The sequence below is a fragment of the Streptomyces olivoverticillatus genome, assembly GCF_014203555.1.
Lineage (GTDB): Bacteria > Actinomycetota > Actinomycetes > Streptomycetales > Streptomycetaceae > Streptomyces > Streptomyces olivoverticillatus.
Genome location: NZ_JACHJH010000002.1, coordinates 502,819 through 613,711, shown reverse-complemented (window position 1 = coordinate 613,711; position 110,893 = coordinate 502,819). Strand labels below are relative to the sequence as shown.

Here is a 110,893-nt window from a genome sequence, read left to right as displayed (position 1 = left end):
GCATCCCGGTCGAGGACGTCAAGCTGGACAAGTCCTTCACCGACGACCTGGACGTCGACTCCCTGTCCATGGTCGAGGTCGTCGTCGCCGCCGAAGAGCGCTTCGACGTCAAGATCCCGGACGAGGACGTCAAGAACCTCAAGACCGTCGGTGACGCTGCCGACTACATCCTGAAGCACCAGGCCTGACCGTAGCGTTCGTCGCCACCCGAGCGGTGGCGGTGCCAGCACCTCTACACGTGGAGACAGAATCCCTGTGAACTCGACCAATCGCACCGTGGTCGTCACCGGTATCGGCGCAACCACACCGCTGGGTGGCGACAGCGCTTCGACCTGGGAAGGCATGCTCGCCGGTCGGTCCGGCGTCAAGCCCCTGGAAGGGGAGCGGTTCGCCGAACTCCCCGTACGGATCGCCGCGCCCGCCGCGGTCGACCCCGAAGACGTCCTGCCGCGCCCGCTGGCCCGCAAGCTGGACCGGTCGGCGCAGCTCGCGCTGATCGCCGCGCGCGAGGCGTGGGCCGACGCGGGCTTCACCGCCAAGGCCGGTGAGGACCCCGCCGTCGCCCCCGAGCGGCTCGGCACGGTCATCGCCTCCGGCATCGGCGGCGTGACCACCCTGCTCGACCAGTACGACGTGCTCCGGGAGAAGGGCGTACGCCGCGTCTCCCCGCACACCGTGCCGATGCTGATGCCCAACGGCCCCTCCGCCAACGTCGGCCTGGAGGTGAACGCCCAGGCGGGCGTGCACACCCCGGTCAGTGCCTGTGCGTCGGGCGCCGAGGCGATCGGCTACGCCGTGGAGATGATCCGCACCGGCCGCGCCGACGTCGTGGTCGCGGGCGGCACCGAGGCGGCCATCCACCCGCTGCCCATCGCGGCGTTCGCCAACATGATGGCGATGTCGAAGAACAACGACGAGCCCGAGAAGGCCTCGCGCCCCTACGACAAGGCCCGGGACGGCTTCGTCCTCGGCGAGGGCGCCGGCGTCGTCATCCTGGAGTCGGCCGAGCACGCCGCCCGGCGCGGCGCGCGGGTCTACTGCGAGGTGCTGGGCCAGGGCCTGTCCGCGGACAGCCACCACATCGCCCAGCCCGAGCCCACGGGCCGCGGCATCGCCACCGCCCTGCAGAACCTGCTCGACTCCAGCGACCTCAAGGCCTCGGAGGTCGTGCACCTCAACGCGCACGCCACCTCCACCCCGCAGGGCGACGCGGCCGAGATCAAGGCGCTGCGCAAGGTCCTGGGCGACGACCTGGACCACGTGGCGGTCTCCGCGACGAAGTCGATGACCGGCCACCTGCTCGGCGGCGCGGGCGGCATTGAGACGGTCGCGACCGTCCTGGCGCTGCACCACCGCCTGGCCCCGCCGACCATCAACATCGACGACATCGACGAGGACATCGACGCGGACATCGTGCGCGGCGAGCCCCGCCCGCTGCCCGAGGGCACCATCGCGGCGATCAACAACTCCTTCGGTTTCGGCGGCCACAACGTGGTCCTGGCGCTGCGGACGCTCTGACCCCGCCGAGAGCCGTTGGCCCATATGGGCGAAGGGCCCGTCCGGTCGCTTGACGACCGGACGGGCCCTTCGGTTTTTCCCCGAGGGCTCCTCAGCTGTCGAAGCTGGCGAAGTACGAGGCCACCATGTCCTCGTCGCCGTGCCCCTGTTCGACGGCCCGGTGGAAGCGTTCGGCGCCCGCCGCCGCGACGTCCAGCCGGACCCCGGCCCGCTCCCCCGCCGCGACGATGAGGCGGGCGTCCTTCTCGGCGGTGGTGGTCGCGAAGGACGGCGGGGTGAGCTCGCCGCCGAGCAGGAGCGCGGCCTTCGCCCGGAGGTAGCCCATGTCCAGCGGGCCGCCGGCCACGGCGTCCAGGAAGCGCTCGGGGTCGACGCCCAGGCCCTTGGCCAGGGCGAGGGCCTCGGCGGTGCCGTGGGTGACGGTGAGCACCCAGCTGTTGAGGACGAGCTTGAGCCGGCTGGCCGCGCCGTCCGTGCCGTCCTCGCCGACCCACACCGTGCGGGTGCCGATGGCGTCGAGGACGGGGCCGAGCGGGGCGCGGGCCGCGTCGGGTCCGGCGGCCAGGACGGTGAGCTTGCCCTCTTCGGCCGGCTGCTTGGTGCCGAGGACGGGTGCGTCGACGAACAGCAGGCCGTGTTCGGCGGCGAAGGAGGCGAGGGCGTCGAGCCCCTCCAGCCCGGCGGTGGTGGTCTGGGCCCAGACCGTGCCGGGCCGCAGCCCCGGTGCCGCGTCGCGCATCACGGCGAGGGCGGCGGGCCCGTCGTAGAGCATCGTCAGCACGACGTCGGCGTCCCGCACGGCTTCGGCGGGGGTCCGGGCGATACTCACGCCGTGCGCGGCGAGCGGCTCGGCCTTCTCGGGGCTGCGGTTCCACGCACGGACGGCGAGGCCTGCGCGGGCGAGGTTGCGGGCCATGGGGGCGCCCATGATTCCGGTGCCCAGGACGGCTACTGATGTGGTGTCGGACATGGCTTCAAGCTAGGGGTTAGACCTCACTCCAGCGCAAGGCGGAAGGGTCAGACCACCTGGTGCAGCCATCTGACGGGCGCACCCTCGCCCGCGTGGCGGAAGGGCTCCAGCTCGTCGTCCCAGGGCTTGCCCAGCAGTTTGGCGATCTCGGCCTGGAGGTCGGTCTCGCCCTTGAGGGAGCGGGCGACGGCGGCGCGCAGCCGGTCCTCGGGGACGAGGATGTCGCCGTGGATGCCGGTGACGGCGTGGAAGATGCCCAGGTCGGGGGTGGAACTGTAGCGCTCGCCCTCGGCGGTGGCGCAGGGTTCGGCGGTCACCTCGAAGCGCAGCAGGTGCCAGCCGCGCAGCGCGGAGGCGAGCTTGGAGGCGGTGCCGGGCCGGCCCTGCCAGGAGAATTCGGTGCGCCAGGTGTCGGGGGCGGCGGGCTGACGGATCCAGTCGAGGGTCACCCGCACACCGAGCACGCCCGCCACGGCCCATTCCACGTGTGGGCACAGGGCGCGCGGGGCGGAGTGCACATACAGAACTCCACGTGTTGTCACCGGGACCTCCCGTGCGGTTCGAGGTTCACCTTCCCCAGCGGCCTCGCATCCGTACCGGTCCCGCCCGGGACAGCAGTACGCATTCTGCCCCAATGGCCACTCCCGCACCAAGCTCTACGAGGTTACCAACAGTAAACACCACTGGTGGCAATTCTCCTGAAATGCGACAGGATGTGACGTGTTGTAAGCCGTGGGCCAGTTATCGGGGCCGGAGAAAAGCTACCGTGCGATGACGTTCCCGGCGTGACGTACCGTCGGTCCAGGACAGATATCACCCGGCCGGAGGGGGAGAAGACCATGGAGGGCGCCACGAGGCGAAGGCGGTCCACGGTGGTGCGGGCCGCCGTCACAGTGCTCGCCGCGGCCCTGCTGGCCACGGGGTGCGACGACGGGGGCGGCGCGAGCGACGCCGGCCCGACCGCCGCCCGGCCCAAGCCCAGCCCACGCCCGGCCTGGAACCCGCGCCCGGCGTCGATCGCCTCGCTCGGCGACTCCATCACCCGTGGCTTCGACGCCTGTTCCCTGCTCTCCGACTGCCCCGAGGCCTCCTGGGCCACCGGCACCGAGGTCGACAGCCTCGCCCGGCGGCTGCTGGCCCAACCGGCGGACAACAGCTGGAACTACGCCAGGACCGGCGCCCGGATGGCCGAGTTGCCCGGCCAGATGCGCTCGGCCATCGCCCACAAGCCGCAGTTGGTGACCGTACTGCTCGGGGCCAACGACGCCTGTCGCCCGAGCGTGGCCGATATGACGCCGGTGGACATCTTCCGCAAGGACTTCGAGAGCTCGATCGCCGACCTCCGCCGCTCGCTGCCCACCTCCCAGGTGTACGTGGCCGGGGTGCCGGACCTCAAACGGCTGTGGTCCGAGGGGCGCAAGAACGCGCTGGGGAAGCAGGTGTGGAAGCTGGCCGCCATCTGCCCGTCCATGCTGGGCGACGCCGACGCCCAGGACCCCGAGGCGGTCGAGCGGCGCGCCCAGGTCGACAAGCGCGTCGGCGAGTACAACGCCGCATTGAAGGACGTCTGCGCCCGGGACGCCCTGTGTCGCTACGACGGCGCGGTGCACGGCTACGGCTTCACCGGGCAGGAGTTGAGCCAGTGGGACTGGTTCCACCCGAGCAAGCAGGGGCAGGGGGAACTGGCCGAAATGGCGTACCGGACAATCACCGCCCGGGAACCGGCCGCGTGACGCCGGGGGGCGGGGCCCGTCAGGTGACCCCGCCCCCCGCACCGTATCCGATGAACCCGGCTTACTGCCAAGCGAGTTCACCCGTCCGGAAGAGGCGGTGTCATTCCGTGCTGTCGCGGTGGGCGCTCAGGCCGACGCCGAAGATGCCCTCCCAGTCCATGAGCTCCTCGACGATCGGGTGCGCGGAGCCCTTGCCCTCCAGGCTCAGCACGACCCCGGCTTCCCTGGTCTTGCCGTGGCCCTTCTCGTGGCCGTCCGTCGCCTCGGTATCGATCTGCACATCGGTGACCCGGAAGCCGCGCTTGGTGCACAGCTCCAGCACCCGGCCCAGCAACCCGCGCCGCGTCCGGTAGGACAGCCGCAGCTCGACCCGCTCGGCCGTCGGCGTGACGGACAGCCGCCGGGTGACCATCGGGAAGCCGCGCACCACCAGGAAGTGCACCAGGGTCGCGGCCGCGCCGAGCAGCGGCAGCCCGCCGCCGCACGCCATGCCGACCGCGCAGGTCAGCCAGATGGTGGCGGCCGTGGTCAGGCCCCGGACCGCGTCGCGGCGCACGAAGATCAGGCCGCCGCCGATGAAGCCGATGCCGGAGACGATCTGCGCGGCGACCCGGGAGGGGTCGAGACCGACGCCCGGCAGCCCCGTCACGGCGGTGAAGCCGTGCATCGAGACCTCCATGAACAGCGCACTGCCCACACCCACCAGGGTGTGCGTGCGCAGCCCCGCGCTCTTCTGCTGCCGCTCGCGCTCCAGGCCGATGAGCGACGACAGCAGCAGCGCGAGGGCCAGTTCGACGAACTGCCGGGTCCCTTGGCCGGCGCCCGGGTGGAACAGCGGGGCGGCGTGACGTACGACGGCGTGGGCGCCGGCGGAGTGGAGGTCGGCGGATATGACATGCGCGGCGGTGAGCTGCGAAATGACCATCTCGCCATTGTGGCGCGAAGTCGACTGTGTGCCGAGTGACTTGACGGACCCCTTCCTCCCGGGCGGGCGCGGTGGTTTCCTTCCGCACCATGAGACCCAGTCAAAGCTCGATCCCCCGGGTGCTGGCCGCGGCCCTGCTGTTGTGCGCGCCGCTCGCCCTGGCCGCACCCGCCGGCGCCGACACCCCCGCCCCCGCGCCGCTCACCGTGGAGGAGCAGCGCCTGACCGGCGCCGTACCGCAGGAGATCCTGCGGCGCAGCGGCTTCGACGACGTGGCGCCCGGCTTCGCCCGCGCGCTGGAGCACACCGGCACGCCCGCGCAGGCCCGGCGGCTCGCGACCGCGGACGGGCGGCGGCTGTGGCGGCGGGCGGTGGACCGGGTGCAGGGCCGGGGGCCGGCAGGCGGCGACCTGAGCCGGGACGACGACCGTCCGCTGTACTGGGCGCGGCTGGGCATGACACGGGCACTGCGGGAGTGGCGGCCCGCGTTCGCCCTGGACGAGCGGCGGCGGGCGGCGCTGATCGAGGCGGTGGAGCGCTCCTCTCGCGGCCAGGACTCGATCGAGCTGCCCGCCGGACAGCAGGTGAAGCGGGTGCTGATCACCGGCTTCGACCCGTTCGAGCTGGACGACGACGCCCGCCGCTCCAACCCCTCGGGGGCGGCCGCGCTCGCCCTGGACGGCACGACGGTCGACACTCCGGCGGGCCCGGCCCGGATCGAGGCGGCCGTCTTCCCGGTGCGCTGGGCGGACTTCGCGGACGGCACGGTCGAGCGGACGCTGCTGCCGTACTTCCGGCCCGGTCCGGTGCCGTCGGGGCACGGCGGGAAGGCCGATCTCTTCATGACGATCAGCCAGGGCAGGCCGGGCCGTTTCGACGTCGAGCGGACCAACGGCGCCTGGCGCGGCGGCTATCCGGACAACGCCGGCGAATCCCGTACGGAGACGGTGCCGGTCCCGCCGGACCTGCCGACGGTGCACCCGCAGCCGCAGTGGACGACGACCTCGCTGCCGTACGCCGCGATCACGAGCGCGAACACCGGGCCGTTCCCCGTGCACGACAACACCTCCGTCACGGAGATACCGGCGGGCGGCACGGATCCGGTCGTCCGGCCGGACGGGCCGACGCCCGGTTCGACGGCGCGCGGGGGCGGCGGGGGCGACTACCTCTCCAACGAGATCGCCTACCGGGCGACGCTGCTGCGCGACGCGGTGGGGCTGCGGGTGCCGGGCGGGCATCTGCACACGCCGGTGCTGCAGTTCGGCGAGGGCAACACGGATCCGGCGGGCGGCGCGGTCACGGACCCCGAGTTCGTGCGCAACCGACTGGCGATCACGGCGCAGGTACGGTCGGTGATCAGGGTGGCCGTGGGGGCCGCCACCGGGCGATGATGACCGGATGATCATTGCAGCAGCACAGTTCACGTCGGTGCCGTGCGACGTCGCGGCCAATGTGGCGCGGATGGCCGCCTTCGTGACCGAGGCCGGCGGGCACGGCGCCGCGCTCGTCGTCTTCCCCGAACTGGCCGTCACCGGCTACGAGCTGGAGGCGGTGACGAGCGATCCGGAGCGGTTCCTGATGGAGCCGGACGACGCCCGGCTGGCCCCCCTCGTCCGGGCGTGCCGGGAGGCGGGCGTCGCCGCCGTGGTCAACTGCGCGGGGCGGCGGGAGGCGGGCCCGACGATCAGCTCGTTCGTCTACGGGCCGGACGGCGCGCTCCTGACCCGCTACGACAAGCGGCACCCGACGGACCCGGAGCACGCCGCGGGCTTCGTCCCGGGGACGGCGGACGGCCGGTTCACCGTGGACGGCACCGGGTTCGGGCTGGTCATCTGTTACGACGCCCACTTCTGCGAACTCGCCGAGCGGGCGGCGGCCGACGGCTGCCGGGTGCTGCTGGCGAGCTCGCTGTACGGGCGGGGCGGCGGCGCCGCGGAGCGGATGACCATCTTCCCGAAGCTGGCGCGGGACAACGGCCTGCACGTGCTGCTGGCCAACCACGTGGGCCCCTCGGGGCCGTACGACGCGTGCGGGCTCAGCGCGGTGTGGGGCCCGGACGGCGCGGTGCTGGCCGAGGGGCCGGACGCGGAGGCGGGGCTGGTGGTGGCCCGGGTCAGCGCGCCGGGAAGCTGAGGGCCGCGGGCCGGGGCGCGGCTTCGGCTTCGGGGCGGGCCGGTTCGGGAGACTCCTCCCCCAACAGGTCCCGCACCAGCAGCGTCGCCCCGGCCACCGCACCCGGCATCACGAAGACGGCCACCACCGGCACCAGGAACAGCAAGGTGAGCGGCACCCCGAAGCCGAGGGCCAGCAGCTTGCGGGAGCGCAGCAGGCGCAGACGCTCCCGCAGGGGCACTCCGCGCCGCTGCAGGGCCACGGCGGTGAGCTCTTCGGTGAGGAAGAAGCCGGAGACGCAGAAGCCGGCCGCGGGCACCAGCGTCTGCCCGATGACGGGCACGAAGCCCAGGACGAAGAAGAGCAGGCCCCACAGCACCACGCGCACCAGCACCGCCGCGCTCTCCCGTGCGGAGATCCACAGCTCCTGCCAGAGCGGCAGTCCGGAGCGGGGTGCCGTGCCGCCTTCGGCGAGGTCGACGCGCTCGGAGAGCGACTCGTAGAAGGGCTGTCCGACCAGCAGCGTCACGGCGGTGAAGGACAGGACCGCGAGCAGCAGTCCGCCCGCGAAGACCAGCGCGGTCAGCGTGGCCCGGAACAGCCCGGCCCAGGGCGACCCCCAGCCGTCGGCGAAGGGGGTGGCCCAGGTGACGGCGTCGTCCCCCCAGACCGCGAGCGCGACGACCGCCGCCGCGTAACCGACCAGTGTGATCAGCCCGGGCAGCAGCCCGAAGCCCCACTGGCTACGGTTGCGCCCCACCCAGCGCTGGCCCTTGGCCAGGTACGTCATGCCCGCTACAAGATCTCGCATGGCGGGTCATCGTATCGGCTGGGCGGGGAAGCGGCCGCCACGCTCGTACGGAACGTTTCTCCTGACGTTTCTCCCGAGGGAGCGGGGGTCAGAAGGCGACGATCATCTTGCCGGTGTTCTCGCCGCGCAGCAGGCCGAGGAAGGCGTCGGGGGCGTTCTCGATGCCGCTCACGACCGTCTCGCGGTACTTGAGCTCGCCGGAGCGCAGCCAGCCGCCGACCTCCTTGAAGAACTGCGGGCGCAGCGCGTCGTGGTCCGAGACGATCATGCCCTGCATGCGCAGCCGCTTGGCGAGGATCTGGGCGATGTTGCGCGGGCCGGGCGGCGGCTCGGTCGCGTTGTACTGGGCGATCAGGCCGCAGAGGGTGATCCGGCCGTGCGGGTTGAGCACGGTGAGGGCGGCCTCCAGGTGTTCGCCGCCGACGTTCTCGAAGTAGACGTCGATGCCGTCGGGGGCGGCCGCCTTGAGCTGCTCCAGGACGGGGCCGTCCTTGTAGTTGAAGGCGGCGTCGAAGCCGTACTCCTCGGTCAGGATCCGGACCTTCTCGTCCGAGCCCGCGCTGCCGATGACGCGCGAGGCGCCCTTGAGCTTGGCGATCTGGCCGACCTGGCTGCCGACCGCACCCGCGGCGCCGGAGACGAAGACGGCGTCGCCCTCCTTGAAGGAGCCGACCTCCAGCAGGCCCGCGTAGGCGGTCATGCCGGGCATGCCGAGCACGCCGAGGTAGGCGGAGAGCTGGGCGGCCTCGGGGTCGACCTTCACGGTGCGCTTGGCGTCGACCACGGCGTACTCGCGCCAGCCGAGGCCGTGCAGCACGTGGTCGCCCGGCGCGAAGCCCTCGGCACGGGAGGCGACGACCTCGCCGACGGCGCCGCCGTCCATGGGCTGGTCGAGCTGGAAGGGCGGCACGTAGGACTTGACGTCGTTCATGCGGCCGCGCATGTAGGGGTCGACCGACATGTGCGTGTTGCGCACCAGGATCTCGCCCTCGCGCGGCTCGGCTACCGGAGCTTCCCGCAGCGCGAAGTCCTCGGGCTTGGGCCAGCCCTGCGGGCGGGCGACCAGGTGCCATTCACGGGAGGTGGCGGGCAGGGCGGACATGGGGGCGCCTCCTAGTGCTCTGTGCTTCTCATGCACTGTGCTTCTCACGCTCTGGGCTTCACGGCTTCGAGCCCAAATGCTTCATGAACTGAAACAACCATGCTCCTCGATATTTCATGTTGTCAAGCAACGCGCTAACCTGGTGTCCATGACGCCCCGCACCACGCCGCCCCGCACCGATGCCCTCACGCTCGAAGTGGTCGAGCTCATCGGGACCGTCGTGGCGCGCTATCACGAGGAGTACGAGGAGGCCGCCGGGCGGCACTCCCTCACCGGCGCCCAGGCACGCGTGCTGGCGCTGCTCGCCCGGGAGCCCCTGCCCATGCGGCGGATCGCCCAGAAGCTCAAGTGCGAGCCGTCCAACGTCACCGGCATCGTCGATCGCCTCGAATCCCGCGGCCTGGTCGAGCGCCGCCCGGACCCCGACGACCGCCGCGTCAAGCTCGCCGCACCCACCGCCACCGGCCGGGAGACGGCCGCACGCGTCCGGGAGTCCCTGGACTTCGCCCGCGAACCGCTGGCCGGGCTGTCGGACGCGGAACGCACGGCACTGCGCGACCTGCTCAAGCGGATGCTCGGCGAGGACCCGGCAGAAGACTGAGCCCGCCGCCGCCCCCTAAAGGCTCAGCCCGGAAGCCGCAGCGCCGCGGTGGTGGCGACCGTGCCCAGCCGGGGCATGTCCAGCGCCACCGACGCCCGGTGCTCCTCCGCCGTCAGGGCCGACATCGCGTCCTCCACGAACACCAGCTCGTAACCGTGGTCCGCGGCGGCGCGAGCGGTCGACTCCACCCCGAGGTTGGTGGCGATGCCGGCGAGCACGAGCGTCCGCACGCCCCGCTCCCGCAGCCGGGCATCCAGTCCGGTGCCGTGGAAGGCGCCGATGGTCCGTTTGACGATCTCGATGTCGTCCGGCTCGGCGAGCCCGGCGAGCAGCCCGCTGCCGGGCGGCTGCTCCGCGACCCCCGGCCGCTCCACCCGTACGAGCACCACCGGCGCCCCCGCCTTGCGGAACGCACGCGCCAACTCCCCCGACTTCTCGGCCACTTCGTCGCCCGAATGCGGGGCGAGCGGCAACGCGACGACGCGTTCCATGAGATCGACGAGGACGAGTGCGGTATGCAGGGGGTCGATTTCCGTCATGGCCCAGACCGTACCGGCCAAGCCCCCGGCACGGGCGCCCTCCGGGACAGCTCCCGGCCGACAGGAGGTAAAGGTTGCGCGAAAGTACGGCCCTACGGCGGAACTTGAACCCCATCCCGGAGGACGACACACCCGCCCCGGGCGAGGTGCGCAACGATGGCCCCATGACACAAGATCCCGGCCCCGAACCGGACGGCCCGCATCAACGCACCGACGGACCCGGCCTCCAGGCCGCCTTCGGCCCGCTCGACTTCCAGCTCGTCCTGCTGCGCCGGATGGCCGACCACCAGCCCGGCCTGGTAGAGGACGCGCTGCGCGAACTCGACATCGAGCGCGCCGAGATGCGCGAGGCCAACCGCCGCTGGCAGGCCATGCTGCACTCCCCGCGGCGCCGCTCGGCCGCCGCCCGCTACCGCTCCGTGCTCGGTCCGCCCGAGTACGTGGCCGAGCGCCGGATCGGCGACCTGGACGTGGAGGCGGCCGCCTGGCCCGTACCGCTCTGGCCCGACCTGCGGTTCGAGGTGCTGAGCGTGCCCGGCGGCGCGGTGTGGAACGAATGGCTGGTCCGCGCGCCGGGGGCGCGGGGTCCCGCGCTGCGCACGGCCCGGGACCTGCTGCCGTGGTCGTGCACGGTCGACGAGGTGGCACGGGCCTTCGCGCCCGCCCGGCCGATGGAGGGCACGGCACCCACCCGCTGGCGGCTCGCCTTCTCGGCGCCCGACGCACAGGGCGAGCGCGGCGAGTACGTGGCGGAGTTCACCTGGGGGCTCCTCCAGCGGCTGGTGGACTAGCAGCCTACGAGCGCGGGGGCGACCGAAAGATCGTCTTGGGGTTGCCCCCAGAGGCACTTGAATGGGACCTGAGGCGGAGGGGTACTGGCCGATAGGCCGAGGCGCCGGCGGCGGGCCGGTCCCTACGGTGGGTGGCATGTCCCGTACGCGCCCGGCGCCCCGCAGGCGCCCATCGCCCCCCGCCCTGGCGGCCGCGCTGCTGGCCGTAGTGCTGGCCGCGCTGGTCAGCGGCTGTGCCCTCGGCAGCGAGACGGACAAGGTCATAGGTGGGCCCGCCTCGGCCGACGAGCCGTCCCGGGTCGCCATCCCCTCCCTCGGCGTCGACAGCCCGCTGATCCGGCTGGGGCTGAACGACGACCAGACCGTGCAGTCCCCGCCGCCGGACAAGGGCATGACGGCCGGCTGGTTCACGCGCGGCGCCCGGCCCGGCGAGCCCGGGGCCGCCGTGATCATCGGGCACAGCACCACCCCGGAGGGGAAGGCCGTCTTCCGCGACCTGCACAAGGTGAGCCGGGGCACCGCGATCGACATCAAGCGCGGCGACGGCAAGGTGCTGCACTTCTCCGTGACCGGCACCGAGACGGTGGCGAAGAAGACCTTCCCCGCCCGCAAGGTGTACGGCGCCACGAAGGAGAAGGCGCTGCGGCTGGTCACCTGCGCGGGCGACCCCGACGCCACCGGGCGGCCGGCGCAGAACCTGATCGTCTACGCGGCCCTGACGCCGTGACGCCAGGGCCGCGCAGGGTGCCGGTACGCCTCAGGCGAGCTCGGCCGCCAGCGTGATCGTCGTCCCGGCCAGGGCCTGACTGACCGGGCAGTTCTTCTTGGCCTCCTCGGCGGCCGCCGCGAAGCCCGCCTCGTCCAGGCCGGGGACCTCGCCGCTGACGGTCAGGTGGATGCCGGTGATGCCCTCACCGGGCTGGAAGGTGACCTCGGCCTTGGTCTCCAGCCGGGTGGGCGGCGTGCCCGCACCGGCCAGACCGTGCGAGAGCGCCATGGAGAAGCAGCTGGAGTGCGCGGCCGCGATCAGCTCCTCGGGGCTGGTCTTGCCGTTCGCCTGCTCGGCGCGCGACGGCCAGGAGACGGGGTACTTGCCCACGCCCGACGAGTCGAGGGAGACGACGCCGCTCCCCTTGAGCAGATCGCCTTCCCAGACGGTGTGCGCGATGCGGTTCGTGGCCACGATGCGTTCCTCTCCGTTGCGTGCGGGTCGTTGAGCGAGTCGTAAGGAGTGACCGTAGGGGTCGTAGAGGCCGTACGGGCCGGGGAGGGCCGGGCGCCCTGCGACCGCCCGGCATCCGGCCTTCGATCATCAGGCGCCCGCGCCCCGGCCCCCGGCTGCGACACGCCCGTTCCAGGCGAGCAGCGCCGGGCGCCCGTGCTCGGTGCCGAGCCTGCTGACGGTGCCGGTGTCCAGCCGGAACAGTGCCCCGGCCGAAGGCGGCAGCCCGAGCCTACGGGCCGTCAGCACCCGCAAGAAGTGGCCGTGCGCCACCAGCACCACGTCCCCGGCGCCCGGCTGCCCCAGCCGGGGCCCGATCCGTGCCAGCACCCGGTCCGCGCGGGCCCCGACCTCCGCGGGCGTCTCCCCGGGATGCCCGGACGGCCCCGGCGGCACCCCGTCGTCGAAGAGGAACCAGCCGGGCCGGGTGCGGGAGATCTCGTCCGAGGTCTCGCCCTCGTACCCGCCGTAATCCCATTCGTGCAGGTCGGGGTCGGTGCGTACGTCCTTCAAGCCGGCCAGCTCGGCGGTGCGCACGGCCCGGGACATGGGGCTGGACAGGGCCAGCGCGATGTCCCGCCCGGCCAGCAGCTCCCGCACCCCCTCCGCCTCGCGCTCGCCGTGGGCGGTCAGCGGCTTGTCGGTCCAGCTGGTGTGCCGCCCATTGCGGCTCCACTCGGTCTCGCCGTGCCGCACGAGCAGCAGTTCGCTCGTCTCACTCACCGGCGGGCTCGCCGTCGGCCCGGCTCTGCGCCTGGGCGACGGAGGCCCGTACCTCGTCCATGTCCAGCTCCCTGGCCTGCTTGATGACGTCCTCCAGGGCGGCCTCCGGGAGCGCGCCGGGCTGGGCGAAGACGGCGATGCTGTCCCGCACGATCATCAGCGTCGGGATCGAACGGATCTCGAAGGCGGCGGCCAGTTCGGGCTGGGCCTCGGTGTCGACCTTGGCGAAGACCAGGTCGTCGTGGCGCCCGGCGGCCCGCTCGAAGACCGGCGCGAACTGGCGGCAGGGGCCGCACCACTCGGCCCAGAAGTCGATGAGCACGAATCCGCTGCCGGAGACGATCTCATCGAAGTTGTCCTTGGTGAGCTCCACGGTGCTGCTCATGAGCGCGTACCCGCTTCCGGTGTCTGGACTCGTGCGTTCAGTGTGACTCTGGCGTCCCGGCACGGTAACCGGGGCGTGGGGACGCGTATTCCAAGCGGCGTACTCCACGGGGCAGGGAATATGACGATCCGGACATGATGACGGGGTGGAATTCGGCCAATAACCCGATAACGCGCCACGCCCTTCCTTGGAGGTGCTTCGCATGCCCGGAGACCCGCAACACGGGTTGGAACCGCCTCCGTCCGATCCGGCATCCGGCCCGACGTCCGGCCCGACCCGGCGGCGGCTGGTGATCAGCACCGCACTGATCCCCGCGCTGGCCGGCGCGGCCCAGCTCATCGCCCGCCCCACGGCGGCGGCGGTCGGCCGGAACGACCGGCCGCTCGTCCTGCCGCTGCCCACCACCCAGAACGACTGGCGGGGCGTCACCCGCACGCTCGGCCGCCAGGGCGAGGTGCTGGCCGGCACCGTCTACCGGGTGGCCTTCCTCCGCCGGGACCTGCGGGTCGTCTCCAAAGGGGTGACGATCACGCCGGACCTGGCCGTCGGCTCGTACATCTCCTTCGTCCGCTACGCCGACGGCAGCACGCTGATGATGGGCGACATGGCCGTCCTGGAGACGGAGTTGCAGCACGTCACCGACACGCTGCACGCCCACGGGATCGGGCAGACCGCCCTCCACAAGCACCTGCTGACCCAGAAGCCCGCCATCTGGTGGACACACGTACACGGGCACGGGCACGACGCCGTGGCCCTGGCCCGCGGCCTGCGCGCGGCCCTCGACCGCACCGGCACCCCGCACACCGAGCCTCCCGCCACGAAGGCGCACCGGCTCGACCTCGACACCGCGGGCATCGACGCCGCCCTCCACGCCAAGGGCATCCAGGACGGCCGCATCTACAAGGTCATCTTCGCCCGCCGGGAGCGGATCATCGACGGCTCACGGGTGCTGCCGAAGGGCACGGGCTCCATGACGGCCCTGATCTTCCAGCCGGTCGGTCACGGGCGGGCGGCGATCAACGGCGACTTCGTGCTGGTCGCAAGCGAGGTACAGCGCGTCATCGCGGCCCTGCGCCACGGCGGCATCGACATCGTCTCGCTGCACAGCCACGGCCTGACGGACTCGCCCCGCCTCTTCTACATCCACTTCTGGGCGGTGGACGACGCGGTAAAACTGGCCAGGGTCCTGCACAGAGCCGTATCCACCACCAACGTAAGCCCGCCCCCCGCCTGACGGGTCGCCCAGGGGGCTGAGCGCGGCGGGCCGCCGAATCGACAAAGGGTCGCCACCGGCGAGGTGGCGACCCTTTGGTACGCGAGAGCACAGGACAGAACGTTTCTGCACCTACAGCGCGTGAGTGGGGCGGGTGGGACTCGAACCCACGGCCGACGGATTATGAGTCCGCTGCTCTAACCGGCTGAGCTACCGCCCCGTTCACGGCGCGTCGCGCACATCTGTGCGCGCCGTCTGCCGCAGCATAGCCGCTCATACGATCTGTTGCCCCGGGTGGGCCGTATCGTGTGACCTGTCTGACCTTGAGGACTTCGATCACGGCCGTACGGTTCCGCCCCGGTGCGAAGAACGGACATGAAAAAGGGCCCCCGAGGGGGCCCTGATCCATCTGCTCCCCCGACTGGACTCGAACCAGTAACCTGCCGGTTAACAGCCGGCTGCTCTGCCAATTGAGCTACAGGGGACCGCGCTCCCCCGACTGGACTCGAACCAGTAACCTGCCGGTTAACAGCCGGCTGCTCTGCCAATTGAGCTACAGGGGATTGCTGCGATTGCCTCGAATGCACCTTCGCTCGGTCTCCCGGGCGGCGTGCGCTCGCTGCGACACATACATTAGCGCAAGCAGGGGGGTGCTCCGCCAATCGGTGCCCCGGGAGTGACCTTCGGCCCGGCCGGGTAGGCGCGGAGCACGGGCCCCGAGGGAAGGATGGAGCGCGATGCGCTACCGGCTGACGTTCATCACCGGAGCCGCTGTCGGGTACGTGCTCGGCGCGCGGGCCGGGCGCGAGCGGTACGAGGAGCTGCGCAAGGCGGCCCGCCGGATCGCGCAGAATCCGGCCGTGCGCAACACCGCCGAGTCGGCTGCGCAGAACGGCCGGGCGCTGGCCTCCCGGGCCGCCGACAAGGTCGGCGGGCGGCTGCCGGGGTCGGTGAGCGACCGCATCCGCTCCCTGCGCGAGCAGCGCGTGGCCGACGAGGACGACTGGGGCACCAGCAACACCTGATGCAACTCCCGCCCGGATGCGGTGTATGCCCTTGAGGTTTGGCATCATCTCGGCATGGGCATAGTCGCCGGATTGGACAGTTCCTCCGACAGCACACGGATCGTCGTGTGCGACACGGACACGGGTGCCGTGCTCCGGCATGGATACGCCTCGCATCCCCCCTCCGCCGCCGACGGCGATCCGCAGGCCTGGCTGATGTCGCTGGGCGAGGCGGCCGGGGGCGGACTGCTGGAGGGCGTGCAGGCCATCGGCGTCTCCGCCCAGCAGCAGGGGCTGATCACCCTGGACGCCGGCGGCGTGCTCGTACGCCCCGCGCTGCTCGGCAACGACAAGCGCGTGCAGGCCTCGGCGGCCGATCTGACCGACGCGCTCGGCGGCCGGGCCGCGTGGGCGGAGGCGGTCGGGACAGTGCCGCAGGCCGGGCAGGCCGTGGCGAAGCTGCGCTGGCTCGCCCGCAACGAACCGGAGTCGGCGGCCCGGGTGGCGGCCCTGCTCCAGCCGCACGACTGGCTGGTCTGGCAGCTGCTGGGGCGGCCTCTGCGGCGGACCACCGACCGCGGCGACGCCTCCGGCACGGGCTTCTGGTCCGCGGCGACCGGCGCCTGGCGCCCCGATCTGGTGGAGCTGGCGCTCGGCCGGCAGGCCACGCTGCCCGATGTGCTCGGCCCCGCCGAGGCCGCCGGACACACCCCCGAGGGGCTGCTGATCTCCGCCGGTACGGGCGAGACGATGGCGGCGGCCTTCGGCCTGGGCGTGGGCCTGGGCGACGCGGTGATCTCCCTGGGCGCCTCCGGCTCCGTCTTCTCCGTCCACCACTCCGCGCTCGCGGACACCACCGGCACCATCACCTCCTTCGCGGACGCGACCGGCATGCACCTGCCCGTGGTGCACACCCTCAATGCCGTCCGCGTGCTGCGCGGCACTGCCGAGCTGCTCGGCACGGACCTGGCCGGCCTCTCCGAGCTGGCGATGCACTCCTCCCCCGGCTCCTACGGGCTGGTGCTGCTGCCGTACCTGGAGGGCGAGCGCACCCCGCAGCTGCCGCACACGGCCGGCACCCTGACCGGGCTCCGGCGCGAGAGCATGAAGCCGGAGCACCTGGCGCGGGCCGCGTTCGAGGGCATGCTGTGCGGGCTGACGGACGCGCTGGACGTGCTGCGCGGGCGCGGCGTCGAGGTGCGGCGGGTCTTCCTGCTGGGCGCGGCGGCCGAGCTGCCGGCCGTGCAGGCGATCGCGCCGTCGCTGTTCGGCACGCAGGTGGTCGTGCCGCAGCCCGCGGACTACGCGGCGCTGGGCGCGGCCCGGCAGGCCGCGTGGGCGCTGGGCGTGCAGCAGGGCGTGCTCTCGCCGCAGCAGCCCCCGCTGTGGCCGTCCGTGGCCGGGCACGCCTTCGAGCCGGGCGAGGACCTGGCGGTGGGGCAGGCGGTGCGGCAGCAGTACACGACCGTGCGCGAGCAGACCCATCCGGGAGCGTTCCAGGCCGGCTGACGCTTCGGCGGCGGCCGGACGCGAGTCGGTCCGGCGCGAGTCAGTCCAGGTAGCCGCGCAGCTGGTCCGCGAAGGCGTGGTCGCGCAGCTTGTTGAGGGTCTTGGACTCGATCTGGCGGATGCGCTCGCGCGTGACGCCGAAGATCCGGCCGATCTCCTCCAGGGTGCGCGGCCGCCCGTCGACGAGCCCGTAGCGCAGCTGCACGACCTTGCGCTCGCGCTCGCCGAGGGTGGAGAGCACCGCCTCCAGGTGTTCGCGCAGCAGCAGGAAGGCGGCCGACTCCACGGGGGAGGTCGCGTCGCCGTCCTCGATGAGGTCGCCGAGCGCGACGTCGTCCTCCTCGCCCACGGGCGCGTGCAGCGAGACCGGTTCCTGAGCCAGGCGCAGCACTTCGCTGACGCGCTCCTCGGAGAGGTCGAGGTGGAGGGCGACCTCTTCGGCGGTGGGTTCGTAGCCGCGCTCCTGGAGCATCCGGCGCTGGACGCGCACCACGCGGTTGATCAACTCCACGACGTGGACGGGGACCCGGATCGTACGGGCCTGGTCGGCGAGGGCGCGGGACATGGCCTGGCGGATCCACCAGGTCGCGTACGTCGAGAACTTGTAGCCCCGGGCGTAGTCGAATTTCTCAACTGCCCTGATGAGCCCAAGGTTTCCCTCCTGTACGAGGTCGAGCATGGTCAGCCCGCGGCCGATGTAGCGTTTGGCGACGGAGACGACGAGCCTCAGATTGGCCTCGATCAGGCGGCGTTTGGCCATCCGGCCGAGGACCACCAGCCGGTCGAGGTCGAGGGCGAGCTGGGTGTCGAGGTCGGGGGTGCTGCTCAGCTTCTCCTCGGCGAACAGCCCTGCTTCGACGCGGCGGGCGAGCTCCACCTCCTCCACTGCCGACAGCAGCGGGATGCGGCCGATCTCGCGGAGGTACTGGCGGAAGAGGTCGGAGGAGGGGCCGCTGGTGTCGGCCCGTGCGGTCCGTTCCGGGGTCGCGTCCTCGGTGAAGGCCGGGGGCTCGGACGCGGGCGGCTCGGCCTGCTGTGGCACGGTCGGTGCCGGTTCGGCCAGGGCCTGAGGCAGGGTCGGGGTCCGGGTCTGCACGGGGGCGACCTCCAGGGTGATCGCTGCTGAGGCGGCAGAACATTCGGGCGCGGCGGCTGCCGGGGCGCCGCCCGTGCCGGGGATCCGGAGCGGCTTCGCGGGAGATTCCGGGTCCAGCCGACCGGACCGCCGCGCTCCGAGGACTTGAGGCACCGCCCACCAGTGTGGGGCACGACGCGGGCCCGCCACGAGGGGCGTGCGCTCACTTTCTGAGCCCATACCGTGACCGCTTGCTTACAATCCGGCGGTCCGGCGGACGGCGTAGACGGCTAGGCGGACGGCCGAGGGGACGACCGCGAGGAACGGCTAGAGCGCAGCCGCGCCGCGGTCCTTCAGGGACTTGCCGTACTGCTGGAGGACCCACAGCTCGTTCTGCACGGCGGCCAGGTGCTCGGGGTCCGCCTGGGCGCCCAGGCGGACCAGCATCGCCTGTACGTCCCCGATCCGGCGCTCCACGGCCCGCAGCCTGACCTGGACGAGCTGCACGCCGGCGTAGACCTCGTCCACGTTCTTGTTGTGGATGGCCTCGACGGCGAGCTCCGTGACGAGGGAGCGCACCGTGTCGTCCGGGGCGGCCTCGCGGACCTTGGCCAGGTAGTCCGGGCCGGCGTCGGTGACGCCGCCGGCTTCCTCGACGGCGTGGCGGACGACCGCGTAGGGCGGTGCGGTGAACTCGTCCTCCCCGTAGGCGTCGAAGGCGGGGGCGACGAGCTCGGGGCGCTGCAGGGCGAGCTTGAGGAGCTCCCGCTCGGTGCGGTGGGCAGGGCTGCGCAGGTTGAGTGCGGGGCCGCGTGGGGCGGGCTGCTGGGGTGCGGGCGCGGCGGGCGGCGCACCGCGGTGCTGCGCGCGCCCCTGTTCGGGGCGCTGGCCGCGCTCGCGGGCCCAGCGGGCCAGCTGGCCGACGCGGCGGACGACGAACTGGGTGTCGAGGATGCCGAGCATGCCGGCGAGCTGGACGGCGTACTCGTGCTGGATGGCGCTGTTCTTGATGTTCGCCACGATGGGGGCCGCGGCCTCCAGGGCGGCGGCGCGGCCCTCGGCGGTGTCGAGGTTGTGCCGGGCGACGACCTGGCGGATGGCGAAGGCGAACAGCGGGGTGCGGGCGTCGACGAGCGACTGGACGGCGGCGTCGCCCTGGGCCAGGCGCAGCTCGCAGGGGTCCATGCCGCCGGGGGTGATGGCGATGGAGGTCTCGGCGGCGAACTTCTGGTCGTCCTCGAAGGCGCGGAGCGCGGCCTTCTGCCCGGCGGCGTCGCCGTCGAAGGTGAAGACGACCTCGGAGCCGGAGTTGTCCATCAGCAGCCGGCGGAGGATCTTGATGTGGTCGCCGGCGAAGGCGGTGCCGCAGGTGGCGATGGCGGTGGTGACCCCGGCGAGGTGGCAGGCCATGACGTCGGTGTAGCCCTCGACGACGACGGCGCGGTTGGTCTTGGCGATGTCCTTCTTGGCGAGGTCGATGCCGTAGAGGACCTGGGACTTGCGGTAGAGCGGGGTCTCGGGGGTGTTGAGGTACTTGGGTCCGGTGTCGTCGTCACGCAGCTTGCGGGCGCCGAAGCCGATGACCTCTCCGGTGATGTCGCGGATGGGCCACATCAGGCGGCCGCGGAAGCGGTCGATGGGGCGGCCGCCCCGGCTCTCCTGGGCGAGGCCGGAGAGGATCAGCTCCTTGTCGCTGAACCCCTTGCCGCGCAGGAAGCGGGTGAGGTGGTCCCAGCCGGCGGGGCTGTAGCCGACGCCGAAGTGCTGGGCGGCGGCCTGGTCGAAGCCGCGCTCGGCGAGGAACCTGCGGCCGATCTCGGCCTCCGCGCCGTCGAGCTGCTCGACGTAGAACTTCGCGGCGTGCTTGTGCGCCTCGACGAGGCGGATGCGCTCGCCCTGCTGGCGGCCCGGGGTGTAGCCGCCCTCCTCGTAGCGCAGGGTGATCCCGGCCTGGGAGGCGAGGCGCTCGATGGTCTCGGCGAAGGAGAGGTGGTCGATCTTCATGACGAAGTCGACGGTGTCCCCGCCCTCCTGGCAGCCGAAGCAGTAGAAGAGCCCCTTGGCGGGGCTGACCTGGAAGGAGGGGGACTTCTCGTCGTGGAAGGGGCAGAGCCCCTTGAGATTGCCGCCGCCCGCGTTGCGCAGCTGGAGGTACTCGGACACGACGGCGTCGATCGGGACCGCGTCCCGGACCGCCCTCACATCGTCATCGTTGATCCTGCCTGCCACGCGTGAAGTCTACGGCCCGGCACCGACATCCCCGCCCGCCGCCTTGATCACGAACACCTGGTGCGGGCCGATGCCCGGCACGGTGAACTCCTCGCCGCGCACGGTGAAGCCGTGGTGCTCGTAGAAGCCGCGGGCGGAGGTCCGCCCGGTGCACCACACCAGGCCGGCCCCGCGGGCCGCGGCCTCGGCGAGGCCCGCCCGCAGGACGGCGACGCCGTAGCCGCGGCCGCGCACGGCCGGGTCGCTGGCCATGCCGCGGAAGCGGTACGCCTCCTCCCCGGTGCCCGGCAGGGGCTCGGGGAGGAAGGTGACGCAGGCGCGGACCGCCCCCGCCGCGTCGTAGGCCGCGATGTGGAAGGTCTTCGCCCCGGCGTCCTCGGGGAAGGCGGCCGCCTCGGCGGGCAGGCCGGGCCGCAGCACGGCGTGCCGCAGGGCGAAGATCTCCGAGACGGGCACCAGCGCGGTGTGCGGTGAGGGGGCTGCGGGCATCGGGCTACGGCGCCAGCGAGTCCAGCGCCACCGCCGGATCCGCCAGGGCGTCCGGGTCGGGGCGGGCGCCGGAACGGATCAGCTGCTGGATGCTCTCCGTGACGTCCCACACATTCACGTTCATCCCCGCCAGCAGCCGGCCCTCGCTCAGCCAGAAGGCGATGAACTCGCGCTTGCCCACGTCTCCCCGGCAGACCACCTGGTCGTACGAGCCGGGGGGCGCGTAGCCCGAGTACTCCAGGCCGATGTCGTACTGGTCGGAGAAGAAGTACGGCACGCGGTCGTAGGAGACCTCCCGGCCCAGCATGGCGCGGGCGGCGGCGGGGCCGCCGTTGAGTGCGTTGGCCCAGTGCTCGACGCGCAGCCGGGTGCCCAGCCAGGGGTGCTCGGCCGCGGCGACGTCACCGGCGGCGTAAATGTGGGGGTCGGAGGTGCGCAGCGAGGCGTCGACGGCGACGCCTCCGCCGTCGGCGTGGTCGACGAGGGCGAGGCCCGCGGCCTCGGCGAGGGCGGTGCGCGGGGCGGCGCCGATCGCGGCGAGGACGGCGTGCGCGGGGTGCTCCTCGCCGTCGTCGGTACGGGCGGCCAGGACCATGCCGTCCTGCCCGGCGATCTCGGTGAGGCGGGCGCCGAAGTGGAAGCGGACGCCGTGCTCGCTGTGCAGGTCGGTGAAGAGCGCGCCGAGTTCGGGGCCGAGGACGGTGTGCAGCGGGGTGGGCTCGGGCTCGACGACGGTCACCTCGGCGCCGTAGCCGCGGGCGGCGGCGGCCACTTCCAGGCCGATCCAGCCCGCGCCCGCGATGACGAGGTGGCCGTTGTCCCGGCCGAGGGAGGACAGCACGCCGCGCAGCCGCTCGGCGTGGGCGAGGCGGCGCAGGTGGTGCACGCCGGCCAGGCCGGTGCCGGGGACGTCCAGACGGCGGGGCTCGGCGCCGGTGGCCAGCAGCAGCTTGTCGTAGTGGATGAGGGTGCCGTCGCCCAGGGTCACGGTCCGCGCGGCGCGGTCGAGGTGGACGGCGGGCTGGCCGAGGTGCAGCTCGATGTCGGCCTGGGCGTACCAGGCGGGTTCGTGGACGAACACGCTCTCGCGGGCGGCCTGCCCCGTGAGGTAGCCCTTGGAGAGCGGCGGGCGCTCGTAGGGGTGCTCGCGCTCGTCACAGACGAGGATCACCCTGCCGGTGAAGCCCTCCTGCCGGAGGGTCTCGGCGGCCTTCGCGCCCGCCAGGCCTCCTCCGACGATGACGAACGTCTGGTGTGCGTCCACCACTTGCTGCCTCCTCGCTGCCGCGCAGAACCTCTGCGCCGTGCGTCCGCGTTGACGGCCCCCGGTAGAGACCCGGGTGGAAAAGCGCCACTGCCGAGCCTCCCGCACGGAGCGTGCCGCCGGTAGAGGGAGTACCCCGTGCGGGCCGGTGGCCGCAAGGGGTCACCCGCCCCCGGCGTGCCGTATCCCGGTGAGGCGGGCGTGCAGGGAGCGGGCGGAGCTGTCGGTGAGGGCCGCGATCTGGTCGACGACGGCCCGCAGTCTGCCCGCGTCCCCGTCGGCCTCGGTGAACAGCGAGCGGAACTGCGGGTCGAGGCCCTCGGGGGCGCGGGCGACGAGCGCCTCGGCGAGCTCGGCGATGACGATGCGCTGGTCGGCGCGGAGCTTCTCCTGGTCCGGGCGCTGTATGACGTACCGGTCGGCGACGGCCTTGAGCACCGCGCACTCCAGGCGGGTCTCGCGGGGCACGACGAGCCCGGCCCGGTACCGGGTCAGTCTGCCAGTGCCCCACGTCTGCCGGGTGGCGCTCTCCGCCGCGAGGCAGAAGCGGCCGATCAGCTGGCTGGTGGCGTCCTTGAGGCGGGCCTGGGCGACGACCGAGCCGTCGTAGCCGTGGGGCCACCACTCCTGGCCGAGCAGGCGGTCGAGGGCCTCGGCCAGCTCGTCGGGCGCGGCATCGGGGGCGTAGCGGGCGGTGGCGACGGCGAACACCTCGCGGCGCTCGGCGTCGGCGAGGAGCACATTGGGGTCGAGGTGGCCCGCGTGCAGGCCGTCCTCGACGTCGTGCACCGAGTAGGCCACGTCGTCGGCCCAGTCCATGACCTGGGCCTCGAAGCTCTGGCGGTGCTGCGGGGCGCCCTGGCGCAGCCAGGTGAAGACGGGGACGTCGTCGGCGTAGACGCCGAACTTGCGGGAGGCGGGGCGGTCGGGGTGGCCGCCGCGCGGCCAGGGGTATTTGGTGGCGGCGTCGAGGGCGGCCCGGGTGAGGTTGAGGCCGACGCTGACGAGCTCGCCGGTGCGGGGGTCGGGGACGAAGCGCTTGGGCTCCAGGCGGGTGAGCAGGCGCAGCGACTGGGCGTTGCCCTCGAAGCCGCCGCAGGCCGCCGCGACCGTATCGAGCGCCCGCTCGCCGTTGTGCCCGAAGGGCGGGTGGCCGAGGTCGTGGGCCAGGCAGGCGACCTCGACCAGGTCGGGGTCGCAGCCGAGCGCGGCGCCCAGCTCCCGGCCGACCTGGGCGCACTCCAGGGAGTGGGTCAGCCGGGTGCGGGGGCTGGCGTCCCAGGCCTGGGGGCTCACGCCGGGGGTGACGACCTGCGTCTTGCCCGCGAGGCGGCGCAGCGCGGCGGAGTGCAGCACCCGGGCCCGGTCGCGCTGGAAGGCGGTGCGGCCTGGCCGCTTGTCGGGCTCGGGCGCCCAGCGCTCCAGGTCCGATGCCTCGTATCCGGCGATGCCGGACTGCTCCGCCGCGGGTGGTGCCGTGCCTGTGCCGTTCATACCCCCGACGGTAGCCCCAGGGTCTGACAGCGGCGATGCCCGTGGGTCCGGGCGGCCGTGGCGGGAACCGCGGGGCGCCGTGCGGCGTTTTTGATCCCGTCGTCGATCTTCGGCGAACGGTCACGGCACGTGGTCACGGCAAGCGGTTGGACCAGGGCGAACGGGGGAGGTCGGCATGGCACGGATGCCCAAGGTGCGGTTGCGGCTGCCGGTGACCAGGCGTGGGAAGCGGCGGCTGCTGCAGGGTGCGGTGGCGGGCTGCGTGCTGGCCCTGCTGCCCGCCACCTGGGTGTACGCGGCGGCGGCGCCGCGCGTGCGGGACGTCGGCGACGTGCCGTCCGCGCCGGTGGCGATGGTCTTCGGCGCGGGTCTGTGGGAGGGCAAGCCGTCCCCGTACCTGGCGCACCGGCTGGACGCGGCGGTGCGGCTGTACCGGGAGGGCAAGGTCCGGGTGGTGCTGGTGACGGGCGACAACAGCCGGGACGACTACGACGAACCGGACGCGATGCGCACGTACCTGACGAAGCACGGGGTGCCCGCCTCCCGCATCGTCAACGACTTCGCGGGCTTCGACACCTGGGACTCCTGCGCCCGTGCCCGGCGCGTCTTCGGGGTGAAGCAGGCGGTGCTGATCAGCCAGGGCTTCCACATACGCCGCGCGCTGGCGCTGTGCGAGGCGGCGGGCATCGATGCGTACGGGGTCGGGGTCGACGCCGTGCACGACGTCACCTGGTACGCGGGTGGGGCCCGCGAGGTCTTCGCCTCGGGCAAGGCCGCGCTGAACGCGCTGGTCCGGCCGAGCCCGCAGTTCCTGGGCCCGCACGAGCCGGGGGTGGAGCGGGCGCTGGCGGCGGACGGGCGCTGAGCGACGGGGGCCGGGGACGGGGTCAGTCCCGCTTGGGCTCGCGGCCGTTTATGGCGTCCAGGTAGAGCTTGAAGATCTCGTCGTCGTTTATGGGGCTGTAGGAGACCTTGGCGCTGTCGTCGCCGTCGGGCCCGCCGCCGTTGAGGCCGCCGAGGACGCCCACCAGGTCGCCCGTCTTCGTCTTCTCGTTGAAGTGGGTGAGCCAGGGGCTGCCGGAGGTGCCGGAGAAGAAGCCGTCGCAGTTCATGCGCAGCTGCTTGCGGTCTTCCAGCCGGCTGGTCATGGCGGTGCAGCGGATGGCCTGGTCGGCCGGGTCGTCGTCGGCGCTGGGGTAGCCGATGACGGTGACGCGGTTGGTGTAGCCGGGGGTGCGCACGAGGCGGTTGGCACCGGTGACGCGCTCGATCTGTCTGCCGCGGATGTCAGGCTTGACGGTGGCGAAGGCGAAGTCGAGGTCGGAGGCCGCGCCGGAGTCGTCGCGCCGGGGGTCGACGAAGGTGCGCTCCACGGGCCAGACGCCGTAGGGCTGTTTGCTCGATCCCTGCTGGTAGTCGGGGACGAAGGCGGCGTCGTCGCCGAAGGAGCAGTGCCCGGCGGTGACGATCAGATTGCCCTTGGGGCTGTGCACCACGCTGGCCGTGCAGTGGTGGTTCTTCATGTCGTCGCCGGTGTAGAAGAGGATCCCGACGGACGGGACGCCGTCGAAGTGGCGGGCGCTGCCCGTGATGCGCTGCGCGTCGGTCCTGGCGTCGGCATCGGCGCCGTCCCCGTCGTCGCTCGCGTCCGCCGGGCGGGAGGGACCCCAGAACCGGCGGGCCTCGTCGCTCGACCAGCTGCCGTCCCGGCCGTGCCCGCCGGCGCCCTTGGGCACGGCGGCCGCGAGGGCGACGACATAGAGACCCGCGAGCACGGCCCGGCCCCACCGGGCCCGGCTCCACCGGGTCCACCGGGAGAAACGCACTGGCACCCCCACCACGTCAGGAAGGTAGTCGACAGGCTAACCGCAATGGCCGGGATCCGGCGCACCCCGGACTGTTTTCCGCACAGTCGGTAGTACGAATGATCGACAAATAGACCCCACGAGCCTCTCGGTGTCCGAGTTCACCCATCCGCCCCACAGTTCGTATCATCCGCCCCATTGGTCGTAGCCCAGCTTGCACACCAGCGACACCACGACCACGAGCAACACCACGCGGACGAATCCGCTCCCCCGCTTGAGCGCCATCCGCGCCCCCACCGCCCCGCCGACGAGGTTGCACACGGCCATGGGTGCGGCGATCTGCCACAGCACCGAGCCCTGGATCCCGAACGTGACCAAAGCCCCCACGTTGGTGCAGACGTTGACGATCTTCGCCGTGCCGGAGGCCGTCACCAGGTCCATGTGCAGGATCGCGACGAGCGCCAGCACGAGGAAGGTGCCGGTGCCGGGGCCTATCAGCCCGTCGTAGAAGCCGATGCCCAGGCCCGCCCCGAGCACCGCCCCGGCCATGCGCCGCCGGCTGACGGGCCCGCCGGGCGCGGCGGCGGTGCCGAAGGACGGCCGCAACAGGACGAAGGCCAGGACGGCCAGCAGCACCGCCATGATCAGGGGCCGCAGGACGGCGCTGTTGATGCCGGAGGCGAAGAAGGCCCCGGCGAGCGAGCCGCCGAGCGCGGCGAGCCCGATGCGCAGGGCCGTCCGGATGTCCAGGGTCGCCTTGCGCATGTAGGCGAAGGCGGCGGCGGTCGTGCCGCAGATGGCGACGGCCTTGTTCGTCCCGAGGACCTGCGCGGGCGCCATCTGGGGCAGCCCCACGAGCAGCGCGGGCAGTTGCAGCAGGCCGCCGCCGCCCACCACGGCGTCGATCCACCCTGCGGCGAGCGCGGCGAGGCACAGCATCAGCAACGTCGTCAGCGATATGTCGGGGCTCACCGGCGAGATCGTACGGGCACCGGGAGAACGGGCGGAGCCGTGCCCGTACGGACCGGCCAGTCACGGCAGTTGAGCCTTCCCGGTGCCCCTCGGGTCAGTCGAGGGGGGCGCTGTGCCACCGCCAGGGGGCGCCGTCCGATTCCAGGCGGCCGGTGGCCCGGAGCAGGGCGCGGTAGGGGTCGCCGTCGGCGGGCACGTCGGGGAAGAGCCGGGCCAGCGTCCGCCCGCACAGATCGGCAGGCGGCTCCCAGGCGACGCCGAGACCTTGGGCGATGTCATGGGCGTGCACCAGCGCCTCCACGATCCCCATGGCGGCGAAACCCTCGGGGTCGGCGAGCCCGAAGGTGTGATAGCCCCGGGTCCGGGGCGGCTTGGTCCGCACCACGGCCGCCAGCAGACCCGTGCACCCCTCCAGCACCTGTATCAGCCCGTCCGGGCCGTCGCCACGCTCGACGTGAATGGTCTCCTTGGGACCACCGGGACGCAGCTCGCTCAGCACGGTGGGCAGATATCCCGTCTGCGGCGGTGCGGGCGGGGCGAGTTGGAGGGCGTAACAGAACATGTCGTCGGCGAGATGCTCGACGGTCTCCCAGCAGTCCCACTCGAGCGAACCGGCGGGCTTGCCCCAACGGTCCTCGGGCGCACCGCGGAAGGCGGCGACGGCCAGGCGGACGACCTCTTCGAGGTCATCGGCGGTGACGGGGGTGCGTGGCGTACGGGCTGAACTCTGCGTCTCCGACATGGGCGTGACCGTATCAATGAGCGAGTCGGGCACCTGGCGTGCGGGTCGCCCACCTCGCCCGGTTACGCTGCCCCAAGGGCTACCCCCGTGCCGATCGCAGAGGAGTGCGGCAGAGATGACGGGCTGGACCGCGGGCGACATCGCCGATCAGAGTGGGCGCATCGTCGTGGTGACCGGGGCCAACAGCGGGATCGGATACGTCACCGCCCGGGAGCTGGCGCGGCGTGGGGCGCGGGTCGTGCTGGGGTGCCGGGATGCCACGCGGGGCAAGGCCGCCGAGGAGTTGATGCGGGCTCAGGCGCCGGGCGCCGACGTGCGGTTCGCGCAGCTGGATCTGGCCGATCTCGCCTCCGTGCGCGCCTTCGCCGAGGCGCTCCCCGAGGACCGGGTGGACGTGCTCGTCAACAACGCCGGGGTGATGGCGCTGCCGCACCGGCGGACGGTCGACGGGTTCGAGATGCAGTTCGGCACCAACCACCTCGGGCACTTCGCGCTCACCGGCCTGCTGCTGCCGCGGCTGCGGGACGCCGGGGAAGGGGCGCGCGTGGTGACGGTCTCCAGCGGGCTGCACTGCCTGGGCACGGTCGACCCGCGCGACCTGCAGATGGACGACCGGTACCGGCGCTGGATCGCCTACGGGCGGTCCAAGAGCGCCAATCTGCTCTTCGTGCACGAGCTTTCGCGGCGGCTGGCCGCCGAGGGCTCGCCCATCGTGGCGGCCGCCGCGCATCCGGGGTACGCGGCGACCAATCTGCAGACCGCCGGGGTGCGCATGGAGGAGCGGGCCCTGGCGGAGCGGGCGGTGGCGCTGCTCAACCGCGCCGTGGCGCAGAGCGCCGAGGACGGCGCCCTGCCCTCGCTGTACGCCGCCACGGCGCCCGGGGTGCGGCCGGACGACTTCTTCGGGCCGCGCGTGCTGCAGTGGCGCGGGGCGCCGGCCCGTTCGCCGCGGGCCGCGTGGACGCGGGACGACAAGGCGAGCCGCGGATTGTGGGCGGTCTCCGAGCGGCTGACGGGCGTCACGTACGACTGGAAGGGCTGACCCCATCGGCTGGGCTCAGCCCTCCAGCAGCGCCCGCGCCCCCTCGTCGTCTATCCGCCGGGCCAGTGCGGCCAGCGGCACCGCGCCTTCGCGCAGCAGGCCCCGCTCCCGGGAGCGCCGGGTCCCGGCGTCCAGCTGGTGCCACAGCAGCGGGTTGGCGACGAGCACGCGCGGGTCCAGCTCCACCCGCCCGCCGCCCGCGTCCCGCAGCACCAGCCGGGGCGCCACGCCGTCCGCGCGCCGGAGCTGGGTGAGCAGGTCCGTCCGTACGCGCCGCTCGCGCAGCAGGCCCCGTACCGCCAGCCAGCCGTCGCCGGCCGTGACGCGGTCCGGGCGCAGTACGGCGACGAGCGCGGCGCCGATGGCCACCCAGCAGCAGCCGCGCATCCAGTCCAGCCCGCCGCGGGCCTGGTCGGCGGTGAGGAGGACTGCGGCGAGGGCCGCGCCGTAGCCCCAGGCGGTCCTGGCTTCACGGTGCCAGCCGCGGTCCCAGGCGAGGACCTCGCCGGGCGGCGGGGGGCGCAGTTGTGCGCCGCGGTGATCGAGTCTGTGTGTGCGCAGTGGCAGCAATGGCAGTCGCCGTCCCATGGTCGTGACGCTAGGGCCGCCGCGTCGACAGTCCGTCAGGTCTTGATGGTCCGCTGACGCTGCATGAGGCAAATCTGACGCACCTCTGACGCCCGGCGGGGAAGCCGCGCCAAGAACGCGTCAAGATCACGCCGCAGGGCGCCAAGACGCCGCCAAGGCCGCTCGCGGGCCTCGCGGGCCGGGCGCACGCTGGTCTTCCGCACGTCACGGAGGTACCACGAAAGATGTCCATGCCGGTCAATACGGACGAGCCCGCCGCGGGAACCGGTGAGGAACCGCCGGATACCGGCGCCGCGACAGCCGGGCCGGAGGAGCGGCACCGGCTGACCGCGACCCAGGGACTGGCGGCGCTCTCCCTGGACGCGATGGCGTCGGTGGCGTACGGGCCCGAGGCGATCGTCCTGGTGCTGGCCGCGGCCGGGGCGCACGGCCTGGGGTTCACGCTCCCGGTCACCTTGGCGATCGCCGCCCTGCTGGCCGTGCTCGTGGCCTCCTACCGGCAGGTCATCGCTGCGTTCCCGGACGGCGGCGGCTCGTACGCGGTCGCCAAGCGGCATCTGGGCCGGCGCACCAGCCTGATCACCGCGGCCTCCCTGGTGCTGGACTATGTGCTGAACGTGGCGGTGTCGGTCACCGCCGGGGTCGCGGCCCTGACCTCCGCCTTCCCCTCGCTCTACGGCGACCGGACGTGGCTCTGCCTGGGCGTGCTCGCCCTGGTCACGGGGGTGAACCTGCGGGGCATCGCGGAATCGGCCAAGGCGTTCGTCGTGCCGACCGCCGTCTTCGTCGGCTCGATCCTCGTACTGATCGTCGTGGGCCTCTTCCGTACCGCTCCCGTCAGCACCGAGGCCGCCGCCGGGCATGCGTCCGCGCTCGGCGGGAACGCCACCGCCGTCGGCGCGCTCCTGCTGCTGAAGGCCTTCGCGGCCGGGTGTTCCGCACTGACCGGCGTCGAGGCCGTGGCCAACGCGGTGCCGTCCTTCCGTGCCCCGCGTGCCAGGCGCGCACAGCGCACGGAGGTGGCCCTCGGTGCACTGCTGGGCGTCATGCTGATCGGCCTGTCGGTCCTCATCGGCCGTTTCCATCTCCAGCCGGTCGAGGGCGTGACCGTCCTCGCCCAGCTCGCGGACGCCTCGCTCGGCCACAACTGGGCCTTCTACGTCGTCCAGTTCGCGACGGTGGTGCTGCTGGCGCTGGCGGCCAACACGTCGTTCGGCGGGCTGCCCGTGCTGATGAGCCTGCTCGCCCGGGACAACTACCTGCCGCACGTCTTCGCCCTCAAGGCCGACCGCCAGGTCCACCGGCACGGCGTGCTCGCGCTCGCCGCCGTCTCCGCGCTGCTGCTCGTCCTCTCGGGCGGTGACGTCAACACCCTGGTGCCGCTCTTCTCGATCGGCGTGTTCGTCGGCTTCACCATCTGCCAGGTGGGCATGGTCCGGCACTGGCGACAGGAACGTTCCGTCGGGTGGCGCGGCAAGGCGCTGCTCAACGGCTTCGGTGCGCTGCTCACGGGCGTTTCGGCCGTCGTCGTCACGGCGACGAAGTTCGCGGAAGGCGCCTGGCTGATCGTCCTCGCGCTGCCGCTGCTGGTGGCGGCCTTCGAGGCCGTCCACCGCGCCTACGCGACGATCGGCGAGCGCCTGGAGCTGGGCCGGGTGCCCGAGCCGCCGCGCCGCTGCCACTCCGTGGTCGTCGTGCCCGTTTCCTCTCTCTCCCGGCTGACCAGCAAGGCGCTGACCGCCGCGGTCTCGCTCGGCGACGAGGTCGTGGCGGTGACGGTCGCGCAGCCGGATGCGGAGGGGCGGCGGGCCGCGGAGTCGCTGGGCCGCGACTGGGAGCTGTGGAACCCCGGCGTCGAGCTGGTCGAACTGCCCGCTCCCAGCCGCGCCTTGGGCCGCCCGATCGTCACGTACGTACGCGAGCTGTCCGACCGGCACCCCGACACCCGGGTCACCGTGCTCATCCCCGAGGTCGAGCCCGCGCACCTCTGGCAGCGGCTGCTGCAGAACCAGCGCGGCGCGGTCGTCGCCCACGCGGTGCGCCGGGACACCGACGCGGTGATCTGCAGGCTGCGGTTCCGGATAGCGCCCCAGACGGGCTGATCCCCCAGCCCAAGAAGCAGCGGGGCCCGGCCCGGGGAAGCGGCGGTCAGCCGGACCGTCGCGCCAGGCGCGCCCGTACTGCCTTGACCAGCTCCACCCTGCCGACCCGCAGGGTCAGCGCGTCCTGCCCGGTCACCGGCTTGGCGTACCAGGGCAGGCCCAGGCGCCGCCAGCGCACGGCCTTGAGCGCCGGCTGCGGCGGTACGGGCAGGGTCCACTCCTTGCCCGCGACGGCCAGGCGCAGCGTGAGCCGCCACTCGCCGGCGGCGTCGAAGGGCAGCAGGGCCTTGAAGGTGCCGTCGGAGACGGGCACCGTCACCTCGGCGCCCCGCGGGCCCTCGGCCCGTACGGTCAGCGCGCCTTCCGGCCGGGCGGCGAGCGTGCAGCGCCCGGTGACGGCGAGGGTGGCGGGCGCGTCCGGCGACCAGGCGGCGCCGGTCACGCGCAGGCGGGGCAGGACGCGGTGGCGGGTCTCGCCGAGGTCCAGGGTGAGGTTGCCGTACGGCTTGGTGGTGTAGAGCGCGGCCGCGGTACCGGCGGCGGTGACGACGGTGGTCGTCGAGGTGGGGACGGACTCGGCGCGGCGGCTGCCCAGGCGGGCCTCCTTGACGACGTCCTGGGCGGACACGGCCAGGGATATGTCCCACAGGCCGTCGGGCAGCGGCGCGCCGTCGGCGGCGGTGGCGAGGTCCACGGAGGCGTCGAAGCCGCCCTCCTCGTCCGTGCGGCGCACGGGCAGGCGGTGTTCGCCGTCCGAGCCGCGCCTGCGCAGGATGAGCTCGGCGCCGGCCTCGCGGTCGGGTATGCGGTCCACGGTGGCATGCCCGGTGAGGCGGAGGGTCCCGGCGGCGTCCAGCTGTGCCGACTCGACGAGGTGCTGGGCGCGCAGCTCGGCGGTGATGTCGTAGCAGTCGTCGGGGACGTTCAGCGTGGTGTCGCGGAAGTAGGGGTACCGGGCGTAGGCGCGGCCGTTCTCGGCGAGGACCTCCGGCCCGGCGTCGGCGGTGGCGGACAGCGTGGTGATGCCGTAGCTGGCCGCGCCCCGGTCCAGCTCCCACCGGACCAGTGTCAGCAGCTCGTCCAGGAGGCCGTGGGCGATGAGGTGGCAGCGCAGCCGGACCACGGCGGGGAGCCGAGCGGCCAGGCCCTCGTGCCAGTAGGGCGCGATCATGTCGCCCAGCTCGGCGAGGAGCTTGGCCTGGACGTCGCGGTGGGGCTCGCGGGAGAGCTGCAGGACCGCGTCGCGCAGTTCGACGGCGAAGTGCCGGTGCAGGAGGGTGTCGCGGTCGGTGCCGGGGGCCACGCGGGCGGCGACGAGTTCCGTCATCATCCGGAACAGGTCCATGCGCATCCGCGTGCCGTGCGGCTGCGCGGTGATGTTGTTGCCGTCCTCGCGCGCCACCCAGTACAGGCAGTCGTAGTCCGCGACGACGGATATCGCGGCGGCTTCGAGGTAGGCGGTGGCGGTGAAGGGCTGGTCCTCGCCGATCGACAGGCCGGTGTCGAAGCGGAGGCCGAGCCGGTCGACCAGCGCGCGCCGGAACAGCTTCATCGGGTTGAGCGTCCAGTAGACCCTGGAGGCGAAGACGTCGGTCTTGGGCTGGTTCCGGCCGAACATCGACCGCGGGGCCCGGCGCCCGCCCTCGCCGACGATCCGGCCGAGGACGACGTCGGAGCCGTTCTCGTCTGCGGCGGTGACCATGCGCTCCAGCGCCTCGGGGCCCAGGTGGTCGTCCGAGTCGAGGAAGAAGACGTAGCGGCCGGCCGCCTGGTCCAGGCCCAGGTTGCGCGGGCCGGCCGGGCCGCCGGAATTCGGCTGGTGGATCACGCGCAGCTGCGGCGCCCCGGCCGCCAGGCGGTCCAGCTCGGCCGCCGTGCCGTCCGTCGAACCGTCGTCGACCGCTATCACCTCGATCCGGTCCGCGCCGAGGGTCTGGCCGAGGACGGAGGTGACGCTGCGCGTCACGTAGGGCATGGCGTTGTACGCGGCGATGATCACCGTGACGTCGGGGCCGGGCATGTGGCGCGCTCCGTTCCTGCGGTACAGGGCGTGGGCCGGTTCCGCCGGCACTGGATCAATCAGGATATACGAGGCTCGAAACCGCGTTCTAGATCCGTGATCTCCCCTCCCCCGCCGTCCATCGATCCGTACGATCACAGGCGACCGGACCGCCCAACCCATGCGAGGGGGACAGCGACATGCCGATCAACCGCAGACAGCTCCTGACCGGCGGCACGGGGCTCGCCCTGACCGCCGCGTGCGGCTCCAACACCGGCCGCGGAGGCGGCGGTTCACGACCCCGTCTTTCCCAGTGGTACCACCAGTACGGCGAGGCCGGCACCCGGCAGGCGGTGGCCCGCTACGCCGCCGCCTACCCGGACGCCGACGTCCGCGTCGAATGGCGGCCCGGCAACTACGACCAGCAGACCGCGGCCGCCCTGCTCACCGACGCAGGTCCCGATGTCTTCGAGGTCAACGGCCCCACCCTGGACCAGATCCGGGGCGGCCAGGTCGCCGACCTCACCGATCTCCTCCAGGGCGTGAAGGACGACTTCGACCCCGTCGTCCTCGCCCAGAAGACCCACGACGGACGCGTCTGGGGCATCCCCCAGACCATCGACACCCAGCTCCTCTACTACCGCAAGAGCCTGCTGGACGCGGCGGGCGTACGGCCCCCGCACAGCCTCGACGAACTCGTCGACGCCGCGCGCAGGCTCACCGACCGCAGGACGAAGGGCCTCTTCCTCGGCAACGACGGCGGCCCCGGCGCCCTGGACGGCACCCCGCTCTACGCGGCCGGGCTCTCCTTCGTCACCCCCGAGGGCAAGCCGGGCTTCGACGACCCGGCCGCCGCCCGCACCCTCGGCAAGCTCCACCGGCTCTGGGCCGACAAGTCCCTGCTGCTCGGCGCGCCCGCCGACTGGTCCGACCCCTCCGCGCTCATCCAGGGGCTCACCGCGATGCAGTGGTCCGGCCTCTGGGCGCTGCCGCAGATCCGCAAGGCGCTGGGCGACGACGTCGGCGCGCTGCCCTTCCCGCCGGACGGCCCGGCCGGAAAGCCCGCCGTGCCGGTCGGGGCGTACGCCAGCGCCGTCAGCACCCGCGGCGCCCACCGGGACCAGGCCAAGGCGTTCGTACGGTGGCTGTGGGTGCAACGCACCGACTACCAGCAGGACTTCGCGCTCTCCTACGGCTTCCACATCCCCGCCCGCACCTCGCTGGCCCGCAAGGCCACGGCGCTCACCCAGGGGCCCGCAGCCGAGGCGGCGCACTTCACCCGGGCCTACGGCTACGCCCAGCCCCTGCTGTGGACCACCGCCGCCCAGACCGCCTACCGCGACGCGCTCACCCGCATCGTCAAGGACGGCGCCGACCCCGAGAGCCAGCTGAAGGCGGCCCTGCGCACGGCCGAGGCCGAGCTGCGCCGGGTACGGGCGTGACGGCCGTGACGACAGCGACCACGGCGGCAAGGAACCGCAGGAAAGGGAACCACAGGAAGCGGAACCATACCCTCTGGTTCTGGATTTTCGTCGGGCCGTTCGCGGCCGGCCTCGCCCTCTTCACCTACGTCCCGCTCGGCTGGAGCGTCTACCTCAGCTTCTTCGACGCCCACAACACCGTCACGCCCAGCGACTTCACCGGCCTGGACAACTACGCCGCGATGCTGGCCGACCCCGCCTTCCGCTCCTCGCTGGCCACCTTCGCACTCTTCACCGCCTTCATCGTCCCCGCCACCTACGCGCTCTCCCTGGCGCTGGCCCTGGCCGTGAACCGGCTGCGCTTCGCGCAGGCGTTCTTCCGGTCGGTCTTCTTCCTGCCGGCCGCCTGCTCCTACGTCGTCGCGGCGCTGGTGTGGAAGCTGTCGCTCTTCAACGGGGTCCGCTTCGGGCTGGCCAACACCGTCCTCGGCTGGTTCGGCGCCGAGCCCGTCGCCTGGCTCGCGGGCACCGACCCGCCCTGGTACTGGCTGGTCCTCGTCACCGTCCGGCTGTGGCTGCAGACCGGCTTCTACATGGTGCTCTTCCTCGCCGGGCTCCAACGCATCCCGCCCCGGCTCTACGAGGCGGCCGCGCTGGACGGTGCCCGGCCCGGCTGGCAGACCTTCCGCCACATCACCTTCCCCGCCCTGCGCGCCACCTCCGTGGCGGTGGTGCTGCTGCTGGTCATCGGCGCCTTCCAGGCCTTCGACGAGTTCTACAACCTGCTCTCGGACGCCCGCGGTTACCCGCCCTACGCCCGCCCGCCGCTGGTCTACCTCTACTACACCGCCCTCGGCCAGGGGCAGAACCTCGGCCTGGGCAGCGCGGGCGCCGTGATCCTCGCGCTGGTGATCGCCGTGGTCACCGTCGCCCAGGCACGTCTGACCGGCCTCGGCCGCAAGGAGGAGTGATCCGTGGACGACGCTCTCGTGCGCGCCGGGCGCGCGCTGCGGCTGGTGCTGCTGACCGTGCTGGCCGCGCTGTTCCTCATCCCCTTCTACCTGCTCGTCCGCAACGGCCTGGCCACCGAGCGGGAGATCACCGCCCCCGGCTGGACCTTCTTCCCGCACCGGGCCCACTGGGCGAACGTGCGCGAGCTGTTCGCCGACCCGGACGTACCGATGGCGCACGCGCTGCTGAACTCCACGCTGATCGCCGTCGCGACGACGCTCGGCACGCTGCTGCTCGCCTCGCTCGCGGGGTACGGCCTGGCCCGCATCCCCTGCCGGCACGCGAACGCCGTCTTCTACGCGGTGCTGGGCACCCTGATGGTCCCGGCAGCGGTGACGTTCGTCCCCTCGTTCGTCCTCGTCTCCTCGCTCGGCTGGATCTCGACGCTGCGCGGGCTGATCGTGCCCACGCTCTTCAGCGCCTTCGCGTGCTTCGTCTTCCGCCAGTACTTCCTGGGCTTCCCCCGGGAGCTGGAGGACGCGGCGCAGGTCGACGGCCTGGGTTACTGGCGTACGTACTGGCGCGTGGTGGTCCCCAACTCCCGGCCGGTCTTCGCGGCGGTCGGCACGATCGTCTTCATCGGCGCCTGGAACGCCTTCCTGTGGCCGCTGGTCATCGGCCAGAGCCGCGACGCGTGGACGGTCCAGGTGGCCCTGTCGACGTTCACCACGGCCCAGGTCGTCAACATCCACGAGCTGTTCACCGCCGCGGCCGTCTCGATCGTCCCGCTGCTGGTGGTCTTCTTACTTTTGCAGCGCTACATCGTGGCGGGGGTGGAACGCTCGGGCATCGACGACTGACCGCGCCGGCGCGCGACCCGGCTGGGGGTCCGGGGGTCAGCCCCCGGGAGACCGCTACATCGTGGCGGGCGTCGAACGCTCCGGCATCGACGACTGAGCCCGGGCGCCGCGCTGCTGGCCGCGGTGGCCGCCGCGCAGCAGGGCGGCACCCAGGGGCGTGAGGGTGTGCATCACCGCGCTGCCGTTGCGCAGGGTCAGCACCAGGCCCGCCTCGCGCAGCACGCCCGCGTGCTGGCTGGCCGAGGCCGCCGACACGCCCACCCTGCGCGCCAGTTCGCTGGTGGTGCAGCCGCCGCCGATCGAGCCGAGGACCGCCGAGCGCGTGTGGCCGACGAGCTTGCCCAGCGAGCGGGGCGCGGCGGGGACCACGGGCGCAGTCTCCGACATGTGCCGGGCCGGATAGACCAGGACGGGCGTGAGCTCCGGGTTCTGCAGGGTCACCGGCGTGCGGCGGCAGAAGAAGGACGGCAGGAGCAGCAGACCGCGGCCGTCGAGGTGCAGATCGCGGTCGACGGGGTAGTCCACCTCCAGCACCGGTGCGTGCCAGCGCATCGTGGGCGGCAGCGAGGACAGCAGCGCGTCCGCGCCGCCGTCCAGCAGCGCCCGGCCGCGCACGGCCCGGTCCGCCTCGATCTGCGCCTGGATGTGGTCCCAGTACGGGGCGATGGCGGCCTGGTGGTAGGTGTGCAGGGCGCCGATCAGCTTGCCGAACGCCCGGGAGTCCCCCTCGGCCAGCGATCGTATCCAGGCGGGCAGGGTGCGGACGGTGGAGAGCTTGCTCAGTTCCTGGTGCACCCTCTCGGCCGGGGTGGCCCGCAGGGCCTGTATGCCGGACTCGAGTCCGAGTAAGCCTTCGGGCGGTGTCAGGAAGTCCGGGAAATATCCCCGGGAGGGAACGAGCGGCGCGAGAAGCCGCGTTTCACCATTCAACCGAGCGCGGGTTTCCGAGCGCCAATCTCCAAAGATCGACTCGCCTTGTTTGTCCCGGAGCCGGTGCAGGCTCAATACGGTTTCCCAGAGCGCGTCCGGGTCTCCGGCCAGGCGCAACCGGGCCAGATCGAGTCCAGTGAAATGGACACGCAGCACCAAACCCCCACATGAGACATCCGCAACCACCCCCCGCCCACTGAGTATGCACACCGATACGCGGTGTTACCACGCCCTTTTGGCCACAGTTGAAAGGACTCGCGGCGAACATCGCAGAAGCGAAATGCTATTCACGCACTCGGGGCCGCCCCCGCTCGTTCCCGTGGGGGGTGGCGAGCGAAAAAGCGGCCGCTGAGTATGCGAGTTGCCGCCCGAGCCGATGCGGGCGGCAACAACTCCCGGTGGGGGAGTAAAGAGGGGCGGCGCTCCCGCACGGGCGCCGCCCCTTCGCCATGCCGCGGGCCCCCTGATGACCAGGGGGTGCCGCCCACGTTACGCGCAGGTTAACCGGGGCTCCGCCCCAGGCCCCGCGCATGCGGAGGGAGCGGCCCCCCGCGGGGGGCCGCTCCCTCCTCTACCGGAGCCGCCAGGGTCTGAGGGTCGAGGTCATCCCAACTGCGGCTCCGGTGGTCAACCGGACTGCGCTCAGCGGCTGTCGCTGCCGGACGCCACGGCCGCCGCGCGGCCCGCCTCCAGCCGGGCGACCGGGATCCGGAACGGCGAGCAGGAGACGTAGTCCAGGCCCACCTCGTGGAAGAAGTGCACCGACTCCGGGTCACCGCCGTGCTCGCCGCAGACGCCGAGCTTGAGGTCGGGGCGCGTACGGCGCCCGGCCTCGGCCGCCGCCCGCACCAGCGAGCCGACGCCGTCCTTGTCGATGGTCTCGAACGGGCTGACCCCGAAGATCCCCTTCTCCAGGTACGCGGTGAAGAAGGACGCCTCGACGTCGTCGCGCGAGAAGCCCCACACGGTCTGGGTCAGGTCGTTGGTGCCGAAGGAGAAGAACTCGGCGGCCTCGGCGATCTGACCGGCCGTCAGCGCGGCCCGGGGCAGCTCGATCATCGTGCCGAGGGGCAGCTTGAGGTCGGCGCCGGTGGCGGCCTCGACGTCGGCGATGACGCGCTCGGCCTCCTCCCGCACGATCTCCAGCTCCTGCACCGTGCCCACCAGCGGGATCATGATCTCGGCGCGCGGGTCGCCCTTGGCCTCCAGGCGCTCGGCCGCGGCCTCGGCGATGGCCCGGACCTGCATGGCGAACAGGCCGGGGATGACCAGGCCGAGACGGACGCCACGCAGACCCAGCATCGGGTTCTGCTCGTGCAGCTTGTGCACGGCCTGCAGCAGGCGCAGGTCGTTCTCGTGCGCCTCCTGGCGGGCCTCGGCGAGCGCGACCCGCACCGACAGCTCGGTGATGTCGGGGAGGAACTCGTGCAGCGGCGGGTCGAGCAGGCGGACCGTGACCGGCAGCCCGTCCATCGCCTCGAACAGCTCCACGAAGTCGGCCTTCTGCAGCGGCAGCAGGGCCCCGAGCGCCTCGTCGCGCTCGGTCTCGGTGTCGGCCAGGATCAGCCGCTCGACCAGCTCGCGCCGCTCGCCGAGGAACATGTGCTCGGTGCGGCACAGGCCGATGCCCTGGGCGCCGAAGCGGCGGGCGCGGGAGGCGTCCTCGGCGTTGTCGGCGTTGGCCCGCACCCGCAGCCGGCGCATCCGGTCGGCGTAGGCCATGATCCGGTGCACGGCCTGGACCAGCTCGTCGGCGTCGTCGGCGCCCGCGTGCATCCGGCCCTCGAAGTACTCGACGACCGGCGACGGCACGACGGGCACCTCGCCGAGGTAGACCTTGCCGGAGGAGCCGTCGATGGAGACGACGTCGCCCTCCTCGATGACGACCCCGCCCGGGGCGGTCATCCGGCGCCGCTTGGTGTCGACCTCCAGCTCCTCCGCGCCGCAGACACAGGTCTTGCCCATGCCGCGGGCCACGACGGCCGCGTGCGAGGTCTTGCCGCCGCGCGAGGTCAGGATGCCCTCGGCGGCGATCATGCCGTTGAGGTCGTCGGGGTTGGTCTCGCGGCGGATGAGGATGACCTTCTCACCGGAGCGCGACCACTTCACGGCGGTGTACGAGTCGAAGACCGCCTTGCCGACCGCGGCGCCCGGCGAGGCGGCGATGCCCCGGCCCAGCAGCTCCGTGGTCGCCTTCTCGTCGAAGCGCGGGAACATCAGCTGCGCCAGCTGGGCACCGGTGACGCGCTGCAGCGCCTCGGCCTCGTCGATCAGGCCCTGGTCCACCAGCTGGGTGGCGATGCGGAAGGCCGCACCCGCGGTGCGCTTGCCCACCCGGGTCTGCAGCATCCACAGCTTGCCGCGCTCGATGGTGAACTCGATGTCGCACAGGTCGCGGTAGTGCGTCTCCAGCGTCTCCATGATCTGCATCAGCTGGTCGTACGACGTCTTGTCGATGCGCTCCAGCTCGGCGAGCTGCATGGTGTTGCGGATGCCCGCGACGACGTCCTCGCCCTGGGCGTTCTGCAGGTAGTCGCCGTAGACGCCCTGGTGGCCGCTGGCCGGGTCGCGGGTGAAGGCGACGCCTGTGCCGGAGTCGGGGCCCAGGTTGCCGAAGACCATCGAGCAGATGTTGACGGCCGTGCCGAGGTCGCCGGGGATGCGCTCCTGGCGGCGGTAGAGCTTGGCGCGCTCGCCGTTCCACGAGTCGAAGACCGCCCTTATGGCGAGGTCCATCTGCTCGCGGGGCGCCTGCGGGAACTCCCGGCCGGTCTCCTTGGAGACGATGGCCTTGAACTGCTCGACCAGTCGCTTGAGGTCGGCGGCGTCGAGGTCCACGTCGGTGGTGACGCCCTTGGCCTGCTTGGCCTCCTCCAGCGCCTCCTCGAAGAGGTCGCCGTCGACGCCCAGCACGGTCTTGCCGAACATCTGGATGAGGCGGCGGTAGGAGTCCCAGGCGAACCGCTCGTCGCCGGCCTGGGCCACGAGCCCGACCACGGACTCGTCGGAGAGCCCGATGTTCAGGACGGTGTCCATCATGCCGGGCATGGAGAACTTGGCGCCGGAGCGGACGGAGACCAGCAGCGGATTGTCGGCCTGCCCGAGCTTCTTGCCCATGCGCTCCTCGAGCGCCTGGAGGTGGGCGGTGACCTCGTCGCGCATCTGCGGCGGCTCCGCGCCCCCGTCGAGGTAGACCTTGCACGCCTCGGTGGTGATGGTGAAGCCCGGAGGGACGGGCAGACCGAGGTTGGTCATCTCGGCGAGGTTGGCACCCTTCCCGCCGAGCAGGTCCTTGAGGTCCTTGTTGCCTTCGGTGAAGTCGTAGACGAACTTCTGGCGATCTTCGGTTACCGGCACGGGGACTCGACTCCTCACTGGGCCTCCCGGACGCAGATGAGGGAGGTGGGCTGCCCTGACGGCGGGGAGCGTACCCAGATCGAAGGCTGTTGAGGAGGTCCACTCCGCCGTCCTGGGGGCGTAACCACCCGTCCGCCAGCAGATCTAAAGTCGAGTGCTCATTTGAGGGACGACCCCGCAATCTTCATGTCTTGAAGACAGTGTGACGGAGTGCTTTGGAGACATCGCGGTGCGTCGATGAATGTCCGGAAAATGCCACCGTCTGACGTCAACCAGTGAACCCAATAGGGGTGGCACGCAGTGCCACCCCTTGGGAAGGTGCAGCCTCATTTTCGGCGCTCATGTGAGCAGAGCCCCGATCAGAGGTGGCGAGAATCACGCCCTGTCGAGAGCCGTTCAGCCGCCGGAAGTGTCAAGTTCAGCGTCCGCACTCACCGCGGCGCAGTCGTACGGATCGTCGAGCCAGCCGTCCGGAAGCACCACGCGATTGCGCCCGGAGGTGCGCCCGCGCGGCCCGTCCGCACCGATAGGCCAGGGCTGATCCAGGTCGAGCTCGCTCAGAAGAGCGTCCAGTTCGTCCAGAGATGAGGTGATTGCCAGCTTCTTTCGCAGCTCCGAGCCGATCGAAAAGCCCTTGGTGTACCAGGCGACGTGCTTGCGGAAGTCGATGACGCCGCGTTCCTCGTTCTCCAGCCACTGGCCCAGCAGCTCTGCGTGGCGCACCATCACCCTGGCCACCTCGCGCAGGGTGGGCTGCGCGTACGTGCCCTCGCCGCCCTCCTCGAAGGCGGCGACCAAGTCGCCGAAGAGCCAGGGCCGGCCGAGGCAGCCGCGGCCGACCACCACGCCGTCGCAGCCGGTCTCGCGCATCATCCGCACCGCGTCCTCGGCCGACCAGATGTCGCCGTTTCCGAGCACGGGGATCTCGGGGACGGTCTCCTTCAGGCGGGCGATGGCGTCCCAGTCGGCGGTGCCGCCGTAGTGCTGGGCGGCCGTGCGGCCGTGCAGGGCGATGGCGGTGACGCCCTCCTCGACGGCGATCCGCCCGGCGTCGAGGTAGGTGATGTGGTCGTCGTCGATGCCCTTGCGCATCTTCATGGTCACCGGGAGCGCCCCGGCGTTGCCCACGGCCTCGCGCAGGATGGAGCGCAGCAGGTTGCGCTTGTAGGGCAGGGCCGAGCCGCCGCCCTTGCGGGTGACCTTGGGGACGGGGCAGCCGAAGTTGAGGTCGATGTGGTCGGCCAGGTCCTCGTCCACGATCATGCGGACGGCCTTGCCGACGGTGACCGGGTCGACGCCGTAGAGCTGGATGGAGCGGGGCTTCTCGGTCCCGTCGAAGTGGATCAGCCGCATGGTCTTGGCGTCCCGCTCGACGAGCGCACGCGTGGTGATCATCTCGCTGACGAAGAGGCCCTTGCCGCCCGAGAACTCGCGGCACAGCGTGCGGAACGGGGCGTTGGTGATCCCGGCCATCGGGGCCAGGACCACCGGCGGCTGCACGGAGTGCGGACCGATCTGGAGCGTCATGGAGGGAGCTTCCTCGAAGTCATGCGGACGGTTGGGCTGACCGTCCATTGTCCCTCATCCGGCGCAGTCGTCCCCGGGGCCCGGCCGGTCGCCGGCGCTCACCTGGGCGTGCAGCCGGCGCAGCGCCCGGTCGGACTCCGCATCGGCGGGGGTGAAGGTGATCAGGCGGGTGCCGGGGGTGGGGCCGGTCCACAGGCTGGTGTGGTCCAGGCGCATCAGGCCCGCCCGGGGGACGTTCAGGATCGCCGCCTTATGGACGTCGACGGAGACGACCTCGTGCTCCGCCCACAGCCGCCGGAACTCCTCCGAGGCGTCGAGCAGCCGCCTGAGCAGGCACTTCCAGGCGGGTTCGGCGATGTGCTCGGCCATCGAGGAGCGGAACTTGGCGGCCATGGCACGCCGGGCCTCCTCGCCGTTGACGGCCGCGGCACGCCACTCGGGGCTGACGAAGTGCAGCCAGAGGCAGTTGCGCTCCTCCGGCGGCAGGGCGTCGAGGTCGCACATCAGACGGCCGTACATGCGGTTGTGGGCGAGGATGTCGTAGCGCGCGTTCTGCAGGCAGGCGGGCAGCGGCTCCAGCGCGTCGAGCATCCGGCGCAGCGCCGGTGTGACGGCGGTGCTGTCCGTGCCGGGCAGCGGGTCGACGACGCCCGCCAGGGCGAAGAGGTGGGAGCGCTCGCCGCGGTCGAGCATCAGGGCGCGGGCCACGGCGTCCAGGACCTGCGCGGAGACCTGGATCTCGCGCGCCTGCTCCAGCCACGTGTACCAGGTGACGCCCACGGCGGCGAGCTGGGCGACCTCCTCGCGGCGCAGGCCCGGCGTGCGCCGGCGGGGGCCGCGCGGCAGGCCCGCCTGCTCGGGGCTGATGCGCTCGCGGCGGGAGCGGAGGAAGGCGGCCAGTGCTCTGCGCCGTACGTCGTCCGCCGTACGGCCGGCTACGGCGGGAGGGGTGAGCGTCATCATCGTCATGACTCCAGGGTGCTGGTCACGGCAGCCTGTTGCCAGGTAGCGCCAGTACCAGGATAAGGAGACTCTGGTACCAGGCTGCGGGCACCGCCATCGTCGTATCCGTGAGTGAACCGCGTATAGCCAGTCCGGCCTCTGCCCCTACGACCCCCGTGCCCGCCCCCTCCCCCGAGTCCGCCTCACCCGGGCTGCGCCCCCTGGGGCTGGCGACGGTGCTGCTCGGTGCGGCGCTGCCGTTCCTGGACTTCTTCATCGTCAACGTCGCCCTGCCGACGATCGACCGGGACCTGCACGCCGGACCGGCGCTGCTGGAGATGGTGGTCGGCGGCTACGGCATCGCCTACGCGGTGCTGCTGGTGCTCGGCGGCCGGCTGGGCGACATGGTCGGCCGCAGGCGGCTGTTCCTGTGGGGCACCGCGGCCTTCGGCGTGACGTCCGTGGCCTGTGGTCTGGCGCCGGACGCGTGGACGCTGGTGGTGGCGCGGGTCGCGCAGGGCGCGGCGTCGGCGCTGATGCTGCCGCAGGTGCTGGCGACGATCCAGGCCACGACCAGCGGTGCGCAGCGGACGAAGGCGCTGAGCCTGTACAGCGGTACGGCCGGGGTGGTGAGCGCGGTCGGGCAGGTGCTCGGCGGGGTGCTGGTCTCGGCCGATCTCGCGGGGACCGGCTGGCGGTCCATCTTCCTGATCAACGCGCCGATCGCGGCAGCGGCTCTGCTGCTCGCGGTGCGCGCGGTGCCGGAGACGCGCTCGGAGCGCCCGGCGGGCGTGGACGGCTGGGGCACGGCCCTGCTGTCTCTCTCGCTGGTGTCGCTGCTGGTGCCGCTGACGGAGGGCCGGGCCGCGGGGTGGCCGCTGTGGTCGTGGGTGCTGCTGGCGCTCTTCCCGGTCGCGGCGGTGGCGTTCGTCGTGGTGGAGCGGCGGCTGGAGCGGGCGGGCCGGGTGCCGCTGGTGCCGCCGTCGCTGCTGCGGGTGCACGCGGTGCGCAGCGGGCTGACGCTGATCATGCCGTTCTCCATCGGCTGGGGCGGCTTCATGTTCGTCCTGGCGGTGGCGTTGCAGGAAGGCCTGCGGATGGGGCCGTCGGCGGCGGGGCTGACGCTGGTGCCGATGTGCGTGACGTTCCTGATCGGCTCGCTGGCCGGGCCCCGGCTGGCCTCGCGGTACGGGCGGCGGCTGGCGACGGCCGGGGCGCTGGTGCAGGCGGCCGGTCTGGCCATAGTGGCGGCGACCTTCTGGTTCGGCTGGCACGGGCTGGGGGTCCTGGGGCTGGCGCCGGGGCTGGCCGTGCAGGGGCTGGGGCAGGGGCTGCTGATGCCGCTGACGATCCGGCTGGTGCTGAGCGAGGTGCCGGTGGACCGGGCGGGGGTGGGCAGCGGGGTGCTGGTGACCACGCAGCAGGCGTTCATGGCGCTGGGCGTGGCCACGCTCGGGTCGCTGTTCCTGTCGCTGACGCCGGGCTCGGGGATGCGGGAGGCGCTGATGATCACGCTGGCGGTGCAGTTGGTTGCGGTGGCCGTGACGGTGCTGCTGACGCTGCGGCTGCCGCGGACGGTGCGCTGAGGGGGCTTGAGGCCGGGGGTCGACGCACAAGGAATGACGTACATGGAATGACAGATATTGAAATCTGTCATTCCATGTGTCACTCTACTTGAGCACCCCTCCCCCCTCTGATCTCTGATGTGGAGTTCCCCGTGCTGCACCGCACCCTCGGCACCACCGGCCCCCAGGTCTCCGCCCTCGGCCTCGGCTGCATGGGCATGTCCGCCCTCTACGGCGACACCGACCGCGCCGAGTCGATCGCCACCGTTCACGCCGCCCTCGACGCGGGCGTCACCCTGCTGGACACCGGCGACTTCTACGCCATGGGCCACAACGAGATGCTCATCGGCGAAGCCCTGCGCAGCGCCCCCGCCAAGGCCCGGGAGCAGGCGCTGACCAGCGTCAAGTTCGGCGCCCTGCGCGGCCCGGACGGCGCATGGCTGGGCTACGACGGCCGCCCGGCCGCGGTGAAGAGCTTCGCCGCATACTCGCTCCAGCGGCTGGGCACCGACCACATCGACGTCTACCGCATCGCCCGCGTCGACCCCGACGTGCCGATCGAGGAGACGGTGGGCGCCATCGCCGAGCTCGTCGAGGCCGGATACGTGCGCCACATCGGCCTGTCCGAGGCAGGCGCCGACACCATCCGCCGGGCCGCCTCGGTGGCCCCGATCGCCGACCTCCAGATCGAGTACAGCCTGATCTCCCGCGGCATCGAGGACCGGATCCTGCCCGTCTGCCGCGAACTGGGCATCGGCGTCACCGCGTACGGAGTGCTCTCGCGCGGCCTGATCAGCGGCCACTTCGCCCGCGACCGGAAGCTGGCGGCCAATGACTTCCGCGGCATGAGCCCGCGCTTCCAGGGCGAGAACCTGCAGCGCAACCTGGACCTGGTGGAGGCGCTGCGCAAGGTCGCCGAGGAGCGGGGCGTCAGCGTCGCCCAGGCCGCGATCGCCTGGGTCCTCTCGCGCGGCGAGGACATCGTCCCGCTGGTGGGCGCCCGTACCCGCGAGCGCCTGACGGAGGCGCTGGGCGCCCTGGACGTCACCCTCTCCGAGGCCGATCTGGCCGCCATCGAGGCGGCGGTCCCGGCGGACGCGGCGGCGGGCGACCGCTACCCGGCGGAGCAGATGGCCCACCTCGACAGCGAGCACTGACCGAGGGCGCGGGCCGGGTACGGTCATATAAGGCGCCCGAACCCGCGCCCCACCGAAAGGACGCCGCACCCCCATGGCCGACCCGCTGACCCCCGCCCGCATCCTCGAAGCCACCGAGGACGTCCTGCGCCGCTACGGCCCCGCCAAGGCCACGGTGGTCGACGTGGCGCGGGCGCTGGGCGTCAGTCACGGCAGCGTCTACCGGCACTTCGGCAGCAAGTCCGCCCTGCGGGAGGCGGTCACGGACCGCTGGCTGGACCAGTCGCACGCCGAACTCTCCGCCGTCGCCGACGCGGAGGGCCCGGCCGGGCCCCGGCTGCGCCAGTGGCTCACCACGCTGTTCGCCGCGAAGCGGCGCAAGGCGGGCGGCGACCCGGAGCTGTTCGCGACGTACATGGTCCTGGCCGGCGAGAACAGCGGGACGGTCGAGCGGCACATCGGGATCATGATCGGGCAGCTCGCCCGGATCGTGGAAGCCGGTGTCGCCCAGGGCGAGTTCACCGCCGTGGACGCCGCCGCGACGGCCCGCGCCGTCTGGGACGCCACGAGCCGCTTCCACGACCCGGCGTACGTGACGGAGTGGGACCGGCCGGGCATCGACGAGGCGTTCGGGACGGTCTGCGATCTGGTGCTGCGCGGGCTGCGGGCGTAATCCCGCCCTCACCCCACGCCGAGGAACCGCAGCACCGCCAGCACCCGCCGGTGGTCCGCGTCCGCCTTCGGCAGGTCCAGCTTCGCCAGGATGCTGTTGATGTGCTTGGCGACGGCGCTCTCGCTGACGACCAGTTGCTCCGCGATGCCCGCGTTGGAGCGGCCCTCCGCCATGGAGGCCAGGACCTCGCGCTCCCGGGCCGTCAGCCGGTCCAGCGGGTCGCTGTGGCGGCGGGTCAGGAGCTGGGCGACGACCTGGGGGTCCAGAGCCGTGCCGCCCGCCGCCACGCGGTGCAGGACCTCGATGAACTCCGCGACGTCCGCGACCCGTTGCTTGAGCAGGTAGCCGACCCCGCTCGTGTTGCCGGACAGCAGGTCGGCGGCGTACCGCTCCTCCACGTACTGGGAGAGCAGCAGCACCGCCAGGTCCGGCCACCGGCTGCGGATGGCGAGGGCCGCGCGGACGCCCTCGTCCGTGAAGCCCGGCGGCATCCGCACGTCGCACACCGTGAGGTCCGGCCGGTGCTCCTCGACCGCCGCCAACAGGGCTTCCGCGTCACCCACTTCCGCGACCACCTCGAAACCGGCCGTTTCCAGGACCCTCACCAGGCCCACTCTGAGCAGGACGGAATCCTCGGCGATCACAGCGCGCACGGCAGCTCCACGGTCACGACGGTCGGGCCCCCCACGGGGCTGCTGACGGAGAAGGTGCCGTCGACCGACGCGACGCGCTTGGCGAGTCCCGCCAGCCCGGTGCCGCCGGAAGGGTCGGCACCGCCCACGCCGTCGTCGGAGACGACCACCAGCAGTATCCCCCCGAACCTTTCGACGGCGACATCCGCCCTGGACGCCTGCGCGTGCTTGACCACGTTGGCGAGGGCCTCGGAGACCACGAAGTAGGCGACGGCCTCGATCGCGGCCGAGGGCCTGGACTGCAGATCCACCCTGACCCGCACCGGGATCGGCGTCCGTTCCGCGATGCCGGACAGGGCCGCGTCCAGGCCGCGGTCCTCCAGGACGGCCGGGTGCAGGCCGCGTACGAGGTTGCCGAGCTCGGTGATGGCTTCCTTCGCCTCGCGGTGGGCCTCGTCGATGACCTTGCGCGCGTCGTCGGGGAGGTCGGTCAGCGTGACCTTCGCCAGCCCCAGGTTCACGGCCATGGACACCAGCCGCTGCTGGGCGCCGTCGTGCAGGTCGCGCTCGATCCGCCGCCGCTCGGCGTCGGCGGCGTCCACCATGCCCGCCCGGCTCTCGGTGACCTCCTCGACGCGGCGCGCCAACTGCTCGGCACGGCTGGGGCCGAGGCGGGTCATCGCGGCGCGGGTGTCGAGCCGGGCGAGCGCGTTGGAGAGCCACGCGGACCCGTAGATCCCGGCCAGCCCGGCGGCGGTGACGTACGCGGCCTGGGTCGCGGTGCCGAGCACGTCCGGCCGGTACGGGAACGGCACCACCCACATCCAGAGGTAGATACCGAACGCCGCGATGGACACCGCCCACACGAGCAGGGTGATCACACCGGCCAGCGCGATCAGCGGCCCGGCCACCAGGTGGTACGCGACCTGCCGCCAGGCCGGCTCCGAGCGCAGCCACTGCAGGGCCCGCTCCCGGCGCGATGCGCCCTCCACGGCAAACGGCCTGGGTATGTCCACCCCGAGCCGGCCGCGGAAACGCGCCCGCTGCACGGCGGTCAGCAAGGGTGTGGCGCCGATCAGGACGCCCAGCGGCACGAACACCGCCAGGAGCACGCTGAGCACCTCCGTCGGCCCACCGGGCAGCCACGGCAGGGCGAGAACGAGCAGCGGAGCAAGCTGCACCAGGCCACCGGCGACGAGGAAGGCGACGGACCGACCGGTGTTCTCGAAGGGGCGCAGCAGCGGCCGCAAGGCAGTGGTGATGTGCATGCTCAAACGGTAAGCGCGCAGACGGGGCCGGAACCATGTCACTGCTGCCCGACCCGGGGGTGCAGCCAGTGCCACCCCGAGGCCCGGCCGGAAAGCCGGAGGCCCCGGCTCCCGCGCCAAGCGGGAACCGGGGCCTCCGGGTGAAGAGGACCGGGCGTCAGCAGCCGAGCAGGCGGCTGGCCAGGTAGCCCTCGATCTGGTCGAGGGAGACGCGCTCCTGCTTCATCGTGTCGCGCTCGCGGACGGTCACCGCGTTGTCGTCCAGCGTGTCGAAGTCGACCGTGACGCAGAACGGCGTGCCGATCTCGTCCTGGCGGCGGTAGCGGCGGCCGATGGCGCCCGCGTCGTCGAAGTCGATGTTCCAGTGCTTGCGCAGGTCCGCGGCCAGGCCCTTGGCCTTCGGGGACAGCTCCGGGTTGCGGGAGAGCGGCAGGACCGCGACCTTGACCGGCGACAGGCGCGGGTCGAGGCGCAGCACGGTGCGCTTCTCCAGCTTGCCCTTGGCGTTGGGCGCCTCGTCCTCGATGTAGGCGTCGAGCAGGAAGGCGAGCATGGCGCGGCCGACACCGGCGGCGGGCTCGATGACGTAGGGGGTCCAGCGCTCGCCGGCCTCCTGGTCGAAGAACGACAGGTCCTGGCCGGACGCCTTGGAGTGGGCGCCGAGGTCGTAGTCGGTGCGGTTGGCGACGCCCTCGAGCTCGCCCCACTCGTTGCCGCCGAACTGGAAGCGGTACTCGATGTCAGCGGTGCGCTTGGAGTAGTGGGAGAGCTTCTCCGCGGGGTGCTCGTACCACCGCATGTTCTCCTCGCGCAGGCCGAGGCCGGTGTACCAGCCCCAGCGCTGCTCCATCCAGTACTCCTGCCACTGCTCGTCCTCGCCCGGCTTGACGAAGAACTCCATCTCCATCTGCTCGAACTCGCGGGTGCGGAAGATGAAGTTGCCGGGGGTGATCTCGTTGCGGAAGGACTTGCCCATCTGGGCGATGCCGAACGGGGGCTTCTTCCGGGAGGTCTGCTGGACCTGGGCGAAGTTGGTGAAGATGCCCTGCGCGGTCTCGGGGCGCAGGTAGGCCACGGAGCCGGTGTCCTGGGTCGGGCCGAGGTGCGTGGAGAGCAGGCCGGAGAACTGCTTGGGCTCGGTGAACTGGCCCTTGTTGCCGCAGTTGGGGCAGTTGACGTCGGCGAGGCCGTTCTCGGGCAGCTTGCCGTGCTTGGCCTCGTACGCCTCCTCCAGGTGGTCCGCGCGGAAGCGCTTGTGGCAGGAGGTGCACTCGGTCAGCGGGTCCGTGAAGGTGGCCACGTGGCCGGAGGCCGCCCAGACCTCGGAGGCCAGGATCACCGACGAGTCGATGCCGACGACGTCCTCGCGCGAGGTGACCATGTAGCGCCACCACTGGCGCTTGATGTTCTCCTTGAGCTCCACACCGAGCGGTCCGTAATCCCAGGCGGCACGCTGGCCGCCGTAGATCTCACTGCACGGATAGACGAAGCCACGGCGCTTGCTCAGGCTGACGATGGTGTCGATCTTGTCGGCGGCCACGGTGCTCTCTTCATTGCGACGACGAACAGCGAATGATTCAGGTTACCGGCGCCTCCACCCCTCTAACCAAATCGGTTCTGGCCTTGGCTTGACTCGACCCCCCGGACGATCTCTTGTTGACAACCGTTTCCATTTTTGTTGAAAATGAGTGTCATGAACGTACGCCCGATAGGCACCCTCGGGACCCTCCCCGCGCGCCGAATACGCACCGCCGCCGTCGCACTCGCCACGGCCGCCGGCCTTCTGACGCTGGCCGCCTGCGGGGCCGGCGACGGCGCGGGCACCCGCACCAAGGACGGAAAGCTCAAGGTCGTCGCGTCGTTCTACCCCATGCAGTACCTGGCGCAGGAGATCGGCGGCGATCACGTCAGCGTCACCAACCTGACCAAGCCGGGCGTCGAGCCGCACGATCTGGAGCTCACCCCCCGGCAGACCGGCTCGCTCGCCGAAGCGGGCGCGATCGTCTACCTCAAGGGCATCCAGCCCGCCGTCGACGAGGCGATCAAGCAGTCCGAGAACAAGCACGTCGCCGACGCGGCCTCCCTCACCGCCATGGAGAAGCACGGCAACGAGGTCGACGGCCGCCACCACACCACCGGCGACAACCACTCCCACTCGGAGAACGAGGCCGGGAACGACCCGCACATCTGGCTCGACCCGGTGAAGTACGCCGAGGTCGCCCGCGGCGTCGAGAAGACCCTCGCCGAGGCCGACCCCGAGCACGAGGCCGACTTCCGCAAGAACACCGACTCGCTGGTCAAGAAGCTCGGCGACCTCGACGCGAAGTTCCGGGACGGGCTGAAGAACCGCACCTCGGACACCTTCGTCACCACCCACGCGGCCTTCGGCTACCTCGCCGAGCGCTACGGGCTGACCGAGGAGGCCATCAGCGGCCTCGACCCCGAGTCCGAGCCCAGCGCCGCCCGGATGAAGGACCTGCACCGGCTCGCCCGGGACCACCACGTGAACACGGTCTTCTTCGAGGCCATCGCCAACCCGGCCACGGCCCGGACCCTGGCCAAGGACCTGCACGTCGGCACCGACGTCCTCGACCCGCTCGAAGGCATCACCGACCAGTCCAAGGGCGACGACTACCTGCAGGTCATGCAGTCCAACCTCGTCGCCCTGCAGAAGGCGCTCGGCGCCAAGTGACCGGAAACCACCCACCGACGACGGAGGCAGTCATGGAGCAGCCCGTCATATCCCTGCGCGGAGCCACCGCCTCGCTCGGGTCCCGCCCGGTGCTGCGCGGCGTCGACCTGGCCGTGCACCGCGGCGAGGTCGTCGCCCTGCTCGGCGCCAACGGCTCCGGCAAGTCCACGGCCGTACGGGCCGTCGTCGGCCAGGTGCCGCTCACCGGCGGCGAGCTGGAGCTGTTCGGCACCCCGCGCCGCCGCTTCCGCGACTGGTCCCGCGTGGGCTACGTGCCCCAGCGCACCACGGCCGCCAGCGGGGTGCCCGCCACCGTCCGCGAGGTCGTCTCCGCCGGGCGGCTGGCCCGCACCGGGCTGGGGCCGACCCGCAAGGCCGACCGCGAGGCCGTGACCAAGGCGCTGGAGCTGGTCGGCATGGCCGACCGGATCAAGGACTCGGTGAACGCCCTCTCCGGCGGCCAGCACCAGCGCGTGCTGATCGCCCGCGCACTGGCCGGCGAACCCGAACTGCTGATCATGGACGAGCCGATGGCCGGCGTGGACCTCGCCAGCCAGGAGGTGCTCGCCAAGGCCCTGCGCGAGGAGGTCGCCCGCGGCGCCACGGTCCTGCTCGTGCTGCACGAGCTGGGCCCTCTGGAGCCGCTCATCGACCGCGCGGTCGTGCTGCGCGACGGCTGCGTCGTCCACGACGGCCCCCCGCCCCAGGCCGTGGGGCAGCACGCGCTGCCCGGCCACGACCACGTACACCCGCACGCCGACCCGGCCGCGGAACCGATCCGGACAGGGCTGCTGAGCTGATGGACATCCTCGAACTCGCCTTCATGCAGCGGGCGCTGCTCGCCGCCTTCCTCGTCGGCGTCACCGCGCCCGCCATCGGCATCTACCTCGTCCAGCGCCGCCAGGCGCTGATGGGCGACGGCATCGGCCACGTCGCCCTCACCGGCGTCGGCCTGGGCTTCCTGCTGAACACCAGCCCGGTGTGGGTGGCCACCGCCGTCTGCGTCGTCGGCGCGGTGGTGATGGAGCTCATCCGCTCGTACGGCAAGACGCGCGGCGACATCGCGCTCGCCATGCTCTTCTACGGCGGCATGGCCGGCGGCGTGATGCTGATGAGTCTGTCCTCCAGCGGCTCCAACGCCAACCTCACCACCTACCTCTTCGGCTCCATCACCACCGTCTCGCAGCAGGACATCGTGGCGATCTGCATCCTCGCCACCTTTGTGATCCTGACCACGGTGGGGCTGCGCAGGCAGCTGTTCGCCATCTGCCAGGACGAGGAGTTCGCCCGCGTCACCGGGCTGCCGGTACGGCTGCTGAACCTGCTGGTCGCCGTCACGGCCGCGGTCACGGTCACCGTCGCCATGCGCGTGGTCGGCCTGCTGCTCGTCAGCGCCCTGATGGTGATCCCGGTGGCCGCCTCGCAGCAGATCGCGCGCAGCTTCGCGACGACCTTCGCCATGGCCGTGGCCGTCGGCGTCCTCGTCACCGTCTCCGGCACCGTCACCTCGTACTACGTGGACGTGCCCTCCGGCGCGACGATCGTGCTGCTGGCGATCGGCGTCTTCGTCGTCCTCACCATGATCGCCACACCGCTCGCCAAGAGGCGCGCCGAGACGGCCGCGGCGGCCGAACGCTGCACGTTGGAGGAGACCCCCGCCGGTCCGGCCACCGACGACGTGCAGGTCTGAATGCCCGGGCCGACCTGGCACAATTGGCGTGACGACACGTGCAATGGGTGTTCAGGCGAGCTTGAGGAGGCAACTGTGGCGACCGCCGGTCCCCCGGTACGCGGCCGGGCCACCAAGCAGCGGGCCGCGGTCGCGGCCGCGCTCGACGAGGTGGACGAGTTCCGCAGCGCGCAGGATCTCCACGACATGCTCAAGCACCGCGGCGCCTCGGTCGGCCTGACCACCGTCTACCGCACCCTGCAGTCGCTGGCCGACGCGGGCGAGGTCGACGTCCTGCGCACCAGCGAGGGCGAGTCGGTCTACCGCCGCTGCTCCAGCGGCCACCACCACCATCTGGTCTGCCGCGTCTGCGGCAAGGCGGTCGAGGTCGAAGGCCCGGCCGTGGAGAAGTGGGCGGACGCCATCGCCGACGAGCACGGCTTCGTCGACGTCGCCCACACGGTGGAAATCTTCGGCACCTGCGGGGAGTGCGCCGCAAAGCAGTAACGGAACGAATGGGTGAGGCCCCGGCAGCCAGCGGCTGCCGGGGCCTCACCCGTTCCGTTCCGTCATCGGACGCGCGGCAGGCGCGTGTCCAGCAGCGCGCGGAGGCGGTCGACGTCGCCGGCGGCGGCGGCGAGGCCGCGCTTGGGCAGCACGGTCAGGCACCGCTTGTCCTGGCTCAGCAGGACGAAGAGCTTCTCCCGCTCCAGATAGCAGCCGAACTGCGGCCAGGCCTGTGCGGTGGCGGTCTGCTCCGCCACGCAGCTCACCCCCTGGGCGTCCAGCGTCACCCGCCGCCGACCGTGCTGCCGCAGCCGCCCGCGCGCCAGATACGCCTGGAGACCGAACACCTGCAGGGCGCAGAGCACGACCAGGAAGATTGCGACCCCCCAGTTCTTGGGGCTCACCCCGCCGACACCGTGCCGGGCGATATCCACGGTGAGGCCCCACGCCATCAGCACCACCGCGGCGACGAGCACCCCATTCATGACGCGCGCTTTACGCACCGCGCGGCCCCGGGCGACCATCGCGGTCCGCACGTCGCCGACGGTCAGCTCGAATTCGAGCATGACGTCCTCCGCCACGGGCGGAGCCGTGAAGGTGTCACTCACCGGCGGCCGCCTCCTGCGCGACCTGCTCCTCGTTCGGAATCGCACCGCCGAACCGGCGGTCGCGCTGGGCGTATTCGAGGCACGCTCGCCACAGGTCGCGACGGTCGAAGTCGGGCCACAGCACGTCCTGGAAGACCATCTCGGCGTAAGCGCTCTGCCAGATCAGGTAGTTGGACGTGCGCTGCTCGCCGGAGGGGCGCAGGAACAGGTCCACGTCCGGCATGTCCGGGTAGTAGAGGTACTTGGCGAGGGTCTTCTCCGTGACCTTCGACGGGTCGAGCCTGCCCGCCTTCACATCGGCCGCCAGCGCCTGCGCCGCATCCGCGATCTCCGCGCGCCCGCCGTAGTTCATGCAGAAGTACAGCGTGAGCTTGTCGTTGTCCTTGGTCTGCTCCTGCGCGATCTGGAGCTCCTTGGCCACCGACCGCCACAGCTTGGGCATGCGGCCCACCCAGCGCACCCGGATGCCGAGCTCGTCGAGCTGGTCGCGGGTCTTGCGGATGAAGTCGCGGTTGAAGTTCATCAGGAAGCGCACCTCGTCCGGGGAGCGCCGCCAGTTCTCGGTCGAGAAGGCGTAGAGGGAGATGCTCCCGACGCCCATCTCGATCGCGCCCTGCAGGACGTCCAGCACGCGCTCGGCGCCGACCTTGTGGCCCTCGGTGCGCGGCAGGCCGCGGTCCTTGGCCCAGCGGCCGTTGCCGTCCATGACGATGGCCACGTGCTCGGGGACCAGCTCGCCGGGGATCTTCGGCGGGCGAGCGCCCGACGGGTGCGGCTCGGGGGTGCGGTACTCGCGTCGGGAACGGCCCAGAATCCCGCGTCGTGCCATGGGTGCCACTTCTCCTCGGTGGTTGCTGTGGAACTACTTCTCGACATAGCGGAGGGAACGCAGCCCCCGCTCCAGGTGCCAGTGCAGATACGCCGCCACCAGGCCGCTGCCTTCCCGGACGTAGCGCGCCTCGCACGCGTCCGCCGTCGCCCAGTCCCCGGTCAGCAACGCGCCGAGGAGCTCGATCGACTCCGAGGAGGGTACGACGCTTCCGGGCACCCGGCACTCACCGCACACCACGCCTCCGGCGGCGGCCGAGAAGAACCGGTTGGGGCCGGGCATCCCGCACTTCGCGCAGGCGCCGAAGCTGGGCGCGTAGCCGTTGACGGCAAGCGAGCGCAACAGGAAGGCGTCGAGGACCAGGTGCGGGGCGTGCTCGCCCGCGGCCAGCGTGCGCAGCGCCCCCACGAGCAGCAGGTACTGCTGCACGGCGGGCTCGCCCTCGTGGTCGGTGAACCGCTCGGCGGTCTCCAGCATCGCGGTGCCCGCGGTGTAGCGGGCGTAGTCGGTGACGATCCCGCCCCCGTAGGCGGCGATCGTCTCGCTCTGGGTGCACAGCGGCAGCCCGCGCCCGACGAGCTCGCCGCCCCGGGCGAAGAACTGCACGTCGACGTGGGAGAACGGCTCCAGGCGCGCCCCGAACTTCGACTTGGTGCGGCGCACGCCCCGGGCCACGGCCCGCACCCGGCCGTGACCGCGGGTGAGCAGCGTGATGATCCGGTCCGCTTCGCCCAGCTTCTGGGTGCGCAGGACGACTCCGTCGTCACGGAACAGGCTCATACGATTCATTGTCCCGTACCGGTGTGACACCACCTGCCGCCCGTACCCGCGTTAGCGCCGAATCGGACAGCCGTAAAGCCCCATATCAAGTAATGCCCACGATCGGGGGACATTCAGCGACATACGCCTTGACCTCGCGGCATCATTCGAGTGACCGCCTCCGGGAGCGATCCGGGAGGAAGGGGGTGCACGGCCATGCGCGTCTTCATCGCGGGAGTCGACGGCTATCTCGGCTGGGCCCTGGCCCAGCGCCTGGCCGCCCGCGGGCACCGCGTCGGGGGTGCCGACGCCCTGCTGCGGCGGGCCTGGGTGGCACAGATGGGCTCGGTGAGCGCCGTCCCGATCGCCCCGCCGGCCGAGCGGCTCGCCGCCTTCACCGAGCACTTCGGGGCGGCCATGCCCTTCTACCCGCTGGACCTGCGGGATCACGACGCCCTGGGCCGGGCGCTGGCCGCCTTCGCCCCGGATGCCGTCGTGCACCTCGCGGAGTGCCCCTCGGCCCCCTACTCGATGATCGATTTCTGGCACGCCGAGTCGGTGCAGAGCAACAACGTCACGGGCACCCTGAGCCTGCTGTTCGCCATGCGCGACCACTGCCCGCAGGCCCATCTGCTCAAGCTCGGCACCATGGGCGAGTACGGCACCCCGGACGTGGACATCCCCGAGGGCTTCTTCGAGGTCGAGTACCGCGGCCGCCGCGACCGGCTGCCGTTCCCCCGCCAGGCGGGGTCCTGGTACCACTGGAGCAAGGTCTTCGACTCGCAGAACGTGGCCTTCGCCTGCGATCTGTGGGGGCTGCGGGCCACCGATGTGATGCAGGGCGTCGTCTACGGCACCTGGTGCCCCGCCGACCCCCGGCTCAGCAGCCGGCTGGACTACGACGAGGCCTTCGGCACCTCGGTCAACCGCTTCTGCTGCCAGACGGTGATCAACCGCCCCATCACCCCGTACGGCAACGGCACCCAGCGCCGCGGCCTGCTCTCCCTGGCCGACTCGATGCAGTGCCTGACCCTGGCCCTGGAGAATCCGCCCGAGCCCGGCGAGTACCGCGTCTTCAACCAGCTGCGGGACGTGCTCTCCGTACGGCACCTGGCCGAGCTGGTGCACCGGGCCGCGCTGGAGTGCGGTCTGACCGCGCGGATCGAGCCCGTCGACAATCCGCGCAGCGAGGCCGAGCAGCACCACTACAACCCCGAGACCGCGCGGCTGCGCGCTCTGGGCTTCACCCCCTCGGCCCCCATCGGCGAAGAGCTGCGGCAGATGATCCGCGACCTGCTGCCCCACGCCGACCGCATCGCCTCCCACGCCGACCGCCTGGACCCCACCGTGCGCTGGCGGCCCCGGCGGCCCGGCGGGCAGGCGACGGACCAGCACTTGACGGCCCGCCCCAACGGAAGGAACCCGGAATGAGCCAGAAACTGCGGCAGATCATGCTGGCGGCGGCCGAGGACCCCGCCACCCTGCGCGAGCTGCGCGACGACACCCAGGCCCTGGCCGACCGCTTCGGCCTGTCCCCCGACGAGCACGACCGGCTGGCGCAGGCGGAGCAGCTGGCTCCGCGGACGCCGGGCGGGCTCGCGCTCTCGACGATCACCCTGCACACCATCACCATCACCGGCGGCTTCGGCTGGTGAGGGCCGCTCCGCCCGGGATCAGCGTGGTCCTGCCCGCGCGGGACGAGGGCGACAGAGCCGGGGCGACCATCGCCTCGGCCCTGGACGCCGCCGCCGGGCCGGACGGTGTCGAGTTCGTCGTCGTGGACGACTGCTCGGCGCCCGAGCGACGGCCGAGCGTCACCGACGCTGCGGCCCGGCGCCGTACGACGGTCGTCCGGTCCGATCGACACCTCGGCGTGGGCGCCGCCCGCAACCTGGCCGCCCGGCACGCCCGGGGCCGGGTGCTGTTCGTGACGGACGCGCACACCCGCTTCTCCGACGGCTGGGACCGCGCGGCCGAGCGGCTGCTCGCCCCCGGGCGGATCCTGTCCGTCACCATCCTGGACAGCTCCTCGGCCTGGCGCGGCCACGGCTGCCGCCTGATCGTCCCGTACATGGGCACGCGCTGGAACACGACTGTCCCCGACCCCGCTCCCCATGACCGGCAGGTCCAGGTCGCGTCCTCGGCCGGCACGGTCGTCGAGCGCGCGCTCTTCACCCGCCTCGGCGGCTACGACGAGGGGATGGTGCACTACGGCGGGTTCGAGCCCGAGTTCAGCGTCCGGGCGTGGCGGGCCGGGGCCGAGATCGTGCACACCGCCGACATCGAGATCACGCACCGGTTCAAGCCCAAGGAGGAGGTGGCCTCGTTCGTCGGCGCGGCGCGCACCGCGATGGTCCACAACTGTCTGCGCTTCGGCACGGCCCATCTGCCGGAGTCGATGATCCTGGAGATGGTGCGGCTGCACGCCCTGGAGTTCCCGGACCACATCCGCGAGGCGCTGGTCATGCTGGAGGAGCGCGGCGCCTGGCGCCGCCGCGAGGAGCTGGCGGCGACGCTTCCGCACGGCTTCGCGTGGTTCGTACGCCGCTTCGACCTGCGCGATCAGATCGGCAGGCCGGTTCCGGAGGACTGACCGGAGCCGGCCCCGGCGGTGGCCGCCCTCAGGAGGGCGTGCGGGCCGCCGCCAGCAGCCGTTCGGTGTCTTCCGGGCGCAGCATCAGGGCGCGTCCCACCGTCGCCAGCACCTCGCGCTCCGCGGGCCGGTAGGGCCCGTCCGCGAGGGCGATCCGGGCGCCCTGGAGCAGGATGGACTCGCGCCCGGCCGGGGCCAGGTGCGGGGCCAGCGGCTCCAGCGCCTCGTGCAGCTCGATGGCCAGGGCGGTGCCGCAGGGGTCGAAGCCGCCCGGCCCGGTGCCCGGCGGCGAGGCGTAGCGCCCCGGGAGGCGGCCGGTGTCGGCGGCGAGCGCCTCGATCAGTGTGACGAGCTGCTCCTCGCTGCAGTCGGCGAAGCCCGCCGCCCGTACGGCGCCCACCGCGGCCCTGCGCACGGTGCGGGCTTCGGTGCCGCCCGCGGCGAGGACGGCGAGGGCCACCGTGTGCACGGCATCGCGCAGCATCGCGGAGAAGCGGGTGGTCGTCGGGTGGTCCAGGACGTCCATCGCGTAGCGGCAGCGGCAGGCGGTGCACTCGACGATCGGCCCCACCGGGCCGCGCGGCAGCAGGGGCACGCCGAACACGACAAGGCGGCGCCGGCCCGTACGGCGGTGGTAGTTGCGGTCACCTCCGCAGCCGGGGCAGAAGAACTCGCCGTCACCGACCGTGCGCCATACGGTGCGTACGCCCACCACACGCCGGTCCGGGCTGTGTCGGCCTTGCGCGTGCATCACGGCGCACCTCCCTAACGCCGCGGCCTCGTCGCCGCGTTGACGTGATGTTAGCCACATCGGTGATGCGGCGTCAGTACCTCGTGCGCGGAGTTCGGGCGGCTGCCGGGGAAGGGCGCCGCCGAGCCCACCGGATGCGGTGTTTTCGGCGGCGCGTTGTTGACGGTGCAATCGCCCCGCGGTTTACCGTGCGTGACGATGGGCCCGGTTCACCGCCGAGACCACCGCCTTGATCGAGGCGCGGGTCGTGTTGGCGTCGATGCCGATGCCCCACAGCACCGCGCCGTCGATCACGCACTCGATGTACGAGGCCGCCTGGGCGCTGGCCCCCTCGCTCATGGTGTGCTCGGTGTAGTCCAGCAGCCTGGCGTCGATGCCGGTCGCGCCGAGGGCGTCGAAGAAGGCGGAGATCGGGCCGTTGCCGGTGCCCGTGAGCACCGTCTCGACCCCGTCGACGACCGCTTCGACGGTGAGCGCGTCCGTGCCCTCGCTGGTGGTGGAGGTCTGGGTGGAGCGCAGGGCGATCCGGCCCCAGGGGTTGTCGGCGGTGGGCAGGTACTCGTCCTGGAAGACGGCCCAGATCTCCTGCGGGGTCACCTCGCCGCCCGCGGCCTCGGTCCGGGCCTGGATGGTCCTGGAGAACTCGATCTGCATCCGGCGCGGCAGGTCCAGCTTGTGGTCGTTCTTCAGGACGTAGGCGATGCCGCCCTTGCCGGACTGGGAGTTGACGCGGATGACGGCCTCGTAGGAGCGGCCGACGTCCTTGGGGTCGATCGGCAGGTAGGGGACCGCCCACTCGATGTCGTCCACGGTCTTGCCTTCGGCGGCGGCGCTCTCCGCCATCGCCTCGAAGCCCTTCTTGATGGCGTCCTGGTGGGAGCCGGAGAAGGCGGTGTAGACCAGGTCGCCCGCGTAGGGGTGGCGCGGGTGGACCTCCATCTGGTTGCAGTACTCGGCGGTGCGGCGGACCTCGTCGATCTGCGAGAAGTCGATCTGCGGGTCGACGCCCTGGGAGAAGAGGTTCATGCCCAGGGTGACCAGGTCGACGTTGCCCGTGCGCTCGCCCTGGCCGAACAGGCAGCCCTCGATCCGGTCCGCCCCGGCCATGATCGCCAGCTCGGCGGCGGCCACGGCAGTGCCGCGGTCGTTGTGCGGGTGGACCGACAGGCAGATGTGCTCGCGGCGGGAGAGGTGGCGCGACATCCACTCGAAGCGGTCGGCGTGGGTGGAGGGGGTGGACCGCTCGACGGTCGCCGGCAGGTTCAGGATGATCTCGCGGCCGGCCTCGGGCTGCCAGACGTCCATGACGCCCTCGCAGACCTCCAGGGCGAAGTCCAGCTCGGTGTCGGTGAAGATCTCCGGGCTGTACTGGTAGCCGAAGACCGTCTCGTCGCCGAGGATCTTCTCGGCGTACTCGACGACCAGCCGGGTGCCGTCGACCGCGATCTGCCTGACCTGCTCGCGCGAGCCGCGGAAGACCACCCGCCGGAAGACCGGCGCGGTGGCGTTGTAGAGGTGGACGGTGGCCCGGGGGGCGCCGCGCAGCGACTCCACCGTGCGCTCGATCAGCTCTTCGCGCGCCTGGGTGAGGACGGAGATCGTCACGTCCTCGGGGATGGCGTCCTCTTCGATGATCGACCGTACGAAGTCGAAGTCGGTGGCCCCGGAGGAGGGGAAGCCGACCTCGATCTCCTTGTAGCCCATGCGGACCAGCAGGTCGAACATCTCGCGCTTGCGGGCCGGCGACATCGGGTCGATCAGCGCCTGGTTGCCGTCGCGCAGGTCGGTGGAGAGCCAGCGGGGGGCGGCGGTGATGCGGTTGTCCGGCCAGGTGCGGCCGGGGATGTCCACCGCCTCGTACGGGCGGTACTTGTGCACCGGCATTCCGGAGGGCCGCTGGGTGACGGTGGCCGCGGTGAGGGGCGTGGGGCGGCCGACGGACTGGGAGATCTCGGGCATCTGCGCAGGCTCCTGGGGTATCCACGGGGGACGGCCGACGGGGGGCTGCTCGGAAGCGGGATCGCCGCAGCACCGGACTCCGCGGAGAGGGGGTCGGCCTACGACTACAGGCCCTCGCCGCGGCGGCTAAGGAGAAGCAGCACATCACGCATGGTGCATCGCACCTTAGCCGAGGCGGACGGGACGCGGCGGACCGTTCCAGCATGCGGAACGGGGGCACCCCCAGCGGTAGCTGGGGGAGGCCGGGAGAGGAACCCGACCACTCAAATTCATGAATCCCGCCGTCCGGGAGTGACAGCCCCCGGGGCTGATGCCACATTGCACGCCATGAACCCCACCGAGAATCAGATCTTCTGCACCATCGTGCCGCCGCACGTCCTCGACAAGCTCGCCCAGGCCGAAGACCCACGCTTCTTCGAGCCCGCCCGCCGCACCCTCGAACACGACGGTGCCCTGCGCACCCGCCGCCGGGTCACCGCGCTGCGCCCGCTGGACTCGGCCGCCGGCACCCCCTCCGAGAAGCCGCAGCGCACGATCTTCGACTCCGGGCACGTGGAGCAGCTGCCCGGCGCCAAGGTGCACACCGAAGGAGCCGCGCCCTCCAAGGACGCGACGGTCAACCGTGCCAACGCCGGGCTCGGCGCCACGTTCGACTTCTACTTCAAGGTGTACGGCCGGCACTCCATCGACGGCTCGGGAATGCCGCTGAACGCCTCCGTCCACTACGGCCAGAAGTACGACAACGCCTTCTGGGACGGCGAGCAGATGGTCTTCGGCGACGGGGACGGCGACCTCTTCCTCGACTTCACCCTCCCCGTGGACGTCATCGGCCACGAACTGACCCACGGCGTCACCCAGCACACGGCCAACCTGGAGTACTACGGCCAGTCCGGGGCGCTCAACGAGTCCGTTTCCGACGTCTTCGGCTCACTGATCAAGCAGTACGCCCTCGGCCAGACCGCCGACCGGGCCGACTGGCTCATCGGCTCCGGCCTGCTCGCCCCGCACGTCGCCGGCACCGCCCTGCGCTCCATGAAGTCCCCGGGTACCGCCTACAACGACCCCGTGCTGGGCAAGGACCCGCAGCCCGCCACCATGGACGACTTCGTGCGCACCAACCGCGACAACGGCGGCGTCCACATCAATTCCGGCATCCCGAACCACGCCTTCTACCTGCTGGCCACCGCCCTCGGCGGCAACGCCTGGGACCGCGCCGGAAAGATCTGGTACGACACCCTGACCGGCGGGCAGCTGCGCAGCACAGCCGACTTCGCGGAGTTCGCCCGGCTGACCGTGGCCACGGCCCGGACCCTCTACGGCGACGGCGACGCGGCCCAGTCCGTGCTCAAGGCCTGGAGCCAGGTGGGGGTGGCCGCGGCATAGGCACCCGTAGAGCGGTGCGGGCGGGGTAGGGATGACCCCATGCGTATCGTCATCACCCGTACCGGCGGTTTCGCCGGCATCGAGCGCCGGGCCGAGCTGGACACCTGCGGCCGGCCCGACGCGACGCACCTGGAGGCCCTCGCCCACCGGGCGCTCGCGCCCGGCCGGGAGAGCGGGTCCAGGGGCGTGCCGGACGGCTTCCGCTACGTCATCGACGTGGACGGCCGCTCGGTCCACCTCGCGGACCCCCACCTCACCCAGGAACAGCGCGAACTGATCCGCACAGTGCTCAAAGAAGGCGCGTAAGCCCCTCTTTCCGGCTTAGAATCCCAGCTTCCGCAGCTGCTTCGGGTCCCGCTGCCAGTCCTTCGCGACCTTCACATGCAGATCGAGGTAGACCGGGGTACCGAGCAGTGCCTCGATGTGCTTGCGGGACTTCATGCCGACCTCTTTGAGGCGGGCGCCCTTGGGGCCGATGATGATGCCCTTCTGGCTGGGGCGCTCGATGTAGAGGTTGGCGTGGATGTCGAGGAGCGGCTTGTCCTTGGGGCGGTCCTCGCGGGGCAGCATCTCCTCGACCACCACGGCGATGGAGTGCGGCAGCTCGTCGCGGACGCCCTCCAGGGCGGCCTCGCGGATCAACTCGGCCACCATGACCTGCTCCGGCTCGTCGGTCAGGTCGCCCTCGGGGTAGAGCGGCGGGCTCTCCGGCAGCATCGGCGCGATCAGGTCCGCCAGCAGGGAGACCTGCTTGTCGCCCACGGCCGAGACCGGGACGATCTCCGCCCACTGGATGCCCAGCTCCTCGCCCAGCTGCTGGATGGCGATCAGCTGCTCGGCGAGCGTCTTGGAGTCGACCAGGTCCGTCTTGGTGACGATGGCGATCTTCGGCGTCTTCTTGATGCCCGCGAGCTCGCTCGCGATGAAGCGGTCGCCCGGACCGAGCTTCTGGTCGGCGGGCAGGCAGAAGCCGATCACGTCGACCTCGGCCCAGGTGGTGCGCACGACGTCGTTGAGCCGCTCGCCCAGCAGGGTGCGCGGCTTGTGCAGACCGGGGGTGTCCACCAGCACGAGCTGGGCGTCCGGCCGGTGCACGATGCCGCGCACGGTGTGCCGGGTGGTCTGCGGCCGGTTGGAGGTGATCGCGACCTTCGTCCCCACCAGCGCGTTGGTCAGGGTCGACTTGCCCGCGTTGGGGCGGCCGACGAAGCACGCGAAGCCCGCGCGGTGAGGGGCCTGGGAGGGGGAGGAAGCTCTATCCATGCCCCATATTCTCCCCGATCCACCGGCACCCGCCGACCAGCAGGGGCCGCCCGGCCCTCAGCCCGCCGTGACCACCGGGCCCGGGGTGCCGTCCGTCCCGGCGAGCAGCACCGGGGTGTCCGGCCCGCCCAGGTCCCGTACGGCCGCGCGGTCCGCGTCCGCGACCGAGGACGCCTCGGAGACGACCGCGGCCGCCTCCAGCGACTTCGCACCGCCGGCCACCGCCATCGCCACCGCGGTCTGCAGCGCGCTGAGCCGCAGCGAGGCCAGGCCGACGGTCCCGGCGACGTAGGTGCGCCCCGTCTCGTCGCGCACGGCCGCGCCCTCCGGCACGGCGTTGCGGGCGCGAGTGGCGCGGGCGAGCGTGATGAGCTTGCGGTCCTCGGGGCCGAGCGCGGTGTTGTCGGTCATACCCGGAGCATAGGCGCGCGCCGCGGCCCGCCCTCAGCCGGCCACCGAGTACATGCCGCCCCGCCGGCCCTCGGGAGAGGTCAGCCACTCCACCTTCGCCGCGGTGTCGGTGTCACCGACGGGGTTGTGCATGACGATCGTCAGGTCCGGCCGGGCCGGGACGCGCAGGTGGGTGGACTCGAAGGCCAGGGTGCCCACCAGCGGATGCTGCATCTCCTTGACCAGCTGGCCGCCCGGCACCACATCGCCCCGGGCCCAGAGGTCGGTGAACTCCTCGCTCTCCCCGGAGAGTTCCTCGACGATCAGGCCGAAGCCCTCGTCGTCCGGCCGCTCGGACCATGCGGCGCGGAACTGGGCGACGACGCGGCCGGCGTTGGCCTCCCAGTTGCGGGCGCGGGAACGGTAGACGGGGTCGGTGAAGAAGGTGATCAGACAGTTCTGCCGGGTCTCGGGGCGGAAACCCATGACCAGGGCGGCCGATTCGTTGTAGCCGACGATGTTCCAGTAGGGGTCCATGATGTGCGAGGGGAGCGGCATCCAGGCGTCGATCAGCCGGTGCAGCCCCGCGCACAGGTACTCCGGGTCGTACTCGGCGGTCTGCGGCAGCGGCGGGTTCAGCCCGGCCAGGACGTACAGATGGCGGCGCTCCATTTCGTCCAGCCTGAGCACGCGCGCCACCGAGTCGAGCACCTGCGGCGAGACGGTGATGTCGCGGCCCTGCTCCAGCCACTGATACCAACTGGCGCCCACCCCGGCGAGGACGGCGACCTCCTCGCGGCGCAGGCCCGGGGTGCGGCGGCGGCCGCCGCCGTCCGGCAGGCCCGCGTCGGCCGGGCTGACCCGGGCCCGGCGGCTCATCAGGAAGTCGCGCAGCTCCTGGCGGCGGCGCGCCCCGGCGCTGCGGGCCGGTGATGCGGTCGTCAAGCTTCCCCCTCGTCCCTGCCTGGTGGTGCGACCACCACCATAAACAGCATCTCCCCACGGGTGTTCCGGACGGCCGAAGGTGTTGACCATGGCGATCGACACCTCATCCCCCGTCACTTCGGCCCCGCCACAAGCGGCAACCCACCTGTCCGGCCGCGCGAAGCTCATCCTGCTGGTGCTCTGCGCGGCACAGTTCATCATCGCGCTCGACTTCTCCATCCTGAACGTCGCGCTGCCCGACCTCGGCAAGGACCTGGGGATGGGCCAGGCCGACCTGCAGTGGGCGGTCACCGCCTTCGCGCTGCCGTCGGGCGGTTTCCTGCTGCTCTTCGGCCGGATCGCCGACCTGTACGGGCGGCGCAAGCTGTTCCTGACCGGGCTTGCCGCCTTCACGGCGGCGTCGGTGCTCGCCACGCTCGCCTGGGACCCCGCCTCCTTCCTGGCCGGGCGGGTCCTGCAGGGGCTGGGCGCGGCGGTGATCGTGCCCACCGGGATGTCGCTGCTCACCACCACCTTCACCGAGGGCCCGCAGCGCGAGCGGGCGCTGGGCATCAGCGGCACCGTGATGTCGCTGGGCTTCACCATCGGCATGCTGCTGGGCGGTGTGATGACCGACGCGCTGGGCTGGCGCTCGACGATGGGGCTGCTGGCCGTGGCGGGCTCCGTCGTCCTGGCGCTGGCCCCCGGCCTGCTGACCGAGTCCCGCCGTCCGGAGCGGCCGAGGATGGACGTGCCGGGCGCCGCCACCGTGACCGGCGGGCTGCTGGCGCTGATCTACGCCCTGTCGACCGCCGCGCAGCACGGCTTCGGCGGTACGGACGTCATCGTCGGCCTGATCGCCGGTGTGGGGCTGCTGGCGGCGTTCGTCGTCATCGAGTCGCGGGCCGCCGAGCCGCTGGTGTCGCTGCCGATGCTGCGGCGGCGCACGGTCGCCTGGGGGAACCTGGGCGGGCTGGTCACCTTCGCGATGATGAGCACGGTCATCTTCCTGCTCACCCTGTACCTGCAGGAGGTGCTGGAGCTCTCGGCGTTCCGCACCGGCCTGGTCTTCGGCGGGCAGGGCGTGGTGGCCGCGCTGGCGGGGGCCGTCGCGCCCCGGGTCATCGGGCGCATCGGGGCCCGCAACACGCTGGTCACCGGCATGCTGATCCAGGCGGTGTGCACCGCCGCGCTGCTGGGTCTCGGGCGGCATTCGGGCGCCTGGCTGGCCCTGGCCGGCGCCGCGCTGGGCTGCCTCGGGCACCTGTGGGCGATCGTCGCCTACGGCGTCACCGCCACCTCGGGGCTGCCCGACCACGAGCAGGGGCTGGCCACGGGCCTGGTCACCAGCTCGCAGCAGGTCGGCATGACCATCGGCATCCCGCTGCTGAGCGCCCTGTCCTCGGCGCGGATCGCCTCCCTCCAGGACGGCGGGGCGGGCTTCGCCGAGGCCACCCTGGGCGGCATCAAGCTGGGCCTGGGTGTCGACGCGGCGATCGTGGCGGTGGTGGCCGTCCTGCTGGCCGTCGGGCTGCGCGGCCGGGCGGGACGGGCGGGCTGAGCTCTGTCAGCCCGGTCCCTCGGGGGCGTCGGCCCGGAGCCGGACCTGTTCCGCCAGCCGGTCCAGGCTCTTCTCCAGGGCGTCCTCGACGGAACCGTCCGAAGGGGCGTGGGACTCGTCGAAGAACGACAGGTGCACGGTCACCGTGCTGGCACCGCTGCCGGTGCCGGTGACCTCCAGCCATCCCGCGTAGCGGCCGGTCTCGCGGGTGCCCCACTCCATCCGCAGCCGGTCCTTCTGGAGCCGCACCATGGCGGCGGCGTCCTCGCCCGTGCGGTCCTCGTGGACGGTGACCGCGGGCGGGTCCTCCTGCCGCACGTGCAGGTCCCTGGGCAGCCAGGCCTCCAGCCGCCGCAGGTCGCAGGCCTGGTCGTAGACCACCTCGGGCAGCGCGGGCATGGCGCGCGAACGTTCGAACTCGCTCATCGGGGTCGCTCCTCGTGCACGGCGGCCGCGACCAGCAGGCCGCCGAAGATCGAGAGGTTCTTGAAGAAGTGGATCTTCTGCTGGAGGCGCTTGCCCGGGTCGCCCTCCGTCCAGAAGGGGTGCCCGGCCACGGTGGTGGGCACCAGGCTCGCGGCCAGTATCAAGGCGGCGAGCCGCGGCAGCCGCCCGGCCGCGAGCAGCACCCCGCCACCGACGTGCACCGCCCCGTTGATCCGCACCAGCCGCACGGCGTCCCGCGGCAGCCCCGGCACACGCTCGGCGATGGCCAGCGCGACCGGGGCCGCGACGGGCGCGAGGATCTCGGGGTGCCGCATCGTCTGCAGCCCGCTGGAGACGAACGACGAGGCCAGCAAGGGCCGGCCGGCCGCGGCGAGAACTCTTCTGAGCACCTGCATTGTGCGTGGGTTCCCCGAAGGGGTCGGGGCATTCACGCCGCGGGCCGGCTTTCCCCCGAGTGGTCGTAAACAGCTGTCAGACCACGCCGTCGGGCTTGCCCGGCACTGGCTCCACCAGGACCGTGACGATCCGGTTCCGCCGTCCCGCCGCCGATTCGGCCGTCAGCTTCAGCGCGGCGACGGCCGCGTCCGCATCCGAGCCCAGCTCGGCGAGGCCGACCTCGGCCGTGGCTCCGGCGATGGGCACCCGGCCCAGCGACTTGGCAAGCAGACCGCCCACGGTCTCCACGTCCTCGTCGTCCAGCTCCAGGCCGTAGAGCTCGCCGAGGTCGCCGATGTCCAGCCGGGCCGTGACGCGGTAGCGCCCGCCGCCGAGCTCCTCCACCGGCGGCAGCTCCCGGTCGTACTCGTCGGTGATCTCGCCGACGATCTCTTCGAGGATGTCCTCGATGGTGACGATGCCCGCCGTGCCGCCGTACTCGTCGATCACGACCGCGCAGTGGTTGCGCTGCTGCTGCATCTCCCGCAGCAGGTCCCCCGCGTTCTTGGTGTCGGGCACGAACACCGCGGGCCGCATGGCCGTGGAGACCAGCTCGCCCTCCGCGTCCCGGCTGATGTGCGTCTTGCGGACGAGGTCCTTGAGGTAGACGACGCCGACGACGTCGTCCTCGTTCTCGCCGGTCACCGGGATCCGCGAGAAGCCCGAGCGCAGCGCCAGCGTCAGGGCCTGCCGGATGGTCTTGCCGCGCTCTATGACCACCAGGTCGGTGCGGGGCACCATCACCTCGCGGACGAGGGTGTCGCCGAGCTCGAAGACCGAGTGCACCATGCGGCGCTCCTCGTCCTCGATCAGCGACTCCTTCTCGGCGAGGTCCACCATGGACCGCAGCTCCGCCTCGGAGGCGAACGGGCCCATGCGGAAGCCCTTGCCGGGGGTGAGGGCGTTGCCCAGCAGGATCAGCAGCCGGGGCACCGGGCCCATCACCCGGGCCAGCGGCAGCAGGACGTACGCCGCCGCCGTGGCCGTGCCCAGCGGGTGCTGGCGGCCGATGGTGCGCGGGGAGACGCCGACGGCCACGTACGACACCAGGACCATCACCGCGATGGCGACGGTCAGCGCCTGCCAGGTGGCGTCGAAGGACTCCAGGCAGACGTAGGTGACGAACACCCCCGCCGCCATCTCGCAGGCGACCCGCACCAGCAGCGCCACGTTCAGATAGCGGGTCGGGTCGGCCGCGACCGCCATCAGGCGGGCGCTGCCGCGCCGGCCCGAACGCAGCGCCTCCTCCGCGCGGAAGCGCGTGGTGCGGGCGAGCCCGGCCTCGGCGCAGGCGGCGAGCCAGGCGACGACGAGCAGCAGGACCGCGGCCGCGATCAGGCCGGTCACGTGAACGTGGGCGCCGGGGAGGGGCCCTCGATGCCGCGCTCGGCGCGCCAGCCGTCGATGATCGCGGCCTGGAGGCCGAACATCTCGGCCTTCTCGTCCGGCTCCTCGTGGTCGTAGCCGAGGAGGTGGAGCACGCCGTGGACGGTCAGGAGCTGGAGCTCCTCGTCCATGGAGTGGCCCGTCGGCGCCTCCTCGCCCTGCTTCTTCGCGACCTCCGGGCAGAGCACGATGTCGCCGAGGAGACCCTGCGGCGGCTCGTCGTCGTCCTTGGCCGGGGGTCGCAGCTCGTCCATCGGGAAGGACATCACGTCGGTCGGGCCGGGGAGGTCCATCCACTGGATGTGGAGCTGCTCCATGGCGTCGGCGTCGACAACGATGACCGAGAGTTCGGAGAGCGGGTGGATGCGCATCCGGGCCAGCGCGTAGCGGGCGACGTCGAGGACGGCCTGCTCGTCGATGTCGGTGCCGGATTCGTTGTTGACGTCGATTGACATGGGTTTACGCGACTTACTTTCCGTTGCGGCTGTCGTACTGCTCGTACGCGTCGACAATACGGCCGACCAGCTTGTGCCGTACGACGTCCTGGCTGGTCAGCATGGAGAAATGGACGTCCTGGACGCCATCGAGGATCTCCCGCACCTGGCGCAGACCGCTCTTGGTGCCGCCGGGCAGGTCGATCTGGGTGATGTCACCCGTGATCACGATCTTGGAGTCGAAGCCGAGCCGGGTGAGGAACATCTTCATCTGCTCGGGGCTGGTGTTCTGGGCCTCGTCGAGGATGATGAAGGCGTCATTCAGGGTTCTGCCACGCATGTATGCGAGCGGCGCGACCTCGATCGTGCCCGCGGCCATCAGGCGCGGGATGGAGTCGGGGTCGAGCATGTCGTGCAGCGCGTCGTAGAGCGGGCGCAGGTAGGGGTCGATCTTCTCGTAGAGCGTGCCGGGCAGGAAGCCGAGCCGCTCGCCCGCCTCGACGGCCGGCCGGGTCAGGATGATGCGGTTGACCTGCTTGGACTGCAGGGCCTGGACCGCCTTCGCCATGGCCAGGTACGTCTTGCCGGTGCCGGCGGGGCCGATGCCGAAGACGACCGTGTGCTTGTCGATCGCGTCGACGTAGCGCTTCTGGTTGAGCGTCTTGGGGCGGATGGTGCGGCCGCGGCTGGAGAGGATGTTCTGGGTGAGGACTTCGGCGGGGGTCTCCGCCTGGCCTTCCACATCGCGCAGCATGGCGATCGATCGTTCCACCGCGTCCTCCGTCATCGGCGCACCTGTCCGGAGCACCAGCATCATTTCGTCGAACAAGCGCTGAACGAGGGCTACTTCGCGCGCATCCCCCGTCGCGCTGACTTCATTGCCCCGTACGTGGATGTCCGTCGACGGGAAGGCATTTTCGATCACGCGCAGCAGCGCATCCCCGGAGCCCAGGACCGTCACCATGGGGTGCTTGGCCGGGACCGTGAACCGGGCGCTCGCCTGCGGTCGTGTGGGTGTCTGAGTCATGGGCCGGCGCTCGGGCCTGCTCATCCCTCTTTCCGTGTCCGATTCGATGTCCGACAACCTTGAATACCAAGGGTACGACGGTGCACGGACGGGCCCGAGGGGTTTTCCGGGCCCGGGCCCGCAGCCCTACCGGCGCCGGAAGCCCAGCGTGGGCACCGCCCGGCGCAGCGGCCAGGGCCGGGACGCCGCCGGGAGCACCCCGTCGAGGAAGGCATAGCGGCGCAGGGTGGCCCGGTCCTGGTCGTCGAAGGACCGCACGTGGTGCCACCAGGCGGCGATCTCCACCCAGCCGGGCGCCGAGAGCGACCCGCCGAATTCCTGTACGGACAGGGCCGCGGAAAGGCCCGCGAAGGCGAGCCGGTCCGCCAGCGGCCACTCGGCGAGGGTGCCGGTGACGAACCCGGCGACGAAGACGTCCCCGGCCCCGGTGGGGTCCAGCGCCTCCACCACGATGGCCGGGATCTCGGCGCTCTCGCCGGTCCGCCCGTCCACCGCGTACGCGCCCCGCTCCCCCATGGTGACGACGGCCAGCGGCACCTTGTCGGCCAGCGCGCGAGCCGCGGCGCGCGGGCAGTCGGTGCGGGTGTAGCGCATGGCCTCCTCGGCGTTGGGCAGGAACGCCTCGCAGTACTCCAGGTCGGCCAGGTCGGCCGGGTCCCAGCGCCCGGTCTCGTCCCAGCCGACGTCGGCGAAGACCCGGCTGCCGCGCCGGGCGGCGGTGGCGATCCACTCCTCCTGTCTGCCGGGTTCGAGGAGCGCCACGCAGGCGCGCGCCGGGGGCGGGCACTCGGGCGCGGGCTCCTCCGGCGGCGGCGCCTCGTGCCCGTGGGAGACCATCGTGCGCTCGCCCTCGTAGGCCATGGAGACGGTGACCGGGGAGTGCCACCCGGGCACCGTGCGGGACAGCCCCAGGTCGATGCCCTCGCCCCGGGAGAGGGCCTCCCAGCAGTACTCCCCGTACATGTCGTCGCCGAAGGCCGCGGCCAGCGAGGTGCGCAGGCCCAGCCGGGCCAGGGCGGTGGCCATGTTGGCGATGCCCCCGGGGCTGGACCCCATGCCGCGCGCCCAGGACTCGGTGCCGCGCACCGGTGCGGAGTCCAGGCCGGTGAAGATGATGTCGAGGAAGACGGTCCCGGTCAGATAGACGTCGGTCGGCGGATCGGTCTCGGACCGGACCTCGGCCAGGGGGTCGAGTACGGGCGCCGCCCCCTCGAAAAGCTCGCCGGGGCCTTCCGTGCGGACCGTCGTGCTCACTCGCTGCTCCTCTCGTCGGTCTTCTTACGAGAATCCCCGCGGCGCCCGGGCCACATGGAGGTCGTGCGCCGAGTCTGTCAGTGCGGGCGGCCGTCCCGTGGCCGTATCCGCACCGGTCCGCGACCGCCCGGCCAACAGCGGACGACATCGCCAGGAACGGTCCGGACAGTGTGCCCGATGCTGCGGTACGTTCCGGCCATGAGGCTGACGATTCTCGGCGGTGGCGGTTTCCGGGTGCCTTTGGTGCACCGGGCCTTGGTGGAGGATGCGCGGCGCGATGCGCCGGGGCGCTGTACCGAACTCGTGCTCTACGACACGGATCCGGTACGTCTGAGAGTGATCGGCTCGGTGCTCGAGGCGCAGGCCGCCGGGGTGCCGGGGGCTCCGGCCGTACGGGTCACCCGGGATCTGGACGATGCGGTGCGCGGCACCGACTTCGTCTTCTCGGCGATCCGGGTGGGCGGTACCGCCGGCCGGGTGCGGGACGAGCGGATTCCGCTGTCCGAAGGGGTGTTGGGGCAGGAGACCGTCGGCGCGGGCGGGGTGCTGTACGGGCTGCGGACGATTCCGGTGGCGATGCGGATCGCGGAGCGGGTGGCGGAGCTCGCCCCGCAGGCGTGGGTCATCAACTTCACCAACCCCGCGGGCATGGTGACCGAGGCGATGTCCAACGTTCTGGGTGAGCGGGTGATCGGCATCTGCGACTCACCCGTGGGGCTGGTGAAGCGGGCGGCCCGCGCGGTGGGGGCCGACCCGGACCGGGTCGAGTACGACTACGTGGGGCTCAACCACCTGGGCTGGCTGCGCGCGTTGCGGCTGGACGGGCGGGACCTGATGGCAGAGCTGCTGGCGGACGGGCAGGCGCTGACCTCCTTCGAGGAGGGCAAGCTCTTCGGCGCCCCGTGGCTGCGGGCGCTGGGCTCCCTGCCCAACGAATACCTGCATTACTACTACTTCCGGCGGGAGACGCTGCGCTCGGTGCACGAGGCGGCGCAGACGCGGGGCGAGTTCCTCGACGAGCAGCAGAGCGGTTTCTTCGCGACGGCGGGGGCGGGCACCACGCCCGACCAGGCGTACGAGCTGTGGGAGCGGACGCGGCTGCGGCGCGAGGAGACGTACATGGCCGACAGCCGGGCGGCCAGCGGCGGCTGGCAGCGGGACACCTGCGACCTGGAGGGCGGCGGCTACGACCGGGTGGCCCTCGCCCTGATGCGTGCCGTGACGGGGGACGAGGGCGCCCGCCTCATCCTCAACGTCCTCAATGGCAACACCATCCCCGCGCTGGACCCCGACGCGGTCATCGAGACGGTCTGCGAGGTCGATTCCAAGGGCGCCCGCCCCCTCCCGTGCGCCCCCTTGCGGGAGGACCAGCTGGGGCTGATGCTCCAGCTCAAGGCGGTCGAGCGGGCGACGATCGACGCGGCGGTCCGCGACACGGAAGGCGCGGCGCTGCGGGCGATGGCCCTGCATCCGCTGGTGGACTCCCCGGCGGTGGCGGCCCGCATCCTGGAGAAGGCGCGGGCCTGAGGAGCGCACAGCACCTCCGGACGGGCCGGCGAACGGCCCGTCCGACCACGGCTTCGGGCGTGCCCTAGGGCGTGTCCGATGGGTCAGCACAGGCCCCGCGACGCCTGGCACGGCACCTCGCCGCGTTGTCGCATAACCCGAGTACGCCCAGTACGCGGGTCATGCTCCGCCTTGCGATGCACCGCACCAGACGCCGCGGGACCCGCACTGACCCATCGGACACGCCCTAGAAGACGACCACCGAGCGCAGTACGTCGCCCTCGTGCATCCGCTCGAACGCCTTCTCCACGTCGCCCAGGCCGATCGTCTCGGTGACGAACGCCCCGAGGTCCAGCCGCCCCTGCAGATGCAGGTCGACGAGCATCGGGAAGTCCCGCGACGGCAGGCAGTCGCCGTACCAGGACGACTTGAGCGCGCCGCCGCGCCCGAAGACGTCCAGCAGCGGAAGCTCCAGCTTCATCTCGGGCGTCGGCACCCCGACCAGCACCACGGTGCCGGCCAGGTCGCGCGCGTAGAACGCCTGCTCGTAGGTCTCGGGCCGGCCGACCGCCTCGATGACGACGTCGGCGCCGAAGCCGCCGGTCAGTTCGCGGATGGCCTCGACGGGGTCGGTCGTGCGGGAGTTGACCGTGTGGGTGGCGCCCATCCGCAGCGCGGTCTCCAGCTTGCGGTCGTCGATGTCGACGGCGATGATGCGGGCCGCGCCCGCCAGCCGCGAGCCCGCGACGGCCGCGTCGCCCACGCCGCCGCACCCGATGACGGCGACCGAGTCGCCCCGGGAGACCTGCCCGGTGTTGATCGCGGCGCCGATGCCCGCCATCACCCCGCACCCCAGCAATCCGGCCACCGCCGGCGACACCTTGGGGTCCACCTTGGTGCACTGCCCGGCGGCCACCAGCGTCTTCTCGGCGAAGGCCCCGATCCCCAGCGCCGGGGAGAGCTCGGTGCCGTCCTCCAGCGTCATCTTCTGCCGGGCGTTGTGCGTGTCGAAGCAGTACTGCGGGCGGCCGCGCAGGCACGCCCGGCACTGGCCGCAGACGGCCCGCCAGTTGAGGATCACGAAGTCGCCGGGCGCCACCTCGCGCACGCCCTCGCCGACCGCCTCGACGACACCGGCCGCCTCGTGCCCGAGGAGGAAGGGGAAGTCGTCGCTGATGCCGCCCTGCTTGTAGTGCAGGTCCGTGTGGCACACCCCGCACGCCTGGATCTTCACCACGGCCTCGCCGGGCCCGGGACCCGGCACCAGGATCGTCTCCACCCGCACCGGCTGTCCCTTGCCCGGTGCGATGACTCCGCGAACTTGCTGCGCCATGGTGTGCGCCCCGCCCTTCTCTTCGCTGGTCTGCCCTCACACCGTACGCCCCGGAACCTCCGTCTCTGCGCGTAGACATCCCTTGACCAGGCCCGGACAAACCTCTAGCTTCGCGCTGACCGTCCTTGTTACCCAGGAGTTCAAACGTGTCTTTCAGCCTCTCCTCCCGTCGCGTGCGCGTAGCCGCGGCCTCCGCTGTCGCGACCGCCGTCGTGGGCACCGGCCTCTTCGCCGCCGGCGCGGCCACCGCCGACCACTCGGTGCCCCGCTCGGACAAGGAGATCCCGAACCTCAGCAAGGTCGAGGACAAGATCAAGGCCTACTACGGCGACACCGTGGACAAGGCGGGCCAGCACTACGCCTCGCCGGACAGCAGCTACGCCAAGCAGGTCGCCTCCATCGAGAAGAAGGCCAAGGCGCAGCTGGAGACGGTCGTCAAGAACTCCGCGGGCAAGAAGGGCGCCAAGCCCGCCATCGTCCTGGACGTCGACGACACCACCCTGCTGACCTACAACTACGAGCTGCAGCAGGGCTTCCACTTCACGCCCGACTCGCAGGACGCCTACCTCAAGTCCACCGACATGGCGGCCGTCTTCGGCATGCCGAAGCTGGTGAACTGGGCGCAGTCCAAGGGCATCACGGTCTTCTACGTGACCGGCCGCGACGAGCACCAGCGCGACTGGAGCGTGCGCAACCTCAAGAACGCCGGCTACAAGCCCGTCGCCGACACCGCGCACTTCTTCCTGAAGAACAAGAAGACCCCGCCGGCCTACCTTTCGTGCGGCGCGACCTGCACCACCGTCGAGTACAAGTCGGGCACGCGCAAGCACATCGAGTCGCAGGGCTACCGCATCGTCGCCAACTTCGGCGACCAGTTCAGCGACCTGCAGGGCGGCTACGCGACCCACACCTACAAGCTGCCCAACCCGATGTACTTCCTCCCGTAAACCCTCACGGGCGTCACCGGCGCTTCGGCACCGGTACTCGCATCAGGTCCCGGGCGACGGTCAGCTCTCCGTCGAAGCCCGCCGCCCGGGCCTGGCGCTCGAAGACGGCCGGGTCGTCGTACCGCTGGGAGAAGTGCGTCAGCACCAGGTGCCGCACGCCCGCCTCGGCGGCCACCCGGCCGGCCTGTCCGGCCGTCAGATGGCCGTGCTCGGTGGCCAGGGCCTCGTCCTCGTCGAGGAACGTGGATTCGATGACGAGCATGTCGCACCCCTCGGCGAGGGCATGGACGCCCTCGCACAACCGGGTGTCCATCACGAATGCGAAGCGCTGTCCGCGCCGCACCTCGCTCACCTCGTCCAGCGTGACGCCGCCGACCGCGCCCTCGCGCTGCAGCCGGCCCACATCCGGGCCGCTGATGCCGTGTGCGGCGAGCTTCTCAGGCAGCATCCGCCGCCCGTCGGGCTCGATGATGCGGTAGCCGTAGGCGTCGACCGGGTGCGAGAGCTTGCGCGCCTCCAGCCGGAACCGCGGCCCCTCGACGAGCACGGCGCCCTTGCCGGAGACGGGCTCCTCGGTGAGCTGGACCGTCTCGCGGTATGCGGTGGCGTAGCGCAGCCGGTCGAAGAAGCGGCGGCCGCTCGCCGGGAAGTGCGCGGTGACCGGGTGCGGCACCCGGTCGAGGTTGATGCGCTGGATCACCCCGGCGAGGCCGAGGGAGTGGTCACCGTGGAAGTGGGTGACGCAGATCCGGTTCAGGTCGTGCGCGGCCACCCCGGCGCGCAGCATCTGCCGCTGAGTGCCCTCGCCGGGGTCGAAGAGCAGGCCCTCGCCGTCCCAGAGCAGGACGTAGCCGTTGTGATTGCGGTGCCGGGTGGGCACCTGGCTGGCGGTGCCGAGGACGACGAGTTCGCGTACGGACATGGGCGTGCGGTTTAGCCGGGCGGCCAGTTGAAGCCGCGGCCGCCCAGGACGTGGGCGTGCGTGTGGAAGACGGTCTGGCCCGCCCCCGCACCGGTGTTGAAGACAATGCGGAAGCCCTTGTCGCCGTTCTCCTGGAGGGCGACCTCGCCCGCCTCGCGCAGCACGTCCGCGGCGATCTGCGGCTCGGCGGCAGCGAGGGACATGGCGTCCGGGTAGTGCACCTTGGGGATCACCAGGACGTGCACGGGTGCCTGGGGATTGATGTCCCGGAACGCGAGCGTCGTCTCGGTCTCCCTGACGACCGTCGCGGGCACCTCCCCCGAGACGATTTTGCAGAACAGGCAGTCGGCCTGCGGTTCTCCCGCCACCGGTGGGCTCCTCCCGGGTCGTTGGCTCGTACGAACCGGATCGTACCGGGCGGGGGTGACAGTGCTGCTACTTGCCCTGCGGCTTGTCCGTGCAGCTCGGCGACGGGCGGGGGTGTCCGGAGCCGCGCGAGGCGGGCGGCGGTGCCGGCTCCCCGCCGGTGCCGTCGGTGGCGGTGGCGCTCGCCTTGGAGCAGTCGCCGAGCACGGTGACCGAGAACTTCGTCTTCCCGTCGACCTTTCCGGTCAGCTGTCCCCTGACGCACGCCTCGCCGCTGATGCCGGTGACCGTGCCGAAGACGATGATCTTCTTGCCGTCGCTCGTCCGGCCCTCGCAGTCGACCCCGACGGCCGTCACCGGCTTGGGCGATCCGTCGACCGTGTCGCCGCCCTTCTCGGCCTTGCCGGTGCAGCTGAGCCAGGCCACGCCGATACCGTCGCGCCTGAGCGTGTCGGAGGCCTGTTTGCCCGTCACGACCGCAACCGTCACGGAGTTGATCCCGCCCACCGGATCACAACCGGTCAGGGCTGCCACGGCCGCACCGGTCAGGGCCGCGGCCACCGCCGCGCCGCCCGCCCTCCGGCCCCGTATGTGCCTGAACGCACGCATGGCGGCCAGTTTTCCACTCGGGCGGGGCGCGCGGAAGGAGGTCCCCGGCCGAGTCCCCCGTCCGGCCGCGGGCGCACCCGACCAATGGTCTGTGCCAACTTGATGTGATGAACGGGCAGTTCGTTGGGAAACACAGGATTTATCGTTTCCGCACCCACGTTTCACCTTCCCCCCTTACTCTCTCCCCCTGAGGAACGCTTCGAGGGCGATTCCTGGGGGTCTGGGGGATTTCTTGCTCACTTCCTTGTCCGTCTGCGTGGTGTCGCTGGCCCTCTTCTGGATGGCCGCCTTCACACTCTGGTGGCAGATGCACGCCTGGCGCACGCCCGAGACGCTTGCGTCGATCCGCTTCGAACAGCCCAGCGGCACGGGCGCCTTGTCCTTCTCGCTGCTGGTGCCCGCCCGTCATGAGCAGACCGTCCTGGAACACACCGTCACCCGGCTGCTGGAGTCCACCCACGGCCGTTACGAGATCCTCGTCATCGTCGGGCACGACGACCCCGAGACCGCCGAGGTCGCCGAGAAGGTGGCGGCCGCCGCGCCCTACCAGGTGCGGGTGATCACCGACACCCACGAGAAGAAGAACAAGCCCAAGGCCCTCAACACCGCCCTCCCGCACTGCCGGGGCGAGGTCGTGGGCGTCTTCGACGCCGAGGACCAGGTGCACCCGGCCCTGCTCAGCCACGTCGACCACGCCTTCCGCACCACCGGCGCGGACGTGGTGCAGGGCGGGGTTCAGCTGATCAACTTCCACTCCAGCTGGTACAGCCTGCGCAACTGCCTGGAGTACTTCTTCTGGTTCCGCAGCCGGCTCCACCTCCATGCGGAGAAAGGATTCATCCCACTGGGCGGCAACACCGTCTTCGTCCGCACGGACGTGCTGCGGGAGGCGGACGGCTGGGATCCGGAGTGCCTGGCGGAGGACTGCGACCTGGGCGTGCGCCTGTCCAGCAAGGGCAAGCGCGTCGTCGTCGCCTACGACTCCGAGATGGTCACCCGCGAGGAGACCCCCGGCACCCTGCTCAGCCTGCTCAAGCAGCGCACCCGCTGGAACCAGGGCTTCCTTCAGGTCTACCGCAAGAAGGACTGGCGCCAACTGCCCACCTTCGCCCAGCGGATGCTGGCCCGCTACACCCTGATGACCCCCTTCTTCCAGGCGTTCTCCGGGCTCGTCATCCCGGTGAACATCGCCGTCGCCCTCTTCCTCGACGTACCCGTCGGCGTCGCCGTGGTGAGCTTCCTGCCCGCCGTGACCGCCCTGGTCACCTTTGTCTTCGAGGTCGTCGGGCTGCACGACTTCGGTGCCCAGTACGGCCTGCGGGTGCGCTTCGTCCACTACCTCAAACTCATCGCAGGCGGCCCGTTCTACCAGTGCCTCCTGGCCGGTGCCGCCCTCCGCGCGGTCTGGCGGGAGCAACGCGGGCGCAGCGACTGGGAACTGACCAGACACGTCGGCGCCCACCTCACCCGAGAGGACGTCACTTCGTGACCGCCATCCTCCCCGTGACGCAGTCGCGCGTCGCCACGCTGCCCGCCGTCCCCGTGCCGGGCACACCGCGCGAGGTGCCGCGCCTGCGCGGCTCCCGCCCGGACCTGCTGGTGTGCGGGGTGCTGCTCGCCCTGATCCTGCTCGTCCAGGGCTGGAACATCACCGGCTTCCCCAACCTCAGCGACGACGAGGGCACCTACCTCGCGCAGGCCTGGGCCGTGCAGCAGGGCAAGGGCCTGGCCCACTACACGTACTGGTACGACCATCCGCCGCTGGGCTGGATACAGATAGCGGCCGTCACCTGGCTGCCCTCGCTCTTCTTCCCCGACGCCGTCTCGGTCGCGCCCATGCGCTGCGCGATGCTGCTGGTGTCGGCGGTGAGCGTGGTGCTGGTGTATGTACTGGGGCGGCGGCTGGGGCTCCGGCGGTGGGCGGCCGGGCTGGGCATGGCGCTCTTCGGCCTGTCCCCGCTCTCGGTCGTCCTGCAGCGGGAGATCTTCCTCGACAACATCGCCGTGATGTGGATGCTGGTGGCCTTCTGCCTGGCGGCCTCGCCCCGCTGTCACCTGTGGCACCACTTCGGGGCCGGGCTGGCCGCGGCCGTCGCCGTGCTGTCGAAGGAGACGATGCTGGTCATCCTGCCCGCGCTGCTGGTGACCATGTGGCAGCACAGCCACCGCGACACCCGGAAGTTCGCGGTCACGGGCGCGGTGACGGCCTGCGGCCTGGTCGGGCTCGCCTATCCGCTGTTCGCGCTGCTCAACAACGAGCTCTTCCCCGGCCCCGGGCACGTCTCGCTGATCGACGGCATCTCGTACCAGATGAGCCGGGCCGGTTCGGGCTTCCTGCTGAGCCCCGGCTCGGGCGCGCACCGGGTGCTGCAGTCCTGGCTGTACTACGACCGGGTGCTGCCCCTGTGCGGGCTGGCCGCCGCCGTGCTGCTGGTCGCCACCGCCCGCCGGTCGCGCACCGGCCGGGCGCTGGCCGGGCCCGCGCTCGCCGCGGTGATCCTCGCCCTGGTGGCGCTGCGGCCGTCGGGCTACCTGCCCGCGATGTACGTCATCCAGACGCTGCCGTTCCTCGCCCTCGCCCTGGCCGGGGTGTCGGCGTCCGTGGTGGGGGCGCTGCTGCGGACCCGGCCGGACCGGGTGCGCCGGTGGCGGGCGGCGCGCTGGGGGGCCGTCGCGGCGCTCGCCGCCGCCACGGCCGTGCTGGTGGTGCCGAGCTGGTACGACGGCAACCGTTCGGCACTGACGACGGACGCCAACGCCCCGTACCGCTCGGCCGCTTCCTGGCTGCGGGACGCGGGCAACGTCGCCGACCCGGCCCGTACGCGTGTGCTGGCCGACGACGCGATCTGGCTCGACCTCGTGCACGCCGGATACCGGCCCGGCACGGGCGCCATCTGGTTCTACAAGGCCGATCTGGACCCGGCCGTCGCCAGGACCATGCCGCGCGGCTGGCAGGACGTCGACTACGTCGTCGCCTCCCCCACCGTCCGGCGGGACGCGGTGACGCTGCCGACGGTGAAGGCCGCGCTGGAGCACTCCGACGCCGTGGCCGTCTTCGGCACGGGCGACGACCGGATAGAGATCCGCCGGATCAGCAGGGGAGCCGCCCGGTGAGGGGCGGCCGGGACGAATCGGAAACGGGAACGGGAACGGGAGAGCTCATGGTTCGGGTACTGGCCGGGCGCGCACGCGCCGGGCACAGACACACCGGAGGGCGCCGGCTGCGACGGCGCAGAACACGGGCCTCGGCGGCCCTCCTGCTCGCCTCCGGCGCGTCCTTCGGGCTGCTGCTGGTGGCCCCCGGCCCGGCACGGGCGGGGTCGAACCTGGTGGTCAACCCCGGCTTCGAGTCCGTACGGGCCGACGGCGAGCCGACCTGCTGGGAGAAGTCCGGCTGGGGCGACAACGACTTCGCCGTCACCACCTCCGACCAGGCACACAGCGGCGGCAAGGCGCTGTCGGTGACCGTCACGCGCCGGGTGGACGGCGACCGCAAGGCGCTGATGCTGGAGGACACTTCGTGCGCCCCCGTCGTCTCGCCGTCCCACCAGTACGACCTGTCCCTCTGGTACAAGTCCACCACTCCGGACGCGTCGATCACGGCGTTCCGGCATGACGTGAAGACCGGCTGGCAGTACTGGACGGACCTCAAGTCGCTGCCCGCCGAAGACGGCTACACCCGCGCACAGGTCCGTACGCCCGTCGTGCCGCCCGGCACCGACCAGATCACCTGGGGCGTCTCGGTCTACGGCAAGGGCACGGTGACCACCGACGACTACGACATGGAGGACGCCACCCAGCCCGCGCCCGGTGCGGCCTGCACCGCGGGCGACGCCTGTACGAAGGGCAGCTGGGAGGTCATGCCGTTCAGGAACCCGGTGCGCAGCATGCACTCGGTCGTCCTGCACAACGGCAAGGTGCTGCTCGTCGCCGGTTCCGGCAACGACCCGGACCTGTTCAAGGCCGGCACCTTCACCTCGGCCGTATACGACCCGCGGACAGGCGGGATGAAGACGATCCCGACGCCCGTGGACATGTTCTGCGCCGGGCACGTGCAGCTCTCCGACGGCCGGGTGCTCATCATGAGCGGCAACAAGGCCTACCCGGCGGCCGACGGCAGCCACGGCTACGAGGGCTTCAAGGACAGCTACATCTTCGACCCGGCGAGCGAGTCGTACACCAAGACGAACGACATGAACGAGGGCCACTGGTACCCCTCGGCCACGCTGCTCGGCAACGGCGACGTCATCAGCTTCGGCGGGTTGAAGGAGGACTCGACGGGCAGTGTGACGGCCGAGAAGTTCTCGCAGGCGCAGGGGAAGTGGCTGCCGCGCACCGAGGTCAACCAGACCTGGTCGTACTGGGGCCTGTACCCCTCCATGGTGCTGATGCAGGACGGCCGCCTCTTCTACTCGGGCAGCCACGTCTTCGGCAACGGCACGCCCGGCACGGGCGCGTCCGTCTACGACTACGACGCCAACACCGTCACCGACGTCCCGGGCCTGCAGGACAAGGACCACCGCGACCAGTCGATGAGCGTGCTGCTGCCGCCCGCCCAGGACCAGCGCGTACTGACGATGGGCGGCGGCAACGTCAGCTCCAACCCCGAGGCGGGCCGGCTGACCGACCTGATCGACCTCAAGCAGCCGAGCCCGCGCTACGTGCCGGGTCCGCTGCTTCCGCAGGGCACGGTCGACCAGGGGCAGGGGAAGAAGCCGGAGACGGGCGCGCAGGGCAAGATGTACGTCTCGGCGGTGCTGATGCCCGACGGCAAGGTCCTGGAGACGGGCGGCGGCCTGCACGACCGGGCGGATCCGGTGTACGAGGCGTCGATGTTCAACCCGGCGACGAACGCCTTCCAGCCCGGCATGGCCACGGACCCGATCCCGCGGACGTACCACTCCTCGGCCTTCCTGCTGCCGGACGGCCGGGTGATGGCCGTGGGCGACAACCCGGGCAACGGCACCTTCGACGACCACGTCTCGATCTACACCCCGCCGTATCTGTACCATGGAGCGCGGCCGCAGATCACGTCGGTGGCGGCGGACAAGTGGCAGTACGCGAGCACCCAGCGCGTCACGGTGGACCGGCCGGTGGTGCGCGCCGAGCTCATCCGCCCGGCCGCGGTGACCCACTCCTCGGACCCCAACCAGCGCTTCGTGGACCTCCCGATGACGGTCGGCGCCGACGGCACCACCCTCGACCTCAACGTCACCAGCAACCCGAACATGGCGCCGCCGGGCTGGTACATGCTCTTCGCGGTGGACGCAGCGGGTGTCCCGTCGGTGGCCAAGTGGGTCCACCTGGGCGGTCCGGACGCGATGGCGGCCCCGATGGTCCACGGCTTCGCGACGGGCATGACGGAGAAGGCGAAGCCGCCGGAGAAGCCGCACGCCTCACATGCCGTGCCCCCGCAGATCGCGGGCTGCGACCGGCACTACGGGGCGGAGAACGTGTGCGTCCCGACGGTGTTCCCTCAGTCGGTGGCGGCGACGGCCCAGGCGCGGTGCTCGTGGCTCAAGGGGCACGGGTACGGGAAGTTGAAGGTGAACGGCCGTGACGATCCGCTGGGGCTGGATCCGGATCACAACGGGTGGGCGTGCGACGGGGGGCGGTGAGGTCACGGGGGACGACCGCGGGGCGGCGGCCGCGTATGGGGGCGTCGCCCAGCCCTCAGGCGGGGATTAAATCGGTTGGGCCGACCGACCCCGGCTGGTACCGTCTGGGCAGGCCGTGAGAGAACGCAAGGAGGTGAGACCCATGAAGGCTGTATCCATGTGGGTGCTCCCCCTTTTCATCGCGGTGGGCGATTGACGTAGGTGTCGCCGGGAGCGCCTCAGACAAGGCACTCCTGAGAGGCAACACCTATGCACTCTGTACATTCCGCCTCGGGCACGGACGACCACGCAGTCGTGGTCACGCGTGTTTCGGACACGCAGTGGCACGCCATGGAGGACGACCGGGTGGTCGGCCACGGCGACGCTTCGCGCCGACCCGACGGGCGGCTTTTCATCGGCATCGACGCGTGGCACGGCGCGGTCTTCGACCGCATCGCCGACGCGATGCTGGCGGACCTGCCGACACCGCTGTACGCCGTGGCCGACGAGGCCGACCAGGACTCGACGTCCGCCTGGGAGCGGGCCGGCTTCACCGCCGCACGCCGCGAGTGGGGCTATCGCGTACCCACCGACCCGCAGGTCACCGGGCTCGGCTCGGTGCGGACCCCGTCGGGCGTGACGATCGTGCCCGCCGGCGAGGCGGAGGAGGGCCCGCTGCGCGCCCTGGACCGCATCATCCGGGACGAGGTCGAGGCCGCCGTCGGATGGCAGACGATGCCGGCCGAGGTGCTGCCCCGCCCGGCGGGGACCACCGTGCTCGACCCGTCGAAGTACGCGGTGGCGCGGCACTGCGGCCAGTACGTGGGACTGGTCCGGGTGAAGCCGCTGCCCCGGCAGCCACGGATCGGGCTGATCGCCGTCCGGGCCGACAGGCACCGCCGCGGTATCGCCCGGGCGCTGCTGGCCCACGCGCTGGGTTCGTTGCACCGCTCCGGGACCGCGGCGGCATGGGCCGAGGTGGACGAGTCCAACGCGGCGGCCACCGCCCTGTTCGAGGGCATCGGCGCCCGGCGCGCGGGCAGCACCTTGGAGCTCGTCCGCCGCTGACGCTCGCACCGCGCTCGTTTCCTACCGACTACACCGTCACAGAACGAAAGAAGTGAGTGACCATGACGAAAACAGCAGGGGGCGTAGAAGTCGAGGGCACCGTCATCGAATGCCTGCGCAACGCCACTTTCAAGGTGGAGCTAAAGAACGGGCACACGGTGCTCGCCCACATCAGCGGGAAGATCCGGAAGAACTACATCAAGATCCTCCCGTACGACCGGGTGCTCGTGGAACTCAGCCCCTACGACCTCACCCGCGGCCGGATCCGCTACCGCTACAGGGCGTAGCGGAGAGGTGATCCGGCTAACTGGGCAACGCCCGTGAGGAAGGTGCGGATCTCGGCGGCGAGGATTCGCACCTCCTCGCCGGGCGCCCGGGGTGGGGCTACCCCCAGCAGATGCCGGAGGCCAGCCGCAGCGCGCGGCCGCGTCGTCGGCGCGATCATCATTCTCGGCTTGAGACAACCGAGTTGAGAGGTGATCGGCATGACCGGGGAGATACGGCGACGGCCGCTGCTGATGGCGGCGGCAGCCATGGTGGGGGCGCTGCCAGTTCCCACCATGGCCTACGCGGCCCAGAAGGCCCCGGCACAGCCCGATGGCCAAAACCCGGTCCGTGCGCTGGAGCAGGCAGCCCACCCGCTGCGGTCCACGGAACCGGGGCCGGACGCGGTTGACCTGCGGCCCCTGGGGGCGATGATCAGCGACGCCAAGGTGGTGGGCCTGGGCGAGGCCACGCACGGGTCGCACGAATTCTTCACCATGAAGGAGCGGGTCTTCCGCTATCTCGTCGAGGAGAAGGGCTTCACCACCTTCGCCCTGGAGATGAGCTGGCCCGCAGGACTGCGACTCGACGAGTACGTTCAGAGCGGCCGAGGGGATGCGCGCCAGGTGGTGAAGGAGGCCCTGGGGAGATCGCCGTGGGAGCGCGAGGAGTTCCTGCATCTGATCGAGTGGATGCGGGACCACAACCGACGCCATCCCGGCCACCGGGTCCACTTCATGGGCGATGACATCGGCGCTCCCAAGGTGGGGGACGACCTCTTCGAGCGGGTGACGGGCTATGTCCGGCAGCACCACCCGAAGTCGCTGCCGCGCTTCACCGAGCTCTACACCGGCCTGCGCCCCCTCGACGACAGCTTCGCCTATCTGCGAAGGCCGCTCCCGGAGAGACAGCGACTGGCGGCCAACGCCCAGCAGGCCCTGGAGCTGCTGGAGGGCGAACGAGGCGCAGGCGGCGGAGACTTCGAGTGGACCGTGCAGCACGCCCGGTCCATCGCCCAGACCGCCGCGTTTCTCGCCTGCAACCTCGAAGACGCCGAGGCGATGCGCACCGCGATGATCTACCGCGACCGGACGATGGCCGAGAACGTCACCTGGTGGCATCGACACACCGGCCACAAGGTGCTGCTATCGGCGCACAACGGGCATGTGGCCTATGTACCCGACCTCCCCGAGACGCACCCAAAGGTGCAGGGCGCGTTCCTGCGCGAAGCGCTCGGCAAGGCCTATCTCCCCGTCGGATTCACCTTCGGCCAGGGGTCCTTCCTGTCGCAGGACCAGGCCCTTGCCGGATCGTGGAAGAAGTTCACGGTGGGTGCGGCCGATCCCGACACCAGTGAACACACCCTCGACCAGGTCCGCCGCACCGATTACTTCCTCGACATCCGCAGCGCCCCGGCAGCGGCCCGTGCCTGGCTGGACACCACCCGCCCCATGCGCAGCATCGGCACCGAATACCCCTGCCCGCTCGCCGATGTCCGGATCGGCCGGTCCTTCGATGTCCTCATCCACCTCCACCGCGTACGGGAGGCCGACAAGCTGCGTTGAACGGGCAGCCGTATGCGGGCGGTCATTCCCGGCCGGGTCCCCGGTCCGTCAACGCCTTGGTCAGATACACATCGGCATGCCCACCGGGAATACCGGGCACCCGGCCGACCTCGACGTAGCCGTGGTGCTGGTAGAAGCCCGGAGCCTGGAAGGTGTAAGAGGAGACCATCATCCGCTCACACCCGCGGCGCACCGCCTCGGCCTCCGCGGCCCGGATCAGCTTCGAACCCCAGCCGCCCGCACGGCAGTCCTCCCGCACCCAGAGCAGCTCGATACCGCAGAGCCGCCCCCAGACCCACGCGGTCAGCCCGCCGACGAGCCGCCCGTCGGCATCGGTCACCTTCACGGAGACGTCACCGTGCGGGGCGGCACCGGTCGCCGCCTCGTTGAAGGCGTCGAGCTCCCGCTCCAGGCGCCCGGTGAGCTCGCTGTCCTGCTCTCCAACGATGAGGTTCGGTTCTCCAGCGACAGTCATGAGCCGAAGTATGTGCACACAACGGGACGCCGCCGCCCTCGAGTTTGAGCGGCACTGCCGCGGGCGCTCGAAGTGACGGTCGACGGCAGCCCCGGCGGGCGCAACGCGCCGTAGTCCGTGAAGCGGCGGGTACCGCATCCGTCGCAGCGCAACTCCCCGGCGTCGTGCGTCCATCCGCCCCGATGCGAGCAGTTGCCGACGAGCCGACCGGCGGCGTAGGCGGTGGCGGTGGCGGTCACCAGGTGCACCCTTCCGGGAGCAGGTGGGTGTGGCGGAAGTGACTGCGGACGGCGATCGTGGCGTCGATGACTTCGTCCCGGTCCCCACCGGCCACGGCCCGTCTGCGAGCGGCCTCCAGGTCGACGCACTGGGTGCAGCCCACGGGGGAGGTCGACGCGCGTCTCGTCCGTGGGGGCAGCAGCTCGAACCAGAGCGATTTGCCGAACCGTCGCTTGTCGTACGTGTGGCTCCCCCACTTACTGGCACACATCTGTACGAGCCACAGCCCGCGCCCGGCCTCGGCTCCCGCGGCTGCCCTGTCTGGAAGCCCCGGCCCGAACGGCGGCGGCACGAAGGGGCTGGCGTCCCACACACTCACCCGCAACCGACCGCCCTCCCAGCCGCGCAGCCGCATCGTGCAGGGTCCGTCGGTGTGCAGCCAGGTGTTGGTGACCAGCTCGCTGGCCAACAGCTGTGCGATGTGGAGGTGTTGCGGCATGTCGTGGCTTCGGAGAATGGCTCGAAGGGTGGTCCGGGCAACCCCTGGCGCACGGGGGTCGCGCGGCAGTTCGAGGGTGTACGACCAGGGCTGCGGCGGCGATACGGTGGCCATGGAAGTCTCCTGGCGGGAGGCGGAGTTGGGGCCTTGCGAGCGGCTTGACTCAGACCGTAGCGCCACACATGGACTACATTCCATGAAATCCGTGAGCCGTAGTCCATACCAACCGGATCGAGTGACAGCACCACACTGTGTGCGAGCAACACGACGAGGAGCACCATGCCTCCCAGTTCACCCCTACCGACTGTTCGGCGCCGACGCCTCGGCGTCGAACTCAGGCGGCTTCGCGAGCGAGCGGATCTGTCCGCAACAGAGGCAGCAGCGCTCCTGGGCGTCACTCAGTCCCGCATCAGCAACATCGAAGCCGGGCGCTACGGAGTCAGCGCCGACAGAGTCCGTGCATTCGCTCGCGCCTACGACTGTTCGGACAAGGAACTGGTCGATGCACTCGCCGCGATGACGGGGGACCGCAAGCGCGGCTGGTGGGAGGAGTACCGCGAGTCGCTGCCAACAGGTTTGAGCGACCTTGCTGAACTCGAACACCATGCGGCGGCATTGCGCGTCGCACAGGTCATCAACATCCCCGGCTTGCTCCAGACCACGGACTACGCCCGCGCGGTCTTCCGCGAGGCGGTGCCGACGCTACTGCCGCACGAGATCGAATACCGAGTTTCCCACCGGATCAAGCGACAGGCGATCCTCTACCGCGACACCCCACCCGCTTACACCGCAATCATCCACGAAGCGGCCCTGCGCATGGAGTTCGGTGGATCCACCACCGCCAAAGCCCAGCTCGATCATCTCCTCGGGATGAGCGAAAGGGACAACATCACCATCGTGGTCATTCCCTTCAACGGCACCGCCTTTCCCAGCTCAGGCCATGGAGTCGACTACCTGTCCGGTGCGGTGCCCCAGCTCGACACCGCGCTGCTTGACGTCGCCGAGGGCGGCGCATGCATCGACTCGGCAGCGAAGCTGGAGAAGTATCGCTTGATCTTGGATCGGATGAAGAACGTTGCCCTTTCACCGCGTGCATCACGCGACCTCATTCACCGTATCGGCCAGGGATTTTGACGGGACCAGACATGTCCACTCTTGATTGGCAGAAATCCTCATTCAGCGAAGAGGCATCCTCATGCATCTACCTGGCCTCGGAAGAGGTTTGGCAGAAATCCTCATTCAGCGGCGAAGGCGATGCCTGCCTCTACCTCGCGCGCACAAGCAGGATCCATTTGCGAGAGAGTGACACACCCCATGCGGTCGTCACCACCAGCCCTGACAGACTCCGCCCACTCATATCGCGCATAAAGACCGGAGCCCTTTGACGACTTGACCGGGTAACCATCCGCGCCTGCTCGGGACACCGGATAGCCGGCTGACCTGGAAGGTGCCTTACGGACAAGGTGCCACCGAACCAGTGTGGCGTCAGACACACATCCGCATGGAAGGCGCCCAAGATCCTGCTTGCCCCGATTCAGTTCTCGGGCGGTCGACCTACCATGCAACGTTCGGCCCCACAGAATCCATGCTCCAGGAGACACCCCATGACCACACTGCCGCCCCTCGGCGACTCACTTCAACCCGACAATCGCCTGCGCAGGCTCTGGATCTTTGCCGGGGTGCTCGTCGGGGTCTGTGTCGCCGCCTTCTTCATCAACCGTCAGTTCATCACAGACGACGACCACACGACTGTCACGGCGGGCGACTGTTTCGAGAACACGGGAACCACCAAGAACCCGGAGATCAGAAAACGGGACTGCGGCGACCCGAAGGCCGACTACAAGGTACTGAAGAAACTCGAAGACACCTACTTCACGCCGTTCGCATGCTCCGACGTCGAGGGGTCAACGGGAGCACTTTCACAGACCGGCACGAAGCCGTTCGTTGTGTGCTTCACCGGAAATCGCCACTGACGCCCTGGGAGCCGCTTACAAAACGGTGGGTCGGTAAGCGAGCACCTTACCCACCAAGGCACCAGCTTCCCGGGCCGGGGCCTGGGGCGCCCCCCCCCCCCGACTTCACTTCTGATTCACATGTCGCCGAACTCAATAAGATCTTCGACGGCCTGTCGCAGCCATGCGTTGAAGTCCTCAAAACGCTCCCGCTGCTCCCGCCCGGCGTCGGCGAAATCATGGATCACCGCCACGTCTCCCCGATCCAAGTCCCAGCAAGCCAGGTCATCATTGTCCTGTCGACGAGCAAACGGAACCAGCTTGCGTTCCGGGTAGCGATCTCGCAGCCCGGTGGCCCTGATCCGCAATTGGTCGCCGTCGAAAATCCACCACGGCTCCAAATTTGTCAGCTCAAGGTCCTCCGCGACACGAATGAACTCCGCAGGGTACTCAAACCCTTCGGGAAGATTGTCCGCCGTCAAGAATTCAGCCATCTGTCAGTTCCCATCCCATGATGTGTACGGTGATCCCATAGGCCACCGATTTCGGTACGACGCCGCTTGTTTCCCGATGCGCAGATTGATGGCATCCCCCCACGTGGCAGGGACCCCCTTCGGTGTTGTAAAGCGAGCGATCTGAACTTGATCGGGTAGTTCTTCGTTGAAAGAGTGAACACGAACCTTCACATCGATACCAGCATGCCTTGCAGCAACGACCCTAGTGTTGTCAATCGTAGTCAGGCCGCCATCGGGCATCTGCACGACATCGATGGGGTCACCTGCCCAGCCGCGCACCTTCATACTGTCGACGATTTCCGCAGCACCCTTCACCGAATTCTGACTGAATCGAACCGTCTGCGGAGATACGAAGCTTGTCTCCCCAGGGCAGGGGGAGAGGCCAAGCGGGTCAGACCACGCCCCGGGGTTGCGGATGTATCCAGCAGGGTTGGGATCAGGTACTAGGCCAAGCGGGTCCGGAGACGCGTAGCGAGCTGTCTCGGGGTCGTAGTGACGAAAGTAGTTGTAGTGCAGTCCGGTCTCGGCATCGTAATACTGCCCCGGGAAGCGCAACGAACAGGAGACGCGCCCATCTGCCGGAGCCGGTAGGTCGGTACCCCATAGGCTGGTGCGGTACTCCCACGCCAGATCGCCGTCTGGTGTTACGAGCTCCGTCGGTGTACCTATCGCGTCCGTGACGACCGCGTAGATGTGCGTACGCCAGTCAGGGTCCGCCGCGTTCGCGAACTTCGTTATGAGGGAGTCATCCGCGCCCCCACCCCATGGGCGGTGTTCGGTCTGGGTGACTGGGCGGTGCGTCCCAGGGGCGTAATCCCAGGTGGTGGCCTTCCCGTTCGCCGCGATCTCTTCGGCTACCCGCGTGCCATCCCACGCGAAGAGCACCTCCTCCGCGACCGAATCACCATCCGCCACCCGCCATTTGGTGATTCGCCGACCCAATGGGTCGTACCCATACCTCCAGCGCGCCCCCTCCGGCGTCGTCACCTCCCGCAGGCGGTCCTCCGCGTCCCATGTGAACGTCCATGTATGCGTCTGGCCATTGAGAAGCTTGCGGGTTTTGCGGGTCAGGCGGCCCTGCTCGTCGTGTTCGTACCTCGTGCGGCCCGCGCGGCGGATGATCGTGCCGTCGAATTCGCGTTTGCCCGGGGATTCGTGAGCCGGTGCCGTTGCGTACGTGAGGTTGCCCGCCGCGTCGTACGCGTAGCTCTCCGCCCAGCCGTGGGCGTTCACCGCCCTCACGCGGCCCCTGCGGTCCAAATCGAAGCGGCGCGTGCCTGACGTCAGTTCGCGGATCTCCGTGAGGTAGCCGTCCTCGCGGTAGGCATAGTCGCGGTGCTGTACGAGACGGTCGGCCTTTACGCTCTGCGTGGTGAGGCGGTCCAGGGCGTCCCACGTCTGGGTGAGCGTCGCACCCTCGCCCAGGCGGCGCTGCGTTTCCCTGCCCGCCGCGTCGTAGGCGAAGGAGAGCGATCCGGCCTCGCTGCGGAGTTCGGACGGGCGGCCCACCGCGTCGTACGTCCACTTCGAGCGGATGCCCGAAGGCGTCGTGCGCTCCGTACAGCGGCCCAGCGCGTCGTACGCGTACGCCGTCGTACGGCCGTTTACCGACTCTGTCAGCACCCTGCCCAGCACATCGCGCTCGTAGACGACCTCCGCGTCCGCACCCGTCGCCCGGGCCAGGCGGCCCGCCGCGTCGTACGTGAAGTGGGTGCTCCGGCCCGCGTCCGAGTGCTGTTCCACCGCGCGGCCCAGAGCGTCCCGGACGAACGTGAGCGTCTCGCCCGCACCGTTCGTCCGCGAGATCAGGCCACCCGCCGCGTCATGGGCGTACGTGAGCGTGCGGCCGTTGAAATCCGTTTCGGACATCAGGCGGCCCGCCTCGTCGTAGGCGTACGACCACGCCAGGCCCTGCGGATTCGTCACGCCGGTCAGGCGCAGCTGCCCGTCGTACGCGAAGGCGTACGTCGCGCCGTCGGCCTCCGTCCTCGTCGCCGGGAGGTCGAAGTGGGTGTGCGTCTGCTCGGTGACGTTGCCCGCGGGGTCCGTGTGGGCGAGGAGGTTGCCCTCGCCGTCCCAGACCCACGTCTCGCGCGTCCCGTCCGGGTATTCGCGCCAGCTCGTCTTGCCCTCGGTCGTCCAGCCGGTGCGGGTCGTATGCCCCAGCGGGTCGGTGGCCTGGACGATGCGGCCGAAGGTGTCGCGCAGGACAGTCGTCGTGTGGCCCAGCGGGTCCGTTACGGCCGCAGGGAGCCCGGCCGCGTTGCAGGCGATCGTCTGCGTGTGCCCGAGGGCGTCCGTGACGGCGGTCAGTCGGCCGGTTTCGTCGTAGCCGTAGAGCGTCTCCGCGCCCGCCGGATCGGTGGTGCGAAGGAGGTTGCCGCGCTCGTCGTAGGTGTGCCGCCACGCACCCCCGCCCGGCTCCGTGACCTCCGTCGGACGGCACTGCGCGTTGTACGCCGCCTGCGCGGTGCTGCCGTCTGGCAGCGTGACTCGGGTGAGGTTGCCCGCTTCGTCGTAGTCGTACCGGGTCACCCGGCCGAGGGGGTCCGTGGCCGAGAGACGGTCGTGGCCTCGGGCGTCCCACTCCGTGAGCGTGGTGTGCCCCAGCGGGTCGGTCTTCTCGACGACCCGGGCGTCGGAGTTGTACCTGTAGACGTAGCGGCCGCCCACCGCGTCGGTCAGCGTCGTCGTACGCGCTTCGTCGTCGTAGTCGAAGGTGCCGGAGAGGAAGCCGTCGCTGCCTTCCGTGCGGACGACGCGGCCGCGGTCGTCGTAGACGTAGGCGTACGACGTGCCGTTGCGGTCGGTCCAGCCGGTTATTCGGCCTTCGGCGTCGTAGGTGAAGCGCAGTGGTTTGCCGCTGGAGTTGGTGACTTCGGTGAGGTTGCCGGCTTCGTCGTAGCCGTAGCGGATCAGTACCGTGCCGCGCCCGGGGGCGTGCTGCGGCTCGTAGACGGACGGGGGCTCGTCCAGCACGCGCAGAGCCGTGACGCGCTCACCATCCGTGTCCACTGCCACGTAATAGCCACCGGAATGACGGATGGCGGTGGGAATGCCGTTGCCCGTGCGCTCGATGCCGATGCGCATGCCGTTGCGGTCGTGCAGGCTGTCCAGCGGCAGTTGGACCGCGCCTGGGGTCTCGGTCGGGACCGGGCTGCCGAAGGTGCGGACTACGCCCTGCTGCGGGTCGGTGACCGTCAGGACGCCGTCCGGTCTGCCGTCCCACTCCAGGGGCCAGCGCGGGCCCTTCACCGGAAGGACCGGCTCGCCGGGCTTTGGCACGGGGTACACCAGTCGCATGCCGTCGGCGGCCGCGAAGACGACGCCCTCGGCGTCGAGCTGTACGCGCTCGTCGAGGGTGGAGGCCCAGGTGGGGCCGAACCAGCCGCCCGCGCGGTACGAGGACAGGTGCGTGCGCTCGAAGACGAGCGGCAGGGCGCCCGGCAGGGTGACGTCGGTCTGCGGCAGCAGCATGATCCCGGTCGCGACGTCGATCGGGTCCTCGGCGCACTCAAGGCTCGCAGGTGGCCGGGCCACGGTCGGCACCTCGATGAGATTGGGGCGCAGGCTGCTCCTGAGCAGACTGCGATATCCGCCTGCCAGCTCGGCGTTCTCGGCGAGCGCCCCCATGCCGCGCGTCAGGCCACCGAAACCAGCGCCGTAGAGCGTCCCGTCGTGTGCCGCGGCATTGACCTCCTCCAGGCTGATCCCACCGTGCTGCAGCCCGGTGGCAATCTTCAACGGCTGGGCGACGGCCAGATTGACGGCCACGGACTCCGCTCCGCCGAAGGCTGCGGTGATCAAGGTCGACGCCACGATCTCGGCAGCCGTGGTGGAGATGGTGACGCCAACCGTGGTACCCAGCTCGATGATTGCCGCGGCCGCGAGCCCCGACGCCTCGGCGGAGGCCCCCAGGGTGAAGGCGGCCAGGCCGATGCCGGCCGCGATGACGACGGCGTCGACGGCGATCGCCGCCTCGAGCTTGTCGATGGCGCTCTGGATGGCGTGCGCGAGCTCGTCCAGCGCGGTGGCCATGTCGTGCGCCGACTCTGCGATGTCGCTCAGCCAGCCCTTGCCGCCGTCTCCCGCGTAGCGACTCCAGAACTGTTCGAAGGCGTCGATCGCCTCGCCCTTGTTGTGACGGATGAGCGAACCGGCCGTGTTGTTCACGGGGGTACGAACGTCCTCGACGCTGTGGGCAAAAGCGCGCCAAGCCGCCGCGGCCTTGTGCAGCTTGCCCGGGTCCCCATCGGGCCAGTGAAGGCCCATCTTCTTGAGGATGTGGATGGCCTCGTCGACCACGCTCACCGAGCGGCCCCGCTGTGGCCGCTGTCGCCATCCTTCTTCTTGGTGAACATTCCGGCGATCAGCTTGTCATTGTCAACGTGCCCGTCTGCCATGTCGTTCATCGCTTCATGGATGCTGACGAGGCCCAGGACAAGCGTTGCGGTGGCGCTCTCGATCGTCTTCTGGTTCTTGGTGTAGGAAGCTTCGAACTTCTTGACCCCGTCGTCTCCGCCCCACGGTTTTCCGAGATCATCGAGGGTCGTGACGAGCTTGGTGAGCGCTTCGCTCAGCTTCTGGCTCTGCTCACGGAAGACGGGTGCCGCCGCCTTGAGGTCCTCGGTCTTGATGTCCAAGACCTCGCCGCCACCGTCGCCTTGGCCCACGACGCGCCTCCCCCGGTCAGGTTCCGTAAACAACCCGTCAAGAGTAGACACAAGCAGACGTCGGTGCGCCGACACCCACTCCCCCGCCGGAAGGCGTCGGCGCACCCGCTGCCCTCAGCATGGCGATCAACGCCAGGGTGCCGCCATAGGAAGAAGTTCCTAGGGAAACCACCGGCTCACCGCACCAGCCCCGCCTCCCTGGCCAGGGTCACCGTTGCCACCCGGTTGTTGGTGCCCAGCTTGCGGTAGATCTTCTCCAGGTGGCGGTTGACCGTGTGCGGGGAAATCGTGAGGCGATGGCCGATGGCGGCCGTCGTGAGGCCCTCCGACAGGAGGTTCAGGACCGTCTGTTCACGGGGCGTCAGACCGTGGTCGGATACCGACAGGAGCCCACTCGTGCGGGCCGCCGCCGCGTGCAGGCGGCGGAGCTCCCTGATGTGGTTGTCCATCGCCACGAGCAGCGGCTGGATACGCGTGGCGAAGGCCAGGTCGTGCGCGCTGAAGTCCGCCCCCTTGCGGCCCAGGGACACCGCCCTCATCAGGTTTCCGCCCGTGGGCAGCGGCAGACCCAGCTGTTGCGTGGTGCCGTACTCCGCGCGGGCTTCGCTGAAGCAGGCCGTGTTGCGCCAGGAGTCGGCGATCCGGTTCATGGTGACCGGGCTGCGCTCACCCGCCGTCAGGTAGGAGACCAGCGGGTGCTGCTGGAGCACCCGGCGCCGGACGATGTCGTCCACCGCCGGGCCGAGCGATTCGGGCGCCCAGCCCTCCGCCTGCCCCGCCGGGTTGGACGCCTGCAGACCCGCGAAGATCACCGTGCTGCAGTCGAAGGCCCCGAGCAGGTGCGCCGCGATCAGATGCCACAGCGATTCGGGGTCCTTGTCCTCAAGGACTGCGACGGCGAGGTCGAGCATGCGCTCGTAATCCCGGGCATGTAGGTGAGACATGACCCATGCATGCCCGAAAACGGAACCCTCGCCCCCAAGTGGCAGGACCGATTCCGATCCGTCAGCTCCACCGCCCCGTTCGTCCCAGCAGCAGCGCCGCCGCGGCCGTGCCCGCGGTGGACGTGCGCAGGACGCTCGGGCCCAGGCGGTACGGCTGCGCGCCCGCCTCCTCGAAGACCGCGAGCTCCTCCGGGGAGACGCCGCCCTCCGGGCCCACGACCAGGACGATGTCGCCGACCGCCGGCAGCTCGGCCGTGGCGAGCGGAGTGCTGCCCTCCTCGTGCAGGACGGCGGCGAAGGCGGCACCGGACAGCAGGTTCGCGACCTGTTTGGTCGTCATGAGTTCGGCGACCGGCGGGAAGTGCAGGCGGCGGGACTGCTTGCCCGCTTCGCGGGCCGTGGCGCGCCACTTGCCCAGTGACTTCTGCCCGCGCTCACCCTTCCACTGGGTGACGCAGCGCGCGGCCGCCCAGGGGACGATGGCGTCGACGCCCGTCTCGGTCATCGTCTCGACGGCGAGTTCGCCGCGGTCGCCCTTGGGCAGGGCCTGGACGACGGTGATCCGCGGCTGGGGCATCGGCTCCGAACGGACCGACGTGACCGCGACGTCGAGGCGGTCCTTGCCCTCGACGGCGGCCACGGTGCCGTACGCGCCCGCGCCCTCGCCGTCCGTCAGAACGATCTCCTCGCCCACGCGCAGCCTGCGCACGGATACGGCGTGACGGCCCTCGGGGCCGTCGAGGCTGAAGACGGTGCCGGGGAAGACGCCCGTCAGGGCGCCTTCTTCGACCACGAACACCGGCGCTGTCATGACGTGCTCCCTCGGTTGGTGCATACGGACGCCGCACGTGCCGCGTCCAGTTCGGCGGCCAGCACTCCCACGAGTGCGGCCGCCGGAAGTTCCCGCGCGAGGCGGTGACCCTGGCCCGCCCACAGGTTGACGGCCTGCGCGTCGCCCGCCGCGGCGGCGGCCTTGCGCACACCGGAAGTCAGGTGGTGGACCTGGGGGTAGGCCGCGGGCGCGTACGGGCCGTGCTCCCGCAGGAAGCGGTTCACCAGCCCCCTGGCCGGGCGGCCCGAGAAGGCCCGCGTCAACTCCGTGCCGGGGAAGGCCGGATCGGTCAGCGCCCGCTTGTGCAGGGCGCGGGCGCCGGACTCCGGGCAGGCCAGGAAGGCGGTGCCGAGCTGAGCGGCGCACGCGCCCGCCGCGAGGACGGCCGCTATCTGGGCACCGCGCATCAGCCCGCCCGCCGCGACGACGGGCAGCCGGACCGCCTCGCGGACCTCGGCCAGCAGCGGCAACAGGCCCGCACCCGCGCCAGGGGCGTCCGCCTGCGGATCGTCGTGGTGGGTGCCCTGGTGGCCGCCCGCCTCGATGCCCTGGACGCAGACGGCGTCGGCACCCGCCTCCTGCGCGGCCAGCGCCTCGGCGGCCGACGTCACGGTGACGACCGTCAGCGTGCCGACCGCCGCGAGCGCGTCGACGGCCGTACGGGAAGGGCACCCGAAGGTGAAGGAGACGACCGGTACCGGGTCGTCGAGGAGGAGGGCGAGCTTGGCGTCGTACGCGTCGTCGGCGCCCTGGTCCGGGTCGCCGAAGGGGGCGCCGTAGCGGGTGGCTTCGGCGGCCAGCCGGTCGGCGTACGCGGCCACGGCGGCCGGGTCGGCGGGCGGCGGCTGCGGCATGAAGAGGTTGACGCCGAAGGGGCGGGAGGTGAGGGTGCGCAGCTCCGCGATCTCCGCCCGCATGGCCTCCGGGGTCTTGTAGCCCGCGGCCAGGAAGCCGAGGCCGCCGGCTTCGGAGACGGCCGCGGCGAGCGCCGGGGTGGAGGGGCCGCCTGCCATGGGGGCCTGCACGATGGGAAGGGGGAACAGGTCCGTCAGTGCGGATCCCCAAGGATCGTTGGCCATGACCACATCGTGTCACAAGGTGGCAGTGCGCCTTGAGGGCAAGCGGCGCGGGGGCGGACCGGAAAACCGGTCCGCCCCCGCGGCAGCGTCACTGCACGGCCCTACCGGCCGTTGAACGCGTCCTTGAGCCGCGAGAACAGACCCTGCTGACCCGGCTTGAACTCGCCCATCGGGCGCTCCTCGCCGCGGAGCTTCGCCAGCTGGCGCAGGAGATCCTCCTGCTGCGGGTCGAGCTTGGACGGGGTGGTCACCTCGACGTGGACGATGAGATCGCCCCGGCCGCCGCCACGCAGGTGGGTGACGCCGCGCTGGTGCAGCGGGATCGACTGGCCGGACTGGGTGCCCGGGCGGATGTCGATCTCCTCGATGCCGTCGAGCGTCTCCAGCGGCACCTTGGTGCCGAGCGCCGCCGCCGTCATCGGGATGGTGACGGTGCAGTGCAGGTCGTCGCCGCGGCGCTGGAAGACGGCGTGCGGCTTCTCGTGGATCTCCACGTAGAGGTCGCCGGCGGGGCCGCCACCGGGGCCGACCTCGCCCTCGCCCGCGAGCTGGATGCGGGTGCCGTTGTCGACACCGGCCGGGATCTTGACGGTCAGGGTGCGGCGCGAGCGCACGCGCCCGTCACCGGCGCACTCCGGGCACGGAGTCGGCACGACGGTGCCGAAGCCCTGGCACTGCGGGCACGGCCGGGAGGTCATGACCTGGCCGAGGAAGGAGCGGGTGACCTGGGAGACCTCGCCGCGGCCGCGGCACATGTCACAGGTCTGGGCGGAGGTGCCGGGGGCCGCGCCCTCGCCGCTGCACGTGGTGCAGACGACGGCGGTGTCGACCTGGATCTCCTTGGTGGTGCCGAAGGCCGCCTCGTTCAGGTCGACTTCGAGCCGGATCATGGCGTCCTGGCCGCGGCGCGTGCGCGAGCGGGGCCCGCGCTGCGACGCCTGGCCGAAGAAGGCGTCCATGATGTCGGAGAAGTTGCCGAAGCCCGCGCCGAATCCGCCGGCGCCGCCACCGCCGCCCGAGGAGGAGAGGGGGTCGCCACCGAGGTCGTAGACCTGCTTCTTCTGCGGGTCGGAGAGGACCTCGTAAGCGGCGTTGATCTCCTTGAACCGCTCCTGCGTCTTCGGGTCCGGGTTGACGTCCGGGTGCAGCTCGCGCGCGAGACGGCGGAAGGCCTTCTTGATCTCGTCCTGCGAGGCATCACGCCGTACGCCCAGGACCGCGTAGTAGTCCGTGGCCACTTACGACTCCGCCAGGATCTGTCCGACGTAACGTGCCACTGCGCGTACCGCTCCCATCGTTCCGGGGTAGTCCATGCGGGTCGGTCCGACCACGCCGAGTTTGGCGACTGCCTCGTCGCCCGAACCGTAGCCGACGGCGACGACGGATGTGGAGTTCAGTCCCTCGTGGGCGTTCTCGTGACCGATGCGCACGGTCATCCCCGAGTCCTTGGCCTCGCCGAGCAGCTTGAGCAGCACAACCTGCTCCTCCAACGCCTCCAGCACCGGCCGGATGGTCAGCGGGAAGTCGTGGCCGAAGCGGGTGAGATTGGCGGTGCCGCCGATCATCAGCCGCTCCTCGGTCTCCTCGACCAGGGTCTCCAGCAGGGTGGCGAGCACCGTAGAAACGGTTCCGCGGTCGTCCTGCTCGAAGGATTCGGGGAGATCCTGCACCAGCTGCGGCACGTCCGTGAAGCGGCGCCCGACGACGCGGCTGTTCAACCGCGCGCGCAGGTCCGCCAGCGAATTCTCGCCGACGGGCGCGGGGCAGTCGATCATGCGCTGCTCGACCCGGCCCGTGTCGGTGATCAGCACGAGCATCACGCGGGCCGGAGCGAGCGAGAGCAGCTCCACGTGCCGCACGGTCGAGCGGGTCAGCGAGGGGTACTGCACCACGGCCACCTGACGGGTCAGCTGCGCGAGCAGCCGCACCGTGCGGGCCACCACGTCGTCCAGGTCGACGGCGCCGTCCAGGAAGTTCTGGATGGCGCGCCGCTCCGGCGTCGACAGGGGCTTGACGCCCGCCAGTTTGTCGACGAAGAGGCGGTAGCCCTTGTCGGTCGGGATGCGGCCCGCGCTCGTGTGGGGCTGGGCGATGAAGCCCTCGTCCTCCAGCGCGGCCATGTCGTTGCGCACCGTGGCCGGGGAGACGCCCAGCCGGTGCCGCTCGGTGAGGGCCTTGGAGCCCACGGGCTCCTCGGTGCCCACGTAGTCCTGAACGATGGCGCGCAACACTTCGAGCCTGCGTTCGCTCAGCATCGCGCGCACCTCCAGTCCAGTGGTCCTGCCGTCGTACGGGCCGTGTGCGGGCCCCTACGGGTCTTACGGGATCTTCTTGGCACTCAATGGTCACGAGTGCCAGACCCTTCCAGCCAGTGTACGGCCGGGCACCACGGGCAGGGCAAGGGCCGTCCCCGTCACGCGATTCCGGGCGGGCAACGCTACCGCTCTCCGGCTAGCGTCGCGGTATGGCAAACCACGGGGATCAGCAGGGGGCGGGGGCGCATTGGGAACGACTTGCGCCGGGGGTGGTGCGCCGCAGAATGCCGGGCTGGGACGCCACCGTAGGCGCGGTCGCGGGCGGCTCGGGCGTCCTGGTCGTCGACACCGGATCCTCCCTGCACGAGGGGGTGGAGATCCGGCGCGAGGTCCAGGAAATCTTCGGGCTCCCCGTGACGCACATCGCACTCACCCACCCCCACTTCGACCACGTCTTCGGCACCGCGGCCTTCTCCGGGGTGCAGGTGTACGGCGCGGTGGGCGTGGAGGAGCTGATGCGGCGCGAGCGGGACGAGCTGCGGCGGGACGCCGTACGGCACGGCGTGGACCCCGAGGTCGCGGCCGATTCGGCGGACCTGCTCGTACGGCCGCACCACGCGGTGTCCGGGGAGCTCTCCGTCGACCTGGGCGGCGGGCGGCCGGTCATGCTGGCGAACGCCGGGCCGGGGCACACCGCGCACGACCTCGTGGTGCTGGTGCCCGGGGCGGGCCGGGCACCCGAGGTGGTCTTCTGCGGCGACCTCGTCGAGGAGTCCGGCGAGCCGCAGGCGGGCCCGGACGCCCTCCCCCACGCCTGGCCCGCGGCGCTGGACCGGCTGCTCGCGCTGGGCGGCGAGGACGCGCTGTACGTGCCCGGGCACGGGGCCGTGGTCGATGCGGGGTTCGTGCGGGGGCAGCGTGAGGCGTTGGCGGAGCGGTTCGGCGTGTCGTGACCGGGGCCGGGACGGTGATCCACAATTGCGCCCATGCGCAGCAGTGGACCCAGCCGCCGGTACGAGCCCGATCTGACGCCCCCGTGGAAGCGGAGCGCGCCCGCGCCGGAGGTGCCGGCCGAGGCCGACCTCGTGGTGGAGGAGGTCACCACCGGCTTCTGCGGGGCGGTGATCCGGTGCGAGAAGACGGCGCAGGGGCCTACGGTCACGCTGGAGGACCGCTTCGGCAAACACCGCGTCTTCCCCATGGAGCCGCGCGGCTTCCTGCTGGAAGGGCGCGTGGTCACGCTGGTCCGCCCGCAGGCTCCGGCCGCCGCGGCGGGCCCGGCGCGCACGGCCTCCGGCTCCCTCGCCGTGCCCGGCGCGCGGGCCCGGGTGGCGCGGGCGGGCCGGATCTATGTCGAGGGCCGGCACGACGCGGAGCTCGTGGAGCGGGTCTGGGGCGACGACCTGCGGATCGAGGGCGTGGTCGTGGAGTACCTGGAGGGTGTCGACGACCTGCCCGCGATCGTGCGCTCCTTCGCACCCGGGCCGGACGCGCGGCTGGGCGTCCTGGTGGACCACTTGGTCCCGGGTTCGAAGGAGTCGCGCATCGCGGCGGAGGTGACGGGCGAGCACGTGCTGGTCGTCGGTCACCCGTACGTGGACGTGTGGGAGGCGGTCAAGCCTTCGTCCGTGGGCATTCCGGGGTGGCCGCGGGTGCCGCGGGGCGAGGACTGGAAGGCGGGGGTGTGCCGGGGGTTGGGGTGGCCGGTGAACACGGGGGCCGCTTGGCAGCGGATCCTTCGATCGGTGCGCTCGTACAAGGATCTTGAGCCGGAGCTGCTGGGCTGTGTCGAGCGTCTCATCGATCACGTGACCGTGCCCTGAGTCGTCTCAGGTCGTTGGCCACAGGGGTCCTGGTGGACCGCTCTCCGCTTGCGCGGAGGTGTTCCGGTGTTCCGGTGTTCCGTCGATCAGTTCGTCCACACGCCCGAGCAGCTCGTTGTCCCCGCCGCTGCGGGGCGATCGCTCAGTCCACCAGGTCCCGCACCACCGCATCGGCCAGCAGCCGCCCCCGCAGCGTAAGGACCGCGCGGCCGGCCTCGTACGGGCCGGGCCGAAGCAGGCCGTCCGCCAGCGCCCGCGCCGCCGCCGTCGCACCCGCCGGCTTCAGCAGCGACAGCGGGCAGCCCTCCAGCAGTCGCAGCTCCAGCAGGATGCGCTCGACCCGGCGGTCCTCCTCGGAGAGGACCTCGCGCCCCGCGCCCGGGGAACGACCTTCGGCCAGGGCCTGCGCGTACGCGCCCGGATGCTTGGCGTTCCACCACCGCACGCCCCCCACGTGCGAGTGCGCCCCCGGGCCTGCGCCCCACCAGTCGGCGCCGCGCCAGTAGAGCTCGTTGTGGCGGCAGCGGCCCGCCTCGGTCGTGGCCCAGTTCGAGACCTCGTACCAGTGGAAGCCCGCCGCGGTCAGCGTCTCCTCGGCGATCAGGTAGCGGTCGGCGTGCACGTCGTCGTCGGTCATCGGCACCTCGCCCCGGCGGATGCGCCGCGCGAGCTGGGTGCCCTCCTCGACGATCAGGGCGTAGGCCGAGACGTGGTCCGGGCCGGCGCCGATCGCGGCGTCCAGCGAGGCGCGCCAGTCGTCGTCGCTCTCCCCGGGCGTGCCGTAGATCAGGTCCAGGTTGACGTGGTCGAAGCCCGCGGCCCGCGCCTCCGCGACGCATGCCTCGGGCCGCCCGGGGGTGTGCGTACGGTCGAGGATCTGCAGCACGTGCGGGCGGGCGCTCTGCATGCCGAAGGAAATGCGGTTGAAGCCGCCTTCGCGCAGTTCCGCCAGGTAGCGGGGGTCCACGGAGTCCGGGTTGGCCTCGGTGGTGATCTCCGCGCCGTCGGCGAGGGAGAACTCCTCGCGGATCGCGCTCAGCATCCGCACCAGGTCGGCGGCGGGCAGCAGGGTGGGCGTGCCGCCGCCCACGAAGACCGTCTCCACCGGCCGGGGGTCGTCCCCCAGGACCTTGCGGGCGAGGCGGATCTCCTCGGCGAGGGTGTCGGCGTAGTTGTCGCGGGAGGCGAGCGCTCCGCCGGAGCCGCGCAGCTCGCTCGCGGTGTAGGTGTTGAAGTCGCAGTAGCCGCAGCGCGTGGCGCAGTAGGGGACGTGCAGGTAGAAGCCGAGGGGCCGCTGCCCGGAGCCGTCGAGGGCGTGGCGGGGCAGGGCCCCGTCCTCGGGCATGGGCTCACCATCGGGCAGTACGGAAGGCATGCGTTCCATTGTCCGGCATGGCGCGGATTACTCCGCCCGGAGCACCAGCAGCGCCAGGTCGTCGTCCGGCGGTGTGCGTGCGAAGCCGTGCACGGCCTGCCGGATGCGGGCGGCCACGCCCTCGGCCGACAGGCCCGCGCAGCCCGCGAGGGCGGCGGCGAGGCCGTCGCCGTCGTCGAAGAGGCGGTTGCCGGACTTGCGCTCGGTGACGCCGTCCGTGACGCACAGCAGCGTGTCCCCGGCGGTCAGGTCGAAGCTCTCGGCACGGTAGACGGCGTCGTCGACGACGCCGAGCAGCATCTGGGGCGGCGCTGCCGCCCGTACCGTGCCGTCGGGGCGCAGGAGGAGCGGCAGCGGGTGGCCGGCGCTGGCCAGCGTGCAGCGCACGCCGTCGGCGTGCGGCACGAGCTCTCCGTAGAGCAGGGACAGGAAGCGGGGTGCCGCGCCCGGCTCAACCTCGGCCGCCTCCTCGGCGAGCATGCGGCCGAGCCGTTCGAGGACGGCCGCGACGCCGCGGCCTTCCTTGGCGAGCAGGCGCAGCCAGGGGCGTACGAGCCCGGTGGTGACGGCGGCTTCGGGGCCGCTGCCGCAGACGTCGCCGAGCGCGACTTCGCCGCCGCGCCGTTCTGCAGGAAAACCCCGGGCTGCCCGGGGTCGGGCTTCACCTTCGGGGTACGGACCATGTTCGCGATCGACAGGCGCTCGTGCGCGATCACGTCGTAGGTGCGCACCAGGGCTATCGCGGTCTTGTGCGCGTGATCGGTGCGCTGGCGGCGCACCTTGCGATGCAGCTCGGCAACCTTCCCCACCGCCTGGCGGTGCTTCACTGAGCGGTTTTCCCGCTTCCGGCGCGGGAACCTCTTGAGTGCCCGCTGAGCGTCGGCGAGGGCGTCGGCGTTGCGCTTGCCGTGCCTGGGGGTGGCGATGTGCTCGCCCTCGCTGGTGGTGAGGAAGCGGGCTGTGCCCATATCAATGCCGGTCACCGCGCCGGTTGCGGGGGTGAGGCGCGGGAGCGCGGACGGGGGTGAGGCGCACCCGCCCCCCGTCCGCGCTCCCGCGCGCCGGTCAGTCCTCCCGTGCGCCCGCGTACATCTCCTCGATCAGGTTCTTGTACTCGCGCTCCACGACGGGCCGCTTGAGCTTGAGGCTGGGCGTCAGCTCGCCGTGCTCGACGTCCAGGTCGCGCGGGAGCAGCCGGAACTTCTTGACCGTCTGCCAGCGCTGGAGGCCCTCGTTGACCTGGCGGACGTAGTCGCCGATGAGCTCCTGGGTCTCCTGGGCGGCGACCACCTCGGCGTAGGGCAGGCCTTCCATGCCCTGCTCCTTGGCCCAGGCGAGGATGGCCGGGCCGTCGAGGGCGATCAGGGCGCTGCAGAAGTTCCGGTCGGCGCCGTGCACCAGGACGTTGGAGACGTAGGGGCAGACGGCCTTGAACCTGCCCTCGATCTCGGCGGGCGCGACGTACTTCCCGCCGGACGTCTTGATCAGGTCCTTCTTGCGGTCGGTGATGCGCAGATAGCCGTCGGCCGAGAGCTCGCCGATGTCGCCGGTGTGGAACCAGCCGTCGCTCTCGAGGACCTCGGAGGTCTTCTCGGGCTGCTTGTGGTAGCCCTCCATGACGCCGGGGCTGCGCAGCAGGATCTCCCCGTCGTCGGCGATGCGCACCTCGGTGCCGGGCAGCGGCTTGCCGACGGTGCCGGTGCGGTAGGCCTCGCCGGGGTTGACGAAGTTGGCGGCGCTGGTTTCCGTGAGGCCGTAGCCCTCGAGGATGTGGATGCCGGCGCCCGCGAAGAAGTAGCCGATGTCGGGGGCGAGGGCGGAGGCGCCCGAGACACAGGCGCGCAGGCGGCCACCGAAGGCGTCGCGGATCTTGGAGTAGACGAGGGCGTCGGCGGCCCGGTGCTTGACGGCGAGCCCGAAGGGCACGGACTTGCTGCCGGTGTGGCGGAAGTTGTCCTGCGAGACCTTGGCGTACTCGCGGGCGACCTCGGCGGCCCAGCGGAAGATCTTGTACTTGGCGCCGCCGGCCTCGCGGGCCTTGGCGGCGACGCCGTTGTAGACCTTCTCGAAGATGCGCGGCACGGCCGCCATGTAGGTGGGCCGGACGACGGCGAGGTTCTCGATTATCTTGTCGACCCGGCCGTCGACGGCGGTGACGTGCCCGACGCTGATCTGCCCGGCGGTCAGCACCTTGCCGAAGACGTGCGCGAGCGGCAGCCACAGGTACTGCACGTCCTCGGGGCGGACCAGGCCGGTCGCCTCGATCGCGCGCGCCATGTAGGCCCAGGCGTCGTGGCGCAGCCTGACGCCCTTGGGGCGGCCGGTGGTGCCGGAGGTGTAGATCAGCGTGGCGAGCTGCTCGGGGCGCAGGGCGTCGACGCGCTCCTTGACGATGCCGGGCTCGCGCTCCAGGCGTGCGGCGCCGCGCCGCTCCAGGTCGGCGAGGGAGAGCAGCCAGCCCTCGGGGTCCTCGGCATCGGGGGTGGCGTCACCGGCGTCGATGACGACGACGTGGGCGAGGCCGGGCAGCTCGGCGCGGTGCTTGCGCGCCTTGGCGAGCTGGGCGGCGTCCTCGGCGATGATCACCTTGCACTCGGCGTCGCCGAGCATGAAGGCGGTCTCCTCGGCGTTGGTGCTGGGGTAGACGGGGGTGGTGGCGGCGCCGGCGCACATCACGCCGAGGTCGGCGAGGATCCACTCCACGCGGGTGCCGGAGGCGAGGGCGACGCGCTCCTCGGGGCGGACGCCGAGGTCGATGAGGCCGGCGGCGATGGCGAAGACGCGGTCGGCGGCGTCGCGCCAGGTCAGCGAGGCCCAGGAGTCGGGGCCCTGGCCCGAGGGGGCGGGCACCGGGTAGCGGTAGGCCTCCGCCTCCGGCGTCGCCTCGACCCGTTCGAGGAAGAGGCTCGCCACGGAGGGCGGCCGGTTCTCGATCAAAGCCTGTGTCTCGGTCACGGCATCCTCCGGGGGCCCGCTTCGTTGCTGGTGACTCGCGAGTAACCTTTGAGCAGTGATCAGAGTAGAGCCGAAGCGGCCGTCGCGTAAGTGCCCGTGACGGCATCGAAAGCTTCAAGGGGAGGCTCCCTACGCAAAGATGCCCGACCCCCGGGGAGGACGGGCATCTTTCGGCCGCCGAGCCAAGGCCGCGGGCGGCCGAAGCAGGCTACTTCTTGCTCTTGTCGCCACTCTCGTCACTGGAGAGCACCGCGATGAAGGCCTCCTGCGGGACCTCCACGTTGCCGACCATCTTCATCCGCTTCTTGCCCTCCTTCTGCTTCTCCAGCAGCTTCCGCTTACGGGAGATGTCACCGCCGTAGCACTTGGCGAGGACGTCCTTGCGGATGGCGCGGACGGTCTCGCGGGCGATGACCCGGGAGCCGATGGCGGCCTGGATGGGCACCTCGAAGTTCTGCCGCGGGATGAGCTCGCGCAGCTTGGCGACGAGCCGCACGCCGTAGGCGTACGCCTTGTCCTTGTGGGTGATCGCGGAGAACGCGTCCACCTTGTCGCCGTGCAGCAGGATGTCGACCTTGACCAGGTCGGCGGTCTGCTCGCCGGTGGGCTCGTAGTCCAGCGAGGCGTAGCCGCGGGTCTTGGACTTCAGCTGGTCGAAGAAGTCGAAGACGACCTCGGCGAGCGGCAGGGTGTAGCGGATCTCGACGCGGTCCTCGGAGAGGTAGTCCATGCCGAGCAGGACGCCGCGCCGGTTCTGGCACAGCTCCATGATCGCGCCGATGAACTCGCTGGGCGCCAGGATCGTTGCCCGGACGACCGGTTCGTGCACCTGGTCGATCTTGCCGGTGGGGAACTCGCTGGGGTTGGTGACGATGTGCTCCGCACCGTCCTCCATGTCCACCCGGTAGACCACGTTGGGCGCGGTGGCGATCAGGTCGAGGCCGAACTCGCGCTCGAGGCGCTCACGGACGACCTCCAGGTGCAGCAGGCCCAGGAAGCCCACGCGGAAGCCGAAGCCGAGGGCCGCGGAGGTCTCCGGCTCGTACACCAGGGCGGCGTCGTTGAGCTGCAGCTTGTCCAGGGCCTCGCGCAGCTCCGGGTAGTCGGAGCCGTCCAGCGGGTACAGGCCCGAGAACACCATCGGCTTGGGGTCCTTGTAGCCGCCCAGCGCCTCGGTGGCACCGCGCGACAGCTGGGTGATGGTGTCGCCGACCTTGGACTGGCGGACGTCCTTCACACCGGTGATCAGATAGCCCACCTCACCGACGGACAGGCCGTCGGCGGGGGTCATCTCGGGCGAGTTGGTGCCGATCTCCAGCAGCTCGTGGGCGGCGCCGGTCGACATCATCTTGATGCGCTCGCGCTTGCTGAGCGTGCCGTCGACGACCTTGACGTACGTCACGACGCCCCGGTAGGCGTCGTAGACCGAGTCGAAGATCATCGCGCGGGCGGGGGCGTCCTTGACGCCGACCGGGGCCGGGACCTCGCGGACGACCTTGTCCAGCAGCGCGTCCACGCCGACGCCGGTCTTGGCGGAGACCCGCAGCACGTCCTCCGGGTCACAGCCGACGAGGTTGGCCAGCTCGGCCGCGAACTTCTCGGGCTGGGCGGCCGGCAGGTCGATCTTGTTGAGGACCGGGATGATCGTGAGGTCGTTCTCCATCGCCAGGTAGAGGTTGGCGAGGGTCTGGGCCTCGATGCCCTGGGCGGCGTCCACGAGGAGGACGCAGCCCTCGCACGCGGCGAGGGAGCGCGAGACCTCGTAGGTGAAGTCCACGTGGCCCGGCGTGTCGATCATGTTGAGGATGTGGGTGTTGCCCGGGTCCTCGGTGGGCGCCCACGGCAGCCGGACCGCCTGCGACTTGATCGTGATGCCGCGCTCGCGCTCGATGTCCATCCGGTCGAGGTACTGCGCGCGCATCTGCCGCTGGTCGACCACGCCGGTCAGCTGAAGCATCCGGTCGGCGAGCGTCGACTTGCCGTGGTCGATGTGCGCGATGATGCAGAAGTTACGGATCAGAGCCGGGTCGGTACGGCTCGGCTCGGGCACGTTGGTAGGGGTCGCGGGCACGCAGGATCCATTCGGTGACTTCGGCGTTTGAACGCCAGTCTCGGCGGGAGTCGGGTATACGACCTCTCCATGGTCCCATGACCGGCGGGTACCGTCTGGTTTGGGACGCCCGAGTGCCTGCTGGTAGCCTGGTCCACTGTGCTTCGTGCGCCCTCTATCGCGCGGAGCACTGATCGAAATCCAACGAACCTGAAAAGGCTCTTTCGTGGCGAACATCAAGTCCCAGATCAAGCGGAACAAGACCAACGAGAAGGCGCGCCTGCGTAACAAGGCCGTCAAGTCCTCGGTCAAGACCGTTGTCCGCGCGGCCCGCGAGGCCATCGCCGGCGGCGACCTCACCAAGGCCACCGCCGCTGTCGCCCTGGCCGGCAAGAAGCTGGACAAGGCCGTCAGCAAGGGCGTCCTGCACAAGAACGCCGCCGCCAACAAGAAGTCGGCGCTGGCCAAGCAGGCTGCTTCCCTCAAGGGCTGAAGCCACTTCGGGGCGTGAGCCCCGATCCTTCGCCGGCACGGACCCAGCGGACCCTCTCTACCGCTCCGGACCGGCACTCCGCCGCACGCGGCCGTTCGCCACGCGGGTGCGGCATGAGCCTTGCGGCTCGACCAGAACGACCTTGCAGGCCCTGCGCCCGCCCTTCCCCAGGGCGGACACGGGGCCTGCGGGCTTTTGGGGCCGCAGGCCCCTGGGGCGCTCAGGTCAGGAGCGGCTGCGGGCCGCTCTGGCCACGGCTACGACCGCCTTCTCCAGGGCGTACTCGGGATCGGCTCCCCCGCCCTTGACGCCGGCATCCGCCTCCGCGACCGCGCGCAGCGCCGCGGCCACCCCGTCCGCCGACCAGCCACGCATCTGCTGGCGGACCCGGTCGATCTTCCACGGCGGCATGCCCAGCTCACGGGCGAGATCGCCGGGGCGGGCGCCGCGGGGCGCCGAGGCCAGCTTGCCGATCGAGCGGACGCCCTGCGCCAGCGCGCTGGTGATCAACACCGGTGCGACCCCCGTGGCCATCGCCCACCGCAGCGCCTCCAGCGCCTCGGCGGCCCGGCCCTCCACGGCCCGGTCGGCCACGGTGAAGCTGGAGGCCTCGGCGCGGCCCGTGTAGTAGCGGGCGACGACCGACTCGTCGATGGTGCCCTCGATGTCGGCGACGAGCTGCGCACACGCGCTCGCCAGCTCCCGGAGATCACTGCCGATCGCATCCACCAGCGCCTGGCACGCCTCCGGCGTCGCGGAACGGCCGGTGGCGCGGAACTCCGCGCGCACGAACGCCAGCCGGTCGGCCGGCTTGGCCATCTTGGGGCAGGCGACCTCCCGGGCCCCCGCCTTGCGCGCCGCGTCCAGCAGCCCCTTGCCCTTCGCCCCGCCCGCGTGCAGCAGCACGAGCGTGATCTCCTCGGCGGGCGCCGCCAGATAGCTCTTGACGTCCTTGACCGTGTCGGCGGACAGGTCCTGGGCGTTGCGGACGATCACCACCTTGCGCTCGGCGAAGAGCGACGGGCTCGTCAGCTCGGCGAGCGTGCCGGGCTGGAGCGCGTCGGAGGTGAGGTCGCGGACGTCGGTGTCGGCATCGGCGGCACGGGCCGCCGCGACCACCTCCTGCACGGCGCGGTCGAGGAGGAGATCCTCCTGCCCCACGGCGAGCGTGACAGGGGCGAGCAAGTCGTCGGTTGCAGTCTTCCTGGGCATCGCAACCAGCATCCCACGCTCCACTGACACCCCCGTGTGCCGCCGTGGGGCCATACCGCACAATGAGCGTGTGAGCAGCGCTTTCCTTTCCTCCGATCCCGTACGGCACTTGCTGGTGCTCCCCGACCGCGACACCGCCGAGGAGGCCGCCGACGAATCCGTCCAGCGCTTCGGCCTCGACGAGGACCCCCCGGTCGTGCGCGACGCCCTCTCCGGTGAGGACGACGCCGAGGACGCCCAGTGGCTGGTCGTCCTGGAGGACCCGGACGGCGAGCTGGACGTCGCCGCGCTGCGCGAACTGGCCGAGGAGTACGACGGCTGGGTCGAGGCCGGCTAGTCGCGCCCCGGGCGGGCGGCGGCGAGAGCCGGCAGGCGTATGGATCAGGTCGGCATGATCGTGTCGGTCACGGGCATGCGGGGCACCTCCGGGACCCGGTCCAGGCCGACCCCGAAGTGCTTCCGATAGGCGGGCAGCACCTCCTCCTCGCTCAGCATCCACTCCTGCCGTCCGCCGGCGTCCGTCGTGACGAGCGTCCGGTTGCTGATCGTCACCCGCCCGCCCTCGGTGAGGCGCGAACAGAGCAGCGCCTGGGTGAAGGGCGACCTGGGCGAGGTGCGGTGGTACCAGCAGGCGCCCTCGAAGTCGGCCAGCTCCCGCGGGCGCTGGTCCAGGCGGTACTGCACCGCGCCGTCCTTGAGGACGTCCAGGTCGCCCTCCTCGGTCTCCACGAGCCGGAACACCCCTTCGGGGTCGCTCTGGTCGTCGCGCCCGTCCAGGTGCAGCGGGTAGTGGCTGTTGCGGCCGAAGCCGACGTCGACGAGCCAGGCCTCCGCCTCGCCGGCCGCCCCGTCCGTCTCCACCCGCAGCGCCAAGTGGTCGAACGGAATCCCGAACCTCCCCTCCGGCCCCATCACCCGCCCCGCCAGCAGCCGCACCCGGAATCCGAGCGCGGTCAGCAGCTGGGCGAAGGCGCCGTTGAGTTCGAAGCAGAATCCGCCGCGCTCGCGCTGCACGACCTTGTCGACCAGCGCCCCGCCGTCGAGCACGATCTCCTCTCCGAGGTGTATCGACAGATTCTCGAACGGCACGGCCAGCAGATGCCGGAACTGCAGCTCGCGCAGTGCCTGGGCATCGGGACGGGCGGGGCGCGTGGTGTTGATGCGGCTGAGGTAGGCGTCGATGACGGTTGAGTCCATGGCTCATTTATGCCGCATCCGAGGTGGTCCCGGCATCGGGCCGCAGTCCTACGTCCTCCCCCGCCCGCGCCCTTGCTCCGCGCCCGGCGCCGGTGCCTTCGGGTGCGCCGGTGACCGGCCGCGAGGGCGGTGACGGCCGTGCCGTCGCCGGTCACCGCGAGGCTGCCGCCGGTGTCGGTGCGCAGCACCACCGCTCCCTGCGCCCGCAGCGCCGCCACCGTCCGGGCGGCCGGGTGCCCGTAGGGGTTGCCGACGCCCACGCTGATGAGCGCCAGCCGGGGGTGGAGGGCGCGCAGCAGCCGTGCGTCCTGGTGGGCGGAGCCGTGGTGGGCGACCTTGAGGACGTCCACCGGCGGCAGGTCGGGGTGCGCTTCCGACAGCGCCTGCTGGGCGGGTGGTTCGAGGTCGCCGAGCAGGAGCAGGGTCAGGCCCCCGGTCCGTACGAGGAGCGTGACGCTGGCGTCGTTGGGGCCGTCCTCGGCCGCGACGGACGTCCCCGCGGGCGGCGGCCACAGCACCTCCCAGGACAACTCCCCCAGATGCCGCCGCTCCCCCGGCACCGCCTCGACCACCGGCACCCGCGCCCGCTCCGCCTCGCGGCGCACGAAGGCGGCCTGGCCCGGGGGCTGGGCATACGGGGTCGTCTCGATCGCCCCGACCGCCCGGCCGCGCAGCACGCCGGGCAGGCCGTCGACGTGATCGGCGTGATAGTGCGTCAGGACGAGGAGCGGCACGGTCTCCACGCCCAGCTCGCGCAAACAGTGGTCGACGGCCCGCGGCTCCGGGCCCGCGTCCACGACCAGTGCGGTGCCGCTGCCCGGGCTCGCGGCCAGGACCAGGGCGTCCCCCTGTCCGACGTCGCACGCCGCCATCCTCCAACCGGGCGGCGGCCAGCCGGTGACGATGCGGGTGAGCGGGGCCGGGCGGACGACGGCGAGCAGGAGGAGCAGCGCGCACGCCCCGCACATCCAGGGGTGGTGCAGCAGCCGGCGGGCGGCGAGGGCGGCGGCCGCCACGGCCAGGGCCAGCAGCAGCCCGCCCTGCCAGCTGCCGGGCCAGCCGAGCTCCGCTCCCGG

At 71.4% G+C, this 110,893-nt stretch carries 106 protein-coding genes, 3 tRNA genes and 2 pseudogenes (2 of these 111 running past the window's edge); 45 read left to right on the top strand and 66 right to left on the bottom strand.

The window, feature by feature from the left end; translation table 11 throughout:
• Both FHS39_RS08065 and fabF read left to right on the top strand, forming a co-directional pair.
• Positions 1-188: the 3' portion of an acyl carrier protein gene (locus FHS39_RS08065; RefSeq protein WP_045932673.1), read on the top strand. The gene continues 61 nt to the left of window position 1, outside the view; only the last 188 of its 249 coding nucleotides appear in the window; its start codon lies off the left edge, out of view; its stop codon occupies positions 186-188.
• A gap of 67 nt (positions 189-255) precedes the next feature.
• Positions 256-1,518, top strand: a complete 1,263-nt coding sequence (fabF, locus tag FHS39_RS08060; RefSeq protein WP_184347745.1) for a beta-ketoacyl-ACP synthase II — start codon at positions 256-258, stop codon at positions 1,516-1,518.
• Between the two features lie 91 nt (positions 1,519-1,609).
• Here fabF and FHS39_RS08055 read toward each other — a convergent pair whose 3' ends face one another.
• On the bottom strand, positions 1,610-2,488 hold the full coding sequence (locus tag FHS39_RS08055; protein WP_184347743.1) for an NAD(P)-dependent oxidoreductase: 879 nt from the start codon (positions 2,486-2,488) through the stop codon (positions 1,610-1,612).
• A gap of 47 nt (positions 2,489-2,535) precedes the next feature.
• Positions 2,536-3,030, bottom strand: a complete 495-nt coding sequence (locus FHS39_RS08050) for a DUF3145 domain-containing protein (RefSeq protein ID WP_045932676.1) — start codon at positions 3,028-3,030, stop codon at positions 2,536-2,538.
• A gap of 297 nt (positions 3,031-3,327) precedes the next feature.
• On the opposite strand from FHS39_RS08050, the gene FHS39_RS08045 reads away from it, so the two are divergent.
• Positions 3,328-4,221: a GDSL-type esterase/lipase family protein gene (locus tag FHS39_RS08045; protein ID WP_184347741.1), complete on the top strand. Its 894-nt coding sequence runs from the start codon at positions 3,328-3,330 to the stop codon at positions 4,219-4,221.
• Positions 4,222-4,321: 100 nt separating this feature from the next.
• On the opposite strand, the gene FHS39_RS08040 is transcribed toward FHS39_RS08045, so the two are convergent.
• Complete coding sequence (locus FHS39_RS08040; protein ID WP_184347739.1) at positions 4,322-5,146, bottom strand: MgtC/SapB family protein; 825 nt, start codon at positions 5,144-5,146, stop codon at positions 4,322-4,324.
• Between the two features lie 89 nt (positions 5,147-5,235).
• Between FHS39_RS08040 and FHS39_RS08035 the strand changes: the two genes are divergently transcribed.
• Positions 5,236-6,537, top strand: coding sequence for a pyroglutamyl-peptidase I (locus FHS39_RS08035; RefSeq protein ID WP_184347737.1), 1,302 nt, complete (start codon positions 5,236-5,238; stop codon positions 6,535-6,537).
• Between the two features lie 7 nt (positions 6,538-6,544).
• Positions 6,545-7,279: a carbon-nitrogen hydrolase family protein gene (locus tag FHS39_RS08030; RefSeq protein WP_184347735.1), complete on the top strand. Its 735-nt coding sequence runs from the start codon at positions 6,545-6,547 to the stop codon at positions 7,277-7,279.
• Here FHS39_RS08030 and FHS39_RS08025 read toward each other — a convergent pair.
• Complete coding sequence (locus tag FHS39_RS08025; RefSeq protein WP_184347733.1) at positions 7,260-8,069, bottom strand: EI24 domain-containing protein; 810 nt, start codon at positions 8,067-8,069, stop codon at positions 7,260-7,262. The two genes, FHS39_RS08030 and FHS39_RS08025, sit on opposite strands and share 20 nt — an antisense overlap.
• A gap of 88 nt (positions 8,070-8,157) precedes the next feature.
• Complete coding sequence (locus FHS39_RS08020) at positions 8,158-9,171, bottom strand: NADP-dependent oxidoreductase (RefSeq protein ID WP_184347731.1); 1,014 nt, start codon at positions 9,169-9,171, stop codon at positions 8,158-8,160.
• A gap of 148 nt (positions 9,172-9,319) precedes the next feature.
• On the opposite strand from FHS39_RS08020, the gene FHS39_RS08015 reads away from it, so the two are divergent.
• A complete protein-coding gene (locus FHS39_RS08015) occupies positions 9,320-9,772 on the top strand; it encodes a MarR family winged helix-turn-helix transcriptional regulator (RefSeq protein ID WP_184347729.1) in 453 nt (150 codons plus the stop codon).
• Positions 9,773-9,795: 23 nt separating this feature from the next.
• On the opposite strand, the gene FHS39_RS08010 is transcribed toward FHS39_RS08015, so the two are convergent.
• Positions 9,796-10,311 (bottom strand): isochorismatase family protein, encoded by a 516-nt coding sequence (locus FHS39_RS08010; RefSeq protein ID WP_184347727.1) that lies wholly within the window; start codon positions 10,309-10,311, stop codon positions 9,796-9,798.
• 164 nt (positions 10,312-10,475) lie between these two features.
• On the opposite strand from FHS39_RS08010, the gene FHS39_RS08005 reads away from it, so the two are divergent.
• Entirely contained in the window at positions 10,476-11,102 is a 627-nt protein-coding gene (locus FHS39_RS08005) for a hypothetical protein (RefSeq protein ID WP_246469988.1), read from the top strand.
• Positions 11,103-11,238: 136 nt separating this feature from the next.
• Entirely contained in the window at positions 11,239-11,829 is a 591-nt protein-coding gene (locus FHS39_RS08000; RefSeq protein WP_184347725.1) for a class F sortase, read from the top strand.
• A 30-nt stretch (positions 11,830-11,859) separates the two neighbouring features.
• Here the strand turns inward: FHS39_RS08000 and FHS39_RS07995 are convergent, their stop codons facing one another.
• From FHS39_RS07995 to trxA, 3 genes are all read right to left on the bottom strand, one after another.
• A complete protein-coding gene (locus tag FHS39_RS07995) occupies positions 11,860-12,285 on the bottom strand; it encodes an OsmC family peroxiredoxin (RefSeq protein WP_184347723.1) in 426 nt (141 codons plus the stop codon).
• A 129-nt stretch (positions 12,286-12,414) separates the two neighbouring features.
• Positions 12,415-13,047 carry a histidine phosphatase family protein gene (locus FHS39_RS07990; protein WP_184347721.1) on the bottom strand — a complete coding sequence of 211 codons (633 nt, stop codon included), beginning with the start codon at positions 13,045-13,047 and terminating at the stop codon, positions 12,415-12,417.
• Positions 13,040-13,432 (bottom strand): thioredoxin, encoded by a 393-nt coding sequence (gene trxA / locus FHS39_RS07985; protein WP_184347719.1) that lies wholly within the window; start codon positions 13,430-13,432, stop codon positions 13,040-13,042. The genes FHS39_RS07990 and trxA overlap by 8 nt, the downstream gene beginning before the upstream one ends.
• Positions 13,433-13,721: 289 nt before the next feature.
• Between trxA and FHS39_RS07980 the strand changes: the two genes are divergently transcribed.
• Positions 13,722-14,666 carry a DUF1259 domain-containing protein gene (locus FHS39_RS07980; protein WP_343069432.1) on the top strand — a complete coding sequence of 315 codons (945 nt, stop codon included), beginning with the start codon at positions 13,722-13,724 and terminating at the stop codon, positions 14,664-14,666.
• Positions 14,667-14,791: 125 nt separating this feature from the next.
• On the opposite strand, the gene FHS39_RS07975 is transcribed toward FHS39_RS07980, so the two are convergent.
• From FHS39_RS07975 to FHS39_RS07965, 3 genes are all read right to left on the bottom strand, one after another.
• A tRNA-Ile gene (locus FHS39_RS07975) sits at positions 14,792-14,865 on the bottom strand.
• Positions 14,866-15,057: 192 nt separating this feature from the next.
• Positions 15,058-15,130 (bottom strand) — tRNA-Asn (locus FHS39_RS07970).
• Between the two features lie 5 nt (positions 15,131-15,135).
• Positions 15,136-15,208, bottom strand: a tRNA-Asn gene (locus tag FHS39_RS07965).
• Positions 15,209-15,382: 174 nt separating this feature from the next.
• Here FHS39_RS07965 and FHS39_RS07960 point away from each other — a divergent pair.
• Positions 15,383-15,670 (top strand): YtxH domain-containing protein, encoded by a 288-nt coding sequence (locus FHS39_RS07960; RefSeq protein WP_184347715.1) that lies wholly within the window; start codon positions 15,383-15,385, stop codon positions 15,668-15,670.
• 54 nt (positions 15,671-15,724) lie between these two features.
• Entirely contained in the window at positions 15,725-17,158 is a 1,434-nt protein-coding gene (locus FHS39_RS07955; RefSeq protein WP_184347713.1) for an FGGY family carbohydrate kinase, read from the top strand.
• Between the two features lie 40 nt (positions 17,159-17,198).
• Here FHS39_RS07955 and FHS39_RS07950 read toward each other — a convergent pair whose 3' ends face one another.
• From FHS39_RS07950 to FHS39_RS07930, 5 genes are all read right to left on the bottom strand, one after another.
• Complete coding sequence (locus FHS39_RS07950; protein WP_425507751.1) at positions 17,199-18,473, bottom strand: sigma-70 family RNA polymerase sigma factor; 1,275 nt, start codon at positions 18,471-18,473, stop codon at positions 17,199-17,201.
• Positions 18,474-18,560: 87 nt separating this feature from the next.
• Positions 18,561-20,462 (bottom strand): DNA primase, encoded by a 1,902-nt coding sequence (gene dnaG, locus FHS39_RS07945; protein ID WP_184347711.1) that lies wholly within the window; start codon positions 20,460-20,462, stop codon positions 18,561-18,563.
• Positions 20,463-20,471: 9 nt separating this feature from the next.
• Positions 20,472-20,951 carry a GNAT family N-acetyltransferase gene (locus FHS39_RS07940; protein WP_184347709.1) on the bottom strand — a complete coding sequence of 160 codons (480 nt, stop codon included), beginning with the start codon at positions 20,949-20,951 and terminating at the stop codon, positions 20,472-20,474.
• Between the two features lie 4 nt (positions 20,952-20,955).
• Positions 20,956-22,218 (bottom strand): FAD-dependent oxidoreductase, encoded by a 1,263-nt coding sequence (locus FHS39_RS07935; protein WP_184347707.1) that lies wholly within the window; start codon positions 22,216-22,218, stop codon positions 20,956-20,958.
• Positions 22,219-22,377: 159 nt separating this feature from the next.
• Positions 22,378-23,709 carry a deoxyguanosinetriphosphate triphosphohydrolase gene (locus tag FHS39_RS07930; protein WP_184347705.1) on the bottom strand — a complete coding sequence of 444 codons (1,332 nt, stop codon included), beginning with the start codon at positions 23,707-23,709 and terminating at the stop codon, positions 22,378-22,380.
• A gap of 175 nt (positions 23,710-23,884) precedes the next feature.
• On the opposite strand from FHS39_RS07930, the gene FHS39_RS07925 reads away from it, so the two are divergent.
• Positions 23,885-24,574: a SanA/YdcF family protein gene (locus FHS39_RS07925; RefSeq protein WP_184347703.1), complete on the top strand. Its 690-nt coding sequence runs from the start codon at positions 23,885-23,887 to the stop codon at positions 24,572-24,574.
• A gap of 22 nt (positions 24,575-24,596) precedes the next feature.
• On the opposite strand, the gene FHS39_RS07920 is transcribed toward FHS39_RS07925, so the two are convergent.
• The 3 genes from FHS39_RS07920 to FHS39_RS07910 form a co-directional block, all read right to left on the bottom strand.
• A complete protein-coding gene (locus FHS39_RS07920) occupies positions 24,597-25,484 on the bottom strand; it encodes a trypsin-like peptidase domain-containing protein (RefSeq protein WP_184347701.1) in 888 nt (295 codons plus the stop codon).
• 216 nt (positions 25,485-25,700) lie between these two features.
• Positions 25,701-26,453 carry a sulfite exporter TauE/SafE family protein gene (locus FHS39_RS07915; protein ID WP_184348766.1) on the bottom strand — a complete coding sequence of 251 codons (753 nt, stop codon included), beginning with the start codon at positions 26,451-26,453 and terminating at the stop codon, positions 25,701-25,703.
• A 127-nt stretch (positions 26,454-26,580) separates the two neighbouring features.
• Positions 26,581-27,228, bottom strand: a complete 648-nt coding sequence (locus FHS39_RS07910; protein WP_184347699.1) for a maleylpyruvate isomerase mycothiol-dependent enzyme family protein — start codon at positions 27,226-27,228, stop codon at positions 26,581-26,583.
• A gap of 115 nt (positions 27,229-27,343) precedes the next feature.
• Between FHS39_RS07910 and FHS39_RS07905 the strand changes: the two genes are divergently transcribed.
• Positions 27,344-28,270 carry an oxidoreductase gene (locus FHS39_RS07905; protein ID WP_184347697.1) on the top strand — a complete coding sequence of 309 codons (927 nt, stop codon included), beginning with the start codon at positions 27,344-27,346 and terminating at the stop codon, positions 28,268-28,270.
• 15 nt (positions 28,271-28,285) lie between these two features.
• Here FHS39_RS07905 and FHS39_RS25340 read toward each other — a convergent pair whose 3' ends face one another.
• Positions 28,286-28,858, bottom strand: coding sequence for a hypothetical protein (locus FHS39_RS25340; protein WP_246469987.1), 573 nt, complete (start codon positions 28,856-28,858; stop codon positions 28,286-28,288).
• Between the two features lie 224 nt (positions 28,859-29,082).
• Here FHS39_RS25340 and FHS39_RS07895 point away from each other — a divergent pair, with 224 nt between their 5' ends.
• On the top strand, positions 29,083-30,960 hold the full coding sequence (locus tag FHS39_RS07895; RefSeq protein WP_425507750.1) for an APC family permease: 1,878 nt from the start codon (positions 29,083-29,085) through the stop codon (positions 30,958-30,960).
• A 46-nt stretch (positions 30,961-31,006) separates the two neighbouring features.
• Here FHS39_RS07895 and FHS39_RS07890 read toward each other — a convergent pair whose 3' ends face one another.
• Entirely contained in the window at positions 31,007-32,980 is a 1,974-nt protein-coding gene (locus tag FHS39_RS07890; RefSeq protein ID WP_184347688.1) for a glycosyltransferase family 2 protein, read from the bottom strand.
• A gap of 179 nt (positions 32,981-33,159) precedes the next feature.
• Here FHS39_RS07890 and FHS39_RS07885 point away from each other — a divergent pair, with 179 nt between their 5' ends.
• The 3 genes from FHS39_RS07885 to FHS39_RS07875 are packed head-to-tail and all read left to right on the top strand — an operon-like array spanning position 33,160 to position 36,191.
• Positions 33,160-34,401 carry an ABC transporter substrate-binding protein gene (locus FHS39_RS07885; RefSeq protein WP_184347686.1) on the top strand — a complete coding sequence of 414 codons (1,242 nt, stop codon included), beginning with the start codon at positions 33,160-33,162 and terminating at the stop codon, positions 34,399-34,401.
• Between the two features lie 5 nt (positions 34,402-34,406).
• On the top strand, positions 34,407-35,351 hold the full coding sequence (locus FHS39_RS07880; RefSeq protein ID WP_184347684.1) for a carbohydrate ABC transporter permease: 945 nt from the start codon (positions 34,407-34,409) through the stop codon (positions 35,349-35,351).
• Positions 35,352-35,354: 3 nt separating this feature from the next.
• A complete protein-coding gene (locus tag FHS39_RS07875) occupies positions 35,355-36,191 on the top strand; it encodes an ABC transporter permease subunit (RefSeq protein ID WP_184347682.1) in 837 nt (278 codons plus the stop codon).
• A gap of 54 nt (positions 36,192-36,245) precedes the next feature.
• On the opposite strand, the gene FHS39_RS07870 is transcribed toward FHS39_RS07875, so the two are convergent.
• From FHS39_RS07870 to FHS39_RS07855, 4 genes are all read right to left on the bottom strand, one after another.
• Complete coding sequence (locus tag FHS39_RS07870; RefSeq protein ID WP_184347680.1) at positions 36,246-37,277, bottom strand: helix-turn-helix domain-containing protein; 1,032 nt, start codon at positions 37,275-37,277, stop codon at positions 36,246-36,248.
• Positions 37,278-37,763: 486 nt separating this feature from the next.
• Positions 37,764-40,478, bottom strand: a complete 2,715-nt coding sequence (gene ppdK, locus FHS39_RS07865) for a pyruvate, phosphate dikinase (protein ID WP_184347678.1) — start codon at positions 40,476-40,478, stop codon at positions 37,764-37,766.
• A 396-nt stretch (positions 40,479-40,874) separates the two neighbouring features.
• Positions 40,875-42,005: a tRNA dihydrouridine synthase DusB gene (dusB, locus tag FHS39_RS07860; RefSeq protein ID WP_184347676.1), complete on the bottom strand. Its 1,131-nt coding sequence runs from the start codon at positions 42,003-42,005 to the stop codon at positions 40,875-40,877.
• Between the two features lie 54 nt (positions 42,006-42,059).
• A complete protein-coding gene (locus tag FHS39_RS07855; RefSeq protein WP_246470055.1) occupies positions 42,060-42,965 on the bottom strand; it encodes a helix-turn-helix transcriptional regulator in 906 nt (301 codons plus the stop codon).
• Positions 42,966-43,123: 158 nt separating this feature from the next.
• On the opposite strand from FHS39_RS07855, the gene FHS39_RS07850 reads away from it, so the two are divergent.
• From FHS39_RS07850 to FHS39_RS07840, 3 genes are all read left to right on the top strand, one after another.
• A complete protein-coding gene (locus tag FHS39_RS07850) occupies positions 43,124-44,533 on the top strand; it encodes an MFS transporter (protein ID WP_343069428.1) in 1,410 nt (469 codons plus the stop codon).
• A gap of 131 nt (positions 44,534-44,664) precedes the next feature.
• On the top strand, positions 44,665-45,669 hold the full coding sequence (locus tag FHS39_RS07845; RefSeq protein WP_184348758.1) for an aldo/keto reductase: 1,005 nt from the start codon (positions 44,665-44,667) through the stop codon (positions 45,667-45,669).
• A gap of 73 nt (positions 45,670-45,742) precedes the next feature.
• Positions 45,743-46,321: a TetR/AcrR family transcriptional regulator gene (locus tag FHS39_RS07840; protein ID WP_184347672.1), complete on the top strand. Its 579-nt coding sequence runs from the start codon at positions 45,743-45,745 to the stop codon at positions 46,319-46,321.
• 8 nt (positions 46,322-46,329) lie between these two features.
• Here FHS39_RS07840 and FHS39_RS07835 read toward each other — a convergent pair whose 3' ends face one another.
• The 3 genes from FHS39_RS07835 to FHS39_RS07825 form a co-directional block, all read right to left on the bottom strand.
• Positions 46,330-46,974: a response regulator gene (locus tag FHS39_RS07835; protein ID WP_184347670.1), complete on the bottom strand. Its 645-nt coding sequence runs from the start codon at positions 46,972-46,974 to the stop codon at positions 46,330-46,332.
• Positions 46,962-48,221: a sensor histidine kinase gene (locus FHS39_RS07830; RefSeq protein WP_184347668.1), complete on the bottom strand. Its 1,260-nt coding sequence runs from the start codon at positions 48,219-48,221 to the stop codon at positions 46,962-46,964. The genes FHS39_RS07835 and FHS39_RS07830 overlap by 13 nt, the downstream gene beginning before the upstream one ends.
• A 157-nt stretch (positions 48,222-48,378) precedes the next feature.
• Positions 48,379-49,761, bottom strand: coding sequence for a glycine--tRNA ligase (locus FHS39_RS07825; protein WP_184347666.1), 1,383 nt, complete (start codon positions 49,759-49,761; stop codon positions 48,379-48,381).
• A 153-nt stretch (positions 49,762-49,914) separates the two neighbouring features.
• Between FHS39_RS07825 and FHS39_RS07820 the strand changes: the two genes are divergently transcribed.
• From FHS39_RS07820 to FHS39_RS07805, 4 genes are all read left to right on the top strand, one after another.
• Positions 49,915-50,913 (top strand): metal ABC transporter substrate-binding protein, encoded by a 999-nt coding sequence (locus FHS39_RS07820; RefSeq protein WP_246469986.1) that lies wholly within the window; start codon positions 49,915-49,917, stop codon positions 50,911-50,913.
• 32 nt (positions 50,914-50,945) lie between these two features.
• Positions 50,946-51,713, top strand: coding sequence for a metal ABC transporter ATP-binding protein (locus tag FHS39_RS07815; RefSeq protein ID WP_184347662.1), 768 nt, complete (start codon positions 50,946-50,948; stop codon positions 51,711-51,713).
• Positions 51,713-52,603, top strand: a complete 891-nt coding sequence (locus FHS39_RS07810; protein ID WP_184347660.1) for a metal ABC transporter permease — start codon at positions 51,713-51,715, stop codon at positions 52,601-52,603. Before FHS39_RS07815 ends, FHS39_RS07810 begins: the two co-directional genes overlap by 1 nt.
• Positions 52,604-52,678: 75 nt before the next feature.
• Positions 52,679-53,089: a transcriptional repressor gene (locus tag FHS39_RS07805; RefSeq protein ID WP_184347658.1), complete on the top strand. Its 411-nt coding sequence runs from the start codon at positions 52,679-52,681 to the stop codon at positions 53,087-53,089.
• 62 nt (positions 53,090-53,151) lie between these two features.
• Here FHS39_RS07805 and FHS39_RS07800 read toward each other — a convergent pair whose 3' ends face one another.
• The 3 genes from FHS39_RS07800 to recO are packed head-to-tail and all read right to left on the bottom strand — an operon-like array spanning position 53,152 to position 55,306.
• Positions 53,152-53,697, bottom strand: a complete 546-nt coding sequence (locus FHS39_RS07800; protein ID WP_184347656.1) for a YcxB family protein — start codon at positions 53,695-53,697, stop codon at positions 53,152-53,154.
• Positions 53,690-54,526 carry an isoprenyl transferase gene (locus tag FHS39_RS07795; protein ID WP_184347654.1) on the bottom strand — a complete coding sequence of 279 codons (837 nt, stop codon included), beginning with the start codon at positions 54,524-54,526 and terminating at the stop codon, positions 53,690-53,692. The genes FHS39_RS07800 and FHS39_RS07795 overlap by 8 nt, the downstream gene beginning before the upstream one ends.
• 33 nt (positions 54,527-54,559) lie before the next feature.
• On the bottom strand, positions 54,560-55,306 hold the full coding sequence (recO, locus tag FHS39_RS07790; RefSeq protein ID WP_184347652.1) for a DNA repair protein RecO: 747 nt from the start codon (positions 55,304-55,306) through the stop codon (positions 54,560-54,562).
• A 195-nt stretch (positions 55,307-55,501) separates the two neighbouring features.
• Here recO and FHS39_RS07785 point away from each other — a divergent pair, with 195 nt between their 5' ends.
• From FHS39_RS07785 to FHS39_RS07775, 3 genes are read left to right on the top strand one after another with little or no spacing between them, the layout of a single operon-like run.
• A complete protein-coding gene (locus FHS39_RS07785; RefSeq protein ID WP_184347650.1) occupies positions 55,502-56,716 on the top strand; it encodes an NAD-dependent epimerase/dehydratase family protein in 1,215 nt (404 codons plus the stop codon).
• The gene (locus FHS39_RS07780; protein WP_184347648.1) at positions 56,713-56,940 is read left to right on the top strand and encodes a hypothetical protein; all 228 of its coding nucleotides are present in this window, start codon (positions 56,713-56,715) and stop codon (positions 56,938-56,940) included. The genes FHS39_RS07785 and FHS39_RS07780 overlap by 4 nt, the downstream gene beginning before the upstream one ends.
• Positions 56,937-57,878: a glycosyltransferase gene (locus tag FHS39_RS07775; RefSeq protein ID WP_184347646.1), complete on the top strand. Its 942-nt coding sequence runs from the start codon at positions 56,937-56,939 to the stop codon at positions 57,876-57,878. The genes FHS39_RS07780 and FHS39_RS07775 overlap by 4 nt, the downstream gene beginning before the upstream one ends.
• Before the next feature lie 28 nt (positions 57,879-57,906).
• Here FHS39_RS07775 and FHS39_RS07770 read toward each other — a convergent pair whose 3' ends face one another.
• A complete protein-coding gene (locus FHS39_RS07770; protein ID WP_184347644.1) occupies positions 57,907-58,629 on the bottom strand; it encodes a TerB family tellurite resistance protein in 723 nt (240 codons plus the stop codon).
• 183 nt (positions 58,630-58,812) lie between these two features.
• A complete protein-coding gene (gene leuA, locus FHS39_RS07765; protein WP_184347642.1) occupies positions 58,813-60,588 on the bottom strand; it encodes a 2-isopropylmalate synthase in 1,776 nt (591 codons plus the stop codon).
• A 327-nt stretch (positions 60,589-60,915) separates the two neighbouring features.
• On the opposite strand from leuA, the gene FHS39_RS07760 reads away from it, so the two are divergent.
• Both FHS39_RS07760 and FHS39_RS07755 read left to right on the top strand, forming a co-directional pair.
• On the top strand, positions 60,916-61,971 hold the full coding sequence (locus FHS39_RS07760; protein WP_184347640.1) for a M4 family metallopeptidase: 1,056 nt from the start codon (positions 60,916-60,918) through the stop codon (positions 61,969-61,971).
• 39 nt (positions 61,972-62,010) lie between these two features.
• The gene (locus tag FHS39_RS07755; RefSeq protein ID WP_045932136.1) at positions 62,011-62,277 is read left to right on the top strand and encodes a protealysin inhibitor emfourin; all 267 of its coding nucleotides are present in this window, start codon (positions 62,011-62,013) and stop codon (positions 62,275-62,277) included.
• A 15-nt stretch (positions 62,278-62,292) separates the two neighbouring features.
• Here FHS39_RS07755 and era read toward each other — a convergent pair whose 3' ends face one another.
• Genes era through FHS39_RS07740 form a run of 3 tightly spaced genes read right to left on the bottom strand, consistent with a single transcriptional unit; the run spans position 62,293 to position 64,503 of the window.
• Positions 62,293-63,234 carry a GTPase Era gene (gene era, locus FHS39_RS07750; RefSeq protein ID WP_184347638.1) on the bottom strand — a complete coding sequence of 314 codons (942 nt, stop codon included), beginning with the start codon at positions 63,232-63,234 and terminating at the stop codon, positions 62,293-62,295.
• Between the two features lie 57 nt (positions 63,235-63,291).
• Entirely contained in the window at positions 63,292-63,645 is a 354-nt protein-coding gene (locus FHS39_RS07745; RefSeq protein WP_184347636.1) for a cytidine deaminase, read from the bottom strand.
• Positions 63,646-63,678: 33 nt separating this feature from the next.
• Positions 63,679-64,503 carry a helix-turn-helix transcriptional regulator gene (locus tag FHS39_RS07740; protein ID WP_246470052.1) on the bottom strand — a complete coding sequence of 275 codons (825 nt, stop codon included), beginning with the start codon at positions 64,501-64,503 and terminating at the stop codon, positions 63,679-63,681.
• A gap of 154 nt (positions 64,504-64,657) precedes the next feature.
• Here FHS39_RS07740 and FHS39_RS07735 point away from each other — a divergent pair, with 154 nt between their 5' ends.
• Entirely contained in the window at positions 64,658-66,109 is a 1,452-nt protein-coding gene (locus FHS39_RS07735) for an MFS transporter (protein WP_184347632.1), read from the top strand.
• A gap of 6 nt (positions 66,110-66,115) precedes the next feature.
• Here the strand turns inward: FHS39_RS07735 and FHS39_RS07730 are convergent, their stop codons facing one another.
• The 6 genes from FHS39_RS07730 to FHS39_RS07705 all read right to left on the bottom strand — a co-directional run bounded on the left by FHS39_RS07730 (position 66,116) and on the right by FHS39_RS07705 (position 71,092).
• Positions 66,116-66,535 (bottom strand): SRPBCC family protein, encoded by a 420-nt coding sequence (locus FHS39_RS07730; protein WP_184347630.1) that lies wholly within the window; start codon positions 66,533-66,535, stop codon positions 66,116-66,118.
• Positions 66,532-66,945: a DoxX family membrane protein gene (locus FHS39_RS07725; protein ID WP_343069427.1), complete on the bottom strand. Its 414-nt coding sequence runs from the start codon at positions 66,943-66,945 to the stop codon at positions 66,532-66,534. The genes FHS39_RS07730 and FHS39_RS07725 overlap by 4 nt, the downstream gene beginning before the upstream one ends.
• A gap of 82 nt (positions 66,946-67,027) precedes the next feature.
• The gene (locus tag FHS39_RS07720) at positions 67,028-68,338 is read right to left on the bottom strand and encodes a hemolysin family protein (RefSeq protein WP_045932140.1); all 1,311 of its coding nucleotides are present in this window, start codon (positions 68,336-68,338) and stop codon (positions 67,028-67,030) included.
• A complete protein-coding gene (gene ybeY, locus FHS39_RS07715; protein WP_045932141.1) occupies positions 68,335-68,832 on the bottom strand; it encodes an rRNA maturation RNase YbeY in 498 nt (165 codons plus the stop codon). The genes FHS39_RS07720 and ybeY overlap by 4 nt, the downstream gene beginning before the upstream one ends.
• Before the next feature lie 13 nt (positions 68,833-68,845).
• A complete protein-coding gene (locus tag FHS39_RS07710; RefSeq protein ID WP_184347626.1) occupies positions 68,846-69,838 on the bottom strand; it encodes a PhoH family protein in 993 nt (330 codons plus the stop codon).
• 126 nt (positions 69,839-69,964) lie between these two features.
• Entirely contained in the window at positions 69,965-71,092 is a 1,128-nt protein-coding gene (locus FHS39_RS07705; protein WP_045932142.1) for a carbohydrate kinase family protein, read from the bottom strand.
• 198 nt (positions 71,093-71,290) lie between these two features.
• Between FHS39_RS07705 and FHS39_RS07700 the strand changes: the two genes are divergently transcribed.
• A complete protein-coding gene (locus FHS39_RS07700; protein WP_184347624.1) occupies positions 71,291-72,619 on the top strand; it encodes a 6-phospho-beta-glucosidase in 1,329 nt (442 codons plus the stop codon).
• Positions 72,620-72,845: 226 nt separating this feature from the next.
• Here the strand turns inward: FHS39_RS07700 and FHS39_RS07695 are convergent, their stop codons facing one another.
• A complete protein-coding gene (locus FHS39_RS07695; protein ID WP_184347622.1) occupies positions 72,846-73,931 on the bottom strand; it encodes an S-(hydroxymethyl)mycothiol dehydrogenase in 1,086 nt (361 codons plus the stop codon).
• A 146-nt stretch (positions 73,932-74,077) separates the two neighbouring features.
• Here FHS39_RS07695 and FHS39_RS07690 point away from each other — a divergent pair, with 146 nt between their 5' ends.
• Entirely contained in the window at positions 74,078-74,878 is an 801-nt protein-coding gene (locus FHS39_RS07690; protein ID WP_343069426.1) for an HAD family acid phosphatase, read from the top strand.
• 13 nt (positions 74,879-74,891) lie between these two features.
• On the opposite strand, the gene FHS39_RS07685 is transcribed toward FHS39_RS07690, so the two are convergent.
• The 3 genes from FHS39_RS07685 to FHS39_RS07675 all read right to left on the bottom strand — a co-directional run bounded on the left by FHS39_RS07685 (position 74,892) and on the right by FHS39_RS07675 (position 76,775).
• Complete coding sequence (locus FHS39_RS07685; RefSeq protein ID WP_184347618.1) at positions 74,892-75,800, bottom strand: ribonuclease Z; 909 nt, start codon at positions 75,798-75,800, stop codon at positions 74,892-74,894.
• A gap of 11 nt (positions 75,801-75,811) precedes the next feature.
• Positions 75,812-76,168, bottom strand: coding sequence for an HIT domain-containing protein (locus FHS39_RS07680; RefSeq protein ID WP_184347616.1), 357 nt, complete (start codon positions 76,166-76,168; stop codon positions 75,812-75,814).
• Positions 76,169-76,235: 67 nt separating this feature from the next.
• Positions 76,236-76,775 (bottom strand): hypothetical protein, encoded by a 540-nt coding sequence (locus FHS39_RS07675; RefSeq protein ID WP_184347614.1) that lies wholly within the window; start codon positions 76,773-76,775, stop codon positions 76,236-76,238.
• 232 nt (positions 76,776-77,007) lie between these two features.
• On the opposite strand from FHS39_RS07675, the gene FHS39_RS07670 reads away from it, so the two are divergent.
• The 6 genes from FHS39_RS07670 (at position 77,008) to FHS39_RS07645 (ending at position 85,269) form a co-directional block, all read left to right on the top strand.
• Complete coding sequence (locus tag FHS39_RS07670) at positions 77,008-78,264, top strand: glycosyltransferase (protein ID WP_246469985.1); 1,257 nt, start codon at positions 77,008-77,010, stop codon at positions 78,262-78,264.
• Positions 78,261-79,889, top strand: coding sequence for a phospholipid carrier-dependent glycosyltransferase (locus FHS39_RS07665; RefSeq protein WP_425507749.1), 1,629 nt, complete (start codon positions 78,261-78,263; stop codon positions 79,887-79,889). Before FHS39_RS07670 ends, FHS39_RS07665 begins: the two co-directional genes overlap by 4 nt.
• Positions 79,890-79,936: 47 nt before the next feature.
• The gene (locus FHS39_RS07660) at positions 79,937-82,393 is read left to right on the top strand and encodes a galactose oxidase family protein (protein ID WP_184347612.1); all 2,457 of its coding nucleotides are present in this window, start codon (positions 79,937-79,939) and stop codon (positions 82,391-82,393) included.
• Between the two features lie 249 nt (positions 82,394-82,642).
• Positions 82,643-83,440 (top strand): GNAT family N-acetyltransferase, encoded by a 798-nt coding sequence (locus FHS39_RS07655; RefSeq protein WP_184347610.1) that lies wholly within the window; start codon positions 82,643-82,645, stop codon positions 83,438-83,440.
• A 62-nt stretch (positions 83,441-83,502) separates the two neighbouring features.
• The gene (gene infA / locus FHS39_RS07650; protein WP_184347608.1) at positions 83,503-83,727 is read left to right on the top strand and encodes a translation initiation factor IF-1; all 225 of its coding nucleotides are present in this window, start codon (positions 83,503-83,505) and stop codon (positions 83,725-83,727) included.
• A gap of 198 nt (positions 83,728-83,925) precedes the next feature.
• Positions 83,926-85,269: an erythromycin esterase family protein gene (locus FHS39_RS07645; protein ID WP_246469984.1), complete on the top strand. Its 1,344-nt coding sequence runs from the start codon at positions 83,926-83,928 to the stop codon at positions 85,267-85,269.
• Between the two features lie 22 nt (positions 85,270-85,291).
• On the opposite strand, the gene FHS39_RS07640 is transcribed toward FHS39_RS07645, so the two are convergent.
• The 3 genes from FHS39_RS07640 to FHS39_RS07635 are packed head-to-tail and all read right to left on the bottom strand — an operon-like array spanning position 85,292 to position 86,576.
• Positions 85,292-85,744, bottom strand: coding sequence for a GNAT family N-acetyltransferase (locus tag FHS39_RS07640; protein WP_184347606.1), 453 nt, complete (start codon positions 85,742-85,744; stop codon positions 85,292-85,294).
• Positions 85,741-85,983 (bottom strand): DUF6255 family natural product biosynthesis protein, encoded by a 243-nt coding sequence (locus tag FHS39_RS26010; RefSeq protein ID WP_221462472.1) that lies wholly within the window; start codon positions 85,981-85,983, stop codon positions 85,741-85,743. The genes FHS39_RS07640 and FHS39_RS26010 overlap by 4 nt, the downstream gene beginning before the upstream one ends.
• Positions 85,980-86,576, bottom strand: coding sequence for an ATP-binding protein (locus FHS39_RS07635; RefSeq protein ID WP_184347604.1), 597 nt, complete (start codon positions 86,574-86,576; stop codon positions 85,980-85,982). The genes FHS39_RS26010 and FHS39_RS07635 overlap by 4 nt, the downstream gene beginning before the upstream one ends.
• A 165-nt stretch (positions 86,577-86,741) precedes the next feature.
• Between FHS39_RS07635 and FHS39_RS07630 the strand changes: the two genes are divergently transcribed.
• The 3 genes from FHS39_RS07630 (at position 86,742) to FHS39_RS07620 (ending at position 88,435) form a co-directional block, all read left to right on the top strand.
• A complete protein-coding gene (locus tag FHS39_RS07630) occupies positions 86,742-87,596 on the top strand; it encodes a helix-turn-helix domain-containing protein (protein ID WP_184347602.1) in 855 nt (284 codons plus the stop codon).
• 11 nt (positions 87,597-87,607) lie between these two features.
• The gene (locus tag FHS39_RS07625) at positions 87,608-87,847 is read left to right on the top strand and encodes a DUF397 domain-containing protein (RefSeq protein ID WP_184347600.1); all 240 of its coding nucleotides are present in this window, start codon (positions 87,608-87,610) and stop codon (positions 87,845-87,847) included.
• Between the two features lie 219 nt (positions 87,848-88,066).
• Positions 88,067-88,435, top strand: a complete 369-nt coding sequence (locus FHS39_RS07620; protein ID WP_184347598.1) for an LppU/SCO3897 family protein — start codon at positions 88,067-88,069, stop codon at positions 88,433-88,435.
• 116 nt (positions 88,436-88,551) lie between these two features.
• On the opposite strand, the gene FHS39_RS07615 is transcribed toward FHS39_RS07620, so the two are convergent.
• From FHS39_RS07615 to hrcA, 8 genes are all read right to left on the bottom strand, one after another.
• Positions 88,552-88,908, bottom strand: a complete 357-nt coding sequence (locus FHS39_RS07615; RefSeq protein WP_184347596.1) for a hypothetical protein — start codon at positions 88,906-88,908, stop codon at positions 88,552-88,554.
• A 3-nt stretch (positions 88,909-88,911) separates the two neighbouring features.
• Positions 88,912-93,240, bottom strand: coding sequence for a DUF6531 domain-containing protein (locus FHS39_RS07610; RefSeq protein WP_343069425.1), 4,329 nt, complete (start codon positions 93,238-93,240; stop codon positions 88,912-88,914).
• Entirely contained in the window at positions 93,237-93,602 is a 366-nt protein-coding gene (locus FHS39_RS07605) for a hypothetical protein (RefSeq protein WP_184347594.1), read from the bottom strand. The genes FHS39_RS07610 and FHS39_RS07605 overlap by 4 nt, the downstream gene beginning before the upstream one ends.
• A 176-nt stretch (positions 93,603-93,778) precedes the next feature.
• Complete coding sequence (locus tag FHS39_RS07600; protein WP_184347592.1) at positions 93,779-94,546, bottom strand: response regulator transcription factor; 768 nt, start codon at positions 94,544-94,546, stop codon at positions 93,779-93,781.
• Between the two features lie 61 nt (positions 94,547-94,607).
• The gene (locus FHS39_RS07595; RefSeq protein WP_184347589.1) at positions 94,608-95,357 is read right to left on the bottom strand and encodes a 16S rRNA (uracil(1498)-N(3))-methyltransferase; all 750 of its coding nucleotides are present in this window, start codon (positions 95,355-95,357) and stop codon (positions 94,608-94,610) included.
• Complete coding sequence (locus tag FHS39_RS07590) at positions 95,354-96,457, bottom strand: nitronate monooxygenase (protein WP_184347587.1); 1,104 nt, start codon at positions 96,455-96,457, stop codon at positions 95,354-95,356. Before FHS39_RS07590 ends, FHS39_RS07595 begins: the two co-directional genes overlap by 4 nt.
• Before the next feature lie 101 nt (positions 96,458-96,558).
• A complete protein-coding gene (gene dnaJ / locus FHS39_RS07585) occupies positions 96,559-97,695 on the bottom strand; it encodes a molecular chaperone DnaJ (RefSeq protein ID WP_184347576.1) in 1,137 nt (378 codons plus the stop codon).
• Complete coding sequence (hrcA, locus tag FHS39_RS07580) at positions 97,696-98,712, bottom strand: heat-inducible transcriptional repressor HrcA (RefSeq protein WP_184347574.1); 1,017 nt, start codon at positions 98,710-98,712, stop codon at positions 97,696-97,698.
• A gap of 209 nt (positions 98,713-98,921) precedes the next feature.
• On the opposite strand from hrcA, the gene FHS39_RS07575 reads away from it, so the two are divergent.
• Positions 98,922-99,665 carry an MBL fold metallo-hydrolase gene (locus FHS39_RS07575; RefSeq protein ID WP_184347571.1) on the top strand — a complete coding sequence of 248 codons (744 nt, stop codon included), beginning with the start codon at positions 98,922-98,924 and terminating at the stop codon, positions 99,663-99,665.
• Positions 99,666-99,698: 33 nt separating this feature from the next.
• A complete protein-coding gene (locus tag FHS39_RS07570; RefSeq protein ID WP_184347569.1) occupies positions 99,699-100,535 on the top strand; it encodes a DUF3097 domain-containing protein in 837 nt (278 codons plus the stop codon).
• 142 nt (positions 100,536-100,677) lie between these two features.
• Here FHS39_RS07570 and hemW read toward each other — a convergent pair whose 3' ends face one another.
• The 5 genes and pseudogenes from hemW to lepA all read right to left on the bottom strand — a co-directional run bounded on the left by hemW (position 100,678) and on the right by lepA (position 106,936).
• The gene (gene hemW / locus FHS39_RS07565) at positions 100,678-101,910 is read right to left on the bottom strand and encodes a radical SAM family heme chaperone HemW (RefSeq protein ID WP_184347567.1); all 1,233 of its coding nucleotides are present in this window, start codon (positions 101,908-101,910) and stop codon (positions 100,678-100,680) included.
• Between the two features lie 27 nt (positions 101,911-101,937).
• Positions 101,938-102,513: pseudogene (locus tag FHS39_RS07560) on the bottom strand (PP2C family protein-serine/threonine phosphatase); the annotation flags it as partial.
• A 131-nt stretch (positions 102,514-102,644) separates the two neighbouring features.
• Positions 102,645-102,878, bottom strand: a pseudogene (locus tag FHS39_RS26005) (transposase); the annotation flags it as partial.
• A 97-nt stretch (positions 102,879-102,975) separates the two neighbouring features.
• Complete coding sequence (locus FHS39_RS07550; protein ID WP_184347564.1) at positions 102,976-104,865, bottom strand: AMP-binding protein; 1,890 nt, start codon at positions 104,863-104,865, stop codon at positions 102,976-102,978.
• 208 nt (positions 104,866-105,073) lie between these two features.
• Positions 105,074-106,936: a translation elongation factor 4 gene (lepA, locus tag FHS39_RS07545; protein ID WP_184347562.1), complete on the bottom strand. Its 1,863-nt coding sequence runs from the start codon at positions 106,934-106,936 to the stop codon at positions 105,074-105,076.
• Positions 106,937-107,141: 205 nt separating this feature from the next.
• On the opposite strand from lepA, the gene rpsT reads away from it, so the two are divergent.
• Positions 107,142-107,408: a 30S ribosomal protein S20 gene (rpsT, locus tag FHS39_RS25335; RefSeq protein ID WP_184347560.1), complete on the top strand. Its 267-nt coding sequence runs from the start codon at positions 107,142-107,144 to the stop codon at positions 107,406-107,408.
• 225 nt (positions 107,409-107,633) lie between these two features.
• Here rpsT and holA read toward each other — a convergent pair whose 3' ends face one another.
• The gene (gene holA, locus FHS39_RS07535) at positions 107,634-108,620 is read right to left on the bottom strand and encodes a DNA polymerase III subunit delta (RefSeq protein ID WP_184347558.1); all 987 of its coding nucleotides are present in this window, start codon (positions 108,618-108,620) and stop codon (positions 107,634-107,636) included.
• A gap of 70 nt (positions 108,621-108,690) precedes the next feature.
• Here holA and FHS39_RS07530 point away from each other — a divergent pair, with 70 nt between their 5' ends.
• The gene (locus FHS39_RS07530; protein WP_184347556.1) at positions 108,691-108,957 is read left to right on the top strand and encodes a hypothetical protein; all 267 of its coding nucleotides are present in this window, start codon (positions 108,691-108,693) and stop codon (positions 108,955-108,957) included.
• 44 nt (positions 108,958-109,001) lie between these two features.
• Here FHS39_RS07530 and FHS39_RS07525 read toward each other — a convergent pair whose 3' ends face one another.
• Both FHS39_RS07525 and FHS39_RS07520 read right to left on the bottom strand, forming a co-directional pair.
• Positions 109,002-109,688, bottom strand: coding sequence for an arylamine N-acetyltransferase family protein (locus FHS39_RS07525; protein WP_343069482.1), 687 nt, complete (start codon positions 109,686-109,688; stop codon positions 109,002-109,004).
• Positions 109,574-110,893, bottom strand: the final stretch of a protein-coding gene (locus tag FHS39_RS07520; protein WP_425507748.1) for a ComEC/Rec2 family competence protein. Its footprint extends 1,548 nt past the window's final position; 1,320 of the gene's 2,868 nt are visible here — the last part of the coding sequence; its start codon lies beyond the right edge, outside the window — the gene reads right to left on this strand; its stop codon occupies positions 109,574-109,576. Before FHS39_RS07520 ends, FHS39_RS07525 begins: the two co-directional genes overlap by 115 nt.

Bases quoted from the DNA above. Each gene is read 5' to 3' on its own strand.
- FHS39_RS07625 (WP_184347600.1), top strand. From the start codon at position 87,608: ATGTCCACTCTTGATTGGCAGAAATCCTCATTCAGCGAAGAGGCATCC.
- FHS39_RS07630 (WP_184347602.1), top strand. From the start codon at position 86,742: ATGCCTCCCAGTTCACCCCTACCGACTGTTCGGCGCCGACGCCTCGGC.
- FHS39_RS08010 (WP_184347727.1), bottom strand. From the start codon at position 10,311: ATGACGGAAATCGACCCCCTGCATACCGCACTCGTCCTCGTCGATCTC.
- leuA (WP_184347642.1), bottom strand. From the start codon at position 60,588: ATGCCCGAGATCTCCCAGTCCGTCGGCCGCCCCACGCCCCTCACCGCG.
- FHS39_RS07955 (WP_184347713.1), top strand. From the start codon at position 15,725: ATGGGCATAGTCGCCGGATTGGACAGTTCCTCCGACAGCACACGGATC.
- ybeY (WP_045932141.1), bottom strand. From the start codon at position 68,832: ATGTCAATCGACGTCAACAACGAATCCGGCACCGACATCGACGAGCAG.
- FHS39_RS08040 (WP_184347739.1), bottom strand. From the start codon at position 5,146: ATGGTCATTTCGCAGCTCACCGCCGCGCATGTCATATCCGCCGACCTC.
- era (WP_184347638.1), bottom strand. From the start codon at position 63,234: ATGGATAGAGCTTCCTCCCCCTCCCAGGCCCCTCACCGCGCGGGCTTC.
- FHS39_RS07660 (WP_184347612.1), top strand. From the start codon at position 79,937: ATGGTTCGGGTACTGGCCGGGCGCGCACGCGCCGGGCACAGACACACC.
- FHS39_RS07785 (WP_184347650.1), top strand. From the start codon at position 55,502: ATGCGCGTCTTCATCGCGGGAGTCGACGGCTATCTCGGCTGGGCCCTG.
- FHS39_RS07770 (WP_184347644.1), bottom strand. From the start codon at position 58,629: ATGCACGCGCAAGGCCGACACAGCCCGGACCGGCGTGTGGTGGGCGTA.
- FHS39_RS07755 (WP_045932136.1), top strand. From the start codon at position 62,011: ATGCGTATCGTCATCACCCGTACCGGCGGTTTCGCCGGCATCGAGCGC.
- FHS39_RS07685 (WP_184347618.1), bottom strand. From the start codon at position 75,800: ATGTCCGTACGCGAACTCGTCGTCCTCGGCACCGCCAGCCAGGTGCCC.
- FHS39_RS08020 (WP_184347731.1), bottom strand. From the start codon at position 9,171: ATGTCCGCCCTGCCCGCCACCTCCCGTGAATGGCACCTGGTCGCCCGC.
- FHS39_RS07640 (WP_184347606.1), bottom strand. From the start codon at position 85,744: ATGACTGTCGCTGGAGAACCGAACCTCATCGTTGGAGAGCAGGACAGC.
- FHS39_RS07950 (WP_425507751.1), bottom strand. From the start codon at position 18,473: ATGGGCTCAGAAAGTGAGCGCACGCCCCTCGTGGCGGGCCCGCGTCGT.
- FHS39_RS07895 (WP_425507750.1), top strand. From the start codon at position 29,083: ATGTCCATGCCGGTCAATACGGACGAGCCCGCCGCGGGAACCGGTGAG.
- FHS39_RS07645 (WP_246469984.1), top strand. From the start codon at position 83,926: ATGACCGGGGAGATACGGCGACGGCCGCTGCTGATGGCGGCGGCAGCC.
- FHS39_RS07915 (WP_184348766.1), bottom strand. From the start codon at position 26,453: ATGCTGTGCCTCGCCGCGCTCGCCGCAGGGTGGATCGACGCCGTGGTG.
- recO (WP_184347652.1), bottom strand. From the start codon at position 55,306: ATGAGCCTGTTCCGTGACGACGGAGTCGTCCTGCGCACCCAGAAGCTG.
- hemW (WP_184347567.1), bottom strand. From the start codon at position 101,910: ATGCCTTCCGTACTGCCCGATGGTGAGCCCATGCCCGAGGACGGGGCC.
- FHS39_RS07780 (WP_184347648.1), top strand. From the start codon at position 56,713: ATGAGCCAGAAACTGCGGCAGATCATGCTGGCGGCGGCCGAGGACCCC.
- FHS39_RS07655 (WP_184347610.1), top strand. From the start codon at position 82,643: ATGCACTCTGTACATTCCGCCTCGGGCACGGACGACCACGCAGTCGTG.
- FHS39_RS07820 (WP_246469986.1), top strand. From the start codon at position 49,915: ATGAACGTACGCCCGATAGGCACCCTCGGGACCCTCCCCGCGCGCCGA.
- FHS39_RS07620 (WP_184347598.1), top strand. From the start codon at position 88,067: ATGACCACACTGCCGCCCCTCGGCGACTCACTTCAACCCGACAATCGC.
- FHS39_RS07890 (WP_184347688.1), bottom strand. From the start codon at position 32,980: ATGCCCGGCCCCGACGTCACGGTGATCATCGCCGCGTACAACGCCATG.
- FHS39_RS07740 (WP_246470052.1), bottom strand. From the start codon at position 64,503: ATGAGCCGCCGGGCCCGGGTCAGCCCGGCCGACGCGGGCCTGCCGGAC.
- hrcA (WP_184347574.1), bottom strand. From the start codon at position 98,712: ATGCTGAGCGAACGCAGGCTCGAAGTGTTGCGCGCCATCGTTCAGGAC.
- FHS39_RS07575 (WP_184347571.1), top strand. From the start codon at position 98,922: ATGGCAAACCACGGGGATCAGCAGGGGGCGGGGGCGCATTGGGAACGA.
- FHS39_RS07745 (WP_184347636.1), bottom strand. From the start codon at position 63,645: ATGACCGACAACACCGCGCTCGGCCCCGAGGACCGCAAGCTCATCACG.
- FHS39_RS08000 (WP_184347725.1), top strand. From the start codon at position 11,239: ATGTCCCGTACGCGCCCGGCGCCCCGCAGGCGCCCATCGCCCCCCGCC.
- FHS39_RS07615 (WP_184347596.1), bottom strand. From the start codon at position 88,908: ATGGCTGAATTCTTGACGGCGGACAATCTTCCCGAAGGGTTTGAGTAC.
- infA (WP_184347608.1), top strand. From the start codon at position 83,503: ATGACGAAAACAGCAGGGGGCGTAGAAGTCGAGGGCACCGTCATCGAA.
- FHS39_RS08045 (WP_184347741.1), top strand. From the start codon at position 3,328: ATGGAGGGCGCCACGAGGCGAAGGCGGTCCACGGTGGTGCGGGCCGCC.
- FHS39_RS08055 (WP_184347743.1), bottom strand. From the start codon at position 2,488: ATGTCCGACACCACATCAGTAGCCGTCCTGGGCACCGGAATCATGGGC.
- FHS39_RS07635 (WP_184347604.1), bottom strand. From the start codon at position 86,576: ATGGCCACCGTATCGCCGCCGCAGCCCTGGTCGTACACCCTCGAACTG.
- FHS39_RS07815 (WP_184347662.1), top strand. From the start codon at position 50,946: ATGGAGCAGCCCGTCATATCCCTGCGCGGAGCCACCGCCTCGCTCGGG.
- FHS39_RS08030 (WP_184347735.1), top strand. From the start codon at position 6,545: ATGATCATTGCAGCAGCACAGTTCACGTCGGTGCCGTGCGACGTCGCG.
- FHS39_RS07885 (WP_184347686.1), top strand. From the start codon at position 33,160: ATGCCGATCAACCGCAGACAGCTCCTGACCGGCGGCACGGGGCTCGCC.
- FHS39_RS07730 (WP_184347630.1), bottom strand. From the start codon at position 66,535: ATGAGCGAGTTCGAACGTTCGCGCGCCATGCCCGCGCTGCCCGAGGTG.
- FHS39_RS07830 (WP_184347668.1), bottom strand. From the start codon at position 48,221: ATGCACATCACCACTGCCTTGCGGCCGCTGCTGCGCCCCTTCGAGAAC.
- FHS39_RS07840 (WP_184347672.1), top strand. From the start codon at position 45,743: ATGGCCGACCCGCTGACCCCCGCCCGCATCCTCGAAGCCACCGAGGAC.
- FHS39_RS07710 (WP_184347626.1), bottom strand. From the start codon at position 69,838: ATGACTCAGACACCCACACGACCGCAGGCGAGCGCCCGGTTCACGGTC.
- FHS39_RS08005 (WP_246469988.1), top strand. From the start codon at position 10,476: ATGACACAAGATCCCGGCCCCGAACCGGACGGCCCGCATCAACGCACC.
- FHS39_RS07910 (WP_184347699.1), bottom strand. From the start codon at position 27,228: ATGTCGGAGACGCAGAGTTCAGCCCGTACGCCACGCACCCCCGTCACC.
- FHS39_RS07795 (WP_184347654.1), bottom strand. From the start codon at position 54,526: ATGGCACGACGCGGGATTCTGGGCCGTTCCCGACGCGAGTACCGCACC.
- FHS39_RS07735 (WP_184347632.1), top strand. From the start codon at position 64,658: ATGGCGATCGACACCTCATCCCCCGTCACTTCGGCCCCGCCACAAGCG.
- FHS39_RS07695 (WP_184347622.1), bottom strand. From the start codon at position 73,931: ATGGCGCAGCAAGTTCGCGGAGTCATCGCACCGGGCAAGGGACAGCCG.
- FHS39_RS07570 (WP_184347569.1), top strand. From the start codon at position 99,699: ATGCGCAGCAGTGGACCCAGCCGCCGGTACGAGCCCGATCTGACGCCC.
- FHS39_RS07855 (WP_246470055.1), bottom strand. From the start codon at position 42,965: ATGACGCTCACCCCTCCCGCCGTAGCCGGCCGTACGGCGGACGACGTA.
- FHS39_RS07590 (WP_184347587.1), bottom strand. From the start codon at position 96,457: ATGGCCAACGATCCTTGGGGATCCGCACTGACGGACCTGTTCCCCCTT.
- trxA (WP_184347719.1), bottom strand. From the start codon at position 13,432: ATGAGCAGCACCGTGGAGCTCACCAAGGACAACTTCGATGAGATCGTC.
- dusB (WP_184347676.1), bottom strand. From the start codon at position 42,005: ATGACGCTCCAGATCGGTCCGCACTCCGTGCAGCCGCCGGTGGTCCTG.
- FHS39_RS08015 (WP_184347729.1), top strand. From the start codon at position 9,320: ATGACGCCCCGCACCACGCCGCCCCGCACCGATGCCCTCACGCTCGAA.
- FHS39_RS07925 (WP_184347703.1), top strand. From the start codon at position 23,885: ATGGCACGGATGCCCAAGGTGCGGTTGCGGCTGCCGGTGACCAGGCGT.
- FHS39_RS07940 (WP_184347709.1), bottom strand. From the start codon at position 20,951: ATGCCCGCAGCCCCCTCACCGCACACCGCGCTGGTGCCCGTCTCGGAG.
- FHS39_RS25340 (WP_246469987.1), bottom strand. From the start codon at position 28,858: ATGGGACGGCGACTGCCATTGCTGCCACTGCGCACACACAGACTCGAT.
- FHS39_RS07905 (WP_184347697.1), top strand. From the start codon at position 27,344: ATGACGGGCTGGACCGCGGGCGACATCGCCGATCAGAGTGGGCGCATC.
- FHS39_RS07675 (WP_184347614.1), bottom strand. From the start codon at position 76,775: ATGCGTGCGTTCAGGCACATACGGGGCCGGAGGGCGGGCGGCGCGGCG.
- FHS39_RS07760 (WP_184347640.1), top strand. From the start codon at position 60,916: ATGAACCCCACCGAGAATCAGATCTTCTGCACCATCGTGCCGCCGCAC.
- FHS39_RS07810 (WP_184347660.1), top strand. From the start codon at position 51,713: ATGGACATCCTCGAACTCGCCTTCATGCAGCGGGCGCTGCTCGCCGCC.
- FHS39_RS08025 (WP_184347733.1), bottom strand. From the start codon at position 8,069: ATGCGAGATCTTGTAGCGGGCATGACGTACCTGGCCAAGGGCCAGCGC.
- FHS39_RS07960 (WP_184347715.1), top strand. From the start codon at position 15,383: ATGCGCTACCGGCTGACGTTCATCACCGGAGCCGCTGTCGGGTACGTG.
- FHS39_RS08035 (WP_184347737.1), top strand. From the start codon at position 5,236: ATGAGACCCAGTCAAAGCTCGATCCCCCGGGTGCTGGCCGCGGCCCTG.
- FHS39_RS07595 (WP_184347589.1), bottom strand. From the start codon at position 95,357: ATGACAGCGCCGGTGTTCGTGGTCGAAGAAGGCGCCCTGACGGGCGTC.
- FHS39_RS07700 (WP_184347624.1), top strand. From the start codon at position 71,291: ATGAGGCTGACGATTCTCGGCGGTGGCGGTTTCCGGGTGCCTTTGGTG.
- FHS39_RS07600 (WP_184347592.1), bottom strand. From the start codon at position 94,546: ATGTCTCACCTACATGCCCGGGATTACGAGCGCATGCTCGACCTCGCC.
- holA (WP_184347558.1), bottom strand. From the start codon at position 108,620: ATGCCCAGGAAGACTGCAACCGACGACTTGCTCGCCCCTGTCACGCTC.
- FHS39_RS07930 (WP_184347705.1), bottom strand. From the start codon at position 23,709: ATGAACGGCACAGGCACGGCACCACCCGCGGCGGAGCAGTCCGGCATC.